Annotated in this window: 110 protein-coding genes, 1 tRNA gene and 1 pseudogene (2 of these 112 only partly in view); 53 read left to right on the forward strand and 59 right to left on the reverse strand. The window is 71.0% G+C overall.

What is annotated here, in order from left to right; translation table 11 throughout:
• On the forward strand, positions 1–619 hold the 3' portion of the coding sequence (locus tag HHX35_RS06095; protein WP_182897920.1) for a TetR/AcrR family transcriptional regulator. 5 nt of this gene lie to the left of the window's left edge; the window shows 619 of its 624 coding nt (coding positions 6–624); its start codon lies beyond the left edge, outside the window; it ends in the stop codon at positions 617–619.
• 56 nt (positions 620–675) lie between these two features.
• Here HHX35_RS06095 and HHX35_RS06100 read toward each other — a convergent pair whose 3' ends face one another.
• Positions 676–1,209, reverse strand: a complete 534-nt coding sequence (locus HHX35_RS06100) for a YbhB/YbcL family Raf kinase inhibitor-like protein (RefSeq protein ID WP_041952786.1) — start codon at positions 1,207–1,209, stop codon at positions 676–678.
• A gap of 150 nt (positions 1,210–1,359) precedes the next feature.
• Here HHX35_RS06100 and HHX35_RS06105 point away from each other — a divergent pair, with 150 nt between their 5' ends.
• Positions 1,360–2,061: a GntR family transcriptional regulator gene (locus tag HHX35_RS06105; protein WP_182897921.1), complete on the forward strand. Its 702-nt coding sequence runs from the start codon at positions 1,360–1,362 to the stop codon at positions 2,059–2,061.
• Between the two features lie 168 nt (positions 2,062–2,229).
• Positions 2,230–3,003 (forward strand): annotated as a pseudogene (locus tag HHX35_RS06110) (SDR family NAD(P)-dependent oxidoreductase).
• Between the two features lie 22 nt (positions 3,004–3,025).
• On the opposite strand, the gene HHX35_RS06115 reads toward HHX35_RS06110, so the two are convergent.
• Together HHX35_RS06115 and HHX35_RS44520 are read right to left on the reverse strand one after the other, a co-directional pair.
• A complete protein-coding gene (locus HHX35_RS06115; protein ID WP_182897922.1) occupies positions 3,026–3,682 on the reverse strand; it encodes a response regulator transcription factor in 657 nt (218 codons plus the stop codon).
• Positions 3,672–5,744, reverse strand: a complete 2,073-nt coding sequence (locus HHX35_RS44520; protein WP_182897923.1) for a sensor histidine kinase — start codon at positions 5,742–5,744, stop codon at positions 3,672–3,674. Before HHX35_RS44520 ends, HHX35_RS06115 begins: the two co-directional genes overlap by 11 nt.
• 233 nt (positions 5,745–5,977) lie before the next feature.
• Here HHX35_RS44520 and HHX35_RS06125 point away from each other — a divergent pair, with 233 nt between their 5' ends.
• A complete protein-coding gene (locus tag HHX35_RS06125) occupies positions 5,978–6,619 on the forward strand; it encodes a hypothetical protein (RefSeq protein ID WP_182897924.1) in 642 nt (213 codons plus the stop codon).
• A 12-nt stretch (positions 6,620–6,631) separates the two neighbouring features.
• Here HHX35_RS06125 and HHX35_RS06130 read toward each other — a convergent pair whose 3' ends face one another.
• Positions 6,632–7,492: a helix-turn-helix domain-containing protein gene (locus HHX35_RS06130; protein ID WP_182897925.1), complete on the reverse strand. Its 861-nt coding sequence runs from the start codon at positions 7,490–7,492 to the stop codon at positions 6,632–6,634.
• A 113-nt stretch (positions 7,493–7,605) separates the two neighbouring features.
• On the opposite strand from HHX35_RS06130, the gene HHX35_RS06135 reads away from it, so the two are divergent.
• Together HHX35_RS06135 and HHX35_RS06140 are read left to right on the forward strand one after the other, a co-directional pair.
• Positions 7,606–8,301, forward strand: coding sequence for an SDR family NAD(P)-dependent oxidoreductase (locus HHX35_RS06135; protein WP_041952782.1), 696 nt, complete (start codon positions 7,606–7,608; stop codon positions 8,299–8,301).
• Between the two features lie 124 nt (positions 8,302–8,425).
• Positions 8,426–9,055, forward strand: coding sequence for a GNAT family N-acetyltransferase (locus HHX35_RS06140; RefSeq protein ID WP_182897926.1), 630 nt, complete (start codon positions 8,426–8,428; stop codon positions 9,053–9,055).
• An 11-nt stretch (positions 9,056–9,066) separates the two neighbouring features.
• Here the strand turns inward: HHX35_RS06140 and HHX35_RS06145 are convergent, their stop codons facing one another.
• Genes HHX35_RS06145 through HHX35_RS06155 form a run of 3 tightly spaced genes read right to left on the reverse strand, consistent with a single transcriptional unit; the run spans position 9,067 to position 10,345 of the window.
• The gene (locus HHX35_RS06145; protein ID WP_182897927.1) at positions 9,067–9,507 is read right to left on the reverse strand and encodes a hypothetical protein; all 441 of its coding nucleotides are present in this window, start codon (positions 9,505–9,507) and stop codon (positions 9,067–9,069) included.
• 47 nt (positions 9,508–9,554) lie between these two features.
• Positions 9,555–9,923 carry a barstar family protein gene (locus tag HHX35_RS06150; protein WP_182897928.1) on the reverse strand — a complete coding sequence of 123 codons (369 nt, stop codon included), beginning with the start codon at positions 9,921–9,923 and terminating at the stop codon, positions 9,555–9,557.
• 8 nt (positions 9,924–9,931) lie between these two features.
• Positions 9,932–10,345 (reverse strand): ribonuclease domain-containing protein, encoded by a 414-nt coding sequence (locus HHX35_RS06155; RefSeq protein ID WP_041952780.1) that lies wholly within the window; start codon positions 10,343–10,345, stop codon positions 9,932–9,934.
• 153 nt (positions 10,346–10,498) lie between these two features.
• On the opposite strand from HHX35_RS06155, the gene HHX35_RS06160 reads away from it, so the two are divergent.
• Both HHX35_RS06160 and HHX35_RS06165 read left to right on the forward strand, forming a co-directional pair.
• Complete coding sequence (locus tag HHX35_RS06160) at positions 10,499–11,320, forward strand: glycoside hydrolase family 16 protein (RefSeq protein ID WP_182897929.1); 822 nt, start codon at positions 10,499–10,501, stop codon at positions 11,318–11,320.
• A 110-nt stretch (positions 11,321–11,430) separates the two neighbouring features.
• Entirely contained in the window at positions 11,431–11,946 is a 516-nt protein-coding gene (locus tag HHX35_RS06165; RefSeq protein ID WP_182897930.1) for a DUF4142 domain-containing protein, read from the forward strand.
• A gap of 53 nt (positions 11,947–11,999) precedes the next feature.
• On the opposite strand, the gene HHX35_RS43195 is transcribed toward HHX35_RS06165, so the two are convergent.
• Positions 12,000–12,122, reverse strand: coding sequence for a hypothetical protein (locus HHX35_RS43195; RefSeq protein ID WP_259404819.1), 123 nt, complete (start codon positions 12,120–12,122; stop codon positions 12,000–12,002).
• 209 nt (positions 12,123–12,331) lie between these two features.
• Between HHX35_RS43195 and HHX35_RS06170 the strand changes: the two genes are divergently transcribed.
• From HHX35_RS06170 to HHX35_RS06195, 6 genes are all read left to right on the forward strand, one after another.
• Positions 12,332–12,790, forward strand: a complete 459-nt coding sequence (locus HHX35_RS06170) for a MaoC family dehydratase (protein WP_041952779.1) — start codon at positions 12,332–12,334, stop codon at positions 12,788–12,790.
• A gap of 153 nt (positions 12,791–12,943) precedes the next feature.
• Positions 12,944–13,016 (forward strand) — tRNA-Arg (locus tag HHX35_RS06175).
• 620 nt (positions 13,017–13,636) lie between these two features.
• The gene (locus HHX35_RS06180; protein ID WP_182897931.1) at positions 13,637–13,996 is read left to right on the forward strand and encodes a hypothetical protein; all 360 of its coding nucleotides are present in this window, start codon (positions 13,637–13,639) and stop codon (positions 13,994–13,996) included.
• A 478-nt stretch (positions 13,997–14,474) separates the two neighbouring features.
• Positions 14,475–15,320 carry a peptidoglycan-binding protein gene (locus HHX35_RS06185; protein ID WP_182897932.1) on the forward strand — a complete coding sequence of 282 codons (846 nt, stop codon included), beginning with the start codon at positions 14,475–14,477 and terminating at the stop codon, positions 15,318–15,320.
• A 41-nt stretch (positions 15,321–15,361) separates the two neighbouring features.
• Complete coding sequence (locus tag HHX35_RS06190; RefSeq protein WP_182897933.1) at positions 15,362–16,258, forward strand: peptidase inhibitor family I36 protein; 897 nt, start codon at positions 15,362–15,364, stop codon at positions 16,256–16,258.
• 34 nt (positions 16,259–16,292) lie between these two features.
• Positions 16,293–17,243, forward strand: coding sequence for a SpoIID/LytB domain-containing protein (locus HHX35_RS06195; protein ID WP_182897934.1), 951 nt, complete (start codon positions 16,293–16,295; stop codon positions 17,241–17,243).
• A 60-nt stretch (positions 17,244–17,303) separates the two neighbouring features.
• On the opposite strand, the gene HHX35_RS06200 is transcribed toward HHX35_RS06195, so the two are convergent.
• Positions 17,304–18,341, reverse strand: a complete 1,038-nt coding sequence (locus tag HHX35_RS06200) for an NBR1-Ig-like domain-containing protein (RefSeq protein ID WP_259404879.1) — start codon at positions 18,339–18,341, stop codon at positions 17,304–17,306.
• Between the two features lie 288 nt (positions 18,342–18,629).
• On the opposite strand from HHX35_RS06200, the gene HHX35_RS06205 reads away from it, so the two are divergent.
• The 4 genes from HHX35_RS06205 (at position 18,630) to cpt (ending at position 21,214) form a co-directional block, all read left to right on the forward strand.
• The gene (locus HHX35_RS06205; protein WP_310738914.1) at positions 18,630–19,178 is read left to right on the forward strand and encodes a sigma-70 family RNA polymerase sigma factor; all 549 of its coding nucleotides are present in this window, start codon (positions 18,630–18,632) and stop codon (positions 19,176–19,178) included.
• Entirely contained in the window at positions 19,175–19,822 is a 648-nt protein-coding gene (locus HHX35_RS06210) for a hypothetical protein (protein ID WP_182897937.1), read from the forward strand. Before HHX35_RS06205 ends, HHX35_RS06210 begins: the two co-directional genes overlap by 4 nt.
• Positions 19,823–20,116: 294 nt before the next feature.
• On the forward strand, positions 20,117–20,575 hold the full coding sequence (locus HHX35_RS06215) for a nuclear transport factor 2 family protein (protein ID WP_182897938.1): 459 nt from the start codon (positions 20,117–20,119) through the stop codon (positions 20,573–20,575).
• 102 nt (positions 20,576–20,677) lie between these two features.
• Positions 20,678–21,214, forward strand: coding sequence for a chloramphenicol phosphotransferase CPT (cpt, locus tag HHX35_RS06220; protein ID WP_182897939.1), 537 nt, complete (start codon positions 20,678–20,680; stop codon positions 21,212–21,214).
• 390 nt (positions 21,215–21,604) lie between these two features.
• Here the strand turns inward: cpt and trpD are convergent, their stop codons facing one another.
• Positions 21,605–22,720, reverse strand: coding sequence for an anthranilate phosphoribosyltransferase (gene trpD, locus HHX35_RS06225; RefSeq protein WP_310738915.1), 1,116 nt, complete (start codon positions 22,718–22,720; stop codon positions 21,605–21,607).
• A 120-nt stretch (positions 22,721–22,840) separates the two neighbouring features.
• Here trpD and HHX35_RS06230 point away from each other — a divergent pair, with 120 nt between their 5' ends.
• On the forward strand, positions 22,841–23,290 hold the full coding sequence (locus tag HHX35_RS06230; RefSeq protein ID WP_259404820.1) for an alcohol dehydrogenase catalytic domain-containing protein: 450 nt from the start codon (positions 22,841–22,843) through the stop codon (positions 23,288–23,290).
• Positions 23,291–23,437: 147 nt separating this feature from the next.
• Entirely contained in the window at positions 23,438–23,941 is a 504-nt protein-coding gene (locus HHX35_RS06235; RefSeq protein ID WP_220505090.1) for a nucleotidyltransferase domain-containing protein, read from the forward strand.
• 11 nt (positions 23,942–23,952) lie between these two features.
• On the opposite strand, the gene HHX35_RS06240 is transcribed toward HHX35_RS06235, so the two are convergent.
• On the reverse strand, positions 23,953–24,654 hold the full coding sequence (locus HHX35_RS06240; RefSeq protein ID WP_182897940.1) for a helix-turn-helix domain-containing protein: 702 nt from the start codon (positions 24,652–24,654) through the stop codon (positions 23,953–23,955).
• A 277-nt stretch (positions 24,655–24,931) separates the two neighbouring features.
• Positions 24,932–25,384, reverse strand: a complete 453-nt coding sequence (locus HHX35_RS06245) for an Lrp/AsnC family transcriptional regulator (RefSeq protein WP_139573774.1) — start codon at positions 25,382–25,384, stop codon at positions 24,932–24,934.
• Positions 25,385–25,494: 110 nt separating this feature from the next.
• Here HHX35_RS06245 and HHX35_RS06250 point away from each other — a divergent pair, with 110 nt between their 5' ends.
• Positions 25,495–25,980, forward strand: coding sequence for a DUF2000 domain-containing protein (locus HHX35_RS06250; RefSeq protein ID WP_259404821.1), 486 nt, complete (start codon positions 25,495–25,497; stop codon positions 25,978–25,980).
• A gap of 317 nt (positions 25,981–26,297) precedes the next feature.
• A complete protein-coding gene (locus HHX35_RS06255; RefSeq protein WP_220505091.1) occupies positions 26,298–27,734 on the forward strand; it encodes a pectinesterase family protein in 1,437 nt (478 codons plus the stop codon).
• A gap of 65 nt (positions 27,735–27,799) precedes the next feature.
• Here HHX35_RS06255 and HHX35_RS06260 read toward each other — a convergent pair whose 3' ends face one another.
• The 7 genes from HHX35_RS06260 to HHX35_RS06290 all read right to left on the reverse strand — a co-directional run bounded on the left by HHX35_RS06260 (position 27,800) and on the right by HHX35_RS06290 (position 34,421).
• Positions 27,800–28,195: an ACT domain-containing protein gene (locus HHX35_RS06260; RefSeq protein WP_182897941.1), complete on the reverse strand. Its 396-nt coding sequence runs from the start codon at positions 28,193–28,195 to the stop codon at positions 27,800–27,802.
• Between the two features lie 34 nt (positions 28,196–28,229).
• Positions 28,230–28,883 carry a DUF6461 domain-containing protein gene (locus HHX35_RS06265; RefSeq protein WP_182897942.1) on the reverse strand — a complete coding sequence of 218 codons (654 nt, stop codon included), beginning with the start codon at positions 28,881–28,883 and terminating at the stop codon, positions 28,230–28,232.
• A gap of 166 nt (positions 28,884–29,049) precedes the next feature.
• A complete protein-coding gene (locus tag HHX35_RS06270) occupies positions 29,050–30,639 on the reverse strand; it encodes a histidine kinase (RefSeq protein ID WP_220505092.1) in 1,590 nt (529 codons plus the stop codon).
• 4 nt (positions 30,640–30,643) lie between these two features.
• On the reverse strand, positions 30,644–31,318 hold the full coding sequence (locus HHX35_RS06275; RefSeq protein ID WP_182897944.1) for a response regulator transcription factor: 675 nt from the start codon (positions 31,316–31,318) through the stop codon (positions 30,644–30,646).
• Between the two features lie 29 nt (positions 31,319–31,347).
• Positions 31,348–32,832, reverse strand: coding sequence for a serine hydrolase (locus HHX35_RS06280; protein ID WP_259404882.1), 1,485 nt, complete (start codon positions 32,830–32,832; stop codon positions 31,348–31,350).
• Between the two features lie 129 nt (positions 32,833–32,961).
• Complete coding sequence (locus HHX35_RS06285) at positions 32,962–33,450, reverse strand: DUF1992 domain-containing protein (RefSeq protein WP_182897946.1); 489 nt, start codon at positions 33,448–33,450, stop codon at positions 32,962–32,964.
• A gap of 92 nt (positions 33,451–33,542) precedes the next feature.
• Positions 33,543–34,421 (reverse strand): NAD(P)-dependent oxidoreductase, encoded by an 879-nt coding sequence (locus HHX35_RS06290; RefSeq protein ID WP_182897947.1) that lies wholly within the window; start codon positions 34,419–34,421, stop codon positions 33,543–33,545.
• A 97-nt stretch (positions 34,422–34,518) separates the two neighbouring features.
• Here HHX35_RS06290 and HHX35_RS06295 point away from each other — a divergent pair, with 97 nt between their 5' ends.
• Positions 34,519–34,860, forward strand: coding sequence for a helix-turn-helix domain-containing protein (locus HHX35_RS06295; RefSeq protein ID WP_182897948.1), 342 nt, complete (start codon positions 34,519–34,521; stop codon positions 34,858–34,860).
• Between the two features lie 54 nt (positions 34,861–34,914).
• Here the strand turns inward: HHX35_RS06295 and HHX35_RS06300 are convergent, their stop codons facing one another.
• From HHX35_RS06300 to HHX35_RS06320, 6 genes are all read right to left on the reverse strand, one after another.
• Positions 34,915–35,361, reverse strand: a complete 447-nt coding sequence (locus HHX35_RS06300) for a hypothetical protein (protein ID WP_182897949.1) — start codon at positions 35,359–35,361, stop codon at positions 34,915–34,917.
• Between the two features lie 58 nt (positions 35,362–35,419).
• Positions 35,420–36,259, reverse strand: a complete 840-nt coding sequence (locus HHX35_RS06305; RefSeq protein WP_310738916.1) for a CDP-alcohol phosphatidyltransferase family protein — start codon at positions 36,257–36,259, stop codon at positions 35,420–35,422.
• Positions 36,260–36,372: 113 nt separating this feature from the next.
• Positions 36,373–36,498 carry a hypothetical protein gene (locus tag HHX35_RS43200; RefSeq protein WP_259404822.1) on the reverse strand — a complete coding sequence of 42 codons (126 nt, stop codon included), beginning with the start codon at positions 36,496–36,498 and terminating at the stop codon, positions 36,373–36,375.
• A 176-nt stretch (positions 36,499–36,674) separates the two neighbouring features.
• Positions 36,675–38,069, reverse strand: a complete 1,395-nt coding sequence (locus HHX35_RS06310; RefSeq protein ID WP_182897951.1) for a CU044_5270 family protein — start codon at positions 38,067–38,069, stop codon at positions 36,675–36,677.
• Entirely contained in the window at positions 38,062–38,685 is a 624-nt protein-coding gene (locus tag HHX35_RS06315; RefSeq protein WP_259404823.1) for an RNA polymerase sigma factor, read from the reverse strand. Before HHX35_RS06315 ends, HHX35_RS06310 begins: the two co-directional genes overlap by 8 nt.
• A 96-nt stretch (positions 38,686–38,781) precedes the next feature.
• The gene (locus HHX35_RS06320; protein ID WP_182897952.1) at positions 38,782–39,267 is read right to left on the reverse strand and encodes an SRPBCC domain-containing protein; all 486 of its coding nucleotides are present in this window, start codon (positions 39,265–39,267) and stop codon (positions 38,782–38,784) included.
• Positions 39,268–39,402: 135 nt separating this feature from the next.
• On the opposite strand from HHX35_RS06320, the gene HHX35_RS06325 reads away from it, so the two are divergent.
• Positions 39,403–39,891 (forward strand): DUF5946 family protein, encoded by a 489-nt coding sequence (locus tag HHX35_RS06325; protein WP_182897953.1) that lies wholly within the window; start codon positions 39,403–39,405, stop codon positions 39,889–39,891.
• 85 nt (positions 39,892–39,976) lie between these two features.
• Here HHX35_RS06325 and HHX35_RS06330 read toward each other — a convergent pair whose 3' ends face one another.
• Positions 39,977–41,065: a L,D-transpeptidase gene (locus HHX35_RS06330; protein ID WP_182897954.1), complete on the reverse strand. Its 1,089-nt coding sequence runs from the start codon at positions 41,063–41,065 to the stop codon at positions 39,977–39,979.
• Positions 41,066–41,238: 173 nt separating this feature from the next.
• Here HHX35_RS06330 and HHX35_RS06335 point away from each other — a divergent pair, with 173 nt between their 5' ends.
• The gene (locus HHX35_RS06335; RefSeq protein ID WP_182898407.1) at positions 41,239–41,847 is read left to right on the forward strand and encodes a cupin domain-containing protein; all 609 of its coding nucleotides are present in this window, start codon (positions 41,239–41,241) and stop codon (positions 41,845–41,847) included.
• A gap of 56 nt (positions 41,848–41,903) precedes the next feature.
• Here HHX35_RS06335 and HHX35_RS06340 read toward each other — a convergent pair whose 3' ends face one another.
• On the reverse strand, positions 41,904–42,446 hold the full coding sequence (locus HHX35_RS06340; protein ID WP_182897955.1) for a hypothetical protein: 543 nt from the start codon (positions 42,444–42,446) through the stop codon (positions 41,904–41,906).
• Positions 42,447–42,545: 99 nt separating this feature from the next.
• Between HHX35_RS06340 and HHX35_RS06345 the strand changes: the two genes are divergently transcribed.
• Together HHX35_RS06345 and HHX35_RS06350 are read left to right on the forward strand one after the other, a co-directional pair.
• Positions 42,546–43,976 carry an aldehyde dehydrogenase gene (locus HHX35_RS06345; RefSeq protein WP_220505093.1) on the forward strand — a complete coding sequence of 477 codons (1,431 nt, stop codon included), beginning with the start codon at positions 42,546–42,548 and terminating at the stop codon, positions 43,974–43,976.
• 128 nt (positions 43,977–44,104) lie between these two features.
• Positions 44,105–44,638: a hypothetical protein gene (locus HHX35_RS06350; protein WP_182897956.1), complete on the forward strand. Its 534-nt coding sequence runs from the start codon at positions 44,105–44,107 to the stop codon at positions 44,636–44,638.
• Positions 44,639–44,819: 181 nt separating this feature from the next.
• On the opposite strand, the gene HHX35_RS06355 is transcribed toward HHX35_RS06350, so the two are convergent.
• Positions 44,820–45,296 (reverse strand): MarR family winged helix-turn-helix transcriptional regulator, encoded by a 477-nt coding sequence (locus HHX35_RS06355; RefSeq protein ID WP_220505094.1) that lies wholly within the window; start codon positions 45,294–45,296, stop codon positions 44,820–44,822.
• 86 nt (positions 45,297–45,382) lie between these two features.
• Here HHX35_RS06355 and HHX35_RS06360 point away from each other — a divergent pair, with 86 nt between their 5' ends.
• Positions 45,383–47,482 carry an MMPL family transporter gene (locus HHX35_RS06360; RefSeq protein ID WP_182897957.1) on the forward strand — a complete coding sequence of 700 codons (2,100 nt, stop codon included), beginning with the start codon at positions 45,383–45,385 and terminating at the stop codon, positions 47,480–47,482.
• Positions 47,483–47,521: 39 nt separating this feature from the next.
• Here HHX35_RS06360 and HHX35_RS06365 read toward each other — a convergent pair whose 3' ends face one another.
• From HHX35_RS06365 to HHX35_RS06380, 4 genes are all read right to left on the reverse strand, one after another.
• The gene (locus HHX35_RS06365; protein WP_182897958.1) at positions 47,522–51,922 is read right to left on the reverse strand and encodes an HAD-IC family P-type ATPase; all 4,401 of its coding nucleotides are present in this window, start codon (positions 51,920–51,922) and stop codon (positions 47,522–47,524) included.
• Between the two features lie 437 nt (positions 51,923–52,359).
• On the reverse strand, positions 52,360–52,710 hold the full coding sequence (locus tag HHX35_RS06370; RefSeq protein ID WP_182897959.1) for an STAS domain-containing protein: 351 nt from the start codon (positions 52,708–52,710) through the stop codon (positions 52,360–52,362).
• 200 nt (positions 52,711–52,910) lie between these two features.
• Positions 52,911–53,768, reverse strand: coding sequence for an SAM-dependent methyltransferase (locus HHX35_RS06375; protein WP_182897960.1), 858 nt, complete (start codon positions 53,766–53,768; stop codon positions 52,911–52,913).
• Between the two features lie 169 nt (positions 53,769–53,937).
• Positions 53,938–54,441 (reverse strand): VOC family protein, encoded by a 504-nt coding sequence (locus HHX35_RS06380; protein ID WP_182897961.1) that lies wholly within the window; start codon positions 54,439–54,441, stop codon positions 53,938–53,940.
• A gap of 195 nt (positions 54,442–54,636) precedes the next feature.
• Between HHX35_RS06380 and HHX35_RS06385 the strand changes: the two genes are divergently transcribed.
• The gene (locus tag HHX35_RS06385) at positions 54,637–54,849 is read left to right on the forward strand and encodes a hypothetical protein (RefSeq protein WP_182897962.1); all 213 of its coding nucleotides are present in this window, start codon (positions 54,637–54,639) and stop codon (positions 54,847–54,849) included.
• Positions 54,850–54,945: 96 nt separating this feature from the next.
• Here the strand turns inward: HHX35_RS06385 and HHX35_RS06390 are convergent, their stop codons facing one another.
• Both HHX35_RS06390 and HHX35_RS43205 read right to left on the reverse strand, forming a co-directional pair.
• Positions 54,946–55,359 (reverse strand): hypothetical protein, encoded by a 414-nt coding sequence (locus HHX35_RS06390; RefSeq protein WP_182897963.1) that lies wholly within the window; start codon positions 55,357–55,359, stop codon positions 54,946–54,948.
• A gap of 166 nt (positions 55,360–55,525) precedes the next feature.
• Complete coding sequence (locus HHX35_RS43205) at positions 55,526–56,896, reverse strand: ROK family transcriptional regulator (RefSeq protein ID WP_259404824.1); 1,371 nt, start codon at positions 56,894–56,896, stop codon at positions 55,526–55,528.
• Positions 56,897–57,097: 201 nt separating this feature from the next.
• Here HHX35_RS43205 and xylA point away from each other — a divergent pair, with 201 nt between their 5' ends.
• The 3 genes from xylA to HHX35_RS06415 all read left to right on the forward strand — a co-directional run bounded on the left by xylA (position 57,098) and on the right by HHX35_RS06415 (position 60,445).
• The gene (gene xylA, locus HHX35_RS06405; RefSeq protein WP_182897964.1) at positions 57,098–58,243 is read left to right on the forward strand and encodes a xylose isomerase; all 1,146 of its coding nucleotides are present in this window, start codon (positions 57,098–57,100) and stop codon (positions 58,241–58,243) included.
• A 28-nt stretch (positions 58,244–58,271) separates the two neighbouring features.
• Positions 58,272–59,642, forward strand: coding sequence for a xylulokinase (gene xylB / locus HHX35_RS06410; protein WP_182897965.1), 1,371 nt, complete (start codon positions 58,272–58,274; stop codon positions 59,640–59,642).
• Positions 59,643–59,791: 149 nt separating this feature from the next.
• A complete protein-coding gene (locus HHX35_RS06415) occupies positions 59,792–60,445 on the forward strand; it encodes a DUF998 domain-containing protein (RefSeq protein WP_182897966.1) in 654 nt (217 codons plus the stop codon).
• A 134-nt stretch (positions 60,446–60,579) separates the two neighbouring features.
• Here HHX35_RS06415 and HHX35_RS06420 read toward each other — a convergent pair whose 3' ends face one another.
• Positions 60,580–61,605, reverse strand: coding sequence for a pyridoxal-phosphate dependent enzyme (locus HHX35_RS06420; RefSeq protein ID WP_182897967.1), 1,026 nt, complete (start codon positions 61,603–61,605; stop codon positions 60,580–60,582).
• A gap of 137 nt (positions 61,606–61,742) precedes the next feature.
• On the opposite strand from HHX35_RS06420, the gene HHX35_RS06425 reads away from it, so the two are divergent.
• Complete coding sequence (locus HHX35_RS06425; RefSeq protein ID WP_182897968.1) at positions 61,743–61,955, forward strand: DUF4287 domain-containing protein; 213 nt, start codon at positions 61,743–61,745, stop codon at positions 61,953–61,955.
• 82 nt (positions 61,956–62,037) lie between these two features.
• On the opposite strand, the gene HHX35_RS06430 is transcribed toward HHX35_RS06425, so the two are convergent.
• Genes HHX35_RS06430 through HHX35_RS06445 form a run of 4 tightly spaced genes read right to left on the reverse strand, consistent with a single transcriptional unit; the run spans position 62,038 to position 65,989 of the window.
• Entirely contained in the window at positions 62,038–62,613 is a 576-nt protein-coding gene (locus HHX35_RS06430; protein WP_182897969.1) for an ATP/GTP-binding protein, read from the reverse strand.
• On the reverse strand, positions 62,594–62,959 hold the full coding sequence (locus HHX35_RS06435; protein WP_182897970.1) for a DUF742 domain-containing protein: 366 nt from the start codon (positions 62,957–62,959) through the stop codon (positions 62,594–62,596). The genes HHX35_RS06430 and HHX35_RS06435 overlap by 20 nt, the downstream gene beginning before the upstream one ends.
• 13 nt (positions 62,960–62,972) lie before the next feature.
• Positions 62,973–63,380: a roadblock/LC7 domain-containing protein gene (locus tag HHX35_RS06440; RefSeq protein ID WP_030507694.1), complete on the reverse strand. Its 408-nt coding sequence runs from the start codon at positions 63,378–63,380 to the stop codon at positions 62,973–62,975.
• A complete protein-coding gene (locus HHX35_RS06445) occupies positions 63,377–65,989 on the reverse strand; it encodes a nitrate- and nitrite sensing domain-containing protein (protein ID WP_182897971.1) in 2,613 nt (870 codons plus the stop codon). Before HHX35_RS06445 ends, HHX35_RS06440 begins: the two co-directional genes overlap by 4 nt.
• 186 nt (positions 65,990–66,175) lie before the next feature.
• Between HHX35_RS06445 and HHX35_RS06450 the strand changes: the two genes are divergently transcribed.
• The 5 genes from HHX35_RS06450 (at position 66,176) to HHX35_RS06470 (ending at position 71,090) form a co-directional block, all read left to right on the forward strand.
• The gene (locus HHX35_RS06450; RefSeq protein WP_182897972.1) at positions 66,176–66,988 is read left to right on the forward strand and encodes an SDR family NAD(P)-dependent oxidoreductase; all 813 of its coding nucleotides are present in this window, start codon (positions 66,176–66,178) and stop codon (positions 66,986–66,988) included.
• Positions 66,989–67,148: 160 nt separating this feature from the next.
• Positions 67,149–67,928 (forward strand): SDR family oxidoreductase, encoded by a 780-nt coding sequence (locus tag HHX35_RS06455; RefSeq protein ID WP_182897973.1) that lies wholly within the window; start codon positions 67,149–67,151, stop codon positions 67,926–67,928.
• A gap of 194 nt (positions 67,929–68,122) precedes the next feature.
• The gene (locus HHX35_RS06460) at positions 68,123–69,166 is read left to right on the forward strand and encodes an acyltransferase family protein (protein WP_182897974.1); all 1,044 of its coding nucleotides are present in this window, start codon (positions 68,123–68,125) and stop codon (positions 69,164–69,166) included.
• A 173-nt stretch (positions 69,167–69,339) separates the two neighbouring features.
• Positions 69,340–69,540 (forward strand): hypothetical protein, encoded by a 201-nt coding sequence (locus HHX35_RS06465; RefSeq protein ID WP_030507699.1) that lies wholly within the window; start codon positions 69,340–69,342, stop codon positions 69,538–69,540.
• Between the two features lie 41 nt (positions 69,541–69,581).
• A complete protein-coding gene (locus HHX35_RS06470) occupies positions 69,582–71,090 on the forward strand; it encodes a flotillin family protein (RefSeq protein ID WP_139573811.1) in 1,509 nt (502 codons plus the stop codon).
• A 95-nt stretch (positions 71,091–71,185) separates the two neighbouring features.
• Here HHX35_RS06470 and HHX35_RS06475 read toward each other — a convergent pair whose 3' ends face one another.
• From HHX35_RS06475 to HHX35_RS06500, 6 genes are all read right to left on the reverse strand, one after another.
• Entirely contained in the window at positions 71,186–72,718 is a 1,533-nt protein-coding gene (locus tag HHX35_RS06475; protein ID WP_220505095.1) for an MDR family MFS transporter, read from the reverse strand.
• Positions 72,719–72,891: 173 nt separating this feature from the next.
• Positions 72,892–73,551: a response regulator transcription factor gene (locus HHX35_RS06480; RefSeq protein ID WP_139573813.1), complete on the reverse strand. Its 660-nt coding sequence runs from the start codon at positions 73,549–73,551 to the stop codon at positions 72,892–72,894.
• Positions 73,539–74,822, reverse strand: coding sequence for a sensor histidine kinase (locus HHX35_RS06485; protein WP_182897975.1), 1,284 nt, complete (start codon positions 74,820–74,822; stop codon positions 73,539–73,541). The genes HHX35_RS06480 and HHX35_RS06485 overlap by 13 nt, the downstream gene beginning before the upstream one ends.
• A 54-nt stretch (positions 74,823–74,876) precedes the next feature.
• Positions 74,877–75,806 carry a CPBP family intramembrane glutamic endopeptidase gene (locus HHX35_RS06490; protein WP_182897976.1) on the reverse strand — a complete coding sequence of 310 codons (930 nt, stop codon included), beginning with the start codon at positions 75,804–75,806 and terminating at the stop codon, positions 74,877–74,879.
• 210 nt (positions 75,807–76,016) lie between these two features.
• Positions 76,017–78,095 carry a glycosyltransferase gene (locus HHX35_RS06495; protein ID WP_182897977.1) on the reverse strand — a complete coding sequence of 693 codons (2,079 nt, stop codon included), beginning with the start codon at positions 78,093–78,095 and terminating at the stop codon, positions 76,017–76,019.
• 67 nt (positions 78,096–78,162) lie between these two features.
• Entirely contained in the window at positions 78,163–79,068 is a 906-nt protein-coding gene (locus HHX35_RS06500; protein ID WP_182897978.1) for a LysR family transcriptional regulator, read from the reverse strand.
• Between the two features lie 116 nt (positions 79,069–79,184).
• Between HHX35_RS06500 and HHX35_RS06505 the strand changes: the two genes are divergently transcribed.
• Positions 79,185–79,586: a carboxymuconolactone decarboxylase family protein gene (locus tag HHX35_RS06505; RefSeq protein WP_182897979.1), complete on the forward strand. Its 402-nt coding sequence runs from the start codon at positions 79,185–79,187 to the stop codon at positions 79,584–79,586.
• 7 nt (positions 79,587–79,593) lie between these two features.
• On the opposite strand, the gene wecB is transcribed toward HHX35_RS06505, so the two are convergent.
• Positions 79,594–80,721: a non-hydrolyzing UDP-N-acetylglucosamine 2-epimerase gene (wecB, locus tag HHX35_RS06510; RefSeq protein WP_182897980.1), complete on the reverse strand. Its 1,128-nt coding sequence runs from the start codon at positions 80,719–80,721 to the stop codon at positions 79,594–79,596.
• 62 nt (positions 80,722–80,783) lie between these two features.
• Here wecB and HHX35_RS06515 point away from each other — a divergent pair, with 62 nt between their 5' ends.
• The 8 genes from HHX35_RS06515 (at position 80,784) to HHX35_RS06550 (ending at position 91,006) form a co-directional block, all read left to right on the forward strand.
• Positions 80,784–82,451 (forward strand): glycosyltransferase family 4 protein, encoded by a 1,668-nt coding sequence (locus HHX35_RS06515; protein WP_182897981.1) that lies wholly within the window; start codon positions 80,784–80,786, stop codon positions 82,449–82,451.
• Positions 82,452–82,561: 110 nt separating this feature from the next.
• Positions 82,562–83,824, forward strand: coding sequence for a nucleotide sugar dehydrogenase (locus tag HHX35_RS06520; protein WP_139573820.1), 1,263 nt, complete (start codon positions 82,562–82,564; stop codon positions 83,822–83,824).
• 14 nt (positions 83,825–83,838) lie between these two features.
• A complete protein-coding gene (locus HHX35_RS06525) occupies positions 83,839–84,927 on the forward strand; it encodes a glycosyltransferase (RefSeq protein ID WP_182897982.1) in 1,089 nt (362 codons plus the stop codon).
• 113 nt (positions 84,928–85,040) lie between these two features.
• Positions 85,041–86,867: a DUF4434 domain-containing protein gene (locus HHX35_RS06530; RefSeq protein ID WP_182897983.1), complete on the forward strand. Its 1,827-nt coding sequence runs from the start codon at positions 85,041–85,043 to the stop codon at positions 86,865–86,867.
• A gap of 301 nt (positions 86,868–87,168) precedes the next feature.
• Positions 87,169–87,753 carry a hypothetical protein gene (locus HHX35_RS06535; RefSeq protein ID WP_182897984.1) on the forward strand — a complete coding sequence of 195 codons (585 nt, stop codon included), beginning with the start codon at positions 87,169–87,171 and terminating at the stop codon, positions 87,751–87,753.
• A 143-nt stretch (positions 87,754–87,896) separates the two neighbouring features.
• Positions 87,897–88,925, forward strand: a complete 1,029-nt coding sequence (locus HHX35_RS06540) for an RNA-guided endonuclease TnpB family protein (RefSeq protein WP_310738917.1) — start codon at positions 87,897–87,899, stop codon at positions 88,923–88,925.
• A 112-nt stretch (positions 88,926–89,037) separates the two neighbouring features.
• A complete protein-coding gene (locus tag HHX35_RS06545) occupies positions 89,038–89,694 on the forward strand; it encodes an NrtR DNA-binding winged helix domain-containing protein (protein ID WP_139573823.1) in 657 nt (218 codons plus the stop codon).
• 94 nt (positions 89,695–89,788) lie between these two features.
• A complete protein-coding gene (locus HHX35_RS06550; RefSeq protein WP_182897985.1) occupies positions 89,789–91,006 on the forward strand; it encodes an acyltransferase in 1,218 nt (405 codons plus the stop codon).
• On the opposite strand, the gene HHX35_RS06555 is transcribed toward HHX35_RS06550, so the two are convergent.
• Together HHX35_RS06555 and HHX35_RS06560 are read right to left on the reverse strand one after the other, a co-directional pair.
• Positions 90,985–91,791, reverse strand: coding sequence for a polysaccharide deacetylase family protein (locus tag HHX35_RS06555; protein WP_182897986.1), 807 nt, complete (start codon positions 91,789–91,791; stop codon positions 90,985–90,987). The two genes, HHX35_RS06550 and HHX35_RS06555, sit on opposite strands and share 22 nt — an antisense overlap.
• Before the next feature lie 119 nt (positions 91,792–91,910).
• Positions 91,911–93,986, reverse strand: a complete 2,076-nt coding sequence (locus HHX35_RS06560; RefSeq protein WP_182897987.1) for a glycoside hydrolase family 6 protein — start codon at positions 93,984–93,986, stop codon at positions 91,911–91,913.
• A gap of 137 nt (positions 93,987–94,123) precedes the next feature.
• Here HHX35_RS06560 and HHX35_RS06565 point away from each other — a divergent pair, with 137 nt between their 5' ends.
• Positions 94,124–94,603, forward strand: a complete 480-nt coding sequence (locus HHX35_RS06565; RefSeq protein WP_182897988.1) for a hypothetical protein — start codon at positions 94,124–94,126, stop codon at positions 94,601–94,603.
• A gap of 75 nt (positions 94,604–94,678) precedes the next feature.
• Positions 94,679–95,743: a histidinol-phosphate transaminase gene (gene hisC / locus HHX35_RS06570; protein ID WP_182897989.1), complete on the forward strand. Its 1,065-nt coding sequence runs from the start codon at positions 94,679–94,681 to the stop codon at positions 95,741–95,743.
• A 40-nt stretch (positions 95,744–95,783) separates the two neighbouring features.
• Here hisC and HHX35_RS45075 read toward each other — a convergent pair whose 3' ends face one another.
• The 6 genes from HHX35_RS45075 to purD form a co-directional block, all read right to left on the reverse strand.
• Positions 95,784–95,939: a Clp protease N-terminal domain-containing protein gene (locus tag HHX35_RS45075; RefSeq protein ID WP_182898412.1), complete on the reverse strand. Its 156-nt coding sequence runs from the start codon at positions 95,937–95,939 to the stop codon at positions 95,784–95,786.
• Between the two features lie 83 nt (positions 95,940–96,022).
• Positions 96,023–96,985, reverse strand: a complete 963-nt coding sequence (locus HHX35_RS06580) for an EamA family transporter (protein ID WP_182897990.1) — start codon at positions 96,983–96,985, stop codon at positions 96,023–96,025.
• 36 nt (positions 96,986–97,021) lie between these two features.
• Entirely contained in the window at positions 97,022–98,266 is a 1,245-nt protein-coding gene (locus HHX35_RS06585; protein ID WP_161627967.1) for a transcriptional regulator, read from the reverse strand.
• A gap of 262 nt (positions 98,267–98,528) precedes the next feature.
• Positions 98,529–99,806: a UDP-N-acetylglucosamine 1-carboxyvinyltransferase gene (gene murA, locus HHX35_RS06590; RefSeq protein ID WP_182897991.1), complete on the reverse strand. Its 1,278-nt coding sequence runs from the start codon at positions 99,804–99,806 to the stop codon at positions 98,529–98,531.
• A 173-nt stretch (positions 99,807–99,979) separates the two neighbouring features.
• Complete coding sequence (locus tag HHX35_RS06595; protein WP_182897992.1) at positions 99,980–100,828, reverse strand: phosphoribosylaminoimidazolesuccinocarboxamide synthase; 849 nt, start codon at positions 100,826–100,828, stop codon at positions 99,980–99,982.
• A gap of 74 nt (positions 100,829–100,902) precedes the next feature.
• On the reverse strand, positions 100,903–102,144 hold the full coding sequence (purD, locus tag HHX35_RS06600; protein ID WP_182897993.1) for a phosphoribosylamine--glycine ligase: 1,242 nt from the start codon (positions 102,142–102,144) through the stop codon (positions 100,903–100,905).
• Between the two features lie 455 nt (positions 102,145–102,599).
• Between purD and HHX35_RS06605 the strand changes: the two genes are divergently transcribed.
• Positions 102,600–103,718 (forward strand): magnesium and cobalt transport protein CorA, encoded by a 1,119-nt coding sequence (locus HHX35_RS06605; RefSeq protein ID WP_182897994.1) that lies wholly within the window; start codon positions 102,600–102,602, stop codon positions 103,716–103,718.
• A 72-nt stretch (positions 103,719–103,790) separates the two neighbouring features.
• Here HHX35_RS06605 and wrbA read toward each other — a convergent pair whose 3' ends face one another.
• Positions 103,791–104,408 carry an NAD(P)H:quinone oxidoreductase gene (gene wrbA / locus HHX35_RS06610; RefSeq protein ID WP_182897995.1) on the reverse strand — a complete coding sequence of 206 codons (618 nt, stop codon included), beginning with the start codon at positions 104,406–104,408 and terminating at the stop codon, positions 103,791–103,793.
• A 162-nt stretch (positions 104,409–104,570) separates the two neighbouring features.
• Here wrbA and sigJ point away from each other — a divergent pair, with 162 nt between their 5' ends.
• The 3 genes from sigJ (at position 104,571) to HHX35_RS06625 (ending at position 107,063) form a co-directional block, all read left to right on the forward strand.
• The gene (sigJ, locus tag HHX35_RS06615) at positions 104,571–105,506 is read left to right on the forward strand and encodes an RNA polymerase sigma factor SigJ (protein ID WP_182897996.1); all 936 of its coding nucleotides are present in this window, start codon (positions 104,571–104,573) and stop codon (positions 105,504–105,506) included.
• Positions 105,507–105,651: 145 nt separating this feature from the next.
• Positions 105,652–106,848 (forward strand): cytochrome P450, encoded by a 1,197-nt coding sequence (locus tag HHX35_RS06620; RefSeq protein WP_182897997.1) that lies wholly within the window; start codon positions 105,652–105,654, stop codon positions 106,846–106,848.
• 20 nt (positions 106,849–106,868) lie between these two features.
• Complete coding sequence (locus HHX35_RS06625; RefSeq protein WP_139573837.1) at positions 106,869–107,063, forward strand: ferredoxin; 195 nt, start codon at positions 106,869–106,871, stop codon at positions 107,061–107,063.
• A gap of 199 nt (positions 107,064–107,262) precedes the next feature.
• Here HHX35_RS06625 and HHX35_RS06630 read toward each other — a convergent pair whose 3' ends face one another.
• The 4 genes from HHX35_RS06630 to fbaA all read right to left on the reverse strand — a co-directional run.
• Positions 107,263–108,189 (reverse strand): glycerophosphodiester phosphodiesterase family protein, encoded by a 927-nt coding sequence (locus HHX35_RS06630; protein ID WP_182897998.1) that lies wholly within the window; start codon positions 108,187–108,189, stop codon positions 107,263–107,265.
• Between the two features lie 73 nt (positions 108,190–108,262).
• On the reverse strand, positions 108,263–109,546 hold the full coding sequence (locus tag HHX35_RS06635) for an adenylosuccinate synthase (protein WP_139573839.1): 1,284 nt from the start codon (positions 109,544–109,546) through the stop codon (positions 108,263–108,265).
• Positions 109,547–109,725: 179 nt separating this feature from the next.
• The gene (locus HHX35_RS06640; RefSeq protein ID WP_182897999.1) at positions 109,726–110,148 is read right to left on the reverse strand and encodes a DUF3151 domain-containing protein; all 423 of its coding nucleotides are present in this window, start codon (positions 110,146–110,148) and stop codon (positions 109,726–109,728) included.
• A gap of 232 nt (positions 110,149–110,380) precedes the next feature.
• A protein-coding gene (gene fbaA / locus HHX35_RS06645) for a class II fructose-bisphosphate aldolase (protein WP_182898000.1) crosses the window boundary here: on the reverse strand, positions 110,381–111,286 show its 3' portion. 117 nt of this gene lie beyond the right edge of the window; 906 of the gene's 1,023 nt are visible here — the last part of the coding sequence; its start codon lies off the right edge, out of view; the stop codon is at positions 110,381–110,383.

The raw sequence follows: 111,286 nt of genomic DNA on the forward strand, positions 1-111,286 counted from the left end.
CAGCCAGCCACCTCAACCAGCCCCGGCGAACCCGGCGGCAGCTCACGGGAGCGACCGGGAGCTACGGGCCGACGCGCGCCGCAATCGCGAGCGTGTCCTGCGAACCGCGCAGCAGTTGTTCGCGACGGAGGGTCTCGGTGTCTCGCTCGATGAGATCGCCCGCCGCGCGGGCGTCGGCCCCGGCACCGTGCACAGGCACTTCCCGACGAAGGAAGCGCTCTACCTCGCCGTCGCGACCGACCAGCTCAGGCGACTGGTGGCGGAAGCACAAGCACTTGCCGCCACCGGCGATCCCGCGGCCCTGTTCACGCTGCTGTCCGCGATGATGGCCAGCGGCGCCGAGAACGTAGCGGTGAAGAGCGCGCTGGTGGCGGCCGAGTTCGACCTGCGCACCGCCGCCCCGGACGTCGCGGCAGATCTCACGCGCCATGTCGCCAACCTGCTGGATCGCGCACACGCGGCCGGCGCCGTGCGTCCGGACCTCACCGTCGACGAGGTGATGGCACTGGTCGCCGGCGCCTTCGCCGCGATCCGCCACGCCGGCGCGGAAACGAGCCGCGAGCGCTCCGCGCACATCGCCCAGCTCATCCTCGACGGGCTACGGCCCCGGCCACGGTAAGCGGCACCGAAGGGAGTGGTTCTTCCATTCCGTGGTGTCGATGAGTCCGGACTTGCTCAGGCGGGGGTTTCGGCGGTCGCGGTCAGGACCGCGCGGCCGAGGGTGTGGCCGGCCATGGTGAAGCCGAGGAGGGCCGGGGTGGCGTCGGCCGGGACGCCGATGGACTCGACATCGAGGGCGTGCACCACGACGAAGTAGCGGTGCGGGCCGTGCCCCGCCGGCGGCGCGGCGCCGATGAAGCGGGCCGCGCGGACGTCGTTGGGCAGTTGGAAGGCGCCCTCGGGCAGGCCCGAGCCCGTGTCGTCGCCGGCGCCCTCGGGCAGCTCGGTGACGGCGGCGGGGATGTCGGCGACCGCCCAGTGCCAGAAGCCGGACCCGGTGGGGGCATCGGGGTCGTAGACGGTGACGGCGTAGCTCTTGGTGCCTTCGGGGGCGCCGCTCCAGGACAGCTGCGGGGAGATGTCCTTCCCGCCGGGGACGCCGGAGGAGAACTGCTCGGGCGGCCAGGCGGCGCCGTCGGTGACGGTGGTGCTGGTGACGGTGAAGGAAGCCGCCTCGGGGAGGCGGGCGAAGGGGTCGTTGGCGGTCATCGCGTCGTTCCTTTCCGGTCGTGCTGCGAGGTGACGGTGATGCGGCCGACGGAGAGCCCGCGGTCCGCGAAGAGGCATGTCGGCGTCTTCCGTCGCAATCGACCATAACACGGATAATCGATTATTTGTCGAATCGTCTATGCTGACCGCATGACTCGGACGGCCCACCCCCTGACCTCCCCGGGCAAGCAGATGCTCTCCGAACAGGTCTACGCACACCTGAGGGACGCGATCATGCGCGGGGACCACGCCCCTGGTGACGCTCTCAAACCGCAGGACATCGCCAAGGAGCAGGGCGTGAGTCTGGCCGTCGTGCGCGAGGCGCTCGTACGGCTCGTCGGCGAGGGCCTCGCCGACCGGCTGCCCAACCGCGGCTTCGCCGTCCCGGCCTTCTCCGACCGCCGCTGGCAGGAGATCGCGGAGGCCCGCCGGACCATCGAGCCGGTCGTGCTGCGCATGTCCATCGAGCGTGGTGACGTCGACTGGGAGGCCCGCGTACGAGCCGCCCACCACCGTCTGGCCCGCACCCCGCCGTTCGTGCCGGAGGATGGCGAGTACTACAGCAGCGCATGGTCCGAGGCCCACCGGGTCTTCCACCGCACCCTGCTGGAGGGCTGCGGCAACCCGGTCCTGCTGGAGACCTTCGACCGGATGTGGACCGCGAGCGAGTTGGCTCGCCGCTGGGCGGCGCAGCGCGATCCCGATCGGGACGCCGTCGGCGAGCACCGCCGGCTGGAGGAGGCGGCGCTGGCCCGCGACGCCGACACCGCGGCCGAGGTGCTGGCCCGGCACCTCACCCTGACCGCGGCCGCGCTGACCGGCTGTTCCCGGCAGGCGAAGGAAGTCTTGTAGGCCTCCCGGGCTGTCGCACACCGGTCGTCCGCACGAGCCACAGCGATTGGGCGGCCAGCGAGATCATTTTTCTCATCACGGCGCAAATAGTGATGATGATCTATATATGGGTCATCGGGGTATGTCGTTCGCCGGCCACGTAGATCTCGATCCACGAAAGGGGCGGATGTGGGCTCTTCGTACGTTGTCACCGGGGGTGGCCGCGGCGTCGGACGCGCGCTCGTCGAACGACTCCTTCAAGACACCGACAGCGTCGTCGTGATCGAATTCGACCCGTCGGCGCTCGAGTGGACCCGCACCCACCCGGCCGGTTCCCGGGTGATCGCGGTGGCCGGTGATGCCGCCGACGAGGCCGTCACGGAGCGAGCCGCCGACCTGGCGCAGGCGGCGGGCCCGCTCGCCGGCTGGGTCAACAACGCCGCCGTGTTCCGGGAGGCCTCACTGGACTCCCCGTCGGCGCGGGAGGTCCTGGATCTCATCGGGGCGAACTTCAACCCGGCGGTCGTCGGATGCATGACCGCGATCCGCCGCTTCCTGGGCGCCGGTGCGGGCGGGGCGATCGTCAACGTCTCCTCCCACCAGGCGCAGCGCCCGGTGCGCGGCTCCCTGCCGTACGCGACGGCCAAGGCCGCCGTCGAAGGACTCACCCGTGCGCTCGCCGTCGACTACGGACCGCGCGGCGTGCGGGTCAACGCCGTCGCCCTCGGCTCGATCAGCACCGAACGCTAGGAGGCGTTCCTCCGCGGCCAGGAGCCCATGGCGGCCGCACGCGTCGAGAACGAGATGAGCCTGCTGCACCCGGTCGGCAGGGTGGGACGCCCGGAGGAAGTGGCCGCCACCGTCGCCTACCTGCTGTCCGATGAGGCGAGCTTCATCAACGGCGCGACCGTTCCGGTCGACGGAGGCCGGTCGATACTCGGACGCGACCCCGAAGAAGCCTGAAAACCCGGCTCATCCGCCGCGATCAGCGGCCGAGGCCGGCGTCGCGGGCGCGAATGATCGCCTCCGCCCGGTCGGCGGCCTGGAGCTTGGTGAGCACCGCGTGCACGTGGTTGCGTACGGTCTTCTGGGACAGGAACAGCCGCGCGGCGATCTGGCTGTTCGACAGGCCGGCGGCCACCAGGTCGAGCACCTCGTGTTCCCGGGCGGTCAGGGTCGGGAACGGTGAGACGCTGCCGGCCTGCGGTCTCGGGGCCAGGAAGTCGGCGATGCGCGAGGCCAGGACCGCACCGAACACGACGCCGCCGCCGGCCACCGTGGTGATCGCGCGGACGACCTCGTCCGGCTCGGCGCCTTTGAGCAGATAGCCGCGGGCACCGGCGCGGAGCGCGTCGAAGATGGTGCCGTCCTCCTCGGACATCGTGAGCACCACGACGCCGATCTCCGGGTGCTTCTCGAGGATGCGACGGGTGGCCTCGATGCCGTCCATGTCGGGCATCTGCACGTCCATGACCACCACGTCGGGCTCTCGCTCGGCGGCCTGCCGCATGGCCTCGACGCCGGTCGAGGCCGTCCCGGCGACCTCGACCTCGTCGATGCTGCTCAGCAGTGCCGCGAAGCCTTCACGGAACACCGGATGGTCGTCCACCACGAGGACCGTCACCGGCCGCTTACCGGTCATCTCCCACCTTTCCTGTAGCTGTGAGCACGGGCGTCTGCCCGGACGGCGTGACGGGCAGCCGCGCCCACACCCGCGTACCGGCCGGCTCCGCGGAGGTCACGGTGCACGACCCGCCGAGTTCGGCGGCCCGTTCGCGCAACGACACCAGTCCCACGCCGGCCACCGCCTCGGCGGCGAGGCCGACCCCGTCGTCGACGATCTCCACGTCGAGGTGCCCGCCTTCGACGTCGCGGGTGAGCGACACCACGCACTCGCCGGCCCGCGCGTGCCGGACCACGTTGGTGATCGCCTCCGACGCGATCCGGTATGCGGCGACCTCCACGGCGGCCGGCAGGCCGGTGAGGTCACCCCGCTCCTCGACCCGGACGGTCAGCCCGGGGGCGCGCAGCCGCTCCGCCTGCTGGCGGATCGCCCCGACCAGGCCGACGTCGTCGAGCGCGGGCGGGCGCAGGCCGTGCACCAGCCGCCTCACCTCGGCGAGCATCCCGGTGAGCTCCTGACGAGCCAGGCCGAGGATGCGGTCGGCGTCCTCGTTCGACCTGCGGGCGGTGATCCGGGCGGTGTCGATCCGGGACGCGACCGCCGCGAGGGCCGGTCCCAGACCGTCGTGGAGCTCGCGACGCAGGCGGCGGCGCTCGTCCTCCACGGCCGACACGATGCCCTCACGACTGCGCTGCAGTTCCTCCGCGAGCCGTACGGCACGGGACGCCGCGGCGGCCTGGCGGATCAGGTCGGCCAGCAGCCGTTCGTCATTGGACGTGAGCCGGCGGCGGGCGGCCCGGCGCGGCAGCAACAGCCGCCCGATTATCTCGCCCCGATAGGTGATGGGAAGCGCCTGCGTCTCGGCGGGGCGCTCGCCGTCCTCGACGAGTAGCACCTCGCCGCTGACCTGGGTGATCTCCACGCCCACGTAGGGCGTGCGGAAGGCCCGGGCCACCGTTTTGGCCAGCGTGACGAGTTGCGCCTCCGAATCGTCGGTCCGCTCCAGCCGCTCGGCGAGCCCCGACATCACGTGATAGGGATCGTCCCGATCGCCGACGATCCAGCGTCGCACCAGACGCCACAGCCGGTGCCGGAGTTGCGCGTACAGGATGGCGACCGCGAAAACGGCGATGACCAGCCGTTCCCCCTCGTTCAGGCGTGGCCCGAGCAGCCGACCGGCGCTGCCCAGGACCAGCAGGTCGAGGACGAACGTCAGGGCGAGCAGGAGGCCGTACACCAGCGTCCCGCCGAGCAGCCGGTCGACGTCGACGAGGTCAGGCCGCACGATTCCGATCGCGACCGATGCGGCGGTGAGCACCACGGCGACGGTCAGGCCGACGGCGCCGAACCAGCCGGGCAGCAGCCGGAACGTCAGCATGACCAGGAGGTCGACCACGGCCGCCCACAGCAGCCAGCGCATCCGGGCGCGGTCGACGCCGGTGACCGTGCGGTAGCGCCGCACCACCACGACGAACGGAGCGACCAGGCTCAGCGGGAGGCACAGCTGTGCCACCAGCAGCAGACCGGTCCAGACGGCGTCCGGCAGCGGGAGATAGAGGGCCTCGAGGTTCAGCCTGCGCAGTGGCGCGGGCAGCGGGGTGGATGCCGCGGTCGCCTGGGCGATGCGGGACGGCGCCGCGAGCAGGGCCAGCGGGAGCAGGCTCGTCAGTCCGAGGCTGAGCAGCGAGGCGACCCGCCACCACCCGGAGGGCAGCTTCCCGTCCGGGAACAGCAGCAGCACCAGGGGGAGCAGCAGCACCAGGCCGGCGCCGAGCCGCTCGTAGACGATGAAGGCCGCGGACGCGCCGGGGAGAGCGGGATCGTGCGTGGTGGCGTAGGCGAGCCACGACGACGTCACGCCGTCCAGCGCCCACCAGGCGCCGAAGGCCGACATCAGGCGGCCGAGGGGATGACGCGGATAACGGCGGAGCACCACCATGCCGGCCGCGGCCAGTGCGACACCCGCTATCGCGTCGAACCCGCCCGGCTGTAGTTCGAGCACGGCACGGTGGGCCTGCGGCACCCGCAGATCGATCAGTGCTGCCACCGGTGTGGCGGTCACGGCGATCGCGAAGAGCACAGGCCCGAGGCTCAGGCGCGAAGGCCGACGAACCGTCACAATCTGCACCAGGAAAGTGTGCCCCAGCAGGTGGCCGATGTCCCTAGGACGCGGGTCCCACCTGCTCTGGGACACGAGAGATGCCCGGAATCGGGACACGATGCCCTGACCGTCTGGGTCGGTCATTCATGAGGATCGTCCTCGTTGCCGCGGCGACCGCCGCCGCCTCCGAGCCTCTCAGCCAAGGAACAACGATGACCGAGACCTCGTCCGTTCACGCCCAGCGCAGTGCCGGCACCGCCGGTGCGTCCCCGTCCGCGCCGCTCACCGAGACGACCGTACGCCGGCTGGCCCTGGGCCTTTCCACCGGGGCGCTGGCCTGGTCGGCCGTCAGCTTCGTCTACGGCTTCAACCCGGCGACCGAAATCGGAACCAAGATCACGGACCTGGGCGGTCTGGCGTTCCAGTTCGGCGCCTTGTCCCTCCTTGCGATCATGGGTCAAACCCGTGCGACCGGCGTGAGCCGCGTGGCGCGCGCCATGCTGCAGGTCGAGCGGGTGCTGCTGGCCCTGGCCATGGCGTGGAGCGTCTCCCACGCCTTCCTGCCCGCCGCGCGTGACAGCGTCTGGATGGGGATCCTCGACGCGTTCTGGCCGCTGTCGATGCTGGGCATGTTCGTGATCGGCGTCAAGGTCGCCATCAGCGGACGGTGGCGCGGAGCGGCCCGCTTCTGGCCGCTCGTCGCCGAAAGCTGGGCGGTCGTGACCCTCCCGACCATGGCGATCCTCGGCACCTCCGTGTCGGACGTCGTCGGTGCGGCCCACCTGCTCGTGGGCTACACGACGCTCGGCCTCATCATCGCGTTCCGTCCCGAGCTCGTACGCCGCGAGGACTGAACGACGGAGCCGTCAAAATCGCGGGGCCGTGACACCGGCGACGCGGGTGAGGTCGAGCTTGGTCTCGTCTTCGCTGCCGGGGACGGCCGTGTAGACGACGATCTTCAGGTCGGTGTCCGAGTCGGAGAGCACATCGCAGTCGACGGTGATCTCCCCGACCGCCGGATGCCGGATCGTCTTGCGTTCCTCGGCGTGCCTGCCGACCGCGCCGGAGTGCCACAACCGGGCGAACCGCGGGTTGCCGTCCAGCCTCCGGCGGATCAGCCCGCTGAGGCGCGCGTCCTGTGGGTAACGGCCGGAGGCGCGGCGCAGGTCGGCGACGATGGCCCGGTCGGTCGCCTCCGCGTTCTCCGAGACGATGGGCCATGCCGCGAGGTGCCCCCGATCGGACGGAACGGGAAAACGCGAGCGCACCAGATTCCGCTCCTGCGGCGCGAGCACGGAGGGGTCGCCGAGGAGCGCCGCCCAGCTGCGGTTCCACCACAGCAGCCGCCAGTCCGCGGCGAACACGGCGACCGGCGCGTCGCCCAGCCGGGTGAGCACACGCTGCATCCCGGGCGGGATGTGATCACTGATCACGCCGTCCGGGGGCGGCTGCAGCCCGGCGAGCCGGTAGAGATGATCGCGCTCGGCGCGGTCGAGCTGCAGCGCCCGCGCCAGCGCGGCGGCGACCTGCGCCGACGGTGTGGTCGCCCGGCCCTGCTCCAGCCGTACGACGTAGTCCACCGAGACGCCCGCGAGGTCGGCCAGTTCCTCGCGGCGCAGCCCGGCGGCACGGCGTACGCGGCCGGCGGGCAGGCCGACAGCCGCGGGGGAGAGCCGGTCGCGCCAGGCGCGGATCGTCGCGCCGAGGCTCGTCTCGTCTGTCGTCATGCGCTCATTCTGCGTCGGCGCTGAGACCGGCGGTGAGACGCCAGGGTGGTACTGCCTTTCCTACCGGCGAGCTCTCCCTGGTTGCCCGCGCCCCGAGGGCCGACGCTCGACACATGACCATCACCTTCATCACCGGGGCCAACAAGGGCCTCGGGTTCGAGACCGCCCGCCGCCTCGTCGACCTCGGCCACACCGTCGTCCTCGGCGCCCGGGACACCGAACGCGGCCAGGCGGCGGCCGACAAGCTCGGCGTACGCTTCGTGCGGATCGACGTCGGCGACGACGCGTCCGTCGCCGCCGCGGCGGCCGACGTCGCCGCGCACGAAGGCCGCGTCGACATCCTGATCAACAATGCCGGGATCCTCGGCCCGCACGTGCCCGCCGACGAGCTGACCGCGGACCACGCCCTCGAGGTCTTCCAGACGAACGTCGTGGGCATCGTCCGCGTGACGAGTGCCTTCCTGCCTCTGCTCCGTGAGTCGGAGCACCCGGCGATCGTCAACGTGAGCAGCGGCACGGGGTCGTTCGCGCTGACCCACGACCCGCAGCGGGTGGAATCGACGGTCGTGGGGCCGCTGTACACGTCGTCGAAGGCCGCGGTGACGATGCTCACGACGCAGTACGCGAAGGCGCTGCCCGGCATCCGGGTCAACGCCGCCGACCCCGGCTACACCGCGACCGACCTCAACGGGCACAGCGGCCCCCAGACCGTGACCGAGGGGACCGACGCGATCGTGACGCTCGCGACCGAGGGAGCCGACGGCGGGACGGGCCGGTTCATCGACCGCTTCGGGCCCGTGCCCTGGTGACGGCAGGGCCGGAGCCGGCTGAGCGGTCGAGCGGTTTCCGGTGGCGGCACCGGCCGAATCGGCGTGCCACCGGCTGGACGAGATCGTCTTGAGCGGCGTTGCGGGTGATGACTACCGTGTCCCGATGATCACCTTGGCTGACGTCCTCGCTCGCGCGGCCGGCGGGCACCTGCCCGAGCCGGGTGCCGGGCCGACCATCGTTCCGCAGCCGTCCGCACGTCATGCGGGAGTCATCGCCTTCACCGCGCACAACGTGATCTTCGCCGATGTCGGCGAGGACTGGATCAGGTCCCGGCTGCCCGACGACGATCTGTCGGCGCCGCTCAACCCGCCATTCCTCGGAGACTTGGAAGAACGCACGGGACGCCGGGTCAACAACATCGACATGCTCACCCTGGCCGCCCCCGCCGAAGGTCCCCCGCCCATCGAGTTGGTCGAGGTCACGGACGCGGCCCATCCACGCGTCGAGCGCGCCCGTCGCTACCGCGACGACGTACGCGTCTGGACCCGCCCGGGAGGGCTCGTGCTCATCGGACGGGGAGTGGGCGGGCGATGGGAGGTCGCGCTCGAGGTCGAGCCGGAAGGCCGCGGGCGTGGCCTGGGCCGCACCCTCGCCCGTGCGGCCCGGCATCTCACCCCGCACCCGCTCTGGGCGCAGATCGCTCCGGGCAACGCCGCGAGCGTACGGGCGTTCCTCGCCGCGGGCTACGTTCCCATCGGCGCCGAGGCACTCCTCGTCCCGCCTTCCGCCTGACGATCCACGGATCAGAGGTGGAGGGATCTGTCGGATATATGAGTGTTGTCCAGTGGTCCGTCCGCCCAGAAGGACATCAGGACTCCTGACGCGGGGACTCGCCACCAGAACTCGCCCGGTGCGTACGGCGCGCACTCCTCAGCGGCTTCGCCTCGCGACGCCAGATCGCGGAGCAGGGCGTCCTTCGCGGGGGCCTCGATCGGTCCGGGACCCATCGGCGCAGGCAGCGTGATGCGGGAGCCGGATGGTTCGATCGCGATGTACCACACCATGTGGTGCCCCGAGAGCCCGATCTGCAGGTCGTCATAGCACCACATGACCGGCTCCCCCTCCGGCTGTCCCGTGGTGCCCTGGGGCGGACCGAGTGCGGCGAGGAGTTCCGATCGATGCATGCCCAGCCTCAGGGGGCCGAGGGCTCCCCTCACGGCGAAGTTGATGATCGGATCGGGCATGGCCCCGTTCTCCCTGTGTCCCAACGGCCGGGGAATCGTACGGGCGATCAGGGCAGGGCGTCGATCAGCCGGTGGCGGAGCCGGGGTGCGTGGGCGGGGTCTGTGTGGAGGGTCAGGGTCAGCCCGGCCTCGGCGGCGCCGGCGAGGACGGTCAGCAGGGTGGCGAACTGCCCGGGAGGTTCGGCGTCGAGCAGTTTCTCGGCGTGCTCCACGGCCAGGTGGACCGGCCCGATGTCACGCAGGGAGTCGGTGAGGGCGTCCCAGTTGCGGCCGAAGTACGCCGGGAGGCGCAGGGCCCGTGCCACCTCGTCGAAGAAGGCGGCACGGGTCCGGCAGGCCCGCCCGTCGACGACCGCCGGGGCCGGATCGGTGGTCACCGTGAGCCACGGAGGCAGCGGACGCGCGGCGGAGGCCATGACAGGTCCTAGAGCCTGTAGAAGTCGGTGTAGTGGTTGGGCGAGAACCAGGTCACGCCGGTGCTGCGGTTGACGACGATCCGGTACGCGTCACGCGAGGCGCCGAGCGCACGCGAGTAGACGTCGTACTCGTAGTAGGTGGCGCCGCTGGGAAGCTGGCCCTCCCGGTTGTAGAAGCGCCCGCCGGTGTAGTTGTACTTGCCGTCCGGCCAGGAGTACCAGCCGCTGCTGGTGGGATAGCCCTTCCCGGCCCAGATCGCGTTCGCCGAGCGGGCGTCGGCACAGCGGGAGATTGTGCAGGAGCTGTAGACCGACGCGTGGGCGGGGACGGTGCCGGTCACTCCGGTGAGGGACACGATGGCGGCGATCACGACGGTGAGCCGTCCCGGCCAGGACGGCCGGGAGCGTCGCGGAGTCTGCACGAGACCTCCTTGTGGGGGCGAGGGGACAGACATTCGCCAGCATCACCTCGAAACCGGTACGAACCAAGGTAGAGATTGATGAACTCCCGTCGTCTTTTTCCGTATGCCCCGGGGTGTGCTTCGTTCCTCTAAAGATCGATCCAGGATTGACGCATGAGCGAAGCCACAAACGGTACGTACGCGCCGGACTCGACGACGAAGGCCGGCTACGTGCTGGAGTTCGAGGACACCTTTGACGGGGACGGGCTCGACGAGAGTCGCTGGATCCCGCGCTATCTGCCCCAATGGACCACACGCGCCGCCTCGGCGGCCCGATATCGCGTAGGTGACGGTCGCCTGCGCCTGCTGATCGAGGAGGATCAGCCGCCGTGGTCGCCGGAGACGGAGGGCCGGATGCGCGTGTCCTCACTGCAGACAGGCGTGTTCTCCGGGCCGGTGGGCAGCGTCGTCGGCCAGCACGGGCGGGGCGGCCGGGCCGTCGTCCGCGAGGCGCAGGACGAGGCGCGGCTCTACACCCCGCACTTCGGCCTGATCGAGATGCGTGCCCGGGCCACCGACGATCCGCGCGCCATGGTCGCGCTGTGGATGATCGGCTTCGAGGACGCGCCCGAGCGGTCCGCGGAGATCTGTGTCTGCGAGATCTTCGGGCGTGACGTGCGGCCGGACGCGGCGGCGGTCGGCATGGGGGTCCACCCGTTCGGCGATCCCACGATCACCGACGAGTTCGACGCCGAGGTCCTCCCCATCGACGCGCGCGAGTTCCACGTGTACGCGGTCGAGTGGACCCCGGATCGGGTGACGTTCTTCGTGGACGGCCGGCACGTCAAGACCATCCGGCAGTCGCCGGACTATCCGATGCAGCTCATGCTCGGGATCTACGAGTTTCCGGACGCGGAGGGGCTCGAGCGGGTGGGGCCTTACCCCAAGGAGTTCGTGGTCGACTACGTGAGGGGCTATCGGCCCGTGACGGATTGAGCAGTACGAGAGGCGCGGCTGATGGGTATGAGGCATTTGAAGCGTCATGCCCGGATGGTCGAGGCCGATCAGCCGGTGCTCGGCCGTCCGGTGAAGGATCGGGGGATCTGATGCTGAGATGGCTCATCGTCCTGGTGGCGGCCGTGGTCGCGGCGCTGTCAGGGGTCACCGCAGGGTACGCGGCACCGCCGGATGTCAGCGACAAGGACAAGGCATTCCTGGTCGGTGCGCACCAGGACAACCTCGCGGAGATCCAGGGCGGGCAGCTCGCCGAGCGGCAGGCCGGCAAGCAGTCGGTCAGGGACGCCGGCAGGAAGTTCGTGGAGGACCACACCTCTCTCGACGACCAGCTCAAGCGGGTGGCCGAGCAGTTGGGCGTGGACCTGCCGAGCCGGCCGAGCGAGGAGCAGCAGGCCGAACTGCGGCGGTTCGCCGCCAAGAGCGGCACCGCGTTCGACCGTGCGTGGATCGACGCGCAGGTCAAGGACCACCGCAAGACCCTGGACTTCCTGGACAAGGAGATCTCGACCGGTTCTTCCCAGGACGTGAAGAACCTGGCCCGGGACGCCAAGCCGGTGGTCCAGGAGCATCTCAACCTGGTCGAGAGCATTCAGAGCGGTGAGTGACGACCGGTGCCGGCCGGGGCTGGTCTTCGGCCGGCACGTCCCCTCCCGCAGGCTCACCCGAACAGCTTGACCAGCAGCAGGATGATGAGCGCCCAGCAGACGAGACCCGCGACCACGACCGCGATGAGTCCGCGGAGCCGATACCGCTTGCCGGGTGAGCCGGGTTGCTCGTCCACGTCTCCTCCACGTCGGGGTGTGTTCCGGCGTGCACCCCGCCTTGTGCTGATACCCCGCAGGTCAGGACCCGTTCGTCACTGACAGTTATGTGTATGTTGCCTTGAGTGGCGACCCTTGCTCGCTCCCCGATGGAACCAGTGTGGACGGCAACGCGCTCCGAGTCCCCCGATTCCTGCCGGTCCCGGGTTCGCGTGAATAGGGTGCGGTCATGCGGATCTTCACGAACCTCGCCGAACTCAAGGCGGCCAAGGGCGAGCATCTCGGGTACAGCGACTGGCGAGAGATCGGTCAGGAGAGAGTGAACGCCTTCGCCGACGCGACGGACGACCACCAGTGGATCCACGTGGACCCCGACCGGGCGAAGGACAGCCCGTTCGGCGGCACCATCGCCCACGGATACCTCACGCTCTCGCTGCTGCCGTCGTTGCTCGGGGAGCTGTACCGCGTGGACGGTCTGCGCATGGCCATCAACTACGGGCTGAACAAGGTGCGCTTCCCTCGGCCGGTTCCCGTCGGGTCCCGCGTGCGGGCGGGGGCGGAGGTCACCGACGTCAAGGGCACCCCCTCGGGTACCCTCGCGAACCTCCGCGTCACGATCGAGGTCGAGGGAGTCGACAGGCCCGCGTGCATCGCCGACACGCTCACGCTCTTCGTTCCGCAGGAGTGACTCCGCCGCGCCCTCGGTCCGTCCGCTCGCCGCGCTCCGATGCGTACGGAGTCGGCCTGACCGGGGGCGGAGCGACTTATTGGCGCAAGCAGGGGTGACGGGTCTGGTAGAGTTACACCCGTTGCAGGGCACCGCAGGTGAACAGGCAGCAAAGCGGCCGTAGCTCAATGGATAGAGCATCTGACTACGGATCAGAAGGTTAGGGGTTCGAGTCCTCTCGGCCGCGCACATCCTAGAAGGCCCGTGACCAGGGAAAACCTGGTGACGGGCCTTAGTGTTTTCGGGCTTCACGCGGCCTCTTCCGCGTCTGTGGGAGCCATTTTTGGGGCCACCCGTTTCGGCCGGCCCAGTAAAGCGCTCGAAACGGCCTCCGTCGCCGACCAACGTGAGAGTACGCCGCCCAGCACGCCGTCAGCGATGTTCAACGCGGTCATCGAGCCCACGTCGAACCGCAGGCCCGGATATGCCTGTCGAGCCAACTTGATCATCGCGGGAGAGACATCACCCCAAAAGTCGCCAGCCCCAGCTCGTCTAGATAAGCGGTGACATGGCCAGGCCCACACCCCAGGCCCGCGACCTGACCGTCCCCACTCGCACGTACGACCTCGGCGAAGAGACCCAACATCGCGCGGTCCAGGGGACTGTCACAGCGAAGTCGCGGAACAGCTGAGCGTAGGTGGAGGCGGCAGCGTCGTAAGCCTCGCGGGCCACTGACGGCATCGTTTTCGATCATGCCCGCGACAATAGTTCCCGGCACCGGAGGTCAGAGGTCGGAGGGTCGCGTACCGAGATCTTCCGAACTGGTGGACCGACGACCGCGCGACGGCCGCCTTCTAGACTGCGGAAGTGATCGAGTTGGGTTCGCGAGAGCGCACGCAGCCGCCGCCGCCCCACATCGTGTGGGAGAGCCTGACCGAGCCTCGGCGACCTGGCGGGAGGCAATGGCTGGACCTGCACCCCGATGAAGTCGAGCCGCGCATTCTCCGGGCGGTGGAGCCGGAACTCGTGGTCTGGTCGTCGTTGTGGCCGGAAAGGCCCGATGACGAGATCCGGTTCGACATCCGGCCGACCGAGGATGGCGGGTGCTCACTGCGCTGGACGCTGCTGACACCTACAGAAGCTCCGGAACGGTCTGTCGTCGGCCGTCTGCGTCACCGGCTCAACTTCCTGATCAATGCCCAGCTCAGGTTCTCTTTCGGGCAATGAGGGCTCTGGGCGGACACGTACTGCGACAGGGTCTGAACGATCCTGGACGTCATTCGGGGACCTACGGATCAGAGGGTCAGGGGTTCGAGTCCTCCCGGCCGTGGACCTCCTAGAAAGCCCGTGACCAGGGAAAAACTGGTGACGGGCCTTTAGTGTTTCCAGGGAATCATCCGGTCTCTTCCGTGTTTGCCGGAAGCCATCTCGGGGCCACCCGTTTCGGCCAGCCCAGGAAAGCGCTCGAAACGGCCTCCGTCGCCGCTCGCTTTTGGCCCTCCAACAGATGCCGTAGACGTCCATCGTGATCGTCAGGCTGTGCGTCTCGCTCGCCATGGGATTGCCTGTCAGGCGGCGCGTACGCCTGTACGGGAAGCCCGCCGGACAGGCTGACAACACGATCTCGTTGTGGACAGCGCGAGCGATCCGAAAGCGTGGATCCGCCGCAGGAATCACCTGCCGGCGTTCGACACCAGGAGAAACGATGAAGCTGCCGCCATGCGCCGCCGCCCTCGGGGCGGCCGCCCTGCTCGCTTGCTTGACCGGAGCGTCCGGGATGTCGGCGGCACAGGCAGCCGACGCCGGCGCCCTTCCGAGCGTGAACATGGAAGCCACTGTCAAGGCGGCCCAGATCGACCCGCGGCGGTCTGACGACACGCTGACCCCGGGCGCCAAGGCCGGTGTGCTCCTCGTCGAGCAGGCGCTGCGCGACCGGCACCTGCTCGACGCGAAGTGGGTGGACGGCTATTTCGGCACCACAACCGTCGTCGCCTTCTCGAAGTTCCAGAGGTCGCTCGGCCTCACCGGCCTCGCCGCCAACGGCCTTCCGGGCAAGGCGTCGCTCACCAGGCTCGGAGCCGGCCGTTTCACGGTGACCCACATCATCGGGCCGGGTGCTCGCGTGTCCGCTGACGGCGCCGTCATCGACACCCGCACGCGGAGCATGCTGGCCGAGGCGAAGCGGCTGCTCGGCCGCGACCTCGTGCTGTTGCAGGGGTCGTACAACCGCGGCGGCGACCCCACGTCCGCGGGCACCCACGATGGCGGCGGCGTCGTCGACATCTCGGTCAAGGGGATGAATTCCGCCACCCGCGTCGCCGCCGTCCGTGCGTTGCGACGTGTCGGCTTCGCGGCATGGGTGCGTAGCCCCGATCAAGCCGACTGGCCGTGGCACATCCACGCCGCCGCCATCAACGACACCGACCTCTCCAGCCAGGCCCAGCATCAGATCGGTGACTACTACCTCGGCCTGAACGGGCTCGCCGGCCGTGGCCCGGACGACGGCCCGAAGGTGACCATCCGCACCTGGGAGGAGTACCAGCGCCGCTGACCATCCGAAACCCAGGCTGCACAGACACGAAGGAGAACACCATGGGAACGCTCAACAAGATCCTCACCACTGCCGCCGCCGCGATGGTGGTCAGCGGGGCGGTGCTCGCCACCGCTTCGCCCGCCTCGGCGGCCACCCGCAACGGCGTGTGCGAGGCCGGCGAGTTCTGTTACTACTTCAACAGCAACAACCAGGGATCGGTCTCCGACTTCACCGGGTCCGTCGGCGACTACGGCACCCGGCAGCCCTCCTGCTTCGACTTCAAGGGACCCGGCGCCGGCAAGGGCAAGTGCGTCAAGAACGCCGCCGCCTCGGTCTGGAACCGCAGTGGCAAGACCGTCCGGGTCTACTTCAACAGCAACTTCGGCGGCAGCGTCTACCAGGACTTCGCGCCCGGCGCCAGGGGCAACCTCAAGCCCGGCCTCAAGAACCAGAACGCCTCCCACCAGTTCGGCCCGTCGTCATCGGCGCGTGCCAACATGTCGTACGCGCTGTACCAGACCGGCGGCGGCTACATCAGCTGCGGTTTCGACGGTTACGTCCACACCTCCGGCCGGCATGAGGGCATCGACATCAAGCGCAGCGTGGGTTCGACTGTCCACGCCCTGGTGAGCGGTCAGATCATCAACGTCGTGTACGGGCGCAACGGCGGCTCCGGGCTCTCCACGATCGCCGTCTACAACGCCTCGCTGAACAAGACGATCATCTACCTGCACTCCGCTCCGCTGTCCTCGCTGCGTGTGGGCCAGCAGATCTCGCGCGGCCAGATCATCGCGAACGAGGCGTGGCACGGGGTGTCGTCCAAGAAGGCCGCGCACACCCACGTCGAGATGCGCCCCGGACGGCAGACGCTCGCCGCCAAGAGCGTCGGCGACCCGCATCTGAGCAACCCGAACCCGAACTCGTTCTGGAACTCCCAGGGCTACAACGTCCGCTAGCGCGGCGCGGCCCCTGACGAAGAGGAAGGCAACTGTGTCTCCACGAACTGCACGGCTGATCTCGCGGCTCGCCGCGGCGGCCGCCGCGATGGTGGTCGGCGGGGCGGTGCTCGCCACCGCTTCGCCCGCCTCGGCGGCCACCCGCAACGGCGTGTGCGAGGCCGGCGAGTTCTGTTACTACTTCAACAGCAACAACCAGGGATCGGTCTCCGACTTCACCGGTTCCGTCGGCGACTACGGCACCCGGCAGCCCTCCTGCTTCGACTTCAAGGGACCCGGCGCCGGCAAGGGCAAGTGCGTCAAGAACGCCGCCGCCTCGGTCTGGAACCGCAGTGGCAAGACCGTCCGGGTCTACTTCAACAGCAACTTCGGCGGCAGCGTCTACCAGGACTTCGCGCCCGGCGCCAGGGGCAACCTCAAGCCCGGCCTCAAGAACCAGAACGCCTCCCACCGGTTCCTGAGCTCCGCACCGCCGACCGGGTGCAAGACCGACGGCACGGACAGCAGACTGCCCACGACGATCCTCGTCTACCGGGAATCCCTCAATCGCGTGGACCGGGTGGAGTTCAAGACCTACATCAAGAACGTCCTGCCCAACGAGTGGCGGTCGCACTGGCCGAGGGAGTCCCTCAGGGCCGGGGCGATCGCGGTCAAGAACTTCGGCTGGTACTGGGCGCTGAGGTCGGCGAGCAAGACGCCGAGCGGCCAGTGCTACGACGTCACCGACCACACGTCCAGCCAGATGTACAAGCCGGGCTCCGCGACGGCGGCGACGAACGCCGCGGTGGACGCGACGTGGGGCATCCGGATGACGCGCAACGGAAAGATCTTCAAGGCGCAGTACTGCTCCACGACGACGGCCTGCCGCCATTGGGTCACCGGTGACTGGATGTCGCAGAACGGCTCTCGCGACAAGGCCGAGGCGGGCTGGAGCTACTCCAGGATCCTCAAGTACTACTACAAGGGGATCGTTCTCACGTCCTGAGCAGCGGGAGGTGGTCCGCTCCTGGTTCCCCGCCGTGTGACACACGGCGGGGAATCGCTGTCAGCCGACGATGACCTGGAAGTTGAGCGGCCGGCCGCCGGGAAAGGCGACCCGTCCCGAACCGTCCATCATTTTGAACCGCACGTAGCACAAGCCGGGGTTCCTCGGCGTGGTGATGTCGGTCCGGATGTCGACGATCTCTCCGGGAGGCGTGTCCCTGATCGGCACGTCGGAAATGGTCTGGCATTGATCAGGTCGCTGCGGGAGGTCGAGGCGATGCAGCGAGTATCCCTTCCACGGCACGGTTCCGGCGTTCTTGAGCCGCCATACCTTGGTCTTGGTCTGGCCTGGGCCGACGCGAGTGCAGTCGGGCAGCGTGATGTCCCCGATGAACTTGGCAGAATCACCTTCGTGCGCGGGCGGGCTCCACGGCGGGTTGGTGGCGCGCACCGGGCAGTCGGCTGCCGACAGCCCGGTCTTCGACGGGCTCTCAGACGGGTTCAAGCCGTGCCCGTCGCTCCCGGAGCCACGATTGACGGCGACCGCGATGAGGACTGTCGCCACACCGACGGTCGTCACTGCGAGCGCGGCCGCAGCCGCGCGGGTCGGCCGTAATCGCCCCCGGCCCCCTGGCGCGGAGGGGCCCGGCCGGACGTCGCCCGCGTACTCGCCGGGCGGTGGCGTGGGCAGAGACGCCGGGGTCTCACCAGCCCACCGTGGGGCTTGCGACCCAGTGGCGCTGTTCACGGTGCGACCTTCCGCGACGTCCGTGGCGGAGGCTTCGAATCCATCGGGCGGACGGGCCCCCAAGGTGCCCGCGCGGCTCGAAGGATCTCCGGCGCTCGCCGATCTGACCGCTAAGTTCGCCTTCTCCCAGCGTTCGCGGTACGCGGCCGGGTCTGCGCCGCACGCCTTGACGAACTCGACGGTGGTCTCCCAACTCGGGAGCCGGTTGCCCTTCGTGGCTTCGTGCAACGTCGTGTGTGAAATCGCCCCCGACCGGCCAGACATTTCTCGGAAAGGTGGGTTGCCGACCGATTTGCGAAGTTCTCGCAGTGCCGCCGCGAAGTCCTCGATCGCCTCCGCCCGTGCAGGCATGTCGTCCACCGGGTGAAGCTAACAGTGCCCACGGTAACCACTCAACCTTATGGAGCATCTCGCATACGTCCTCACGCGCCTCGCTCGCCGCGGCAATCAGGGGTTCGAGTCCTCTCGGCCGCTCGAAGAGGAGCTCGCGCGCCTCATCGACCGAGAAGAGAGCGGCCGGCGTACCAGGCTTCGGCAATGGCCCCATGTAACGCTTCGTCCCGCTTCTTTCAAGTAGGGGTGTAACGCGGGAGGACCACGAAGGGGAGCTGGCCGGTGCGCCTCAAACGAAGGGGATCAGTGGAGATCTCCACCGATCCCGTGGCTTTCGAAGCGTTCTACAGAAGGCACGTCGAAGCCGTCACGCGGTTCATGGCCCGGCGGGTCGATGATCCTCACACAGTCGCCGATCTGGTCGCAGAGGTCTTCATGGCAGTGCTCGACTCGGCGCACACCTACCGTCCCAGTTTGGGCAGTGAGGTCGGTTGGCTGTACGGCATCGCACGCAACATGCTCTCCGCCGAACGGCAGCGCTCTGCGCGTGAGTTCCGGCTGACTGAGCGGATCAGTGGCCGCAGGCTGCTCGACGCCGACGATCTGTCGCGTCTTGAAGAGCGCCTGGACGCGGAGAGTCCTGCGCGACGGGCGCTCGCCGCCATGGCTGTGCTGCCCGAGAGCGAGCGGGCCGTCCTGGAGTTGGTGGCCATCGACCAGCTCACCGTAGGAGAGGCGGCAGCGGCTCTCGGGATCGGACAGGGGGCCGCCAGGGTCCGCTTACACCGTGCCCGTCGATCATTACGCCAGGCTCCCGGCGTGATGCCTCCCGCCGTCTTGGAAGGACTCCGATGAACTTCGAGGAGAGGCTGCTCATGGAGCTCAAGGCCGAGATGGCTACGCGAGCGACGCAGGAACCTGTCCGTAGGTCGCGAGGGATCATGACCCGCGCACGCATCCTCGCGGTGGCGGGGATAACGGCGGCCGCTGTCGCGATTCCCCTGACACTGGGGGGAGGAACGGCCGCCTACGCGGTGGTGAAGAACCCTGACGGCACACTCATCGTGACGGTCAAGGAGCTGCAGGACCCCGAAGGTCTCCAGGCTGAGCTGAACGCCCAGGGCATCAGGGCCGATGTCACCTACACCCCGCGGGATAAGAAGTGCGCGCCCGGACGATTCATCGGTGCGGACTACGGCTACGTCTCGCCCAATCCCAAGAACATGACCGCAGAGCAGCTTGAGGAGTTCAACCGGCCGGAGCACTGGCGTTCCAGGGATGTCACCCGTCCCATCACCAGGGACAAGTTCATGATCTCACCGAAGTTCATGCAGCCTGGAGAGACCTTGGTCTTGGAGTTCAGGCTTGGCAACGCCCCGGGAGTGGGCTGGAGCCTGGGAACCTATCTGGCGAAGCCCGGCAGCCCTGTGCGGCCTTGCACGCTCGTCGATGAGGGAGGGACCGACGCGGAGCAGGCGAGAGAGATGGCGGGAAGTTAAGAAAAGGAGCTTCTCGTAGCGAGCCGGCCTCTGGCGAACTCACCTGCCCCGGTTCCCGGGAGCCACCTGGAAGAAGGCCCGTGACCAGGGATCACCTGGGAACGGGCCTTTGTGGTTTCGAATCGCTGAGGCTCGCGCCCCGACACCTCTGCCGACAGCAGCGGTGGCCGATGAAAGCCTGAGGACCCACGGCTTGTGAATTCCTCGGCCATGCCCTCGCTCTACGCTCGTTGACCGTGGTTGTCCTTCGGTCTACGTTTGTTGAGCCAGAACTGCGCCGATGAAGGGGGCGGGATGCCCGCGACTCCACGTGACCTGCTCGACCGCTTCCAGCAGGCGATGCTGGACTTCTCGCCTGACGCGCTGGCCGATCTGTTCGCCGATGAGGCGATATATGAGTTCGTATTCTGGGCGCCGCACCGCGGCCCGTCGCAGCGGTACGACGGGCGCGAGGAGATCCGCGCCGGCTTCAGGGCGGCATGGGGATCGGTCTCCGATCCACCGCTGACCGGAGTCCGCGAGGTGTGCGTTCACGAGACGGCCGACGCCGAAGTGGTCATCTCTGAGGGTGAGATGGACGCTGTCAACCATGCGACCGGGCGGCCTTTCACCTCTCGATTCGTGCTCGTCCTGCGCGCCCGTGACGGCCGTATCGTCCACCTGCGCGACTACTCGGACGTGCTGCGGACCGCGGCGGGGCTCGGGCGTCTGACCCAGCTCTTCGACCAGGTGCACGCCGAGTCCGCGCCCTGAGAAGCCGCTCTGCCGGTCCGGCCTGGTGCGGCCGGTGGGCGGCACGGATGTGCCACGCGAAAACCGTTTGAGAGGTGCAGGGCCGCCCTCTAGGGTGGCGCGGTGGCGACACAGGTGATTGTCCTCAACGGCGGCTCCAGTTCGGGCAAGTCGGGGATCTCCCGGTGCCTGCAGGCGGTCCTGCCGGATCCGTGGCTTGCCCTCTCGGTCGACACCATGGTCGATGCGATGCCTGCCTCCATGCGGGCATCGGATGCGGGGATCACTTTCGCATCGGACGGGCGGGTCGATGTCGGGCCGGCGTTCATGGCGCTGGATGCGGCGTGGACGACGGGGATCGCCGCGATGGCCATCGCGGGCGCCCGGGTCATCGTGGACGACGTGTTCCTCGGCGGAGCGGCGTCCCAGCAACGCTGGCAGAAAGTCCTTGCCGGGCTTGAGGTGCTCTGGGTCGGTGTGAGGTGCGACAGCGCGGTCGCCGCAGGGCGAGAGATCGCGCGGGGCGACCGTGTCAGGGGGATGGCGGCGTTGCAGGCGGAGGTGGTTCACGAGGGCGTGGTCTACGACCTCGTGGTGGACACCACGCACACGGAGTCCCTGGCGTGCGCGCAGACCATCGCCGCCCGGGTGCGCTGCTGACGCCGGCCTGGACGCCGTCGCCGCCAACACGAACCGATTCCACCTGCGCGCATGGATGATCGATAACCTGGACCCCACGGGCTCACCCCTCGTGAACCCCGATGCCCTCGCCGCGGACATCCTTGCGGCCCTTCCTCTTCGATGTGAAGACGCCGCAGAATGGGCCCCCCGCTGGCGACAGCGGTCCCACGCGGAGATTCTGGCCCTCCGTCAGTGCAAGAACCTGTTGGCGCCGGCCCAGGCCATTCGTCATCGTCTGTCGGTGAGGCCGGCAATGAGAGTGCTTGACCAGTGGCTGGCTCTTCGCGAGCGACTTCCCTAGCCGATTCCGCGGGTCGGCGTGGGCAGTGCCCGCGGCCTGGCCCGGCTGTACGCCGCCGTCATCGTGCGCTACCGGCCGGCCAGGGACGACGCGAGCTTCAGCCAGCTCTCGAGGGTGGTGGCGGCGGCACCGCTGTCGACGGCGCGGCGCGCGTCCTCCAGGCAGGTCGCGAAGGCGTCACGCAGGCCCCCGCCGAAGCCGCGATGAGCGGCGAGGGCACCGGCCGCGTTGGCGAGGACGGCGTCACGCGCGGCGCCCGCTTCACCGGCCAGGACCCGGTGGACGACCGAGGCGTTGTAGGTCGCGTCACCGCCCCGGAGCGCGTCCTGCGCGCTGCGGGCCAGTCCGAAGCCGGCGGCGTCCAGTATCTCCTGCCGGACGCCGCCGCTCTCGGCGATCCAGACGCTCGTGGGCGCGGCGGTGGTGATCTCGTCGAGGCCGTCCTGCCCGCACACGACCAGGGCGCTCGCGCCCCGTTCCGCGAGGACGTTCGCCAGGACCGGGGCGAGGGCGGCATTGGAGCAGCCGACCAGGGCGGCACGGGGACTGGCGGGGTTGGTCAGCGGCGCCAGATAGTTGACGGCGGTGGGGACGCCGAGCGCCTTGCGCACCGGACCGGCGTAACGCAGCCCCTGGTGGAAGCGCGGGGCGAAGGTGAAGCCGATGCCGACGTCGCGCACGCACCGGGCGATGTCGTCGGGCGTGAGATCGAGCGGCAGGCCCAGGGCTTCCAGGACGTCGGCGGCACCGGCCTTGCTGGATGCAGAGCGGCCGCCGTGCTTGACGACCGGGGTGCCGGCGGCGGCCACGACGATCGCCGCCATGGTGCTCACGTTCACGGTGTGGGCGCCGTCGCCGCCGGTGCCGACGATGTCGACGACCTCCGCGCCGTCGACGGGCAGGGGTACGACCCGTTCCATGAGGGCGTCGAGCATGCCCCGGAGTTCCGCGGTGCTCTCACCCTTGGCCCGCAGGGCGACCAGGAACCCGGCGAGTTGGGCGGGATCGGCCGCGTCGTCCATGACCTGCCGCATGGCCCATCGGGTGTCGTCCGCGTCGAGATCGTGCCCCCGCAGGAGCGTCGCGAGCAGGCGGGGCCAGGATCGGGACGGCTCGGTCATCAAGGTCCTCTCGACATGGGCACGGCGGTCGGGCGTGCTCGCTCCCAGCGTAGTGACCGGCATCGTGAGTCCTTGGCACAAACCTGTGACCTGGCCGAACTTGATGGATCTGGGCGAGCGCCGGCCGTTTCCGGGTAGCGGTGACACGAACGCGAGAGACGGAAGGCTGCCCTGCGAGCGACCTTGATTGACGGCGCCGGCGACGTGCGGGTGGAGAACGTGCCCGACCCGGTGATCGAGCAGCCCACGGACGCCGTGGTGCGGGTGCTGCGCGCCTGCATCTGCGGCAGCGACCTGTGGCCCTACCGGTCGCGGGCCGCCACAGAGCACGGCGACCGCATCGGCCACGAGTTCCTCGGCGTGGTCGAGGAGACCGGCTCCGAGGTGCGCGGGCTGAACCGGGGCGACGTGGTGGTCGCGCCGTTCGTCTGGTCCGACAACACCTGCGACTTCTGCTCGGAGGGCCTGCAGACGTCGTGCCGGCATGGCGGGATGTGGGCCAGGAACGGCGGCCAGGGCGAGGCCGTGCGCGTGCCGCAGGCGCAGGGCACGCCGGTGAGGCTGCCGGTGAGCGAGGACTCGGCGTGCTCGACGGCACGATCGAGCCGGGTCGCGTGTTCGACCGCACCGTGAACCTGGAGGAGGTGCCCGACGGCTACCGTGCCATGGCGGGCCGTCAGGCGCTGAAGGTGCTCATCACGCCCTGACCCGTCCCCTGTGCTGTCCCGGCTCCGCGGGGGGTAGCGTGGCTCGAAGATCGAGTTGAGGGGAGCGGGACCGGTGCTGCCGATCGGCGAGATGCTGCGGGTGCTGAACGCGCTGGAGGCCGCCGGATGCGAGGTCTGGGTCGCCGGCGGCTGGGGGATCGACGTCCTGGTCGGACGCGTCACCCGGGACCATCATGACCTCGACCTGCTCCACCGGGCAGAACAGGAGCGGCTGGTGATCGGCGAGCTGGAGTCGTCCGGGTACGTCGAGCGGCCCGGCGCGGTGCCCGGGCGGCCGGCCAGGTTCGTCATGACCGACGGCCACGGGCACGAGCTCGATCTCCATCCGCTGCACGTCGCCGAGGACGGCTCGGCCGTGCAGCACCTGGACGACCGCGGCGCGGCGCTCCACTACCCGGCCGCGGCCTTCGTCACGGGAACTATCGAGGGCGTGCGGGTGCGCTGCCTGTCCGTCGGTCAGCAGGTCGCCTTCCACCAGGGCTACGATCCCCGCGACCGTGACCTGCACGACATGGCGAGCCTGCGCGCGGTGTTCGGCGTCACCACGCACTTCTGAAAGGCGGGCGGTCAGGTCGCGTACAGGAGTGACAGCGGTTGCGTCGGCTTCCGATCGCCCAGCTGCGTGGCGGTCCGCCCGATGTAACGGCTCAAGGACCGAGCCAGGTGCGGTTGGTCGAAGTATCCGAGCCGGTGGATCACGTCGTGGACCGGCACGCCCTCCTGGATGAGGACCGCCGCCCGCCTGGCGCGGTCGATCTGCCGGACCGCGCCGCGGGTGAGCCCGGTCGCCGCCTGGAAGCGCCGCTGCACGGTGCGTTCGGACACGTCCGGCGGCGCGCCGCGGAGCACCGCGGCGACGAGCGGGTCGCGCTCCACGACACCCTCGCGCACCAGCCGCTGCACGAACGCCTCGGCGTTGTCCCAGTCGGGCAGGTGCCAGGTGGAGCCCTTCAGCCAGAAGGACCTGTGCGTCGTGTCGGGAATCTCCGCGGACCCGTCCACGAGCCGGCCGAGGGGAAGATGGGGCATCGCGGTGCCGAGGGAGAAGCTGATCCCGAAGAACGTGGCCTCCTCGGGAACGGGGGCCTGGCTCGCCCTCGTCTCCGGCCCCTGGACGGAGGCGCTGACCTGGCTGCGGTGCTCCCAGAAGACCAGGTCCCAATGGGCCGTCGCGACCGCCGTCATCTGTTCCACGTCACGGCTGCTGCTACGCCACACCCGCTCGATGTAGGGCGAGTCGGACGATCTACTCTCGATGTGCAGGCCCATCCGGTGGCTCCCCCCTGACTCGCGGAACATGGTCATGCGGGCCCTGCCCAGGCCGTTTACCCGATCATGGTACGTCCCCTGGACGACAGAGCGACGAGCAGGCGGCACCCGCCGAACGCGTGCCGCCGGTCATCCGTGCGGGCCCGGGTCGGAACGCTCCCGCCCGGCCGAACAGGACGATCTCGAAGAAGCCCCGCGCCCCGGTAGGCGCCGAGGCCGGGGAGCGCCTGCGGCACGTGCGCCGGCGAGGTGTCCGAAGGGTGGGCCGATGCCGCTCTCACACGGGGCTGATCCGGGTGTTGCGGATGTGCTCGTAGACGATCGACGTGCGGACGTCGGCGACTTCGGGCCGTTCGGTGAGCTTGTCGATCACGAACGCGTACAGGCTGGCGTTGTCCGGCACCGCCACGTGCACGATGAAGTCCTCTGTGCCGGTCGTCACATAGACGCCCAGGGTGTCGGGGAGCGCGCTGACCCAGTTGCGGAAGCCCTCGATGTTGCGCCGTGAGGGGGGACGCACGCGGATGGCGATGAGGGCCTGCACCGGGCGCCCGATCTCCGCCAGGTCGACGTCGAGGATCGCTCCCCGGATGACGCCGCGCTGACGGAGCGCCCGCGTGCGGTCGAGTGCCGTGGTCGGCGAGACCCCGACCGAGGCGGCGACGTCACGGTTGGTCTTCCGTGCATCCGACTGCAGTTCCGCCAGGATCGCCTTATCAAGTTCGTCCATGCCCGCCCGCACGCCCTTACTTCCGATATAAATACGGACTCCTTGCAGCTCGATCGTACGGGTGCCTAGCATCAAGCGCGTACGCCCGAACGCATGCACAGGAGGACCGAATGATGGCCGACGAACAGACGACCTCGGGTGTCGGGTTCGCCCCCGAGGAGATCGACCCGGCCCTCCCGACCCGGGCGGCCCGCCTGAAGTGGGTGATCGTGGTCGACCGCGACCTTCCCGCGGGCCGTGCCGTGAACGCCGCCGTCTGCGTGGCCGCGGCGACCTCGGCGACGGTGACCGGGCTCCTCGGCGACGACGCGGTGGACGCCGACGGCGGCGCCCACCCCGGCCTGCCGTGGGCGGGCTGCTCGGTGCTGGCCGCGGACGCCGCCACGCTGCGCGTCATCCGTGCCAAGGCCGCGTCGTCCGCCGGGTGCTTCGTGGCGGACATGCCCGCTGCGGCCCAGCGGACGCGGGTCTACGCCGACTACCTCGCCACGATGAAGGAGACCACGGCCGACGACGTCGAGTACTACGCGGTCGGCGTGGTCGGGCCGCGCAACCGAGTCGACAAGATCGTGGGAAAGCTGCCCCTGATGCCGTGACCCGGCATGCCGGGACGGTGGCGGCTCGAGGCGAAAGCCGTCAGCGGACGGCGGGGTGCGTCCTAACTTTTCAATATCCTCCCTGAAAGTTTCAGCCGGTACTGGATCCCGTCCGTCGTCTTCTGTGGTCCCTGTGCAAGTGAGAGCCGTCGTACGCGGAAAGCCGTCGTGGCGTGTCGTTGACCGGTGATCGATGGGCTCGTAACTTGATGCGCGATGTTCCTGTAGATGAACGTTGTTCAGGTGCATGAAACCCTTGTGGGGCCAGGAATCAATCCTCGGTCAGGGGCCCTGCACGACCTGCAAGGAGCTCGGGTTTGAAAAGCAGAACCAGAACAGGCGCCGGACTGATCGGCGTCCTTGCCGCAGCCGCCGCCCTGGCCGGCGTGACCACCACCGGAACGGCGCAGGCCGCGACCGGATGCGCCGTGACCTACACCACCAACGACTGGCCGGGTGGCTTCACCGCCGCCATCACGATCCAGAACCTGGGCAGCGCGATCAACGGCTGGACCCTCGGGTTCACCTTCCCTGACAGCGGCCAGAAGGTGGACACCGGATGGTCGGCCACCTTCAGCCAGAGCGGGCAGAACGTCACGGCCACGAACGTGGACTACAACGCCGCCATCCCCACCGGCGGATCGGTGTCCATCGGCTTCAACGGCACCTGGTCGGGGTCCAACCCCACACCGGCCTCCTTCACCCTGAACGGCGTCACCTGCACCGGCTCCACCACCACCTCCTCACCCACACCGTCACCCACCCCCACACTCTCGCCCTCGGCCTCGCCCACACGCTCACCCTCCCCCTCACCCTCACCCACGCGCTCCCCCTCACCCTCACCCTCGCCGTCGCCCACCAGCGGGAAGCCCACGGTGGCCGCCGACGGGACCGGCACGTACCGGAGCGTGCAGGCGGCGATCGACGCGGTGGCCTCGGGCAACTCCAGCCGGAAGGTGATCACGATCAAGCCGGGCACGTACCGGGAGATCGTCACGATCCCGACGAACAAGCCGTACATCACACTGCAGGGCCTGGGCTCGTCGCCCGGGGACGTCGTGATCGTCGACAACCACTACGCCGGGGGGAACGGCGGCACCTTCAACAGCGCCACCGCGTTCGTGAACGGCCACGACTCCGCCCTCACGAACCTGACGATCTCCAACGACTACGTGGAGGACGGCACCACCGTCAACCAGCAGGCCGTCGCGCTGAACCTCAACGCCGACCGGGCGGTCCTGTCGAACGTCCGCCTGCTCGGCGATCAGGACACCTTCCTGATCAACGACTCCGCCCGCACCTACGTCAAGAGCTCCTACATCGAGGGCACCGTCGACTTCATCTTCGGCGGCGGCACCGCGGTTCTGAACGACTGCGACATCTACGAAAAGCGCAGCAGCGGCGCCCCCATCACCGCCGCCAGGACCGACGCCGCCAAGACCTACGGCTTCCTCGTCTACCGGTCCCGCATCACCGGCGCGGCCGGAAACACCACCCAGTTGGGGAGGCCCTGGGGCCCCAACGCCCAGGTGCTCTATCGGGAGTCGTCGCTCAGCTCGACCATCAAGATCTCCCAGCCCTGGACCGACATGTCCGGCAACTCCTGGAAGAACGCCCGCTTCTTCGAGTACAAGAACACCGGCGCGGGCGCCACGGTGAATTCCAACCGTCCGCAGATGAGCGACTCCCAGGCGTCCAACTACACGCCGCAGAAGTACCTGGCCGGATCCGACGGCTGGAACCCGATCGGGTGAGTCCCGGCTGAGACATACGGTTCGCATGCCGTCCGGGACACCCGGATGACCGACGACGTCGAGCGCTACGAGTCGGGTGTGCGGAGGTGGCGGGTGTCCACCCGGTGTCCCGCCTCCTCCAGGACCGTGATCGCCTGCTTGATCCTCGGCTCGGGCACGAGGACCAGGTCGGCGTGGAACGTCGAGGCGACGAACACCGGGACGGCCGCCTCGGCCAAGGGGTTCAGGATCGCCGCCAGCATGCCCGGGACGTCGAGTTCGTGCCCCGTGCCCCCGCCGTACAGGCCGATCCACCGGTCGCCGGACCCCGTCGGCCAGGCCTCGCGGATCACGGTGAGGCCCTCCGGGGCGCGGACGAGCGCGATCCAGTCGTCGTCCTCGGGGAACGTGGCCTGCGGCAGGTGCTGGACGGCGTACACGGACGGCACGATGCCGAGTTGCTGGGCGGCGGGTGAGGTCATGACCCGTGTGTAGCAGAGCCCTCCGACAAGACGCCTAGACCTGGGACCACTCGGTGATGGAGGTGACCAGCAGCGGCCCGTCGAAGGAGTCCGGGGCGAGGGTCACCCCGGTGATCCTGGCGGCGAGCGCGAACGCCTTGGGGAGCGCGTCGTCCCACCGGGTGTCCCAGGCCGCCTTGCCGGTCGTGGCGGTCAACGGCAGCCCGACCCTGCGCATCGGCTCCTTCAGCCGATCCGGGTCGCTGCCCCAGCGGTTGACCGACGCGTGCGGGGTGAAGGCGGTGAGGATCTCGCCGTCCGCGGCGTACAGGAAGCTGTGCTCGGCGTAGTCGTGGCGTCCGACGGCCACCGCCTCGCATCCCTGCGCGAGGCGCGCCAGGTTCTCGCCCAGCGCGGTGTGCCAGCCACACGGTTCGATCGCCATGCTCCACTCGCCGATCCGGGTGATGCCGACGTATCCGCCGCCGTCGCCGCCGTCGGTCTCCTCGATGAACTCCGCGACCTCGTCGTCGAGTTCGCCGAAGCTCATCGAGCGGACCGCCGCTCCGGCGGGCTCGAAACGGGCCGCGACATCGGCGGGCTCCACCCCGTGGAAGAACGACACGGTGAAGATGTCGCCCAGCGGGTTGCGCACGTTGTCCGTCGCCGGGGCCGTCAGCCACCGGAAGGGGGCGAGACGATCGGGCACCTGGGCTCCCTTGGTCGTTTCGCGACATCGTGGCAGCCGCCGCCGACAAAACCGGGGCCATGGCCGTTCGCCGCGTTCCTGTCCTCCGGCAGCGGGACGCCGCCGATGTCAAGAGGATCGCGGCGCGCTCCTGGAACCGGCTTGGATCTTGCTGAAACCCGCGTCGTCACGGGGTGGGCACGACGGCCTTCGAGACGAGCCGGTCGCGGGCGAAGCACAGGCGGTAGGCGCGGTCGGGATCGGTCTTCATGGTGTAGTAGACGCAGTCCTGGCCGCGTGGTGGAGCCGGAGTGCCGTCCGGCGGGCCGTCCCTGGTGAACGCGGGCAGCCGGGACCGCGCGTCGTCGCGTGGTTCGCCCACCTTCAGCCCCTCGTACGTCGCCGGGTCGAGGACGGAGAACGACGAGCTGACGAAGTGCAAGGGGACCAGGAGCGTGAAGATCGCGGCTAGCACGGCCGCGGGAATCCCGACCGCCTGCGCCAGACGCCGCCGCACCCGCCGCCGGGCGAGGTGCAGCTCCCGGGTCGCCGTGGTCTCGGGCGTGCCGGGGCCGGCCGCTGTCCGCACCTGCTCGTGAGCCGCCCGGACGCCGGTGACGGGCAGTTCGGCGGCGACCTCGAAACCCCCGCCGGGAGCCGGGCCGGCCCGCAGGACGCCGCCCGCCAGGCGCACCCGTTCCGCCAGCCCGACGAGCCCGGAACCGCCCGAGGCCACGCCCGGTGGGGCCGCCGCCGGGGCGGGGTCGTTGACCACGCGGAGCGTGACGACGCCGTCGTCGGACGCGAGCCGGACGCGTACGGTCGCGCCGGGAGCGTGTTTGGCGGCGTTCGTCAGGGCCTCCTGAAGCACGCGGCGCACGGCGAGCGCGGTCATCGGGGGCAGTCCCTCGATGTCGCCCGGGTGGTCGTCGGGGTGCTCGCCCGGGTGGTCGTCCGGGTGCTCGACGACGATCGGCACACCGGAGTCGCGGGCGCGCTCGACGAGCGTCTCGACGCTCTCCTCACGTGGCGGCGCGGCGACGTCCTCGTCGTCGTCCGCACGCAGCACGCCAATGATCTCGCGCAGCCGCTCGGTCGCGGCCGCGGCGGCCTCACGCAGCTCGCGTACGGCCGTCTGCTGCCGCGAGTCCAGGCCCGGATCGAGCTCCAGGGCGCCGGCGCGCACCGCGAGGAGCGTCAGGTCGTGGCCGAGCGAGTCGTGCATGTCGCCCGCGATGCGCGCCCTCTCCCGCAGGCGGGCACGGTCGGCGACGGCCCGCTGCTCGCGCTCCAGCCGGTCGGCGAGCAGCCAGCCCGTGCGGACCAGTTCGGCGTGCTGGCGGCGCCAGCGGCCGACCAGCCAGGGCACCACCACCGCGAGCAGCAGCGTGATGAGCTGCGTGGGCCAGCCCCACAGGTCGCGCAGGACGAACGCGGACAGCGGCAGCCCGGCGAAGGCGACGGCCGCGAAGAACCACAGCGCCGGCCGGGCGGTCGCCATCCGGTGCCCGGCCAGGTAGCCGAAGACCACCAGCGCCGCCCACGTCCAGGACAGGGGGCCGAACATCTGCACGTCCAGGGCCAGGCTCACCGCCACCGGTACGGCGAGCGCCGCCAGCGGCCACCTCCGGCTCATTGCCGTGGCGGCCCCGAACAGCGGCACGGCCACGGCCGCCGCCGCCACCTGCCGGGCGTCGCCGTCATCGACGGCCAGCGCGACGGGCGGCGCGCACACCGCCAGCCACAGCCCGAGGTCGAGCAGACGGGACGGCCGCACCGCCTCACGCCTTCCGGCCGAGCGGAGCATCGGCCACGAGACCCGCCTCGTACGCGAGGATCGCGGCCTGGACGCGGTTGCGGAGGCCGAGACGGGTGAGGATCTGGCTGACGTACCCCTTGACCGTGCCCTCGACGAGATGCAGGCGCCGGGCGATCTCGGCGTTGGACATGGCGGCTCCGACCAGTGCGAGCACCTCGCGCTCGCGGTCGCCGAGCTCGTCCACGAGGGCGCGGGCGGCGGCCTCCGTGCCGAGCGGGCGTGCCCGGAGGCGGGTGATGACCCGCCGCGTGACGGCGGGGGACAGATAGGCGCCACCCGCGGCGACGGCGCGGACCCCCGCGATCAGTTCCCGTGGGTCGCCCGACTTGAGGAGGAAACCCGACGCGCCGGAACCGAGCGCGCTCGTCACGTAGTCGTCCTCGTTGAACGTTGTGAGCATCACGACGGCGACCTCGGGGAGGACCCGGCGCAGTTCGGCGGCGGCCTTGAGCCCGTCGAGCCGCGGCATCCGGATGTCGAGCAGGCAGATGGCGGGACGGTGCCGCAGGGCGAGGTCGACGGCCTCGTGCCCGTCGGCCGCCTCGGCGACGACCTCGATGTCGCCGGCCGTGGCCAGGATGCTCGCGATGCCGGCGCGGATCAGCGCCTCGTCGTCCGCCAGCAGGACGCGGATCATCGCATTCTGCCCAAAATCCGCCCTACCCCTCATGTGTGGACGTTATCAACGGCCCGTCGCCGGAGGCGTACGGCGTGGACGAGGCGGGCGGCCACGACGGCGACGGCGGCCAGCGCTCCGGTGGCGGCCCAGACGTACAGCGCGAGCCAGACGTAGGTGAGCTGGTCCAGCGTGCCGACCCGGTTCAGCAGCACCCCGGCCAGCTCCGCCAGCCCCAGGTAGAACGCGACCGGAAGCGCGTAGGGGACCAGCCGCGCGATCACCCGCCAGACGCGCCGGTGTGCGCGGCGGCCGGCCCAGCGGCGGGAGCGCAGCACTCCGGCCACGCCGAGGGCCAGGTTGAGCAGCGAAAGGCCACCCAGCCAGGGGTCCGCCTCCGTGGTGAAGGGCACCGCGCCCGCGTCGGGCCGTCCTTCGATCAGGTCCACCAGGCCGTCGCTGATGATCAGCGCGTCGTCGCCGGAGATCATCCCGGTGTTGGTGACGACCGCGATGCCCCACTCGTCCCCGGGCAGGAGGGTCTGCGCGGAGTTGTGGGTGAGCAGCCAGCCGGTGTGCCGCAGCATCGGCGCCCCTCCGGCCGTCCGCTCGGCCGACCACCCCATGCCGTACGTGCTGCCGCCCACGCCGGACGGCGTCTGGGTGGTTTCGACGAGGTCCCGGGAGAGGGCGTCGCCGTGGCCGTTCTGTGTGATCAGCCATTTGGCCAGGTCGTCGGCGGTGCTGACGACCCCGTAGGAGCCGTTGACGAACCACTTCGGGTGCGCGCGCTCGATCACTTGGCCGTACGCGCGGACGTATCCGGCGCCCGCGCCGGGCAGCTCCTCCGTGGTGTCCACCGTCCGGGTGGACGTCATGCCGAGCGGCGTGAACAGCGTGGCGGCCATGAAGTCGGCGAACGGCGTCCCCGACACCACCTCGGCCAGCCGCGCCGCGACCGCGTAGTTGAGGTTGTGATAGATCATCCTGGTGCCCGGCGCCGCGGCGAGCGGCGCGGTCCTGAGCATCGCGACGGCGCTTTTGAGGTCGTCCGGCGCGGGGAGCGTCAGCTCGGGGAAGGTCCGGTCGCTCATGCCCGAGGTCTGCTGGAGAAGCTGCCGTACGGTGATCTTCTCAGCCCGGGCGTCGGCCATGGTGAACTCGGGCAGATATCGCCGAACCGGCGCGTCGAGGTCGATCCTGCCCTCGTCGGCGAGGCGCAGCACCGCCAGGGCCGTGAACGACTTCGACAGCGAGGCGAGCGGCATGGGGGTGTCCGCGGTGATCGCCTCGCCGCCGGCCGTGTCACCGTGCCCGGCGGCGTACACGACCCGGTCGCCCTTGACGACCGTCACGACGGCACCGGGCAGGTCCGTGCGCCGGATGTAGTCGCGTACGTAGCGGTCGACGGACTCCGCGGTCAGGCCGGGCCGTCCGTCCGGGGGTGCCGCCCGCGCTGCGGCGTCCACCGCCGTCGCTCCCGTCGTGAGCAGCAGCACACCGGCCAGACCGGCGGTCGCGGCGATTTCGCGCATGCGCACCGTGTTTCCCCTCCGAGCTCTTTCCGTTCGCAGGTCACGTACGGTACGAGCGGCCGGAGGGGCGGCACAGCGGGCGATCGGGAGGTCCTCACCTGACTTTCGTCAGGTCGCGGACCGGGCGGGTCAGCGGCGGCCGAACCACCGGAGGAAGGAGCGCTTCGGGCGCTTCGAGTCTTTCGGGTCTTTCGGCGGAGCGGGCTTCTTCTCGGCGACCGGATGAAGGGCCCGCCACTCGGCGGCGACCTCGTCCACGTCGATGAGCGGCTGCACGACCGGCGGCCCGGACAGGGGCTTGCGGTAGCTGTCGCGGATCTTGGCGTTCATCTCCTCGATGATCCTGCGCGCCTCGGCCTCGGTGCGCGCGCCCAGCGCCTCCGCCCTCGCCTCCTCGGCCTCCTTGCGCAGCGCCAGCGTCCCCGGCAGCGGGAACGACAGGTTCTCCGCGCGCATCTTCTGCTTGATCCACCACATCTCGTCGTGCGGCTTGCCCTGGCCGGGGATGGGCTTGCCGGCGCCCGGCAGGTCGTCGAACTCACCACGCTCGGTGGCCTCGCGGATCTGCCGGTCGATCCACGACTCGAAACTCACTCCGAGGGGCTTGCGTTCGGTCACGGCCTCACCTCGCTCGACGCGGTCGGCATCCTCCTGTGAGGATAACTTTCCCGCGTGGGCGGCCAGGGCCAGGGGATGGGCCAGGAGACGGATCAGGGCACCCGCAGCAGGTCGATCACCCCCGTGGTGCCCTCGCCGGCGTGGCCGTCCGCGAGCCGCCGCTCCATGAGGGTCGTGAAGGGCGTGAGCAGTTCGGGGCTGACCTTCTGCTCCTCGGCCGTACGCAGCAGGGTCGCGTTGCCCCGCACCATCATCGCGAGGTTGGACGTGACGTTCTTCGTGTAGTCGCCGCTGTCCAGATGCTCGGCCATCCCGTACGCGTACGGGGTCATCGCCCTCAGCCAGCCCACGACGAGATCGGCGAAGCCCTTGGGGGGGATCTCCTCCCGGACGAGCGCGAAGGCGTGCGCCACCCCCGCGAACATGCCCGTCATCGCGCTGAGCAGTGCCACGTCGTGGAGGGCGGCGAGCCCGGGGTCCTCGCCGGTGTAGACGGTGGCGGCGGGTACGGCCAGCGTGCCCGCGTGGGCCTCGAACACCGCCGGGGAGCCGCTGTAGAAGACGTACGCCCCGGAGCCGGGCACCCCGATCATGGGCGGGACCGCCATGACGCCGCCGTCGAGGAACCGGGCGCCGCGCTCCTCGGCCCACCGGGCGCGGGCGCGGGCCTCCTCCGGAGTGCCGGTGGTGAGGTCGACCAGGTCCTTGCCGGACAGGTCGGCGACGGCGAGGGCGTCGTCCACAGAGGCGTGGTCCAGCAGGCAGACGACCACCAGGTCGCTCGCGGCCACGGCCTCGGCGGCGGTCGCGGCGACGCGCGCCCCCTCGCGGGCGAGGGCCTCGGCCCGGCCGGCGGTGCGGTTCCAGACGGTCAGCGGATGCCCGGCGGCGAGCCAGGCGCGGGCGAGCGCGCCGCCCATCGCGCCCAGCCCGAGCAGGGACAGCGGAGACTTCTCAGTGTTGTGGGTCATGCCGATTAGGCTGGTCACGAGCCCAGAGACGATCAAGTACGCACTTCGAAGTGGGTGCTTACCGCGGGGTGAGCGAGCAGCGAGGAGGGGATGGACCATGCGGACCGCGCGGCGTCCGGGAGCGGCCGAATGCGGGATCGACGCGGCGACGGAGGTGATCGGCGGCAAGTGGAAGAGCTCGATCCTCTGGGCACTGAACGAACGCCCATGCCGTTTCGGGGAGCTGCGCAGGATGCTCCCGGGCGTGACCGAGAAGGTGCTCGCCTCGCACCTGCGCGAGATGGAGGCCGACGGCATCGTGCACCGCGAGGTGTACGACGAGGTGCCGCCGCACGTCGAATACTCGCTGACCCCGCTCGGCGTCACGCTGAACGAGGCGCTGGCGCCGCTCGGCGTGTGGGGACGGGTGCACCTCCTCGGCGGACGCGACGATCACTGACCAGTGGGGTGTCCACGGTGACCGTTCGTGGACTACCGGACCGGAATCCGGGTCTCAGGGTGTGGGCTCGTGGCCGGGCTGCCCGGGTGTGCGCCGCTGCTGCTTCAGCTCGGCCTCGTAGAGGTGGCGGCGCCCTCCGGCCAGTTCGTTGCGGGCCTGGCGTTCCAGCTCTTGGAAGGTCGCGTAGTAGCCGTCGTCGTACTCCTCGACGATCTGGAAGGTCCAGCGGCCCTGGATGACGTTGCGGCCGATCAGCTCGCGTTCGATCCGGTCGGCCCACTTGTCGTGCCCGGCCTGCCGCAGCAGCCGTACGGCGTTGTCCAGCTCGAAGTCCGCCGTCCCCGTGAGCTGGTGGAAGGAGTACAGGTGGCCTCTGACCCGGTGGATCGTCTCCAGCGCCTTGCTGAGCCTGCCCAGCGCGTCGACGGTGACGTCGTCCAGCCCCTCGGGGCGGCGGTGGCTGGGATCGGGCAGGCCGGCGGGCTCCTCGCGTTCGGTCATGTCCCACCGCTACCCCTCGCGGCGGCACCTCTATCCGTGCGGTCAGCGGTGAGGACGCTCAACCGGCGGGCGTCCCGGAGGCGGACGTTTCGGCGGACGTGCGGATCGCGGCCAGCGCGCGGTTCAGATCACGCGACGACAGCAGGAGCTTGTACATGATGAGGGCCTCGAAGAGGAGCAGCAGGGCGGCCGCGCCGATCGTGACCGGGATGACCGCGCCGAGCAGCGGGCCGACGATGAACACCGCCATCTGGAACTCGATGCCGCTGACCAGGTGTGTGCGGATCCGGTGCTCGCGCAGCCACTCGCGCATGCCGGGGTACCAGGAGAAGCGGCTGCGGAACTCCTGTTGCAGGTCCACGGCCTGCGTCAGGCGGACCCTGATCTCGTCGGGGTCGGTGTCAAGGTCCTCGTGTAACAGGGACGCCGGCAGCGCGGCCGGATCACCGGACACCGACTGTTCGTAGGTGTGCCGTAGTGTGCGGCGCATCTGGCGCCGGACCTTCGCGATCTGCAGGGCGTCGACGTAGCGCAGCATGTCGAGGAACACCACTGCGATGCCGAGAAGCAGGTAGACCTCCTGCCCCGTCGCGCGGTACTGCCCCCACATGAGCGCGGCGGTGCAGGCCAGCACCCGGATCCGGTCGAACACGTAGTCGAGCCAGCCGCCGAGGACCGTCCCCGTTCCCTTGAGGCGCGCGATCTTCCCGTCCATGCAGTCGAGAACGAAGCTCACGTGGTAGACGGCGGCCCCGGCGGCCAGCCACGGCCACTCGGCCTGAAGGAAGCACCAGGCCGAGCCGAGGCCGAGCACGAAAGCGCCCCAGGTGATCTGGTTGGGGGTGATGGACGTGCGGTTGGCGGTCGTCACCACCAGCCGGCCCGCCAGGGGATCCACCAGGAAAACGGTCCACCAGGCGTCGCGCGCCTTATATGTCCGAGAGCGTACGTCATGAAGCGTGAACGTCATTTGGGGGCTTTCTAGATTGTGGGGGGATTTCAGGGGAAACGTCAGAAGTCGTCGTCCAGATCTTCCGTTTCGTCCGCGTCGTCATTCTGGTCGAGGGCGTGTGCGTCGTCGCCCAGGTGCAGGTCGTCGTCGGCGTCGAGCAGTGCCGCCATTTGCTGGAGAAGCATCTTAAGCATGTTTTTGCCCTTTGACCGGCGTTTGTTTCGCTACTGCTCATCAAAGCATCGCCCGGCATCGCCCGTCGACTTTTTCCACAGCCCCTCTGGGCATGTGAAATTATCCGAAGAACCGAATTTCGGCTTTTTCGGTATATCTACGTTTCGTCTGCGGGCCGGGGCGCGGGTCAGTCGTGCCGCGCCGGCAGGTCGGGCTCCTCGTCGCTCCAGCTGCTGTCGTCGTACGCGACGAAGGTGCCGACGGTCACCGTCCGGCCACCGGCGTCCACGCCCGCGCTGCGGGTCTCCCTCGACAGGAACAGCCCGCTGCCGGGGTCGACCACCATCGTGACGTCGGTGCCCTCCTCGCCCGCCCGGTAGGTGAGGCCCTGGCCGGTACGGCCCAGCGCGTCGGTGACCTCTCCCACGGCGGTGATGCCGGGCAGCTCGGCCAGAATCCGGTACGCCGACGCCCGCACCTCGGGAGAGACGGGCAGCCCACTGAGGATCTCCGTGCAGGCTCCCTGCAGCCGGCTGTCCATCTCCCGCCGCGGGTCGAGCGCGTGGTACTTCTTCGTCTGCCGGCTGATCCGTGCCTTCAGGTAGTCCCTGAGCTTCTGCGTGCCGCTGGGAACGCGGTCCAGCTCGGCCCAGGTGAGCCGCTGCTTGGCCAGGAGACCGGGTGAACCGATCCACCCACCGGCAAGCCGTGACCCAATGGGCTCCTCCGGCGCGGCACGGACCTCGTCCCCCGGGCCGACGTCGCCGAGGCCCTCGACGTCGTGCGGATAGCGCCATTCGCGGGGCGAACCCGCGTCGCGCCACGCCGCCTCGTCCTCGGGGGTCGCCGGCTTCACACCGAGAGGCCGCGTGATCCTCCAGCTCGGCCGGGCGGGGTCGCGGGCCAGCCACATCTCCTCGGACAGCCCCCGCTGGAGCAGGTAGCGACGATCGGGCGAGAGGAACCGCTGTATGTAGGTCGTCTTCATGCGCCAGTAGGCGCCGGGCTCGTCGGATGTCCTGGCCGTGGCGGAGGCGGCGGCGAGCAGGATCTGGCGGGCGTTCGCCGCACCGCCCATGGTTTCGGCGACCGGCGTTCCCGCCGATGCTTCAGGGGCGGGAGTGAGCACCACCCGGCCTTCAGGTGCGACGGCCGTGGTGACGATCAGGGCGGCCGCAGCGGCCGCCCCCGCCAGCAGTGCTCCCACGGTGACCCGCCGCCCGGTGAAGCGGTGCCCGGGGAAGCGGGTCTCGGGGGAGCGGGTCTCGGGGGAGCGGCGCACGCCCCTCGCCCGGGACTGTCGCAGGCCCCTCCCGAAGCGCGCCGGCTCCTGCTCCGACGGGCCGTGATCCGGCCCGGGACCCGCTCCGTCCCCGCGCGGGTCGCCGTCCAGCGCGTACGGATCGTCCAGCGCGTACGGACCGTCCTGGGCGGCGAGGGCCAGCGCGGCCATCAGCCGGGCGCGGCCCGCGTCGAAGGCCGCGGCGGTGGGTGCGGGCTCGACGAGGAGGTCGCGGACGGCGGCCAGTTCGTCGGGTTCGGAGGTCCGGGGGGAGCCCGTCCGGCGGGTCAGGTCATCCATCGGTGCCTCCGATCAGGGGGTTGACGCCTCCCAGAGCCCCGCGAAGCTTCCGGCGCACCCGGCTGAGCCGCGAACCGACGGTGCCCGCGGGGATGCCGAGGGTCTGGGAGATCTCCTCATGGCTCAGTCCGGCGATCGCCACCAGGAGAAGGACGTCCCGATCGCCGTCGGACAGCCCGGCGATCCCCGCTGCCAGCGGCCCCTGTGCGCTCGCGGCGGTGACCCGCGCCGCCACCCGGTCCTCGTGGCCGGACACCGCTCCGCGGTCCACCGGCGCCCGCTGGAACGCCTCCAGCCTCCGGCTCTCGCTCCTGCGGTGCTGGGCGACGAGATTTGTGGCGATGCCGTACAACCAGGGCCGTACGGAGCCGCGGGCGGGGTCGAAGCCGTCGCGCTTGCGGAACGCGACGAGGAAGGTCTCGGCGGCGAGGTCGTCGGCGACCTGCGTGCCGAGCCGCGCCGCCGCATAACGGTGGATCTCGCCGAAATAGCGCTCGTAAAGCGCAGCGAACAGCTCCGGCCGATGCCACGACCGCTCGATGAGCACGGCGTCGTCGAGATCCGCCGGAGCTTCCGGGGGAGCGGGCATTCGCGAGGCGTCCCTTCTGTGGGTCATCACCTCTACTCCGCCGCAGGGCCCGATCGCTTTCACGCCGGTCTTTCCGGGAGGCTCACTCCCCCGCTCCCCGGACCGGCGGCGAGGCGGGACGGCTCAGGCGGCGGCGCGGGCGAGATTCTCGAGCCACCGCTCGTGGTTGGCCCGGAGCATGGACTCCCGGTAGAAGAGCGGCAGCAGCGGACCGGCGAGCGACTCTTCCACGGTGATCCTCGTGCGCCCGCCCTCCAGCGGCTCCAGGACGTGCCGGTCCACCGCCCGGTAGCGGCCGAGGAAGGTGCCCGTCCAGGTGAGTTCCCGCTGAGGGTCGACCACCGCGAACCGCGACCGCAGGGGCACGCCGTTCAGGCGCCACCGGAAGGACGCGCCGGGGCGTACGTCGCCGAGTTCGAGGATCCGGATGCCGGAGGCCCACGACGGCCACGTCCGCAGGTCGGCCATGACCGCCCAGACCCGGTCCACGGGCACGTCCACGACCAGCCGGGACGAGGAGGTCAGCTGGGCGTCGGGGTCGACGCGTCCCCGCGCGGCGTACTCGTCGTGCAGGACGGCCAGGGACGGACCGGAATAGAGCAGCGACATGACATCTCCAAGAGAGTAGTGCTCTGCAACGAGAGCAATGCTCTCTCTTTGCCGCGGGGCATGTCAAGAGCAGTGCTCTCTGAGTTGCGCGAAATGCCGTCGACACGGCTGTCGCCGGCTGCCTAGGGTGCGGGCATGACGGACAGCTCCGGTACGGGTCGGTGCGAGTGCGGCGCGCCCGCCGGTCCGCTGGGCGAGTGCGTGGACTACTACCACGCGATCCTGGCCGAAGAGCAGGCCGATCCTGAGATGTACAGGTGGCACACACCCGTGGTCTGCGCGTATCTCCTGCAGCACCCCGCCAGGGCCCACGACAAGTACCTCGACGGTCAGTTCCGCATGCTGCAGCTCTATCTGGACAAGGGCCTCGACGCGCTGCTCCGCGTGGCGGCGCATCAGGTGGCGCGCAACAGGCACGGGGCGCGGTCGGGCTACGACATGGCCCCGCTCGCGGAGTATGCGCCGCTGCCGCGGGGCGGATCCCCCGAGCCCTTCCGCGCCGGCTTCTGCGGGTTGCCGTTCAAGGACGGCAGCCTCGTTTCGGACGGATATCCGGCGTACGGCCGCCGTGTAGAGAGCATCGCGGAGGCGACCGTGGAGTCCTGGAGAACCCTCACGACCTGAGGCTCGAAAGGCGCCGGAAAGCAGGCGGCGCTCCCACCCTGGGCCGTACGGACCGGGGGCGGGAGCGCCGTGGGAAACGGAGGGCCTATCCCTGCAGGGCGTCCTGGTCGGCGGACGGAGAGGCCGAGGGCGACGCTGAGGCCGACGCCGAGCCGGCGGGCAGCGCGCTGCCGCGCTTCCACTGGTTCCAGTTCAGCTGCCAGTAGCTCCAGCCGTTGCGCCAGTCGAGCTTGCGCTTGGTGCCGGCGACCTCGATGACGTCGCCGCGCTGGCTGATGCCGTAGAACCACTTGGCGCCCGCGGGTGTGGCGCGCACGCAGCCGTGGCTCTGGTTCGACTTGCCCAGGAACTGGTAGTCGCCCGCGCTCTGGTGGACGTACTCGCCGCTGTCGGAGATCCGGACCGCCCAGGGGATCTCCAGCTTGTAGTAGAGCGGGTCCTTGGGGTCGGTGACGCCGAGCCAGGACGAGGTCATCGTCTCGACCCGCTTCTTGCCCATCGCGAGGTGCACGCCGGTGGTCGTGAGGTAGACGTCGACGCCGCCCCGCGGCAGGCCGCCGCGGCCCGCGCTGATCGGGATGGTCTTGGCCAGCTTCCCGTCGCGGCGCACCTTCATCACGTGCTTCCTGGTGTCGACCACCGAGATGTTGGCGGTGCCGACGGCGAAGCGGCGCGAGACGTCCTTGGCGGCCTCGTTGCCGGGGATCTGGCTCAGCCCGGCGGTGAACAGGACCTTCTGGTGCGGCTTCCAGTAGGTCTTGGTGCGGTAGACGACCTTGCGGTCGGAGACCCAGCGCCAGGCGCCCTCGGCGGGCTTCTCCGCCTGGACCTGCAGCACCGCTTCCGCGGCCGCCCTGTCGCGCACCGCGCGGTCGAAGGTGACGATGATCGGGAAACCGACGCCGACCCGCTCGACCTTCTCGCCCATGGGCGTGATGTCGGCGATGCCGAGCTTCGGCTTTCCCGCCTTGCGTGCCGTCTGGGACGCCGCGCGCGGGGCGAGTGCCGCCGCCTTGGCGTCCGGGGCCTGAGTGGCCGGAGCCTGAGTGGCCGTACCGGCCGCACCAGTGACTGATGCGGCGGGAGTGGTTGTGCCTCCCGCCGAGCAGGCCGTAGCGACGGCGATGGCGGCGACGGTCAGTGTGACGTGGGCCGCCCGCCGGAGGGTATTCACGGTCTACTCCTCATTGGGGGTGTTTCACAGGGAATTGCACTGACTTGGAACGTGCGAAACCGCTGTTTTGTGCGGCCGATTCCGTAACGATCAAGTAACGCCGGTTTAGACGGCCCCGCCAGGCCCGCGGACCCGCCGCGCCGCCCTGCCGTACGATCGGCCGCGTGCTGCTGATGACGCTGGACGCCTATCCCGGCGGTCCCGGGCTGTCCGCCCGCGACGACGAGGAGGCGCTGCGGATCGCCGCCGCGGCCTTCCCCGGCACGGATCCCGTCGTGGCGGTGGACGAGGACGACCCGGGCGCATCCCTCCGCTTCCTGCGCCGGGACGTCTCCGGGGCGTTCGTGGCGATCCAGGCGCGTCCCCCGGCCGCCGAGGCTCTCGGCCTGCTGCCCCACCCCGAGGGCGGGTGGTATCGCGAGACGTGGCGGGCGGCGGCTTCCGTCGAGCCTCCCGGGTACGGCGGCGCGCGGGCGACGGCGACGGGCATCTACTTCCTGCTCGAGCCGGGCGAGGAGTCGGTCTGGCACGCCGTGCGGTCCGACGAGGTGTGGCTGTGGCATCGGGGCGGGCCGCTGACGCTCGTGCTCGGCGGCGCGGGCGAGCGGCCCGGCCGGGAGGACGTCGTCGTCCTGGGCCCGGATGTGGAGAACGGACAGGTCCCGCAGGCGGTGGTGCCGGCGGGCACCTGGCAGGCGGCCCGTCCGGCGGGGGCCGAGGGCGTGCTGGTGAGCTGCGTCGTGTCACCCGGCTTCGACTTCGCCGACTTCACAGCCCTCTGAGCGACCGGCCCGGCGACCGGCCCGGCGATCGGCCCGGCGCGCCCCCGGGCCGCCGGTCAGGCGGTGGCGCCGGGGAGGCCGACCCGGTCGGGCACCTGGCGGGGCAGGCCGCGCAGCCACCCCTCCACGTCGGCGGGCCACCAGCGGCCCGCGGACAGCCCGCGCAGCGTCTCCTTGACGGCGCCGGCCGAGGCGGGGCTCGGCACCACCCGGGTCGGCGCGGCCCCGGCGAGCACGCCGAGCCACCAGTGGCGCCGGGTGGGCGTCAGGCCGTCGGGGTCGAGGACGATGTAGTAGTCGGGCAGCACCAGCCGCTCGGCGCGCAGCGCGCCGACCGCCGCCTCGACGGCGACCTCCAGGCCGCCCATCGGCGTCGTCCCGTCGAAGAAGCCGGTCCACGCCTCGCCGACCTCGGCCAGGGGATCGGCGTCGTGCAGCACGTACGTCGCGCTCGCCCGCGTGACCACGTCGGTCATCTCGGCGGGGGTCCGCTCTCCCCGGGTGATCGCCCGCACGTTGTGCAGACCCTCGAGCCCGGAGATCACCTCGGCGGCCCGCTCCCCGGCCACCACGACCACTGTGCTGCTCAGCCGTCGCATACGGGAAGTGTAGGAAGCCGGGTGATAACCGTACGTGCCGGGGGGTAGCGAGCACGGGGAGAGCGACCACGGCTGTGTGAGTAACGGGAGGAGAACCGGGTGCGGGACAGGGATCGCTGGGTGCTGACCGACGGCGCGTGGACGGCGAGCGCGAGCGAGCGGGACCGTACGGTCGCCGACCCGGCGACCGGGGAGCCGGTGGGCGACTTCCCCGCCGGGTGCGCCGAGGACGTGGAGCGGGCGGTCGACTCGGCCCGCCGCGCCCAGCCCGGCTGGGCCCGTACGGCTCCCGCCGAGCGGGCCGCGTGCCTGCACCGGATGGCCGACCGGATCGAGGCCCGCGGGGACGAGCTGGCCGAGCTGGTGACCAGGGAGATGGGCAAGCCGATCGGCGACAGCCGCGGCGGCGTGGCGGCGGGGATCGGCACGCTCCGGCAGTACGCCGAGCTGGGGCCGCTGCACCGGGGACGGAGCCTGCAGGGCGGCTGGGACGCCACCGACCTGATGGTCCACGAGCCGCGCGGCGTGGTCGCGGTGATCACGCCGTGGAACGACCCGGTGGCCATCGCCTGCGGGCTCGTCGGCGCGGCCGTGGTGACCGGCAACACGGTCGTGCACAAGCCGTCGGAGCGCACGCCGCACACCGGGGCGCTGCTCGCCGAGCTGATGGCGGCGGAGCTGCCGCCGGGGGTGCTGACCATGGTGCCGGGCGACCGCCACCCGGGCGAGGCCCTGGCCGCGCACCCGGGCGTCGACCTCGTCGCGCACGTCGGCTCGACCGCCGCGGGCCGGGCCATCGCCGCCGTGGCCGCGCGTACCGGCGCCAAGACCCTGCTGGAGAACGGCGGCAAGGACCCGCTGATCGTGGACGCGGGCGTGGACGTGAAGTGGGCCGCGGGACAGGCGGCGACCGGCTGCTTCGCCAACGCCGGGCAGATCTGCACTTCCGCCGAGCGCGTCTACGTCCACCGCGACGTCGCCGAGGAGTTCCTCGCCGCGCTCGCGCAGCGGGCCGAGGAACTGCGCATGGGGCCCGGCATGGACGAGGAGACGGCGCTCGGGCCGCTCGTCGACCGGGCCCAGCGCGACATCGTGGACCGGCACGTACGCGGCGCGATCGAGGCGGGGGCACGACTGCTTACCGGCGGATACGTGCCCGAGGGGCCGGGGGCCTTCTACCCGCCGACCGTCCTGGCCGACTGCACGGAGAACATGGACGTCATGCGCGAGGAGACGTTCGGGCCGGTCGCGGCGGTGCGGGTGGTCGAGTCGTTCGACGAGGCGCTTGAGCTGGCCCGCGAGTCGAGGTACGGCCTGGCGGCCACCGTCCTCACCCCGTCGATGGCCAACGCCCAGCGGGCCTGGCGCGAGCTGCCGGTGGGCACGGTGAAGATCAACGCGATCTTCGGCGGAGCGCCCGGCGGCGCGGCCCAGCCGCTCCGGGCCAGCGGGCACGGTTTCGGGTACGGCCCGGAGCTGCTCGACGAGATGACCCACACCAAGGTCGTCCACCTGAGCCCGCTCCCCTGAGCCGATCGTCGGGGCCCGCTGCCAAGAGATTCTGAGCTTTGACCCGACACTGAGCACGGGGCGCGCGATCGGCGGCGGCGTGCTGCCTACCGTCTTCCTCGTACGATCCGTGACCTCGGGGGAGACTCATGATCATCTGCTCGGCCGCCGCCGCCCTCGCCGCGACCCTGATCGCCGGACCGGTCGCGTCCGCGGACCCCGCGCCGCCCGCGGGCCCTTCCACGGGCGGCACGGCGCCGATCGCGGCGCCGCCCGACACGGCGGTCTACAACCCCTACTACGGGCCTTCCGGCCCTGACAACGGCCCGGGGTACGCGCCCGCGGCCATGCCCGTCGCCATGCCCGTCGCCGCAGGCCCCGCTCCCCTCATGGGGCAGGCCGCCGAGCCGAAGCAGGCCGTCTATCACACGAAGAGCAAGGACGGCGTGCGGAAAGACGTGTTCATCGTCCCGATCTCGGACGACCCCTCCAAGCCGATCACGCTGCCCGACTTCGGCTTCCAGAAGTTCCAGGTGACGGACAAGCCGCGCGCCCACACTCCGCACGCCCACACCCCGCGCACGCACAAGTCCCACGACCACACGGCGCGGCAGCACCGCGCAGTCCGAGGAGGGGGGAAGAAGCACCGCCACGGCGGCAAGGGCCTGCGCCGCCACCGCTGACCGACCGCCGGCCGCCACGATGTGGCCGGACTCCTCGGTGCTCGACTCCGGTGCTCGACTCGGTGCTCGAACTCTCGTGGTGATGTCCCAGGAGGCGCCTGTGGGCCAGGTAGGACGGAACCCTGTCCCGTGGTGCGCGCGGTCTCCCGGTCGGCCGTGATCCACTGAGGCCGCTCCGCCGTCACGCGTCGTCGTCGGCCGTCTCCTGCCTGGCCGCGACGACGGCCTCGATGCCCCGTCCGAGGAAGCGTCCGATGACCCGGCGCTCCTCTGGGGTGAAATCTTCGAGCGCCGCCGACATCCGCCGCCCGAGCGGCGCGAAGAACCGGCTCGCGAGGGCCGCCGCCTGCTCGTGCATGGCGAGCTCCACCTTGCGCCGGTCGCCGGTGCTCCGGTGCCGCGTGAGATGGCCGGCCTGCTCGAGCCGGTTGATCAACGCGCTGGTGGCGGGCGCGCTCAGATTGAGCGCCGCGCCCAGAGCCCCGGGGGTGAGCGGTCGCCCCTCGCGCGAGGCGTCCATGATCACGGTGAGCGCGTCGAGGTCCGTGCGGTGCAGTCCGTGGCCGACCGCGAACTGCTCGGCGAACCGGTCGACCTCGACGTTGAGGCGCCGCATCAGGTTCATCAGCTCGAAGGGATCCACGGTCTCCTCGGCCACACGCACCACCTCCCGCGTTGCGAACCATCCCCGGCCCACCTAGTCTTTCCACGGTAGAAATATTCCACCATGGAAAGAGATGGCGGATGAGGCGAGCAGAGCTTAGTGGATCGGCGGCGCTTTCGGGCCCCCGCGGCAAGTGGCTCGCGGTCGTCCTGGCGATCGTCGTCTCCGGCCTGGCCCTGGCGTTCGGGGGCGCGTCGAAGGTGAACAGCGACCCCGCCGCCGCGCTGCCCAAGGGCGCGGAGTCGGCCACGGTGGCCCGGTTGCAACAGCGGCTGCCGAGCGGCCAGCTCGCGCCGGCCCTGGTCGTCTACAGCCGTGACGGCGGGCTGTCGTCGCAGGACCGGGCGTCGATCGACGCGGACGCGCGGCGGCTGACCGTCCTTGCGGCGGGCGGGAGGGTGCCGCCGCCCGTCTACGCGGAAAAAGGCGACGTGGCGCTGCTGAGCGTGCCGCTGCCCGGCTCGCTGCCGCTCGCGGATCTCACGGACGACGTACGGAAGATCCGTGCGGAGGCCGCGGCCGGTCTGCCCGCGGGGGCGCGGGCGCAGGTCACCGGCCCGGCCGGGTTCAAGGTCGACCTTGCCGGGGTGTTCGACGGCGCGAACTTCACCCTGCTGGCGGTCACCGCGTCGGTCGTCGCGCTCCTGCTTCTGGTCACCTACCGCAGCCCGTGGCTGTGGCTGGTTCCCCTCAGCGTCATCGGTGTCGCCGACCAGGTCGCGGCGAAGATCGTCGCCATACTCACCCGCACGGTCGGGCTGACCGTGGACGACTCGACCCTCGGCATCACCTCCGTGCTGGTGTTCGGCGCGGGGACCAACTACGCGTTGCTGCTCATCGCCCGCTATCGGGAGCAGCTTCGCCTCCAAGACGACCGGCACCGGGCCATGGCGCGGGCCGTCCGCTCAGCGGCCCCCGCGGTCCTGGCCAGTTCGGCGACGGTCACGCTCGCCCTCGTGACGCTGGCCCTCGCGGACTCGCCGACGGTGCGCGGCATCGGCATGGCCGGGGCGATCGGCATCGTGACCGCCGTCTGCTACGCCCTGCTTGTCCTTCCCGCCGCGCTCGTGCTGTTCGGCCGGGGGCTGTTCTGGCCGTTCGCTCCGCAGAAGGGGCAACCGGATCCGGCTCGCGGCGGCGTGTGGGCGCGCGTGGGCGGCGCGGTGTCGCGGCGGCCCGCGCTGATGACCGTGGTGAGCGTGGCGGTGCTCGCCGTGCTGGCCCTGGGTGCCGCCGGGTTGCGGGTCGGTCTGTCGCAGACGGAGCAGTTCCGGGAGAGGGTGGAGGCCATCGCGGGGCAGGAGACGCTCAGCCGCGCCTTCCCGGCCGGAAGCGCGCAGCCGCTCGTCCTGATCTCCCGTGCCTCCGCGGCCGGACAGGTCGAGGCCGCCGCCTCGGGCGTGCCCGGGGTTGTGCGGGTCACGCCCGGCGACCGCACCGCCGAGTTGGCCCGGGCCGACGTGGTGCTGCGGGCGGAGCCGGGCACAGAGGCCGCGTTCTCGGCGGTCCGTGCGCTGCGCGCGGCGGTGCACGCGGTGCCCGGAGCGCAGGCCGTCGTCGGCGGGCAGGCGGCCGCCGACCTGGACGAACGCGACGCCGCCACACACGACCAGAGACTGATCATGCCGCTCGTGCTGGGAGTGGTGCTCCTCGTCCTCCTTGTCCTGCTCCGCTCGGTGGTCGCGGCGGTGACGCTGGTGCTGACCGTGATCGCCAGCTTCGGGGCGAGCTTCGGCGCGGGCTGGTTCGCCTTCCGGCACCTGTTCGGCTTCCCCGCGCTCGACCTCGACGTCCCGCTGCTGAGTTTCCTGTTCCTCGTGGCGCTCGGGATCGACTACAACATCTTCCTCGCCACCCGGGCCAGGGAGGAGGCGGCGGAACAGGGCACCCGCGAGGGGGTGGTCACCGCCCTCGCGGTGACGGGCGGAGTCATCACGAGCGCCGGGGTCCTGCTCGCCGCCGTGTTCTCCGTGCTCGGCGTGCTGCCGCTGATCACGCTCACCCAGATCGGGGTGATCGTCGGGTTCGGCGTGCTGCTCGACACGGTCCTCGTGCGCAGCGTGCTCGTCCCCGCGCTGGTCACGTCGCTGGGCGACCGCTTCTGGTGGCCCGGCCACCCCGCCGCCGGGGCACGGCCCACGCGCACGTCCACACGGCCGGCGGAGGCGGCCCGCCCCTGACCGCCGTACGAACCCACCGGCGGGCGGCGGTCGGCGCGGTCAGGCAGGGACGGGCAGGTGGGCCGTGGTCCTGCGGCGTTCGGCCTCGGCGCGGGTCGTCGCCTCCCTGACCGGGCGCTGCACGAGCATCCCCACCAGCGTGGCGGCGGCCGCGCTGCCCAGCCCGATGACCCAGCCCGCCGGGCCGAGGGGCCGGCATCCGAAGACGGCGCTGACTCCCGGCACCGTGACGATGAGCCACAGGACGGCCAGCGACGACAGCGCCGCGAGCACGACGATCCTGTCCCGGCCGCCGCCCGCGAGCGTCTGCAGGAGCTGCGCGGACACGAGCGCCACCAGACCGACGGTGTTCGCGCGCACGCGGGTGCCGGTCATGCGGCCCAGGATCCACGCGGCCGTCGCCGCCGCCGTCGTGACCGCCGCGCGCAGATAGATGTCGCGGGTCAGCGACGCGCCCAGCGACGCCTCCGGGCCCTCGGCCAGGAGCTTGTCCGGATCGGTCGAGGCGGGCGGCCGTACGGCGACCGCCATGGCCGGCACCATGTCGGTGAGCAGGTTGACCAGCAGGAGCTGCCGGGCGTTGAGCGCGCTCCCGCCGGCCAGCAGATTGGTCCCCACGGTGAACGCGATCTCGCCGATGTTGCCGCCGAGAAGGATGCTCAGCGAGTCGCGCACCGAGGTCCACATCGCCCTGCCCTCGACGATGGCGTCCACGATCGTCTCGATGCGGTCGTCGGTGACGACGAGGTCGGCGGCGGCCCGCGCGGCGGGCGTCGCGCGGGACCCCAGGGCGATCCCGACGTCGGCGGTGCGGATGGCGGGCGCGTCGTTGGCGCCGTCGCCGGTGACGGCGACGACCTCACCCGCGCGGCGCAGGCACGTGACGATCCTGGCCTTGTGCGCGGGCGTGGTGCGGGCGAAGACCGCCACGTCGGGCAGCACCTTGGTCAGCGTCTCGTCGTCGAGCTCGTCCAGCTCGGGGCCGGTCATGACGCGCTGGCCGTTCAGCGCGTCGAGTTCGACCGCGATCGCCTCGGCGGTGCTGGGATGGTCGCCGGTGACCATGACGATCCGCACCCCGGCCCGCACGAGGCGCCTGACGCTCTCCGCGGCCGTCGGCCTGACCGGGTCGGCCAGGCCGAGGAAGCCGAGGAAGCACAGCTCCTCGATGCGCGACTCGTCGAGGTCGCGCCGGTCGGAGGCGGGCCGCTGCGCGACGGCGAGCACGCGGTAGCCCTGCCGGGCCAGCCGCTCCACCTCGCGCTCCAGCTCCATGCGCACGGTCTCGTCGCAGGCGACCGGGCCGGTGTCGCGGTGCACGGTGGTGCAGTGGGTGAGCACGATCTCGGGGGCGCCCTTCACGCTGAGCAGGTGCCCGTGCTCGGTGCGGCCGAGCACGGCGTGGTAGCCCCGGCCCGGCTCGAACGGCATCTCGTCCACGCGCTCCCAGCTCTCGAACCCTTCCTGGGGCGTGACGTCGAGCCGGTGCGCGCCGTCCAGCACGGCGCGGTCGGTCGGATGGGCGATCACCCGTCCCCCGCCGGACTTGGGGCTGGCCCGTACGGCCGCGGCGAGGACGCGCCGCAGCCCGGTGTCCGCCTCCTCGACCGGACGGCCCGCCCGCCCGTCCGACAGGTGCCGCAGGCTGATGCGGCCCTCGGTCAGCGTGCCCGTCTTGTCGAAGCACAGCACGTTGACCCGGCCCAGCGCCTCGATGGTGGACGGGTTGCGCACCAGGGCGGCGCGCCTGGACAGCCGCCGCGCGGCGGCCAGCTCCGCCACGGTGGCGACGAACGGGAGCCCCTCGGGCACGGCGGCGACCGTCAGGCTGACGGCGGGCGTGAGCGCCGCGGCCAGCGGCCGTCCGCGCAGGAGGTCGGTGACGAGCAGCACGACACCCGAGGCGATCGACAGCGGCAGGATGCGGCTGCTCAGCTCCCGCAGGCGCAGCTCGACGCCGGTCGGTGGGCTCGGCTCGCCCGCGAGCCTCGCGCTGCGCCCCGACTCGGTCATGTCGCCCGTCGCGACGACCACCGCCCGGCCGCTGCCCGCCGCGATCGAGGTGCCCTGGTAGACCATCGAGCTGCGGTCGGCGATGGCCGCCGCCACGGTCGGCGCGGCCGTCTTGGCGACGAGCTGGGACTCGCCGGTGAGCGTGGACTCGTCCACCTCCAGCCCCACGGCCTTGATGACGCGGGCGTCCGCGGGCACGGCGTCCCCGGCGCGCAGCTCGATGACGTCGCCGGGCGCGAGCTCGTCCTTCGTCGTCTCGACGACGCCCTCGGGGCGGCGCAGCCGTACGAGGACCTCGGTGGACTCGGTCAGGCGGTGCAGCGCCCTGTCGGCCTTGAACCGCTGCACGCCGCCGAGGAAGGCGTTGATGACCATGACGCCACTGATCAGCACGGCGTCGAGGGCCGAGCCGACGAGGGCCGAGATGCCCGCGCCGGTCGCGAGGGCGGGCGTGAGCGGGTTGGCCAGCTCCTCCAGCGTGGCCCGGGCCAGCGAGTGCGGCCCCTCCGCCTCCTCGGGCGCGGCCTCCGCGCGGCGCCTGCCCGCCTCCAGCTCGGCGATGCCCTCCGAGGAGGAACGGAGCCGGGAGAGCACCTCACGCGCGGACATGGCGTGCCACGGGGTGGTGTCGGCGCGGGCCGGGGTGGGGATGCGGCCGGCGTTCTGCCCGTCCCACTCGCCCAGCACGATGGCGGCCAGCGACACGGCGGCGCTGGCGAGCTGCGCCCGGCGCAGGGCGGTGCCGGCCGGGCCCGCGACGGCCAGCAGGGTGCCGACGCACGCGCCCGCCGCGCCGAGCTTCACGCCGTTCCCGCTGTTGCTTCGCGCCCGGGGCAGGCAGCGCAGGAACAGGTGGACGCCGTGCAGCTCGCCGGCGATGTCGGCGTCCCACGGCACCACGCGTCCGGGCTCGGCGGCCGCGGGATCGACCATCCCGAGGCCGATGTCGGCCTGGGTGAGCGCGTGACAGGCACCCCTGGACACGACGACCACGCAGTGGCCCGCCGCCTGCAGGTCGTGCACGTGCTCGGCGAGCTCGGGGCCTCCGGGCAGCGTCCGGCCGATCGCGAGGCGCTGCGCCAGGCCCTCGTCGTCGCCCGCGAGCAGGACCGTACCGGCCGCCTTGGCCGCGCCGACGACGGGTACGGCCAGGGCGTCGATCTCCGGGGCGAGACCGGCGACGGCGACCCGGGCGCCGTCCCTGGACACCTCCACCGCACGCAGCCCGCGTGAGCGCCAGAGGCCGGCGTCCGAGAGCAGGGGTTCGGGGTCCGGCAGCGGGCGGACCGACCAGCCCTCCACGGTCCTGGTGTGGCCGGGGTCGGAGAAGTCGATGAGGGAGTAGAGCCGGGAGTACAGCTCGTCGGTGTCCTCCCCCTCACGCAGCGGCTCGACCCGGTCGATCGTCCACGAGCCGGTCGTCAGCGCGTCGGCGTGCAGGACGACGGTGTCGACACGGTCCATCTTGCGCAGGCAGCCGGCGTCGAAGACGACCGTGTCGTGCCTGCCGAGCGCGCGGCTGATCGCGCCCGCGAACGCCTCCCGGCTGAGGTCGGCGACCCGGGGGGTGGCGGAGATGAGGACGGACGCGGCCCGTTCGCCCCGCGTGAGCACCCGGGTCACGGCGTACGCGGCGGCGCTGATCGGGGCGACCACGTCGGCGTAGCGCTCGATCGGCCCGTGCGGCAGGTGGGTCGGGCGCCGCCGGGCCTCGGCCCTGATGTGGTGGTAGGCCCCCGGACGCGTGGCCAGCCGCTCCTCCAGTCCCTCCCAGGCGTACCTGCTGGCCCTGGTCTCGATGTAGCGGCCCACGTTCGCGGCGGCCTGCACGAACAGCGCGGTGGGGCGGAGCGTGAGGGTCTGCGTGACGAGGTTGGCGGTGGTGAACAGGGCGTCGGTGGGACGGCGTCCCAGCCGGTGGTCGAGCTGCTCGCGGATCGCGGGCGTGGCGTTGGCCAGTTGCAGCAACGCGGGCACGACCGCCGGGAGCCGAGGGGCCCGGATCGCCTTGCCCAGGAAGATCAGCCCGATTCCGGTGACGCCGGCCGTCAGTCGCACGGTCGCCCGAAGGTGCTCCTCCACGAGGCGGACGGGGCTCTCGTGGGCGTGCTCCTCCTGCTCGTCGAGCTCCGTGGCGACGGCCAGCAGCTTGTCCTGGTCGACCAGGTCCGGGTCGCAGGCGACGAAGACGGCGGCGATGCGGCCGTTGACCTCGGCGCGCTCGACGCCGGGGACGGTCTCCAGCCGCTCCTCCAACTGGTCGGCCGCCGCTTCGGAGCCGGGCCGGCCGATCCCGTGCAGGTTGATGCGCAGCCCGCCGGGGCAGACGTGCACCTCGTGAGGGCATGGAATCAGTTCGCGGAACGGCTCGGGCAGCACGCCGCGCAGCAGGGCCGCGGACGTCGTGAGCACCTGATTCAGGAACATTCGGCTCTCCAGCAGACGGGAGCCCGGACGCCGGGTCCGGGGCGGAGCGGGCGGCCGCACCGGCGGATCAGCCGGTCGGGCCAGGTCGCCTCGTCACCGCGGCGCGAACGCGCGGCGGTGGCTGCGCCACGTCGGCGGATGGCCGCCTTCGGCGGCGGGCTGCCGGAGTGCCCGGAAACAACTCATCACCCCTCCTCGCGAGAGTCGGGGGGAACTCACGGATGGATTTCGCCTGAACCCGTACGAAGGCTCAGGCGCTGGTCATAACGGTCGTACGACCGTCCTCGGATACCTTTCCTCCATCCGGAGCACGAGAAACGCGGGAATGCGAGAAACGCCGGAGTGCGAGAGACGCAGAGGGGTGCGAGAGACGCGGGGGTGCGAGAAAGGCGCCGCCCGCGATCGGCGCGGTGGGGGGTCCGCGCCGGGCCGCGAGGTCACCCGATGGTGAAGGCGGGCCAGTCGAGCAGGGTGAGCAGCTTGTGCAGGCCGGGCTTGACGTTGTGCAGCCGGATCGGCCGGCCCAGGGGGATGTCGGACAGCAGGGCCAGGGCGCGCAGGCCGTAGAGGTCGATGAACTGGAGCTCGGCGACGTCCACGGATCCTGTCCCCGGCCTCGTCCACTCCCTGTGCAGGGTGTCGGCGATGGCGTCGCCGTTGGTGAGGTCGATCTGCCCGATCAGTCGTACGGAGCCGTTCTCCGAGGCGCGTACGACCAGTTGCTTGTCGAGGTAGAGCAAGGTCTTTTTGTTCAGAGCCGATTCGAACGACCCATTGACGGTCATCATGTCGGTGCCGCCTTCCTGTAGAGGGGCAGCCACCTCCGAGCATCACCGTCGCTGCTCACCGATGTCAACCGAACGGCCGTCCGGGTGGCCGTACGGCCGATCGCCGCTCCGTCGTCGCATGACCCGCTGCCTGCGACGACGCGCTCCCGGCCGTACGGTTGCGCAGTGACGCAACTCACGTTTATCGCAAGAAGAGCGTTTCAGGGTTTGCGCGCCACGCCGCCGACGAAGGTGTGGTAGGTGATGCCGCGCTCGACGAACGCGTCGGGCTCCGGCCGCCATTCGGCGAGCGGCACCAGGCCGGGTTCGAGGAGCTGCATGTCGCCGAAGAAGGTCAGGATCTCGTCGCGGGAGCGCCACCGGCCCGTGCCGAGGTTCTCGTTGAACAGCTTCTCGGCCGAGGTCGCCTGCGCCGACACCTCGGGCATGCCCGGCCCGGGGTTGTGGAAGTGGGACAGCGCCAGATAGCTGCCGGAGGGCAGGGCGTCGCGGAAGCGTGCGGCGATCCCCTGGGGGTCCTCGTGGTCGTTGACGTGATGCAGGATCGCGAACAGCAGCAGGGCCACCGGCTGGTCGAAGTCGATGAGCGCGCGGATCCCGGGGTGCGTCAGGATCGACTCCGGGTCGCGGATGTCGGCCTCGACGACCGTGGTGCTCCCGTTGGTGGCGAGCAGCGCCCGGCCGTGCACGAGCACGATGGGGTCGTTGTCGACGTAGACGACGCGAGCCCCCGGGGTGACCTCCTGGGCCACCTCGTGCACGTTGCCCTGCGTGGGCAGGCCCGAGCCGATGTCGAGGAACTGCCGGATGCCCGCCTCGGCCGCCAGGTGGCGGACGACGCGCCGGAGGAAGGCGCGGTTCGCCCGGCCCGCCGCGGGGGCGTCCGGCGCGATCCGCAGCGTCGCCTCGCCCACCTGCCGGTCGATGGCGAAGTTGTCCTTGCCGCCGAGGAAGAAGTCGTAGACACGGGCGATGCTCGGCTTGCTCGTGTCGATCCTGGTGTTCTCCCGGTCGTGCTCGGCCGGGGCGTCGCCCGCGTGCTGGTCGTTGTCGGCCATGGCCCGTCCTGTCCCTCGCTGCACCGGTTCAGATCATGATCATGATCATGGTAAGGCCGCCGGGCGTCGTATGAAGGATGTTTGCGATAAGTGGCACGAACAGGTTGGTCAACGGATAAGACCGGCCGCGTTGGGCGGCCGCAGGAAGAGGCCGCCCACGAGCGCCGGATCAGACGCTGACGCCGACCCCGCCGCGCGTCTGCGCGCCGTACCGCTCCAGTTCCTTGGCGAGGTCGAGCGGCTTGATCTGGGCGCGCCCGTCGAGGATCTCGTCGGTGAGCAGGTCGGCGGGCACCAGCCAGGAGACCTCGAACTCAAGCCCGTCAGGATCCTTCGCGTAGAGGGCCTTGGTGGTGGAGTGGTCGGACGCGCCGATCAGTGCGTTCATCTCCGTCAGCCTGGTCGCGATCCGGTGCAGCTCGGCAAGCGTGTCGACCTCCCAGGCGAGGTGGTAGAGGCCGACCGTCGCGCGCCCGGCGGACGACGGCCCCGCCTGCGCCCCGATCTGGAACAGCCCGAGGTCGTGGTCGTTCGAGGAGCCCTCGGCCTGCAGGAACGCCGCCCCGGGGAACGCCTGCACGACGCGGAACCCGAGGGCCTCCTGGTAGAAGGCCACACTGCGGGAGACGTCCCGCACGTACAGCACGGCGTGGTTGAGTCGCTGGACCGGCATGGCGCCCTCCTGAAAACTTGAACTCTCAAGTAATCGTACCTCGGTGGTTTCCCGGAAACTGTCGGTGGCAGGTCGTACCGTGGCCACCGGGCAGCCGCCAGGGGTGGCGCAGCCGCCCACCGGCGCATCGCACGGCGCCGGAAGTGGGCGGTCCGGCGAGGGGCGCCGGCGACGAGGCCGGCATAGGGGGACGTCATGATCGTGGACAGGGCGACGCGAGAGCACGAGGACAATCTGGTCCTGTTCCGGGCGGTGCACGAGGTCGCGGTCCGTCATGGCGGCGCGCCCTACCACCAGGTGATCTCGGCGCTGACCGCCGGTCTGCCCGGCACGCCCCGGCTGGCCGCCGACGAACTGCGGCGCATCGCCGAGGAGATCAGCCTCGGCCGCGACCCCTCCGGCCTGTGAGCCGCTGAGCGCCTGAGCGTCCCAGCTTCCCGGGACGCACGCGGTGGAACCGGAGCGGGTCCCCGGCGAAACGGTGGGGCGCGGACGGCGGAAGTGTCAGTTCCTCCAGTGGATAGGCATGTTCTGTCCCATGGCGCAGGTGATGGGCTGTGATCCGCAGAAGGCGGCCTGCAGGTCGAGCGAGCGGGTCTTGGTGATCGGTTGCTGCGACTGTCCCATGACGAAGGTGGGGGAGACGGCCCCGTTGAGGCTCTGGTTGAACCTGCCCGCGCCGGACCTGCTCTGGCTGCCGCTCGCTCGCCCTCCTTTGATCACCTGACCTCCGCTTCCGCCGTGCCCGTGGACACGGAAGGCCGCGAGCCCCTCTCGCACGGGCGGCGGGGTGACACGCGCCGTCGCCGGCTGTGCGGCGCAGATCCCCGTCGCCGGGATCACGAGCGCGGCCAGGGCCAGCCGCCGGGCCGCGAGGACTACGGTGTCGATGGGGGGCCGCGTCCAGTAGCGGGACATATCGGTGTGCGCCTTCCTGCTGGACGACCGACGGTGAGCGTCGCCCGCCCGGTTCTGTGGAACGGCGGCCTCATACCCCGCCGGAGCAGGGCCGTGACCTGAGCTGGACAAGATCGGCGCAGGTCCTTACAAGTTCTTGGCGCCCGGCCGGGGCGCTCGCGTCGCGTCAGGTGTTCAGGAGGGCGGCGGGGTCGGCCATGACCTGCTCGATCACCTGGCCGGCCGCGCCCAGGGCGGCCGCCTCGGCGCCGAGCCGTGACACGACCACGGGCGGCACGGCGCCGCGCATCTGACCGAGGCGGGCCTTCAGAGTGTCGGCGACCATGTGGCCGATCCAGGGGAAGAGCGGTGCGTAGATCCCGCCGAGGACGATCGCGTCGGGATCGACGAGGTTGACCGCCGACGACAGGGCCACGCCGAGCGCCCAGGCCGCCCGCTCACAGGCGGCGCGCGCGTTCTCGTCGCCCTCCCGGAGCCGGGACAGCACCCACGACACGCCCTGCTGCGCGGGCAGGAGCATCTCGGGCGGGGGCGTTTCGCGCGCGGCTCCGGCCGCTTCGGCCGGCCTCTCGTGTGCCGCTCCGGCCGATTCGGCCGCGCCCTCGTGCGGAATCCCGGCTGGCACGTTCCTGGACGCTCCGGCCGAGGGCGTATCGGCGGCGGGGCGGACCGAGGTGGCGGCCCTGACCGAGGTGGCGGCGCGGACCGAGGTGGCGGCGCGGGCGGCGGTCAGGAGGGCCTCCTGACCGGCGTACTGTTCGAGGCAGCCCCGCCCGCCGCAGCGGCACGGCGGTCCTGCGGGGGAGACGACGACGTGCCCGAGCTCCCCGGCGAAGCCGCGCGCGCCCCGGAAGAGCCGGCCGCGGACCACGAGGCCCGCACCGATGCCGATCTCTCCCGACACGTGCAGGAAGTCGGGCAGCCCCGACCCGAACCACAGCTCGCCGAGCGCGGCCAGGTTGGCCTCGTTCTCCACGCGTACGGGGAAGGGGAACCGCAGAAGCGACGCCAGTGGCACGTCGCGCCAGCCGAGGTTCGGCGCGTTGTGGACGACCCCGCTGGTCATGTCCACAGGGCCGGGCACGGCCAGCACGCCGCCGACCACCCGCAAGCCCTTCTCCACAGCTTCGTCCACAACCGTGGAGGCCAAATCCCCAATTCGCGCGATCACATCCACAGGAGGCGCGGCCCGATTGTCCACAGCCTGTGTACGGCGCAGCCGCACCGTCCGGGCGAGGTCGACCACGCACACCGCGAGGTAGTCGACGTTGATCTCCAGCCCGAGGGCGGCGACGCGCTGCCCGCTGATCCGGATCTCGACCCCCGGCCTGCCGCGCTCGCCGTCCCGGACCGCGCCGGTCTCCACCACGAGCCCGCCCTCGATGAGGTCGCCGACGAGCTTGGACACGGTCGTCTTGGTCAGGCCGGTCATCTCGGCGAGGGCGGCCCGGGTCACCGATCCCCGGGCGCCGACCGCGCCGAGGACGAGCGCCAGGTTCCGCGCGCGCATCGCGTCATGCCGCAGGGCCTGCGTCATCGCACCCTCCACGCGAGTCCCGCCTCACGCCGAACGGCCCGCGTCATCCGCACCTCCACGCGCCAGCCGCGTCACGCCGTACGGGCTGCGTCATCACATCCTCCACTGCCGGGCGTTGAGAATACGGACACGCCCTCTTGACCCTGCGCCTCATCACGTCGGATATTTAGTCCACAACGTAGACTAATTCGGAGGCGATTCATGTACACCCCCACTCCCGAGGACCGCTTCACGTTCGGGCTGTGGACCGTCGGCTGGCAGGCGCGCGACCCGTTCGGCGACGCCACCCGGGCCCCGCTGGACCCGGTCGAGAGCGTTCACCGCCTGGCTGAGCTCGGCGCGTACGGTGTGACCTTCCACGACGACGACCTCCTCGCGGTGGAGCAGGACCGCACCAAGGCCATCGAGAGCTTCAAGAAGGCGCTCAGCGAGACCGGCATGAAGGTGCCGATGGCCACGACCAACCTGTTCACCCACCCGATCTTCAAGGACGGCGGTTTCACCAGCAACGACCGCGACGTCCGGCGGTACGCCCTGCGCAAGGTCATCCGCAACATCGACCTCGCCGCCGAGCTCGGGGCCACGACGTACGTGTGCTGGGGCGGCCGTGAGGGCGCCGAGTCCGACGCCGCCAAGGACGTGCGGGTCGCGCTCGACCGCTACAAGGAGGGCTTCGACCTCCTGTGCCAGTACGTGATCGACAAGGGCTACGACATCCGCTTCGCCGTCGAGCCCAAGCCGAACGAGCCGCGCGGCGACATCCTGCTGCCGACGATCGGCCACGCTCTGGCCTTCATCAACTCGCTGGAGCACCCGGAGATGGTGGGCCTCAACCCCGAGGTCGGCCACGAGCAGATGGCCGGGATGAACTTCGTCCACGGCATCGCCCAGGCGCTGTGGCACGGCAAGCTGTTCCACCTCGACCTCAACGGCCAGCACGGGCCGAAGTACGACCAGGACCTCGTCTTCGGCCACGGCGACGTGAAGAGCGCGTTCTTCCTCGTCGACCTGCTGGAGAACGGCGGCTACGACGGCCCGCGCCACTTCGACTACAAGCCGCTGCGCACCGAGGACAAGGACGACGTCTGGGAGTCGGCGGCCGCCAACATGCGGACGTACCTCATCTTCAAGGAGAAGTCGAAGGCCTTCCGCGCCGACCCCGAGGTGCAGGAGGCGCTGGCCGCCAGCAAGCTCACCGAGCTGGCCCAGCCGACCCTGGCCGAGGGCGAGACCTACGACGACGTCCTGGCCGAGTCGATCGACGTGGACGAGGTGGCCGCCCGCGGCTTCCACTTCACCCGGCTCAACCAGCTCGCGCTGGAGCACCTCCTCGGCGTGCGCGGCTGACCGGTACGACGAGAGCGAAGGGACGACTGTGACGCTGGTCGCGGGGGTCGACTCGTCGACCCAGAGCTGCAAGGTCGTCATCCGGGAGGCGGAGAGCGGGGCCCTCGTGCGTGAGGGCCGCGCCTCCCACCCCGACGGCACCGAAGTCCATCCCGAGCACTGGTGGACCGCGCTGCAGAGCGCGATCGAGCAGGCCGGAGGGCTGGCGGACGTCGCGGCGGTGAGCGTGGGGGCCCAGCAGCACGGCATGGTCTGCCTCGACGAGGACGGCGAGGTGGTCCGGCCCGCCCTGCTGTGGAACGACACCCGCTCGGCCGGGGCGGCGGCCGACCTGGTCGCCGAGCTGGGCGGCCCGAAGGCGTGGGCCGAGGCCGTCGGCAGCGTCCCGGTGGCCTCCTTCACGGTGACCAAGCTCCGCTGGCTCGCCCGCAACGAGCCGGACAACGCCCGCCGTACGCGCTCGGTGTGCCTGCCGCACGACTGGCTCACCTGGCGGCTCGCCGGCCGGCCCGACGTGATCACGACCGACCGGGGCGACGCCTCCGGCACCGGTTACTGGTCGCCCGCCACCGGTGACTACCGGACGGACCTGCTCGAACTGGCCATGGGCCGGGTGCCGGACCTGCCCCGCGTCCTCGGCCCGGCCGAGCAGGCGGGGACGGCCGAGCAGGGCGGTGCGCTGCTCGCCCCCGGCACCGGCGACAACATGGCGGCGTCGCTCGGCGTCGGCATGCGGCCCGGTGACGTGGTGGTGTCCATCGGCACCTCGGGTACGGCGTTCGCCGTCTCCGACGCGCCGTCCGCCGACCCGTCCGGAGGGGTCGCCGGGTTCGCCGACGCCACCGGCCGCTACCTGCCGCTGGTCGCCACGCTCAACGCGGCACGGGTGCTGGACGCCGCCGCCCGGATGCTCGGGGTGAGCCCCCAGGGGCTGAGCGACCTCGCCCTGCGGGCGCCCGCGGGTGCGGACGGGCTGGTGCTCGTGCCCTACCTGGAGGGGGAGCGCACCCCGAACCGTCCCGACGCCACGGGGTCGCTGCACGGCCTCAGGCTGGCCACGTCCACGCCCGAGCACCTGGCCAGGGCCGCGGTCGAGGGCATGCTCTGCGGCCTCGCCGACGCGCTGGACGCCCTCGGGGTGGAGCCGCAGCGGGTGCTGCTCATCGGCGGCGGCGCGCGCTCGGAGGCGGTGCGCCGCATCGCGCCGACCGTCTTCGGGCGCCCGGTGCTCGTGCCCACCCCCGGGGAGTACGTCGCGGACGGCGCGGCCAAGCAGGCCGCCTGGCTGCTGTCGGGGGAGCCGGAACCGCCGCTGTGGGACACGGGCGCCGCCGAGCGCTACGAGGCCGATCCCACCCCCGGCCTGCGCGAGCGCTACCACGAGGCCGCGCAGGAGTGACGTCCCGGGTGGGGCCCGCGGGCCGCGTCCCCGAAGGACCGCGCCCGGAAAGTCTGGGCCCCACCCTGAGACGACCCTGACCCCTTCTCGGGGGGATCTACGCGTTGTCCCGGATGTTAGGAACGGGCTGTACGCGGGATCCTCACCATATGGTCAAGAGGTTCTATCCCCTGCTCGCCGGTGGCGGCATCCTGCTCGCGGTCGTCACCGTGGTGGCGGCGCAGGTGAGCGGGGATTCCTCCCTGGACCCCGTCTCCATGACGATCAGCCAGTACGCCGCCCGCGACGGGGGCGGCGCCATCGAGACGGCCATGGCCGTCCTCGGCCTGGCCTCGCTCGCGCTGCTGGCCGGGATGCGCGCGCTCGACGCGCCGGTGCACGGCTGGCCCGCCCGCCTGATCGGCCTCTGGAGCGTCTCGCTCATCGGCGCGGCCGTGGTCCCGTCGGGCACGGTGTGGCAGGGGGAGCTGCACGGTGTCCTGTCGGCGGCGGCCTTCGTGAGCGTGCCCGCCGCCGCCATCCAGTTGGTGGGCCGCCTGGGACAGGACGAGCGGTGGAAGGCCACCGCCCGGCCGCTGGAGTGGCTGACGCTCGCCTCCGGTCTCGGCCTGGCGGCCATCACGTACGTCGCGCTGCCCGGCCACGGCGTCATGATCGGCCTGGTGGAACGGCTGCTGCTGACCGCGGAGGTGGCCGTTCTCGGAGTGCTCGCCGTGAGGCTCGCGCAGCTCACGTGGGGGCCGCCGCTCAGGGAGCGGATCGGCGGCCGGCGCGCCGCGCGCGACTTCCTGGTCCACCGCTGAGCCATGTTCACCGCCGGCCGGACGGGGCGGCACTCAGGATCGTGCGGGCGCGGGGGCGCCGCACGGTCCGGTGCGGCGTCATCGGCCGCCGGGCCGCCCGAGTTCGAGTGGGCGGGCGAGTGCGGAACGCGGCGTCAGGGCTCGCCGAGCAGGTCGCGCAGGCGCTCGGCGTACGGCCGCCAGTCGAGGCCCCTGGCCGCCGCCCAGGCGTCGTCGTGGCAGGTCGCGAGATGGCGCTCGCCGGCGTCGCCGATCACGCCGACCACCTCGCCGCGCTCGCCCCGGTCGCGCATCCGGGTGATCAGTTCGAGGGCGGCCCACAGGTTCGTCCCCGTGGCGGCGCCGACCGCGAGCCCGGTCACCTGCCGTACGCGCCGGGCGGCGGCCACGCTCGCGGCGTCGGGCACGGGGACGACCAGGTCGACGACCGCCGAGTCGAAGGCGGGCTCCATCCGCGGCCGGCCGACGCCCTCGATGCGGCTCGGCATGCCCGTGGCGTAGTCGGGGGCGCCGGTGGCCCAGCCGGGGAAGTAGGCGGAGTTCTCCGGATCGGCCACGGCCAGCCTTCCCCGCAGGCCGTGGGCCCGCAGGAGCCGGCCGATCGCGGCGGACGTCGCTCCGGTGCCCGCCCCGACCACGATCCATCGGGGACAGTCGCCGACCTGCCCGAACAGCTCGTCGGCGAGGCTCGCGCCACGCCAGTCGACCTGGGCCGCGGAGCGGTAGTGGTCGAGGTGGTGACCGCCGATCTCTTCGGACAGGCGGGCGGCCTGCTCGTAAACGGCGAGCGGGGGATCGACGTACCGGCACGTCCCGCCGAGCCGCTCGACACCGGCCCCGGAGGACTTCTTCGGCATCACCGCGATGTACGGCAGGCCGAGCAGCCGGGCGAAATAGGCCTCGGCGACGGCCATGGGACCGCCGGTGGCGTCGACCACGGTCGTCCCCTCGGTGATCCGCCCGGAGGTGATGGCCTGGGCGAACAGGGCGCGTGCGAGCCTGTGCTTGAGACCGCCAGTGGGCTGCGCCGACTCGTCCTTCAGCCGCAGCCGCACGCCCCACGCCTCGGGCAGCGGAAACTCGCGAAGCGGCGTGGTGCCCGCGTCTTCGCGCTCGCGGTCCAGGCGCGCGACGGCCTCGGCCGCCCACCCGTTGATCATGTTTCGTCCCTGAGATCGGTTTCTCCGGCCATCGCCGTACCGCGGCTGATCTCCACCGGCGCATGCCTTGCGTGCTCCTGTGAGGCACACTGTCGCATGCGGCAATTGACCACGAACGAGGATGAACGGGACACCATATGACCGAAGCCGTGAAGGGCCCCGCCAGCTACTTCCCCTCCATCGAGAAGAAGTACGGCCGGCCGATCGCCGAGTGGAAGGAGCTCATCCGCCGCTCGCCGCTGACCAAGCACATGGAACTCGTCTCCTGGCTCAAGGCGGAGTACGGGCTGGGACACGGTCACGCGAACGCCCTCGTCGCGCACACCCTGGCCGAGGACGGCGTCAAGTAGCGGACACGTCCGTGTGGCCGGGGCCGAGCCGGGCCCCGGCCACATCGGACGACCAGAACCGGGCCGGTCAGCGCTGGGCCGATCAGCGCTGGGCGGCCGTCAGCATCTTGAGCGCGTGCTCCACGAGCGTGACGAGCACGACCTTGGCCGAGGCGCGGCGCCGTACGTCGCAGAGCAGGACGGGGACCTCCGGGTCGAGGTCGAGGGCGATCCGCACGTCGTCGGGCTCGTGCCGGTCGGCGCCGTCGAAGCAGTTGACCGCGACGATGAACGGCGTGCCGCGCTGCTCGAAGTAGTCGATCGACGGAAAGCAGTCGGTCAGCCTGCGGGTGTCGGCCAGCACGACGGCCCCGAGCGCGCCGTAGGACAGCTCGTCCCACATGAACCAGAAGCGCTCCTGTCCGGGGGTGCCGAACAGGTAGACCACGAGCCCTTCCCTGATGGTGATGCGGCCGAAGTCCATGGCCACCGTCGTGGTCGTCTTGGCTTCCACTCCGTCGGTGTCATCGACGCCGACGCCGCGATCGGACAGCACCTCCTCGGTGCGCAGGGGGCGAATCTCGCTGATCGCGCCGACCAGCGTGGTCTTGCCGACGCCGAAGCCGCCGGCCACCAATATCTTGAGGGCGACCGGCTCCTCAGAGGGCGCGAAGGCCATTGATCACTTCCTTGAGAATGCGCTCGCTTGGCAGCGGCGCCACCTTGCCCGGAGCCCGTACGTCGACGAGCCCGAGGTCGTGCAGATCCCCGATCAGGACGCGGACCACGCCCAGCGGCAGGTCGATGTCGGACGCGATGTCCGCCACCGACGCGCCGCGGCGCGCCATATCGAGGATCCGCCGCTGCTCGGGGCCAACGCCGGGGACGTCCCTCGGTGAGCCCGTGGTCGTCACCATGGTGATCAGGTCGAGCTTGGCCCCGGAGTGCCGCGCCCGGCCCCCCGTCAGCGCGTAGGGCCGGACCAACGGCCCGGCCTCCTCGTCCATCCACTGGGGTCCCGTCATGTGGCCGCCCATCTCATGGGGAGATCCGCCGCGGGTTGGTGGAGATGTGCTGGCCCACCCGCTTGACCAGCATCGCCATCTCGTACGCGATGTGCCCGACATCGGCGTCGGAGGCGGCCAGGACCGCGAGGCAGGTGCCCTGGCCGGCGGCCGTGACGAACAGGAACGCGGCCTCCATCTCCACGATGGTCTGCCTGACCTCGCCCCCGCCGAAGTGCCGCCCCGCGCCCCGCGCCAGGCTCTGGAACCCGGCCGCGACCGCGGACAGGTGCTCCGCGTCCTCTCGGCTCAGCCCCTGGGAGGCCCCAACGACGAGGCCGTCGGTGGAGAGGATCACCGCCTGGCGGACGGCGGCGACCCTGCTGATGAGATCGTCGAGCAGCCAGTTCAGTTCGCCGGTCGACGTCGCTTTGCCGGTCATTCGTCACCCTTCTCGCCGTGCGTGTTGTGTACGTGGTCGCCGGGTGCGGCCCCACCCGGCTGATCGGAGTCCTCCCGGCCCCGCAGCGCGCCGCGCTGGAAGGCGCTGAACATCGCCCTGGCCTCCTCCGGCGACCGCTCCTCCACGGTCGGGGCGGACAGCGGCGGCGTCTGCGGCGCCGTCTCCTGGGACTGGGTGCGAAGCTGCGGGGCGATGTTGGCCTGGCGAACCCTGCGCGGCAGGCCGGCGTGGGTTCCGTTCGCGACGGGGCCCCTGGCCCGCTGTTTGCTCGTCCGCTGCGCCAGGCCGTTCGCCGCCACCCCCGCGGCGGCGGTCGCCGGCTCGGCGGACGGCGAAGCGGAGGGTGCGGCGGAGGGCGGAGCGGAGGGTGCGGCGGCCGGGCGCGGGTTCTCGAAGCCGGAGCCGAGGGACCGCGAGGAGAGGTCGTCGCGCGCGGCGGAGGGCACGGCCTCGGTCCGCTGGGCGGCCGGCGTGAAGAACGGGGACGGCTCTGACGCGCCCGTACGCTCCTCCCGGTCCTCCGTCTCCCAGGGGAACTCCACGGGAACGCCCTCCGGGACGCCGCCCGGAACGTCGCCGGGCACGTCCCTCGCGAGCTCCCCGGCGAGCGTGCGGACCTCCCGGAGCTCACCGGCGGGGGCGGGGCCGCCCAATCCGAGATCGGCCTGGAGCGTGTCGCTGAGCGAGATGTCGGTGTCGTTGCCGCCGGCGGCCAGCGCGGGCTTCGCGTGGGCGCCGCGGGGAGGCGGGCCCGCGAGCGCCGCGGGCGAGCCTTCCTCCATCATCAGGGTCCGGGGGATGAGCACGATCGCGGTCGTTCCGCCGTACGGCGAGCCCCGCAGGACAACCCCGATCTCGTGCCGGGCGGCGAGCTGGCCGACGACGAAGAGCCCGAGCCGGTCGCTGTCCGCCAGGTCGAACTCCGGCGGGTCGGCCAGCCGCGCGTTGATCTCGTCGTACTCCTCGGGCGTCAGGCCGAGACCGCGGTCCTCGATCTCCACCGCGAGCCCGTTGGCGACGACCTCCCCGCGCACCGCCACCTTCGTCTGCGGAGGCGAGAAGACCGTGGCGTTCTCCAGCAGCTCGGCGATCAGGTGCACCACGTCGGCCACGGTCGCGCCGACGATGGCGGCGTTAGGCATCGGGGCCATCGAGACGCGGGTGTAGTCCTCGACCTCGGAGATCGCCGCGCGGACCACGTCGATGAGCGGCACCGGCTTGCGCCACGAGCGTCCGGGCGCGGAGCCGGACAGGATGATCAGGCTCTCCGCGTGGCGGCGCATGCGGGTGGTCAGGTGGTCGAGCCGGAAGAGGTCCTCCAGACCCTCCGGGTCCTCGGCGCGGCGCTGCATCGTGTCGAGCAGCGTGAGCTGGCGGTGCAGCAGGGTCTGCTTGCGGCGGGCCAGGTTGAGGAAGACCTGGCTGACGCCGCGGCGGAGGGCGGCCTGGCCGACGGCGGCCTCCACGGCCGTGCGCTGGACGGAGCTGAACGCGTGCGCGACGTCCTCGACCTCGTTGGAGCCCGTCGCCTTGATCGGGGGCGCCTCGGCCTCGACGTCCACGTCCTCGCCCCGCCGCAGCTTCTCGACCACCTGCGGCAGCCGTACGTCGGCGAGTTCGAGCGCGGCGTCGCGCAGGCCGGCGAGGTCGCGGGCGAGACGGCGGCCGAACCGGACGGAGAAGACGATCGTGGCGATGATCACCACGAGGCCAAGCCCGCCGGCGACCAGGATGCGGAGCATGATCCCGGTGGCGACCGTTGTGGCGGAGCCGCTCAGCGCGTCCGAGGCCTTCACCCGGGCCGAGTCGAGCCGGAGGATCAGCTGGTCGATGGTCGGCGACCACTTCTCGGCGTCCGCCGGGAGCGGGCCGCCGGAGCGCACCTGGTTGACGATCTGGTTCTCCAGGGCGGTGAACCGATCGAACAGCGGCGAGGTGAGCACCTGCTCGTACGGCGCCCGCATCTCACCGCTGAGGACGGGCCGGTTCTTGCCGTACAGGAACCGCCGGGTGGCGACCCACTCGCTGAAGGCGTTCTGCTCGTCGGCCGTCATCGTGCCGCTGGCCAGCGCCCCGCGCACGAGGGCGTCCTCACGGGTGATCATCTCGTGCGCGTTGCCCATCCCCTGCATGGCGCTGGCCTGCTGGAAGGTGACCAGGTCGGGCACCGAGACGAGCCGCTCGTAGAGCGCGAAGAGGTCGTCCATGATCGCGTTGTACGCGGTGATCGCGGTCAGCCTGTCGGACCTGCCGAGCGAGACGCCCTCCCGGATCGTGGGCAGGCGTTCGAGGGAGGACAGCAGGGACTCCAGGGGCGCCACGAGTTCGTCGCTCATGGCGTCGCGGGCCGCCTCGTCCTCGGCGGACTTCTTGAACTTGTCCGCGGCGGCGGTGGTCTTGGCCTGCTGGGCGGTGAGCCCGGCGGACGTCGTCTGCCCGCTGCTGAGGACGCCGGCGGTCAGCGCGCGTTCGACCTGGATCTGGGTGCCCAGGTCGGTGGAGGCCACTCCGATGGTGTCGTACAGCGTCTTGGAACGCAGGAGGACGAGACCGTCTCCGACCGTGAGTTTTAGGGCAAACCCCCACATAGCGCTCAACATGAGCAGTGGTAGGAGCAGCAACAAGAAGATCTTGAACCGAATCGACCGGTTTCTTGAACCCATAGCCACTCCTGCATTGCTGGAGGCTCGCGACGCATTTATGGGGAAATGCACCTCCGGAAGATCGCACAGAAGGCTAGCACCGATACAGTTCTGGCGCAGTGGGAGGAACTGATGATTACAGTGATCACTGGGGCTGGTGCCGGAATCGGTGCAGCTTCTGCCCTTGATCTCGCCCGGCGAGGTCACCAAATCGTGCTCGTCGGACGTACCCCGGAGAAGCTCCGCGCGGTCGCGGACCGCGCGGAGCAGGCCGGTGGCAGCCGTCCGGACACGCTCCTCGCCGACTTCTCCTCCCTCGATCAGGTGCGCCGGCTGGCGGCGGAGTTGCTGGCGCGGTACGAGCGCATCGACGTGCTCATCAACAACGCCGGCGTGATGACGCCCGACCGCCGGACCACCGTGGACGGCAACGAGTCGATGATGCAGGTCAACCACCTGGCGCCGTTCCTGCTGACGAACCTGCTCCTCGACCGGCTCACGACGTCGTCCGCCCGGGTCGTCACCACGTCGTCCCGCGCCGCGAAGACCGGCCGCCTCGACCCCGCCGACCTGTCCAGGGAGCGGCGGCGCTGGAACGGCTGGCTGCAGTACGGCGACTCCAAGCAGGCCAACGCGCTGTTCACCGTGTCGCTCGCCGAGCGCGGCCTGGCCGCCACGTGCCTCCATCCCGGGGTGCTCAAGACCTCGTTCGCCGAGGGCACGTTCTTCATGAAGCTGGTGTGGCTCCTCCCCGGCATGGGCGAGCCGCCGGAGGCCGGGGCCGAGCGCATCGTCCACCTCGCCACCCACCCGGACGGCGTCGATCACCCGGGCCGGTATTTCGTCAAGAACGCTCCCGTACAGGTGCCGGACAGGATGTCGGACCCCGCCCTCGCCGCCGCCCTGTGGGACGCGAGCCTCGCCGCCACCGGCCTGTCCGCCTGAAGGAGCGCCGGCCTGGTATCGCCAGTCCCAGGAAGACGGGTCATCTGGCTGCTCACCCGGTCGCTTCCGCACCCTGGAGTCACGGATGCGGAACACGACCCGGCTCGATGAGAGCCGCGCTCCGGCCGCCGAGGCCGGGCAAGGAAAGGGAACAGCAGCCATGAGCACGCTCGCACTCGTCACCGGCGCCACCTCGGGAATCGGCAGGGCCTTCGCCGAGCGCCTGGCCGCCGGCGGTCACGACCTGGTGATCGTGGGCCGGCGGAAGGAGCGCCTGGAGGAGTTCGCCGCCTCGCACCCCGAGGTCGGGGTGCGGACCGTGGCCGCCGACCTGTCGACCGACGAGGGCATCGACACGGTCGCCGAGATCTGCGCGGCCGAGCCGCTGACCATGCTCGTGAACAACGCCGGTGTGTCCCACTACATGCCGCTCGCCGAGCTCCCCGCCGGCAAGGCCCGGGAACTCGTGCACGTGAAGGTCGTCGCCCCGACGATGCTCACTCGGGCCGCCGTCGCGGGCATGCGGGAGCGAGGCGAGGGCACGATCGTCAACGTGGCCGGGATGATCGCCTTCAGCGGCCCCGCGCCGCACTCCCAGATGCCCCGCAGGGCCGTCTACGCCGGAACCCTGGCCCACCTCGTCGCGATGTCCCAGACCCTGAGCGCGGAGCTCGAAGGCACCGGAGTCACCGTGCAGGTGCTGTGCCCCGGCGTGGTGGCCACCGAGTTCCACGAGCGCCAGGGCCTCGACCTGAGCGCCGTGCCCCGCATGAGCGCCGACGACGTCGTCACGGCGAGCCTGCGCGGCCTGGAGCTGGGCGAGACCGTCTGCGCCCCGGGCGTCGAGGACGCCGGACTCCTGGACGCGGTCTTCCGGGCCGAACTCGCCGCCTTCGGAGGCCAGAGCCCCGAGCTCGCCACGCGCTACCGGACCGTCTGATCCGCCCGGCCTCCACGGCCGGAAAGGCGTGGCCGGCCGAGGCCGGCGGACGGGGCGCGGGGTCATCGGCGGCCGCCCGGGTACGCCGCGGCACGACGGGGACGACAGGGCCGGGGCCGGGGCGGGAAGAGTTCGGGCACTGTTCGCCCGCGGTTGCGCCGGTGCTCACGGACGGGTGACTAGGGTCCGGCCGCATGACCGTGACCGCTCCCGCCCGCCCGTCCGGCAGGGCCGCCGCCCGCGACCCGCTGCTGGACAACGCCAAGTTCCTGGCCATCGTGCTCGTCGTTTCCGGGCATCTCGTCGAGGACCTGCGGGACGTCCCCGCGGCACATGCGCTCTACTTCTTCGTCTACCTCTTCCACATGCCGCTCTTCATCGTCGTCAGCGGCTATTTGTCCCGTAATTTCACGTTTTCTCCGGGTAAGGCGCGCAAGCTCATCAGTGGCCTCGCGGTGCCGTACGTCATCTTCGAGCTGGCCTATTCGCTGCCCCGCTTCTTCCTGTACGGCAAGCTCGAAATCAGCCTGCTCGACCCGTACTACCTGACCTGGTTCCTCATGTCGCTGTTCCTGTGGCGGCTGTCCACGCCGGTCTGGCAGCAGTTGCGCCATCCCCTGGTGATCGCGGTCGGGCTGTGCCTGCTGTCGGGCACCAGCGCCCTGCCGGACGAGTTGTCGATGAACCGCACGTTCGGCCTGCTGCCGTTCTACGTGCTCGGCCTCATGCTCACGCCCGAGCACCTCGACCGCCTGCGCGGGCGCCGGGCGAGGATCGCGGGCGGGGCCGTCCTGGCGGCGGCGCTCGCCGCGGCGTTCGCCGTGCACACGCTCGTGCCGACGGAGTGGATCCGCTGGCGCCACTCCAACCACCAGATCGGCGTGGACGACCTGACCGGCACGCTGATCCGGCTCGCCATGCTGGCGGCCGGCGCCCTGCTGGTGGCGGCGTTCCTCGCGATCACTCCGAGTCGCCGCACCTGGTTCACCGGGCTGGGCGCCGCCACGATGTACGCCTACCTGCTGCACGGGTTCGCCGTGAAGGTCGCCGAGCGCTTCCACGACGTCCTCGTCAACCCACTCGGCGTGACCGCCATGGTGGTCCTCGGAGCCGTCCTCGCGGCCCTGCTCTGCACGTCCCCGGTGCGCAGGGCGTTCCGGTGGGCGGTGGAGCCCGACGTCTCCTGGGCCTTCACCAGACTCCGCCGGCCCGCGAAGAAGGAGTCCGCCGCGACGTGACCGGAACTTCGCGCGTGATCCCACCGTTCTGAACAGTGATGGTGCAGAGTAGGGCGAATCGCGCGGTCGACGGGGCTGGGTACGCAAGACGGCTCTGTCACGGCAGGGTTATACGGGGTAACCTGCGCATTCGCGGTGCAGCCAGGAGCGGTGAAAACGACGGGGTGACGCGGGTGGTCGGCAGACAGGGCAGGGTCACGGGCAGGATCGGCCCCGGCCTTGTCGGCGAGGTGATGGTGCCCATCCGCGGGGGTGTCGAGGCGTTCTACGCCTATCCGAGCATTCCGGACGAGGAGATCCCGGTGGGGTCCATCGTCGTCGTCGTTGAGTATTCGCCCCCGCGCACCGTCTACGTCGCTCGCGCGGTCGTCTGACTCGCTCCCTCCTCCCTTCCCCCCACTACGCGGAGGCTCCCATGTCACCGGAGATCCTGGTCGTGGTCGGTGTGGCCGTCGTCGCCGTCATCGTCCTCATCCTCCTGTTCAAGGCCATCTGGCGGGTGGCCGAGCCCAACGAGGCGCTGATCATCTCGGGTCTCGGCGCCCACACGAAGAACGAGCTGGCCGACAGCCTCGGCTTCAAGATCGTGACCGGCAAGGGCACCGCCGTGCTGCCCGGCTTCCAGACCGCCCGGCGGCTGCGGCTCGACAGCCGGGCCACGAACCTGCAGGTCAACTGTGTGACCCAGCAGGGCATCCCGGTCCAGGTGCGCGGCGTGATCATCTACAAGGTGGGCGACGACTTCACCAGCATCGCGAACGCCGCCCGGCGCTTCCTCGACCAGCAGGACTCGATGAACGGCGCCATCCACGAGCTGTTCACCGGCCACCTGCGCTCGATCATCGGCAACCTGACCGTCGAGGACCTCATCCTCAACCGCGAGCGGCTCACCAGTGAGACCCGCAGCTCCGCGGCCGACGAGATGAGCAAGCTCGGCCTGGTGGTCGACTCGCTGCAGATCCAGGAGATCGAGGACGAGACCGGCTACATCACGAACCTGGGCAAGCCGCACGCCGCGAAGATCGCCGCGGCGGCCCGCATCGCCGAGGCGCAGCGCGACCAGGAGGCCACCGAGGCCGAGCAGGTCGCGGCCGCCAAGAAGGCCTCCGCCATCCGCGAGTCGCAGATCCAGCAGGCCGGCTACCAGGCGGAGGTGGACCAGGCGGCGGCCAAGGCCCGGCAGGCCGGCCCGCTGTCGGAGGCCACCGCGCGCCAGGAGGTCGTCGTCCAGGAGACCAGGGCCGCGGAGCTGGAGGCCCAGCTCGCCGAGCAGCGGCTGCAGTCGCAGGTTCGCAAGCCCGCCGACGCCAAGGCGTACGAGACCGTCACGCTGTCCCAGGCCGAGCGTGACGCACGCATCGCCCAGGCCGAGGCGGAGGCCAGGGAGACCGAGCTGCGCGCCACCGCTCAGGCGTCCCAGGTCAAGCAGGCGGCCGCGGCCGACGCCGAGTCGGTGCGGGTGCGCGGCGAGGCCGCCGCGGCGGCGACCAAGGCGACCGGTCTGGGCGAGGCGGAGGCCGCCAAGGCGCGGGGTCTCGCGGAGGCCGAGGCGGCCAAGGCCAAGGGTCTGGCCGAGGCTGAGGCGGCCAAGGCCAAGGGCCTGGCCGAGGCCGAGGCGATCAGGGCCCGTTCCGAGGCGCTGCGGGAGAACCAGGAGGCCGTCATCGCCCAGCAGCTCGCCGAGAACTGGCCGCAGATCGTGGAGGCCGGCTCCAAGGCGTTCGGCAACGTCGACCACATGGTGGTGCTCAACGGCGCCCAGGGCATCGAGGAGATGCTGGCGAAGGCGCTCACGCTGGGCGGCACCGGCCTCGGCCTGGCCCGCTCCCTGCTGGCCGGCGGCACCCCCGCGGCGGCCAAGGACGGCGCGAGCGTCAACGGCGCCGAGCCCCCCACGAAGAACGCCATCGACGCCGCCTCCTGACGGCCCGCGCGTTCGTCCCCGTCATCCCGACGGGGACGAACGTCTGTGCGGAAGTGTCCGTCAACGACCCCTCCGGCGACGGGGGAGGTGGGCGGTCAGTCGAAGGTCAGCTCGGTCGTACGGCGGGGCATGAGCAGCAGTGCGGCGACGCTGAGCACGGCCACGACGACGAGCGCGATGAAGATGTGGTGGACCGCGTCGTACAGCGCGCCCCGGACGAAGGACGCGGTGGCCGACTGGGCCGCCGCGCCCTGGGCCTTCAGCACCAGGCTGGTGGCGTCGAGGCTGTTCGGCAGCCGTCCCGCGACGTCGGCGGGCGGGTGGGCGAACCGGTCCGACAGCGTCGCGTTGGAGATGGCGCCGAGCACCGCGGCACCGACGGTGCTGCCGATCGAGCGGCAGAACATGTTGGTCGCGGTGACCACGCCGCGGCGTTCCCAGCCGACGACCGACTGCACGGCGACCATCGTGGGGCTGGCCGACAGCCCGAGGCCGACGCCGACGACGAAACAGGCGGCCGCGACCTGCCAGATCATCGCGTTCTGCCCGAGCAGCGCGGACAGCACGGTGCCGGCCACCACCACGACGATGCCGATCAGCGCGGTGTCGCGGAATCCGATGCGCATGTAGAAACGGCCGGAGAACGTCGCGGCGAGGGGCCAGCCGACGGTGAGCGCGGCCAGGGCGAAGCCCGCCACCAGCGCGCCGGTGCCCAGCACGCCCTGCGCGTACGTCGGGACGTACGAGGTGAGCCCGATGGTGAGGGCGCCGATGCCGAGGGAGGTCAGGTTGCCGCCGGTCAGCGTGCGGCGGCGGAACACCCACAGAGGCAGCACCGGCTCGGCCGCGCGGCGCTCCACGAGCACGAAGGCGGCGATCAGCAGGAGGCCCGCCGCGAAGATCAGCAGGCTGGGCGCCGAGTTCCAGTCCCAGGCGACGCCGCCCTCCAGCAGGCCGAGGATGAGCAGCGAGGAGCCGCCGGTGAGCAGCACGGCGCCCGTGTAGTCGATCCGGTGGGAGCCCCGCTGCACCTGCTCCTTGAAGCGCCGGGCCAGCATCCAGGCGGCCACCGCGCCGAGCGGCAGGTTGATGAAGAAGATCCAGCGCCAGGAGACGTACTCGGAGAACACGCCGCCGAGCGTCGGGCCGACCACCGCGGAGATGCCCCACACGCTGGCGAGGTAGCCCTGGACGCGGGCCCGCTCCTCGACCGTGTACAGGTCGCCGGCCATCGTCATGCTGATCGGCTGCACCGCCCCGGCGCCGATGCCCTGGATCGCGCGGAAGGCGATCAGCGCGGGCATGCTCCAGGCCACCCCGCACAGCACCGACCCGAGCAGGAACGCCCCGATGCCGAAGAACATCACCGGCTTGCGCCCGAACACGTCGGCGAGCTTGCCGTAGATGGGCACGGTCACGGCCTGCGTGAGCAGGTAGATCGAGAACAGCCAGGGAAACTGGGAGAACCCGCCGAGGTCGGTGACGACGGACGGCACCGCGGTGGCGATGATCGTGCTGTCCAGCGCCACCAGAGCGGTGCAGAGCATGATGGCGGCGAGTACCGGACCGCGCTCCGACCGTAGCCCGATGCCTTTCGATGCCGTCGTCGTGGTCGACTTCGTGGTCACGTGAGAGGCTCCCCTGTCCGGCGTGCACGTACACGGGACCCGCCCGCCCGAAGGCTGGAGGGTCCCGGAACAGGGCAACTATCGCAAACCGCCCGGCATTCCTTTCCTGCCGTGGCGAGGCAGGATCACGGACCGGTGGGCGAGCTCCGCGCGACCGCCCGTCTTCCACGGCGTCAGCCGCGGCGCTGGGTCTCTTCCAGGTAGCGCAGGACGGCCGTGACCCTCCGGTCCGCCCGGTCGGTGGGCGCCAGGTCGAGTTTGGCGAAGATGCTGCGGATGTGCTTGTGCACGGCGCCTTCGCTGATGAACAGCCGTTCGGAGACGGCGGTGTTGCCCAGCCCCTCGGCCATCAGGGCGAGCACGTCGCGTTCCCGGGCCGTCAGCCGCTCCAGCCCGCTGTCGGAGCGGGTGCGGGTGAGCAACTGTGCGACGACCTCGGGGTCGATGGCCGTGCCTCCGGCGGCCACCCGGTGCAGGGCGTCGAGGAACTCGCCGACGCGGCCGACTCTCTCCTTGAGCAGATATCCGAGCCGATCGGTTCCGGCGGCGAGCAGTTCGGTGGCGAACGCCTGCTCGACGTAGGCGGACAGCACGAGCACCGCCAGGCCGGGCTGACGGCGCCTGGCCTCCACGGCCGCGGCGATGCCCTCGGTGGTGTGGGTCGGAGGCATCCGGACGTCGACGATGGCCACGTCGGGCCGATGGGCGTCGACGGCCGTCAGGAAGGTGTCCGGGGAGTCGGTCGTGGCCACCACGTCCAGGGACTCCGCGCGCAGCAGCAGCGCGACCCCTTCACGCAGCAGCGGGTCGTCCTCGGCTATCACGATCCGCACGGCAACTCCACGTCGAGGGTGGTCGGCCCACCAGGTGGGCTGGTCAGGGTGAGACGCCCGTCGTGCGCCTCGATCCGGCTACGCATGCCGGTGAGCCCGGAGCCGTGCCGTTCGTCCGCGCCGCCGACGCCGTCATCCTCGATCCGCAGGGACAACAGGCCGCCCTCACGCCGTACGGTCACCGTGGCGTTCCTGGCCCGGCTGTGCCTGGAGATGTTGGTGAGCGCCTCGGCGCTCACGAAGTAGGCGGTGGCCTCGATGGAGGCGGCGCACCTGCCGAGCGCGTCGACGTCGACCCGGCAGGGCACCCCGCAGTTCGCCGCTAGCCCGGCGAGCGCGTCGGCGAGCCCCCGGTCGGCCAGCACGGGCGGCAGGATGCTGCGGACGACCGTCCGGAGCTCGGCCAGTGCCTGCTCGGCGGTCTCCTGGGCGCGTTCGAGCATGTCCTCCGCGCCCGGCCGGTTCTGGGCCAGCGCGCGGCGGGCCGCGCCGAGCAGCACGGTGACGGCGACCAGCCGGTTCTGCGCCCCGTCGTGCAGTGAGCGTTCGATCCGCCGCAACTCCGCGGCGTGGGCGTCCAGCGCCGCCGCGCGGGTGGCCGACAACTGTGCGACGCGCAGGGACAGGTCCATGTCCGCGGTGGGCGCCAGGAGCCGGCGTCCCGGCCACGCCTGCAACCGGGCCATTCCCGTCCCGAGGACCAGGAAGCAGACGGCCAGTCCCACGCCGAGGAGCGCGACCGCCCAGGCGTCGGCGTCGTCGTGCACGTCCCAGAACACCAGGGTCGGGGCGGGGTCCTCCACGGGCAGCGCCCGCCACCACAGCGGGTACGTGATGTCCTGCACGGCGTCCACCACCAGGGTCACCGCCGCCAGGCCGAGGAACAGGCCCAGCGTGCCGTGCACGAGGAACCAGTACAGCTCCCGCCGGACGGCCGGATCGGCGAGAGCGGCGCGTACGCCGGCCGGCGCGGGCCCCAGGCCGACGATCTCCGGCCCCCAGCGGGACAACCGGCCGCGCTCCCGCTCGGCGACGGACCGTACGACACGCGGCACGGTGGGTGCCAGGAGCAGGCCCAGGCCGATGACACTGGTGAGCCCGACCAGGACGAGCCACAACAGACCGGCGAACGCCAGCAGCGCGGTGCCGAGACCGCCGACGAGGTGTTCGAGGGCGTCGAAGACGCCACGGGCGCGCGCGGCGACACCCCTCCGGCCGCCTCGCCGGCTGTCCGGCCGGTCATCGGCCGGCTTCCGCTGGCGCGCCGCCATGATGCACACCCCCTCGGGCCCACGAGCTTAGATCATCGTTTTCGTAGCGGTCGTTCAGCGCTGCGAGGCGAGCTTCGGCGCGGGTTCCTCGACCGGACGGTAGCCGAGGCGGCCGCGGGTCGCGGCGAGCACCAGGACCGCCGCCGTGGTGGCCGCGAGCAGGGTGACGTGGCTCGCCTGCTCGGGGGAGGCGATCGACGGGAACATCTCCCCGTACGGGAGCGACATGAAGTTGTTGACGCTCACGTGCAGCAGCATGACCAGCGGAAGGCTCTGACCGGTCCGGTTGAACATCCAGGTGACGACCACGCTGAAGGCGCAGCAGAAGGCGACGAACTCGCCGACTCTCATCATCGTGACGTCCGGCCACCCACCCCACTCGCTCAGGAACAGCGGCAGATGCCAGACACCCCACAGCAGGCCGAGGACGGCGGTGGCGCCCAGCGGGCCGAACCTGCGCTGCATGCGGGGCAGGGCGAAGTCACGCCAGCCGGGTTCCTCGGCGAGACCGGTGGTGACCATCTGGATCAGCAGGCTGGGCACGTAGGCGACCAGCACCGCGACGGGCGGCATGTGGATGTCTTCGCCGGAGAGCGCGAAACCGGTGACGATGATGGCGGCGGGGACGCCGAGGACGGCCACGAGATACCAGACCCAGCCGACCCGCCACTTGGTCATCCTCCGCAGCCACCGGCGGACGCCTTCCTTGCCGTCCGCGACCCTGGTCACGATGTACGCGGCGAAGATGGGGCCGAGATAGGCGCCGGGCAGCACCCCGGCGATCTGCGTGCTGCCGAGGAACCGGGGGAAGGTGAAATCCCAGACCGCCAGGCCGGTCGCCGAGAGGATGTAGGGCACCCAGGCGACCCAGCTCATCAGGTTGGCCAGGACGAAGAAGCTGATCAGTGGATGGTTGCGGATGAAGCCCCGGATTCCGGTCTCGCTCGTGTGGTGCCCGGCCTCCGGCCGGCTGTCGACTGCCATTTCACTCTCTCCTGTGGGAGCGCTCGACTGACAGTGATCAGCACACCAGCCGCGGGCCCTCCCGGTCGCTCCCGCGTGCTGCCCAATGGAGGTACAGCCAGGGGTACCGAGCGGAGAACGAGCAGGTCGAAGTGGGGCCCAGAGCAAGCCGGAGGAGGCCGCCCATGGTCGTGACGAGCCCTGGACGGCCTCCTCCCACAGGAGCACGGGTCAGATGAGCACGTGCGGCTCGGGGTTGCCGGCGAAGCAGAACTGGGCATTGCGGGTCAGCTTGTAGTCCGCCGCCTGCCAGGTGTGGGCGGTGGCGTCCGAGCCGCGCATGTAGATGAAGTTGTACCGGTCGGCCGAGTAGATCCGGACGCCCTCCTCCTTGCAGCGCCGCACGAGCCGGGTGTCCTCGCCCGCGTTGACCGCCTCGAACGGGAACGCCCGCAGCAGGTCGGTCCTGGCCAGGATCGTCGCCCCCTGGATGAGGTGGGCGTAGCGGTGCTCCAGCCCGGGCAGGCGGAAGATCGTGACGTCCTGGTCGGGGAAGTACGTGTAGTGGGCGCCCTTGCCGACCATCTCGGCGTCGGCGTAGTCGAAGGCGCGGACCAGGTCCGACAGGTAGTGCTCGCCGTAGATGTTGTCGTCGTCCATCTTGGAGATCAGCTCGCCCTCGGCATGGGCGATGCCGTGGTTGAGCACCTCGCCGAGGGTCCAGGACGGGTCGGCGGTCAGCACCTTGACGGCCGGGATGCCCGCCGCGAGGGCCTTGTCGCGCACGACCGCCGGGTCCTCCGACAGACCGTGCATGACCAGCACGAGCTCCAGGTTGCGGTGCCGCTGCCGCGCCACCTGGCTGATCGCGTGTTCGAGCTGGCCGGCCCGGTTGGTCGGCAGCACCACGGAGATCGACCGCGACCGCGGGACGACCGGCAGGCCGAGGTCGGTGAGGATCTGGTCGACCCGGTGGGAGAACAGGTGCTTGTCGAACACCTCGCGCATCGCCAGGTGGCCCTGGCGCGCCCGCAGCTCGGGGCTGTTGATCAGGTAGATCGCCCGGTTGTACGCCTCCTCCTGCGAGTGCGCGACCGGGATGAGCGGGCCGAACGTCTCCTCGATGGCCCGCGACCACCCCGACAGCACCGTGGTCGAGCAGGCCGACAGCTCGAAGACCCGGCGCGCGCACATCGTCGGCGAGTCGATCACCGAGTTCACGTTCAGGAAGACCTTGTACATCTTGTACGCGGCCAGCATCTGCTCGTACGGCAGCTCGCCGACGATGTGGGGGCGGTACTCCTCCGGCCAGGCGTACTTGTCGGCCACCGAGGCGTTCCTGGCGTAGATGTGCAGGCCGAGCGGGCGCACGGGCGCGAGGATCGTCTCCATCTGCTCGCGCCGCTCGGGGTGCTTGTCGCGGAAGTACATCCCCGCGAAGACCACGTCGTACGGCCGGCCCTGCTTGGTCTGGATCGGGTTGTGGATCCGGGGCTGGGCGGCGAACTGCAGCACGCCGACACGGTCATGACCCAGCATCTCGCGATATTTCGGGATCATGTCGCCGTCGCACGTGTACACGTAGTCGAACAGCTTGGCCGTGTCGATGAAGAAGTCGAAGTTGGGCGGGTCCTCCTTGTTCCAGAAGACCGTGGGGATGCCCTCCTCGCGGCACCAGGCGATCAGGTCGCGCAGCTCCTGCTTCGGCGCGTTGGTCCCGGTCATCTGGTAGCGCCAGCGGCCCTGGTTGCCGTGCCAGGCCGACTCGCAGAACAGCATCTCGGGGCGCTTCTCGGCGAAGACCTCGCGCCAGTCCTGCAGCCCGAACTCGATCTGGTCCCACTCGTACTTGAACGCCATGCGGGAGAAGTCGTCGAGGATCACCGCGACCCGCAGGTCCGGCCGTACGATCGGGCCGTCCGGCCACTTGAGGCCCGGGATCTTGACCTCGGGGCCCCGCGCCTCGGCGGCGGCGGCGACCTCGATGGCGGAGGGCGGCGCCTTCGGCGCCTTCTTGCCGTCCTTCATCGCCTTGCTGAGGTCGCGGGGCAGCCGGACGATCTTCTTGGGCTTCGACGCGTTCGTCAGCACCTGCGCGACCCGGTAGGGCTTCTGGGTCTGGGTGGCCTGGAGCCTCCAGAGGGCGTAGTCCGCACGGGCCTCCTGGTAGGCGAGCCGGTTCTCCAGGTCGCGGATCCGCTGCTCGTACTGCTCGACGTGCTTGCGCTCCTCGGGCAGCCAGTTCACCGGCCCCAGCCGCTGGAAACGCGGGCCTTCCGAGGCCTCAGGAGTCTCGTCGGTCTCAGCCATGCCTCTCCCCCTTACGGACAAGCCATCGTAAAGGGGCTGCAGAGACCTTTGTGCCGATATAGGGGATTCAATCGACCGAGCCGGCGGGATCGCTCGTGGCGAGGGTGGTCAGCACCGAGCGGAAGCGTTCGACGAGGGGATTCCTGTCGTTCGCCCGCCAGACCATGTGGAGGGTCGTGGAGGTGCCCTCCAGAGGGCGGGCGCGGACACCGACGCGACGGAGCGCGCGGTGGGAGTCCGACATCACGGCCGCGCCGAAACCGGCGGCGACCAGGGCCAGCACCGTCTGCACGCTCCGGCCCTCCGCGCCGATACGGGGTGTCACGCCGGCGTGATCGCACAATGCGATGATCTCGTCGTAGGAGTGCGGGGAGACCTCTCGCGGCCACACGACGAGCGGCACCTGGCCGAGCGCGGTCAGGGGCGCGGCGCCGGCCCCGTACGCCAGCGGATGCGCCGCGGGCAGGAACAGGCTGAGCGGCTCGCGCCACCAGGAGCGCGCCACCAGACGCGGGTCACGAGTGGGCAGGCGCTGGACGGCGATGTCGAAGCGGCCGTCCAGGACGCCGCCGGACATCTCGGCGTCGTTGAAGCTCTCCACCAGGCTCAGCTCGACGCGGGGCATCTCCCGGCGCAACCGGCCGAGCGCGCCGCCCAGCGGGCCGTTGATCCCGGAGCCGGCGAACGTCACCGTCAGCCGTCCGGCCAGCCCCTCGGCCGCCAGCCGGACGTCGTCCAGCGCGGCCCGCGCCTCGGCCAGGACCGTGGTGGCCCGGGCGACCAGCGCACGGCCCGCCGACGTCGGGACCATCCCCCTGCCCTCGCGTTCGAACAGCGGCGTCCCGAGCCGCCGTTCCAGCTCGTGCACCTGACGGCTGAGCGTCGGCTGCGTCAGGTGCAGGCGCCGCGCCGCCGCGCTGATGCTTCCCTCCTCGCAGATCGCCACCACGTACTCGAGCAGTCTCAGGTTCATCCATACCTCCGGGGCATAGGAGATGCAGATTCCCACGCCTGCCGGGCGGGAGAGAAGGCGGGAGGGGCGAGGCTGGTCGCAGCCGGAGAGGCTTCCGTCAAGCAGAAGGAGAACCCATGGACCGCGAAGAGCGCTACGCGTACGGCCTCAAGGTGCTGAACGAGGTCGACGGCGAGGCCGGGCAGCGCGTCGTGGCGTCCCTCGCCGACGTCTCGCCCGAGCTCGGTCACCAGGTGGTGGCGTGGGCGTTCGGCGACATGTACGCCCGCCCCGAGCTGTCACCGCGGGACCGGCAGCTCGTCACCCTCGGCGTCCTGACGGCCCTCGGGGGCTGCGAGATCGAGCTCGACGTGCACCTCAACGCCGCGCTGAACGTGGGCCTCACCGCCACCGAGATCGCCGAGGCACTCCTGCACTCGGCGGTCTACGCGGGAATGCCGAGGGCGGTCAACGCCACGCTGGTGGCGAAGAAGGTCTTCGCCGAGCGCGGCCTTCCCCCCGTCCAGAACCTGTCGTGAGAACTGGCTAGCGCAGGGCGCCCTTGGCGGCGGGGGAGAGGCTGTCGCCGCGGAGCCAGGCTTCGATGACGCGGGCGATCCGCGGCCCGGCCGCGCCGTCCCACAGCGGCGGCAGCTCGCCGCTCGGTGTGGCCGCGCCGTCCGCGAGCGCCTTGGACGCCGCGGCGGGGAGCGAGGCGGGGGTGACGAGCCGGTTGGTGCCGTGGGTCACGGTGATCGGCCGCTCGGTGTTGGGCCGGACGGTCAGGCAGGGGACGCCCAGCATGGTCGTCTCCTCCTGGACGCCGCCGGAGTCGGTCACCACCAGGGCGGCACCCCTGACCAGGGACAGGAAGTCCACGTAACCGAGCGGGTCCACGATCTTCAGATGGGGCCGGTCCACGAGGCCGGCGTCCGCCAGCCGCTGCCGGCCGCGGGGGTGCAGGGGGACGACGACCGGCACCTGCTCGGCCACCCCGAGCACGGCGTCGACCAGCTCGCGGGCCGCCTCCGGGTCGTCCACGTTCGCCGGGCGGTGCAGCGTGGCCACCGCGTACCTGCCGTCGATGCCCAGGCGCTCCTGGACGGGCGCCGGGTCGAGCTTCGGCAGCGCGGCGAACAGGCTGTCGATCATCGGGTTGCCGACGAGGTGCACCTTCGCCGGGTCCACGCCCTCGTTGGACAGGTGCGACAGCGCCTCGGGCGAGGTGGCGAACAGCAGGTCCGACAGCGCGTCGGTGACGACCCGGTTGACCTCCTCAGGCATCTGCCGGTCGAAGGAACGCAGGCCCGCCTCGACGTGCGCGGTCGGCACGTGCAGCTTGGCGCAGACGAGGATCGCCGCGAGCGTCGAGTTCACGTCGCCGTACACCACCACGAGCGCCGGGCGGTGTTCGAGCACGACGTCCTCCAGCCCCGTGAGCAGGGCGGCCGTCTGCCGGGCGTGGGTCCCGCTGCCGACGCCGAGGTTCGCGATCGGCTCGGGCAGCCCCAGATCGGCGAAGAACACGTCCGACATCAGCGCGTCGTAGTGCTGACCGGTGTGGATGATGCCCTGCCGGATTCCGAGTTCGGCCAACCCCCCGACGACCGGGGCCGCCTTGACGAAGTTGGGCCGGGCGCCCAGTACGTGCAGGACGAGGGGGTTGTCTCTCATCTACCTCGCCTTTCGTCTTCTCTCCGAGCTGGGACAAACGTTGCCTATGGTACGGTCGCGCCGTGGAAACCGAGGCCAACAAGCCCGCAAAGGCCGTGTCCGCCGCGTCCGCGAAGGCCGGCCTCGGCGGCTTCCTCCGGGGGTTCGCGAGGAACCCGGTCCTCGTCTCCCGGATCTTCGTGAGCAAGGTCAAGTCCGACCCGATGCGGGTCGCCCAGGCCGCCGCCGACGCGATACCCCCCGGGATGCGCCCGGTCGTCGGCCGCGTCGCCTGGCCCGCGGCCCGGTTCGTCAAGGTCAGGACCCGCAAGATCCTGCAGCGCGCGGCCAAGGGCCCGCTGCGGGACGCCAAGGCCAACTTCGACGCCGGCCGGATGTCCGACGCGGTCGGGGTGCTCCAGCCGCACGCCCGATGGCCGTTCGTCCGCCGGAGGATGGCCTACTACGAGGGCGAGAAGGCCGCGCTCGGACCGAACCCGATCCCGCCCAAGCCGAAGATCATCATGGGTGAGCGGGTGCCCGGCCGGGTGCTGCACATGGTCACCAACGCCCTGCCGTACACGCAGGCGGGTTACACCGTCCGCACCCACCGCATCGTGACCGCCCAGAAGGCGGCCGGGCTCGACCCCCACGTGGTGACGAGCTGGGGCTGGCCCATGCTCCAGGGGCACACCGACGCCGAGCCGTACGAGGAGATCGACGGCATTCCCTATTACCGGCTGCTGCCCAAGGACGAGGTGCCGTTCGAGAGCCAGGGGCGGATGATCCGCGGTGCCGCGGACGTCTCCGAGCTGGTCAGGACCCTCCGCCCGCAGGTCCTGCACGCGGCGACCGACCACCGCAACGGCTCGGTCGCGCTCGCCGTGCGCGAGCGGACGAACACCCCCTTCGTGTACGAGGTGCGCGGCTTCCTGGAGGAGACCTGGGTCTCCCGCGACCCCGCCAGGATCGGCAGCGAGCGGCACAGACTGCAGCGTGAGCGCGAGGCGCAGATCATGCGCGAGGCCGACGCGGTCGTGACGCTCGCCGAGACGATGGCCGCCGAGATCGTGGAGCGCGGCGTGCCCAGGGAGCGCATCTTCCTCGCGCCCAACGCCGTGGACGACTCGCTGCTGACGGCCGACTACGACGGCGAGGCGTTCCGCGACCGGTTCGGGATCGGCCGGGACGAGATCGTCGTGGGCTCGGTGTCGAGCATCGTCGCCTACGAGGGCTTCGCCACGCTGTTGAACGCCGCCGCGCTGCTGCGCGACGCCGGAACGCCGGTGAAGGTCCTGCTGGTCGGAGACGGGGCCGAGCGGCCCGCGCTGCTCGAACAGGTCGAACGGCTCGGCCTGAAGGAGGCGATCCTGCCCGGCCGGGTGGGCCCGGACGAGGCGTTGCAGGCACAGGCGGCCATCGACATCTTCGTCTGCCCGCGTGAGGACCTGCGGGTGTGCCGCCTCGTCACCCCGCTGAAGCCCGTCGAGGCGATGGCGCTCGGCAAGCCGGTCGTGCTGAGCGACCTGCCCGCGCTCTCGGAACTCGTCGGCGGCGAGGGCGCAGGTCTGCTGGTGCCGCCCGGCGATCCGGCCGCGCTGGCCAAGGCGCTCGCCGCGCTGCGCGAGGATCCCGAGCGCCGCCGGGTCATGGGCGAGGCCGGTAAGGCCGAGGTCGCCGCCCACCGGACCTGGAGCAGCCTGGCCCGCACGTACCAAGGGATCTACCAGTCCTTGACCGAAAGCCGATAAACAGCAGAAAGTCGGATGTGTTGCATCAGGCATGCTTGGTTCCGAGTTGAGATAACCTTTGCCACCATGAAGTGTTGTTTCCGCCCCCAGGTTCCCCCCAAGGCCTCGTCGTGACAGCCTTCGATCTCACGATCATCGGGCTGGGATACGTGGGCATGCCGCTGGCCAAGGAGGCCACGGCGGCGGGCCTGCGGGTGGCTGGTCTGGACGTCGACCCCCGCAAGGTCGACGCCCTGAACGCCGGCCGCTCCTACATCGACGACCTGACCGACGCCGACCTCGACGCGATGCTCACCGGCGGCTTCACGGCCACGCTGGACGCGTCCGTGCTGTCGAGGTCGCGCACGATCGTCATCTGCGTCCCGACGCCGCTGGACGAGGACCACCGTCCGGACCTGTCGGCCGTCGAAGGCGCCACCCGGACCGTCGCAGAGCACCTCCAGGCGGGCACTCTCGTCGTGCTGGAGTCCACCACGTGGCCCGGCACCACGGACGAGCTGGCGCGGCCGATCCTGGAGCAGTCCGGCCTGGTGGCCGGCGAGGACTTCCACCTGGCGTTCTCGCCGGAGCGGATCGACCCGGGCAACCCCAAGTTCGGCCTGCGCAACACCCCCAAGGTCGTCGGCGGCTTCACCCCCGCCTGCAAGGAGCGGGCCGCGGCCTTCTACGCGCAGTTCGTCGAGCGGGTCGTGCCGGTCAGCGGCACCCGCGAGGCGGAGATGGCCAAGCTGCTGGAGAACACCTACCGGCACGTCAACATCGCCCTCGTCAACGAGATGGCGATCTTCTGCGACGAGCTCGGCGTGAACCTCTGGGAGGCCATCGAGGCGGCCTCCACCAAGCCCTTCGGCTTCCAGAAGTTCCTGCCGGGCCCCGGCGTCGGCGGGCACTGCATCCCCGTCGACCCGTCGTACCTGTCGTACACGGTGCGCAAGCTCGGCTATCCCTTCCGGTTCGTGGAACTGGCCCAGGAGATCAACGAGCGGATGCCGTCGTACGTGGTGGCCCGCGTGCAGCGGCTGCTCAACCGGGCCCGCAAGGCCGTGAACGGCTCGCGCGTGCTGCTCCTCGGCGTGACGTACAAGCCGGACATCGCCGACGAGCGGGAGACACCGGCCATCCCCGTGGCCGAGGCACTCCTGGAACTGGGCGCCGAGCTGTCCTTCTGCGACCCATACGTGAAGGAGTGGGCGGTCGAGGGCAGGCAGATCCCCCGCGAGGAGGACCTGGCCGAGGCCGTGGCCGCCGCCGACGTGGTGGTCCTGCTCCAGCAGCATTCGGCCTTCGACCTCGGCGTCGTGGAGGAGCGAGCCCCTCTCGTCCTGGACACTCGCGGCGTGCTGGCCACGAGCGAACGCGTCGAGCGGTTGTAGGAAGGGTTTCGCGCGTGCACGTGCTCGTCATGACGGTGGTGCATCACCCCGAGGACGCCCGGATCCTGCACCGGCAGATTCGGGCGCTCGTCGACGCCGGTCATGAGGTCACGTACGCCGCGCCGTACACCGCGCGGGGAGTCGTGCCGCGTTCGTGGGTGACGGGCGTGGACCTCCCCAGGGCCGCCGAGCGGCGTCGCCTCGCGGCGGTGCGGGCGGCCCGCAAGCTCTTCAAGAGCATGCGCGGCAAGGTCGACCTGGCCCTCATCCACGACCCCGAGCTGCTGTTCGCGGTCGCCGGGGTGCGCCGTCGCCCGCCAGTCGTCTGGGACGTCCACGAGGACACCCCCGCGACGCTGTCGCTCAAGCCGTGGCTGCCGGCGTTCCTGCGCCCGCCGATGCGCTTCCTCGCCCGGCTCCTCGAAACCACCGCCGAGCGCCGGCTGCACCTGCTGCTGGCCGAGGCGGCGTACGCGGGCCGGTTCAAGCAGCAGCACCTCGTGGTGCCGAACGAGACATGGGTGCCCGACCGGGTCAGCCAGCCCGGCGACGACCGCGTCGTCTACCTCGGCTGGCTGTCGGAGGCCCGGGGCGTCCAGGAGGCCGTCGAGGTGGCCCGCCTGCTCCAGCCGCACCGGGTGGCCGTGGAGCTCATCGGCTACGCCGACCCGCAGAGCCGCCCCCTGCTGAACGAGGCCGTCGCCGAGGGCGTCCTGGAGTGGCGCGACTTCATGCCGAACGACGAGGCGCTCAAGCGGCTCGACGGGGCGCTCGCCGGGCTCTCGCTGCTGCACGACGAGCCGAACTACCGCCACTCGATGCCCACGAAGATCGTGGAGTACATGGCGCACGGCATCCCGGTCATCACCACCCCCTCGCCGCGGGCCGTGGAACTGGTGGAGCGCTACCAGTGCGGCCTGGTCGTCCCCTGGCAGAACCCCCAGGCGGTGGCGCGGGCGGTGCTCCAGCTCAGGGACAACCCCTTCGAGCGGATCGGCACCGGCGGGCGCGGCTACGCCGCCGCGCGGGCGAACCACCACTGGCCCAACTCCGCACGCCGGTTCGTCACCCAGTTGGAGGCGTGGGCGGGCGTCAAGAGCTGAACACGCGATGAACACCGTTCCGGGCGGCTCGTGACGCCGGCCGGACAGTGCGAACATCCGGGTAGGCTGGGCGCGGCAAGATCATTTGAACGACGGGCGGTAGTGTCCTGAAAGTGCGCTGGCTCACTCTGGTCCTGGGCGTGGCGATTCTCGCCGGCGTCGCATCAGTGGTGATCGTTTTTCGCGACGGGAGCACCGGCTCCGGCACCGCCAGCGCCGGGCAGACCGCCCCCTCGACCCCCATGATCGGGTCGCCGACGCACAGCGAGTTCACCGACCCCTGCGGGACGTTCGAGACCGCGGCGACCACGCCGTACGCCGTGAGCGGCTACTGGCTGATCCCGACCTCCGATCCCTGCACCTGGCGGCGCCAGCTGGAGGCCATCCACCGCCTCGGCGGGGACACGGTCGTGCGTCTCGGCTTCGGCCTGTCGCCGCGCGAGACCGACGACGAGGGCCAGGTCCTGGAGGCGTCGACTCCCGAGGGCAAGGACCCCAAGCCCGACGCCAGGTACGCCCGCTGCGTCGAGAACGGGCTGTCCTGCATGAAGGCGGCGGAGAAGGAGCTCCAGGCGGCCAACGCGGGCAACAGCATCACGGGGACGTACGTCTACCGAACCGACGAGCGGTTCGGCCCCGGCATCCTCCGCTGCCCGCAGATGGAGCACGAGGTCGTCGTGGGGGACGCCGTCTTCTTCCGGCTCCTCGCGCCCGAGGACGGCTCGGACGACCCCACGTGCGACTTCACCCGCGAGGGGCGCGGCTACCACCTGATCCTCGTGTCGGCGGGCACCAAGGACAGCCTCAGCGAACTGCTCGACCTCGGCGACCGGTTCGGCATCAAGGTCTTCCCGGCCCTGCCGCTCGCGCCGCGCGACCCCGAGGAGTCCACCCGGGCCGACCCCCGCCACATCGGCACGCTCACCACGCTGACCCGGCGGATCCTGCAGGACTACGGCGACCGCTTCAAGGGCCGTGAGTCGCTGGGCGGCGTCTACCAGCCGTTCGAGCTGCAGCTGCGGGACTGGCCCGACCCGAGCAAGGTCCAGACGCTCCAGGTGTACGCCGAGCAGCACTCGATCGTCGAACAGGAACTGCCGGACAAGCCGATCCTGGTGAGCCCGTACATCGACAGCCGCAGGCGGGTGAAGTACACCTCCACGCCCACCCAGGTGGCCCAGGGCTTCAAGGCCCTCGCACGCACCGGGGTGGAGATCATCGCGCCGCAGGACGGCCGGGGCACGGGCAAGGTGGGCCTGTTCTGGCCCAACTGGAAGAACCAGCCGGTGGACGACAGCCTCAAGCCGGTCGTCGGGGAGAGCACGTACGCCACGGCCTACTACGGCAGCACCCGCGACTACTACCGCGCGATGTCGCTGGCCCGCCAGGAGCTGGTCCAGGAGGGCGTCCAGGTGGAGCTGTGGGCCAACGTCGAGGCGTTCGAGCCGTCCACCTCGACGGAGACCTGCGGCCGTCAGGGCACCCGCGGGCGCACCGACAAGCCCAGGCTGGACAGACAGGTGACGCTCGCCGCGCCGTACGTGTCGAAGATCATCTCTTACATGTGGAGCGACTTCTTCACCTGCGGCTCGCCGTCGCTGTCGGAGGAGATCGCGGCGGACTGGGACCGCCCGATCCCGATCGAGGTGCAGCGGCACGCGCGGCAGATCCAGGACGGCCTGGAGATCCGCGGCTACCACCTCGGCTCGGCCAAGGTCACGCTGAGCTGGCCGGGCCTGGACACGCCGCGGGTCGTCGACGCGGCCACGGTGGGCTGGTATGACGCCACGCCGATCCAGGGGCTGCCGGCGGGCACGGAGAAGATCTGGATCCCGGTGGACTGGGCCACGGTCCCCGACGACGTCTGGATACGGGTGGAGGTCACCTCCGCCGACGGCAGGAAGTCCGCCGAGCCGGTCTTCTATCACCACACCGGCTGACCGCCCCCTGATCGAGCCGCTCCGTTCCCCGGTCCGTCCCCCATGTCGTGCCGGAGGCGCGCGATGAGTACGTGCCGGAGGCGCGTGGTGAATACGTGCCGGAGGCGCGCGATGAGCATGGCCAGGCAATGTGCGTGCAAGGAACGGACAATGCCGCGGCGGGGCGCCCGTGTGGGCGGCGCGGCCCGCTGATCTCCTTTGCCTGCGCCGCCGCCGAAGGCGGAGCGACGGTTGACCCCGTCCACGCCGGCATCGAATGCCCGCCGCACAGGGCATTCGACGATCGACAAGGAGACCGCCCATGAACCGACTCCGTCACCTGCCCGCCGGTCTCGCGGCGGGCGCGCTGGTGGCCGCGATGGCCCTGGCCGTCCCCGCGGCCACCGCCGCCCAGGCCGCGAGCGGGCGTGCGAACGTCGTCACCGCGCTCGACTACAACAGCACGGGCTGGACCTACCGCCAGGTGCCCGCCACGATCCAGGTGCCGGGCTTCGCCCAGCCGGGATTCGACGACAGCGCCTGGCCGAGGGGACAGGCGGGCTTCGGCACCACCAACGGGACCTGCTCGTGGAACAACCAGGCCAACGTCAAGACCCCGTGGGCGGTCGACACCGACATCCTGGTGCGCCACTGGCTGCACCTGCCGCGTGACGCGCAGGCGGTGCGCATCCAGGGCACGGTGGACAACGACGCGCAGGTCTACTTCAACGGCCAACTCGTGCAGAGCGTCAAGAGCGGCAAGTGCGCCGCCGGGGCGATCGACGTCGTGGTGCCCGCGACCTACCTCGACTGCTGCAACCTGCTCGCTGTACGCGGCCACGACGCCGGCGTGGCGGCCTATCTGAACCTCCGGGTGACCTACGTCAAGCCCACGCAGGCGCTCTGACGTTCCCGGCGATGCGTCGCCCGGCATCGGCCGCGCTGTGCAGGTCGCGCCGTGCCGGGCGACGCCCGGGGACACGAATCCCGGTTACCGGATCCTCCGGAGGAAGCCCGGTCCTTCGCTTCAGGGCAGGGAGGAATCCTGGCGTGGCCCGGCGAAGCCGGGGCCACGACTTCCTGTACGAGGTGTCCTCGGTGCCGTTGCAGCAAGCGCTGCGACACCAGCACACGGCGTTCGTGAACTTCTTCGCCGGACGCGCCCGCTACCCGCGGTTCAAGTCCCGCCACGGCCGCCAGTGCGCGACCTACACCCGCTCGGCGTTCCGCTGGCGCGACGGCCGACTGTTCCTCGCGAAGATGGACGACCCGATCGCGTTCGTATGGTCCTGGCCCGAAATCGACCCTGCCGTGATCAACCCGACCACGGTGGCCGTCTCCCGCGACCCTGATGGCCGCTGGTACGCCTCCATCGCGATAGATACCGGGACCGAGCCTGAGCCGCTGCCCGTCACCGGTGTTGACGTAGGGGTCGACCTCGGCGTGAGCGACTTCGCCGTCCTGTCCACCGGCGAGAAGATCCCCAACCCGCGCCACCTGGAACGCAAGGCCCGCAACCTGGCCCGCTACCAGCGGCGCATGGCCCGCAAACAGCGCGGCAGCAACAACCGGGCCAGGGCCAGGGCGAAGCTCGCCCGCGCCCACACCAAAGTGCGGGACGCCCGCGCCGACTTCCTGCACCGCACCTCCACCCGCCTGGTCCGCGACCACGACCTGATCGTGATCGAAGACCTCAACGTCAAAGGCATGATCCGCAACCGCTGCCTGGCGCGGGCGATCTCTGATGCCGGGTGGGGCGAGTTCCGCCGCCAACTGGAGTACAAGACCGCGCGTGCCGGGCGGCGCCTGGTCGTGATCGATCGCTGGTATCCCTCGTCCAAGACGTGCTCGGCGTGCGGGCACCTGCTCGCCACCCTCAGCCTGTCCACCCGGCACTGGACGTGCCCGGGCTGCGGCACCCGGCACGACCGGGACGTCAACGCCGCCAAGAACATCCTGGCCGCTGGTCGAGCGGTGTCCGCCTGTGGAGCTGACGTGAGTCCGCAAGGGTCCTCCCTTCGGCGGTCGGCGGTGAAACAGGAAGCCCAGCCCGCGAGGGCGGGAATCCCAGTCCCTTAGGGCCGGGAGGAAGTCAAGGGGATGTGGAGCGGTGAAGCAGCTCCCGCGAGGGGCCGGGCCGGCTGACTCCGGACGGCCCGAGCCGCGGCCCGCGTCCTGTAGCGTGCTGGACATGATCCCGCGTATCCCGGTCAGCGTGGATCTTGTCGTGCTCACCGTCAGGTCCCAGCAGCTCAGCGCCCTCGTCTGGCGGCGCGACCGGCCGCCGTACGAGGGCCGGTGGGCGCTTTCCGGCGGTTTCATCAAGCTGGAGGAGGACCTTCCCGCCGCGGCGGCCCGCGTGCTTGCCGAACGGGCCGGCCTTCCCGGGGCGCCGGTCCACCTGGAGCAACTCCAGACCTACGGCTATCCGGACCGCGATCCGCGCCAGCGGGTCGTCAGCGTGGCCTACCTGGGCCTCGCTCCCGACCTGCCCGCGTCCACCGAGGCCCACATGAGCTGGCAGCCGGTGGCCGAGCTGACGCAGATGGCCTTCGACCACCGCAGGATCATGCTCGACGGCGTGGAGCGGGCCAGGGGCAAGCTCGAATACACCTCGCTCGGCGCCGCCTTCTGCCCGCCCGAGTTCACCGTCGCCGAGCTGCGCCGCGTCTACGAGATCGTCTGGGGACGTCCGCTCGACCCGCGCAACTTCCACAGGAAGGTCACCAAGACGGAGGGCTTCCTCGTGTCCACCGGGCGCACCACGACCCGGGACGGCGGGCGTCCCGCCATGCTCTACCGCCGGGGCCCCGCCGTGCTGCTGCACCCGCCCATGCTGCGCACCTGACCGGCCGCGCCCGGCGGGGGCCGGGCCGCACGCTACACCACCAACGCCGGATTAATCCCGACTCACAGGGATCTTTCAGGATATATTCCGGCCTATGCTGGCTGCGGCCCCCCGCATCACCGATGCGCCGGCCATTCCCCCTGGACCGTCCCGGCTGCGCGTGCTCGACCTTCTGCGGTTCTGCGCGGCACTCGGCGTCGTCCTTTTCCATTTCGGCGAGACGCGCGCCTGGGGCACGCCCAACGCCTTCCCCGCGCTGAGCATGGCGACCATGTTCGGCGTGTACGGCGTGCGCCTGTTCTTCCTGATCAGCGGATTCGTGATCCTGATGAGCGCCTGGGGCCGCACGCCGGGCCACTTCGCGGCGTCGCGGATCGCGCGGCTGTTCCCGGCGTACTGGGCGAGCGTGCTCGTCCTGGGCGGCCTGGCCGTCGGCGGCCTGATCACCGACCACCGGCCGAGCCTCACCGAACTGCTGGCCAACATGACGATGCTCCAGCACGGCTTCGCCGTACGCGACCTGGAGATCGTCTACTGGACGCTGTGGCAGGAACTGGTCTTCTACGCCCTCATCGCCTGCCTCGCGGCCGTGGGGATCACCTACCGCCGGTGCCTGGCGTTCATGGGGGCGTGGGTGCTGCTGCTGGCGATCGCCGACCGGGTGAACGCCGACCTGCTGCAGGCGGTGCTCGTCCCGTTCAGCGCGCCGTACTTCATCGCGGGGATGGCCCTCTTTCTCGTCCACCGCTTCGGCGGGTCGCTGTTCCCCTGGCTGTTCGTGGGCGTGGGCTGGATCCTCGCGCTCTACACGGCGCTGAGCGAGGGACCACCGGCGATCCGGAGATACGGGCAGGCGCTGGGCTCGGCGCTCGTGGTGGGCGTGATCTCGCTGATCTTCCTGGTGATGATCCTCGTAGCGGTCGGCGCGTTCGACCGGATCGACTGGCGGTGGCTCACCTTCCTCGGCGCGCTGACCTATCCGCTCTACCTCTTCCACCACCACGTCGGGTTCCTGCTGATCCAGTGGCTCCACCCGGTGCTGGGCAACCGCCTCACGCTCCCGCTGGCCGTGGCCGCCGCGCTCGTGGTCGCGTACGGCGTGCACCGGCTGGTCGAGCGGCCCCTGCAGCCCCGGATGCGAGCGGCCCTGGACCGCTCGCTCACGGCCGACGCCGGTCTCGTCCCCCTGGCGGAGACGGCGGTCGCCTCTCCCATGCCTCCGGGGCCTCCGCCGGTGTCACTGCCGCCGGGGGCGCCGGCGCCGTACGCGGAGACGACGCCCGGGGCCGGTTACTTGCCGCGGGGCGGGTAGACCTCGCCGGGGCGCAGTTTGCGGCCCTGCAGCAGGGTCGTCAGCGTGACGAACTTGTAGTGCTGCTTCTCCAGCGCGGTGAGCACGCCGGGCATGGCCTTGACCGTCTCGGGGACGATGTCGTGCAGCAGGATCACGCCGTTGCGCTTGGCGAGCTTCAGCGTGCGCTGGGCGATCACCTTGGTGTCGCGGGCCTGCCAGTCGAGCGTGGACCCCGTCCACAGGATCTGCGGCAGCCCCAGATCGGCCATGAGACTCGCGATCCTGGAGTCGGTCGCGCCGTTCGGCGGGCGCATGTAGTCCGGCATCTTGCCGATCGTCTGATTGATGATGTTCGAGGTGCTCGAGACCTCTTCGAACACCTCACCGTCGGACAGATCGGTGAGCGAGGGGTGGGTCCAGGTGTGGTTGCCGATGTCGTGCCCCTCCTCGTAGATCCGCCGGGTGAGCTCGGGACGGTAGGCCACCTTCCTGCCGAGCAGGAAGAAGGTGGCCTTCGCCTTGTGCTTCTTCAGCGTGTCGAGCAGCGCCGGGGTGTAGGGCCAGGGGCCGTCGTCGAAGGTGAGGGCGATGCACTTGTACCGGGCGCAGTAGGGCTCGTCCTTCTTCTTCACCCCGGCCGGGGTCGCGGCCTTCGCGCTCACGGCCGCCGCCTCGGCGGTCGCGGCCTTCGCGCTCACGGCCGCCTCGGCGGTCGCGGCGGTCGCGGGTCCGGCCGCGGTGGGGACGACGCACACGCCGGCGGCGCAGGCACCGGCCATCACGATTCTTGCTTTCCGCCACATGTCGCTGGATCTTAGTGCTTGCCTCCGAAACCGGGCGGTTCCCACGAAGTTGATCGGGCTCTGCGCCGGATTCCCGACGAACGGCCCGAACTGCTCGCACGCCGGGGCCGAACCGCTCATCAGAGCGGCGGAACGGCGTCCTTGGCCCGCTGGAGGGCGAGCTCGGGCCACCACGTGCCGCCGTAGGGCGGGACGACGCCGTACACCGGGTCAGTGGAGCCGCCCTCGCCGCGGTCGCACCGGTCGTCGGACATGCCGGCCGGCCGGACCCACAGGTACGCGTCCACGAGCGCGCTGCCGGTGCGGGTGGTCGGCCGTACGCCGGCGCCGCGTCCCGGCGGGTTGCACCAGTCCTGGGGGTCCTTGTACCTGCCCTCGGGCGGGGTCCACTCGCCCTTGCCGTTCCTGCTCGTGTCGATCACGAAGTGGGGGAGCCCGGCCGTCCCCGCGTCCGTGCCGGCGTCGGCGCAGGCGCGGTCGCGGCCCTGCGACTTGGTCTTCACGCAGGCGGCGAGGCGGGTGCCGTACGCGACGAGCTGACCGGTCTTCTGGAATCCGGAGACGTTGAGGTAGAAGCCGTCCGCGTCGGCGATCCCGGCGTCGACCAGCCGGGTCGCGGCGACCTCCGGCGTCGGCCAGCCGTCGAGGCTGCCGTCGAGGTAGACGGCGGTGTTCGGCAGTGCGCCGAGCCGCTTGGCCGCCGCGGCGAGCATGCGCAGCCTGGCACGCTGGTCGGCGGCGTCGCCCAGCGAGCAGTCCGGCGAGCCCGGCAACTCCGCGAGGCTGTTCGGCTCCAGCACGAACACCGCCCTGCGGTCGCCCACCGCCGACGCGAGCGCGTCGATCCAGGCGAGGTAGTCGGCCGAGTCCGCCGCGCCGCCGTCCTCGTTGCACGCGCGCAGCGGGATGTGGTCGGTGACGAAGACCGCGACCGCGTCCTGCCGCGCCGCGGCCTCCAGCGCGGCGCTCGCCGCACGGGCGGCCTCGGCCGCGCTCGTCTGGCCGAGCCACACGGCCCTGGGCACCGCGGCCAGCTTCCGCATCACCGCGGCGTCGCCTGCCCGTCCCGCCGCCTGCCAGACGTCCGCCTGGTGGGCCTCGTCGCCGGTCGGGCTCGCGTAGAACCGTACGGCCCGCCCTCGCAGCGGGTTGCCGCCGGGGGCGCTCGCGGTGGTGCGCGCCGGCGGTTTCCGGGACGGCTCGGGGTCGCCGGACGATGCCGCCTGGACGGCGACGACCACGCCCGCCGTGACCGCGATGGCGGTGGCAGCGGCGGCGATCCCCACGCCCAGGCGCGACCGGCGGCCCGTCCCGCCCGCCACGGCCGTGGGCGCTCCTCGCACGCTCGGTGGCGCGGGCTCGGGCGCGGGCTCGATGGGCTCGTGGCCGGTCAGCATCTCGACCAGTCGCCGCGCGGTGGGACGCCGGGCCGGGTCCTTCGCCAGCGCCAGGTCGACGATCGACCGCAGCCGGGGGTCGAGACCCGAGATGTGCGGGGGCTCGTGCAGCACCCGATAGAGGATGCTCGGGATCGACCCGCCGCTGAACGGCGCCTGGCCCGAGGCGGTGTACGCCACCAGCGCGCCCCAGGCGAAGATGTCGGACGCCGGGGTCAGCCGGTCGCCCTTCGCCTGCTCGGGCGACATGAAGGACGGCGTTCCCGCGACGATGCCGCTGATGTCCGCGGTGGTGTCGGCGACCTGGGCGATGCCGAAGTCGATGACCTTGGGACCGACCGGCGACAGCAGCACGTTCGACGGCTTGAGGTCGCGGTGGATCACCCCCGCGCTGTGGATCGCCTGCAGGGCCACGGCCACGTTGACCGCCACCGCCTCCAGGCTCGACCCCGACAGCGGCCCGCGCTCCCGCACGACCTCCTGCAGGGTGGGCCCCGGGACGTACTCGGTGGCGAGGTAGGCGACGTCGCCGTCCAGCCCCGCGCCGAGGACGGCGGCGGTGCAGAAGCGGGCGACCCGCTGCGCGGCGGCGACCTCGCGCTGGAACCTGCGCCGGAAGTCGGGGTCGGCCGCCCACTGCGGGTGGATCACCTTGACCGCCGCGTCGCGGTCGTCGGCGTCCCGGCCGAGGTAGACCGTGCCCATGCCGCCCTGGCCGAGCCTGCCGAGGATGCGGAACGGTCCGATCCGCCGGGGATCGCCGTCCCGCGGTCCGTCGCCCTCCGCACCGCTCGTCATGCTCTCCCCGCTCGCCGGTTACCGCGCGATCCTAACCACGCGATCCCCGGCCCACCAGGGAGGTACAGCGGACGTCAAGGGCCTTGAAAGCGCCCCGGGACAAACTGCCCGCAACGACAGAGGAAAGGACCCCAGCCATGGCCCTCACCCGCTCCCTGGCAGGCATCACGCTCGCGGCCGGCATCCTGGCCCTCGCCCCGCTCGCCACCGCGACGGCCGCCCAGGCCGCCGCCGCTCCGAAGCCCTGGGGTCCCTACTACGCCACCGGATCGAAGGCCAAGGTGAGCGGCTCACTGACCGCCGCGGCCAAGGACGACCCGAGCCTGCCCGCGCCGTACGTCAAGGTCGCCGGCAGCGTCACCAGCCTGACCCACAAGGCGTCCACCTGCGGCTGGGCCCTGTTCCGCGTCAGCTACTTCGACGCCGCCAACAAGCCGCACCTGGCCTACCGCAACTACCGCACCTGCTCGTACGGCGCGAAGAAGGCGTTCGCCTTCACCGTCAAGAACGTCGGCGAGGTCGAGCTCAAGACCTGCTCGGAGGCCAAGGCCGCCAAGCCGTCCCTCAACTGCCAGTACGCCGGCACCTGGAAGACGCTCTACGCCTACTACAAGTAGGGCCGGGGCCGGCGGGTCGTCCGCAGGGGGTGTGCGGGGTGCCGCCCGACCAGGCGGATCTCCTATCGTTAGGACATGTCTCGATTCCGCTCGATCCTCGACACCATGCCGGCCTACAAGCCGGGCAAGGCCGTGGTCTCCCCGGACGGCCGGTCCTACAAGCTGTCCTCCAACGAGAGCCCCTTCGGACCCCTGCCGTCGGTGGTGGAGGCGATCGCGCGGGCGGCCACGGAGGTCCACCGCTATCCCGATCCCGGCGCGGTCCGGCTCACCGAGACGCTCGCGGAGCGGTTCGGCGTGCCGTACGACCACGTCGCGCTGGGCGCCGGCTCGGTGGCGGTCGCCCAGCAGATCCTGGAGGCGGTCGGCGAGCCCGGCGCCGACGTGGTGTACGCCTGGCGCTCGTTCGAGGCATACCCGCTGCTGGTCGGCCTCTCGGGCGCCAACGCGGTCGAGGTGCCGCTGCGCGACGAGACGCACGACCTCGACGCCATGGCCGACGCCATCACGCCGGAGACGCGCCTGGTCTTCGTGTGCAATCCCAACAACCCGACCGGCACGGTGAACCGGGCCGACGAGCTCACGCGGTTCCTCGACCGCGTGCCCGAGAACGTCACCGTCGTCCTCGACGAGGCCTACCGGGAGTACGTCAGGGACGCGGACGTGCCGGACGGCCTCACGCTCTACCGCGAGCGCCCCAACGTCGCCGTCCTGCGCACGTTCTCCAAGGCGTACGGCCTGGCGGGGCTGCGGGTCGGCTACCTGATCGGGCACGAGCCGGTGGCCGCCGCGGTCCGCAAGACGCTGCTGCCCTTCGCGGTCAACCACCTCGCCCAGGCCGCCGCGATCGCGTCCCTGCAGGCCGAGGACGAGTTGCAGGAGCGGGTCGAGACCGTGATCAAGGAGCGCAGCCGCGTCAGGGAGGCGCTGCTGTCGCAGGGCTGGACGGTCCCGCCCACCGAGGCCAACTTCGTCTGGCTGCGCCTCGGCGAGCGCACGATGGAGTTCGCGGGGACGTGCGCGGCCGCGGGCGTCGCCGTGCGCCCGTTCGACGGGGAGGGGGCCCGGATCTCCATCGGCGACCGCGAGGCCAACGACGTCTTCCTCGCCGCCGCCGAGGCGTTCCGGCGGGCTTCCTAGCGCGCCGGATACCGCTGGACGAACTCGTCCGCGATCCGCCCTATGTGGTCGAGGCCGGCTCCATTCGTGACCGGGACCTGGGCCCCACACTTTCGCGATCGCGGACGAGCCCGAGCAGGATGTGCTCGGTGCCGATGTAATCAAGGCCGCGCCGCTCCTCGCATTTCCCCTGCGAATATCGCGGGATAATCGGCAGTTCGCAGCGAAATCAAGTGCCTGATTCGATCGCGGCCTCGAATTACCGGTTTCGCTCGCGCGCTTCATCGAACCGGCTCGATTTCACGGTTCGGAGGTCGGCTGCGACGCGGTGACGCGCCCTGGGACCGCGGAGGTCTCCTCTGCCGGCGGTGTCGCGGTCCGGCCACGGCGTTCGGTGGAGACCACCAGCGCGACCCCCACCACGATCAGGGCTCCCGCCACGAGCATGGCCGCGGTGACCGGTTCCGACAGGACCGCCATCCCGAGGATCACCGCCACCACCGGGTTCACGTACGCGTAGGTGGACACGAGCGAGATCGGGGCATGGCCGAGCAGCCAGATGTACGAGGTGAAGCCCACCAGGGAGCCCACCAGCACCAGGTAGGCCAGGGCCGCCCACGACTGCCAGCTCACCGCGCCGAGGTGCAGCCGCTCGCCCTGCACGAGGCCCATGACCAGCAGCGCGCTGCCGCCCACCGCCATCTCGACCGTGCTGGCCACGAAGGGGTTGGCCGGCATGGGGATCCGCGGGGAGATGAACGATCCCGCCGACCACGACAGCGAGCCCAGCAGCACCACGGTGATGCCTGCCCCGCTGCCGGACGCGCCGCCGCCCCGGAGCGAGAGGAAGGCGACTCCGGCGAAGCCCACCAGCACGCCGGCCAGCGTCAGCACGTGCGGCCGGTCCCTGAAGACCGTCCTGAGCACGATCAGCCACAGTGGGGTGGAGGCGACGAGCAGCGCGGCCAGCCCACTGGAGATGTGCTGCTCGGCCACGGAGACCATGCCGTTGCCCCCGGCGAGGAGCAGGAGCCCGACCAGCGCGGCGCCCCCGAACTCCCTCCACCGCATGCGGAACGGCACGGCCCTGACGAGCAGGACCGTGCCGAGAACCAGCGCCGCCGCGACGAAACGGAGCCCACCACTCGTCATCGGCGGGAGGGTCTGGATGGCGATCGCGATGCCGAGGTACGTCGAGCCCCACACCACGTACACGGCCGCCAGCGCCAGCCACACCCGTGCGTCATGACCGTTTCGTTCCATGAGTCATGACGATAGACCGTCGCTTCTGAACGGTGATTACCGGTTCAGCTTCTCCACGATCAGCCGGTAGAGCTGTCGCGGCCGGCCCGGCTGGGGGGTGCGGTTGGGCGGAAGCGGCCACGCGAGTCCCTCGTCAACCAGCGTGCGCAGCAACCGCCTGGCCGTGCGCGGGGTCACCCCGAGCATGCGCCCGGCGCCCTCCGCGTCCACGACCGTGTCCCCGCCCTCCAGCTTGGCGGCCAGGCGCGCCAGCACCTCGACCCCCTTGGGCTTGACCGGTCCGCCCGGCTGGGGCGGCATCCGGGGCGGCGGCACCAGTGCGCGGCCCTCCCGGTCCACCGCGAAGCCCTGCGGCTGCTTGCCGCCCTGGGTGCGGGCGAGCGCGCCCCTCGCGTGCGTCTCGGCCTCGTGCGTGGTGCGGCCCATCCCCACACCCACCTCGACGGCCAGGCCCAGTTCCTCGCGGATCCGCGCGGCGAACGGCAGCACCCGGAACCCGTCCGTGGCCGTCGCGATCGAGCCCTTCGTCGCCACCACGAGGTAGCTGTGGTCGTCGATCGGCCACACGCTCGCGTTGATCCGGTTGGCCTCCTGCACCAGCAGGCGGTGCAGCGACAGCCGAAGCTCGTCGCGCCAGTAGCGCGGCGCGGCCCGCCTCACCGGCTCGCGCAGCGTCGGCACCTCGACCAGCACGACCGTGAGCTGCGACTCCTCCAGCCGGTGGCGGGCGCCGAGCAGCGACGCCGTGTGCAGTGCCGTACGGACGGCCGCTGAGGTCGGCCGGATCGGCACCACCGGCACCCCGGCGGCGGTCAGCCGGTCGGCCACGCCCTGGACGCATGTGAGCGCGCCCGTCGTGGCCCCTTGGCGGAACAGCCGTTCGTGAAAGGCCGTGATCGTGCCGACCGGGCCCGGCTCGTCACGGCTGTGCACCTCGCCCGAGGAGAGGTTGAGGTCCATGTACGCCTCGTCGATGTCCGGCCGGCCGAGCACATCGAGGCTCACCCGGCGGGGATCGACCCGCTCATCCAGCGCGGCCCGCGCGATCGCCGCCACGAGTGCGGCCCCGCCGAGCTGCACGTGCGTGGCGGGCATCGTCAGCACGCCGGCCCGGCGGGCGAGCTCGAAAGGCACCGGACTCGCGAACAGGCACGCGTCCACACCCGGACCGAGCCGGGTCACCTTGTCCGCCGCCTCCTGTTCGTCCCGGTACGCGGCGGCGACCAGCCGGCAGGGCACCGGGGCAGCCGAGTGCCCCATGAGCATCACCCGCTCGACCAGATCGTGCGACCCCACCACACCGATGGTGAGGTCGGGTGTCACCGTGCCCAGACGTGACCCGCGCGGAGTGTCTTCCGTGCGCTCGACCAATGTTCGTCCCATCCCACGTCGCCCTCGTTGTTGTGGCTTCTCTTTGGAACGATCGCTGGTTAAGGCCGTAATGTCACGCCCAGATTTGCCGGAATACCATTCTGGGTGGTCTCGGCTGTTCCGTAAATCGGAAGGTCCCCGCTGGTCAGGGCATTAGTAAAGGTTTCCGGACTCAGCCCTCGTCCGAAGTGGAAATTTCACGCACCACATCTGCGCCGAGTGCCTGCATACGCTGCGCGAGCGCGGCGTGACCGCGGTCGATGAGATATCCGGACCCGATCGTGGTCTCGCCTTCCGCCGCGAGACCGGCGAGCACGAGCGCGATTCCCGACCGCAGATCGTGCGCCGTCACCTCGGTGCCGTGCAGCGGCGTCGGACCGTGCACGACCGCCCGGCTGCCCTCGACCTCGACGTTCGCCCCCATCTTGTTCAGCTCGCCCGCGAGCGCGAAGCGACCGTCGAAGATGCGCTCGTGGATGTAGCTGGAGCCCTCCGCGAGGCAGGCCACGGTCATCAGCGGCGACTGCAGGTCGGTCGCGAAGCCGGGGTAGGTGTCGGTGATCACGTTGATCGGGCGCAGCGGGCGGTTGCGGCGGACCTGGAGCACCGCGCCGTGGTTCTCGAACTCGACGCCCATCTGCTCCAGCTTCCACCGGACCACGCCGAGGTGCTCGAGGGAGGCGCCGACCAGGCTGACCTCGCCTCCGGTGATCGCCGCGGCCATCGCGAAAACGCCCGCGTCGAGCCGGTCGGGCATGACCGTGTGCTCCACCGCGGTCAGCTCGTCCACGCCCTCGACCGTGATGAAGCCCGTGCCGCCGCCGCGGATGCGCGCGCCCATCCGGGTCAGCATCGTGATGACGTCGAGCACCTCGGGTTCGAGGGCCGCGTTCTCGATGACGGTGGTGCCCCGCGCCAGCGAGGCGGCCATGATCAGGTTCTCGGTGCCGGTGTGCGACGGGGTGTCGAGGTACAGCGGGGCGCCGATCAGGCCGCCGGCCTTGATGTGGATGACGGCCTCGCCCTCGTCCACCATCGCGCCCAGGCGCTTGTAGCCCAGGTAGTGGAAGTCGAGGTTGCGGCTGCCGAGGTTGCACCCGCCGACGCCCTCGATGATCGCCTCGCCGAGGCGGTGGAGCAGCGCGGGGACGAACAGCACCGATCCCCGGAACCGGCGGGCGATCTCCGCGGGCAGGACCGGGCTGGTCAGGCGGGAGGCGTCGATGACGAGCGTCCGCTCGCTCTCGTGGAACTCCACCTTCGCGCCCACGGCCTGGGCGAGCTCGACCGCCCGGCGCACGTCCTCGATGACGGGCACGTTGCGGAGCACCGTGCGGCCCTCGGCCGCGAGCAGCGCCGCCCCGATCATGGGCAGTACGGCGTTCTTCGCGCCCTGGATGAAGGCGGTTCCACGCAGTACGTTGCCCCCGCGCACGCGGTAACTGACCATGAATTGCTCCTATTTCGGGGGAAGGGTGGGGGACTCCCGTCAGCCGGCAGCCGGGTCGTCGGCGAGGACGATCGGCCTAGAGTAGCCGCTGTTCCAGGAGTTTCGGGGAGGAACTACCCCCAGAACGCATGGGGGAACGGGTCACTTGAGACTACTTGTGTGACCTGTGTGATTCAGCCGCGGAAGCGCTCGCCGGTCAGCCGCTCGTACGCCTCGACGTAGCGGCTGCGGGTGCGCTCGACGATCTCGTCGGGGAGCGGCGGGGGCGCCTCGCCCGACGACCTGTCCCAGCCCGACTCGGGGGACAGCAGCCAGTCCCTGACGAACTGCTTGTCGAACGACGGCTGGGAGCGTCCCGGCTCCCACTGGTCCAGCGGCCAGAAGCGGGAGGAGTCGGGCGTCAGCACCTCGTCGCCCAGGGTAAGCACGCCGTCGGCGTCCCAGCCCAGCTCGATCTTCGTGTCGGCCAGGATGATGCCACGTTCCAAAGCGATCTCGGCCCCGCGGCTGTAGACGTCGAGGGTGATACGGCGCAGCCGCTCGGCCACGTCCTCGCCCACCTCCGCCACGACCTCCTCGTATGTCATGGGCTCGTCGTGCTCGCCCATGGGGGCCTTGGACGACGGCGTGAAGATCGGCTCGGGCAGCCGGGACCCGTCGGTGAGCCCTTCCGGGAGCCGAACGCCGGAGACGACGCCCTCCCTGCGGTAGTCCACCAGTCCGGAGCCGGTGAGGTAGCCGCGGGCCACGCACTCCACCGGCACCATCCGCAGCCTGCGGCACAGCACCCCGCGGCCGGCGAACTCCGCCGGGACGTCGGCCGAGACCACGTGGTTGGGAACCACGTCCTTGAGCTGCTCGAACCACCACAGCGACAGCCGGGTGAGGATCTCCCCCTTGTCAGGGATGCCGGGTTCGAGCACGTAGTCGAAGGCCGAGATGCGGTCGGACGCGACCATCAGCAGCAGCCCGTCGGGGGTCTCGTAGAGGTCGCGTACCTTGCCGGAGTGCAGGTGCTTCACCGTTCCATCTTCCCAGCTCTCCCGCGCGCCCGGAGCAAGGGGAGCGCAGAGGGAGAGCCGGGCGTCAGGAGGCGTCAGGAGGAGGCGGCGGCCAGGGCGATGTCGGATCGGTGGTGGGAGCCGCGCATCGTGATCTGCTCCAGCGCCTCGTAGGCCCGAGCCCTGGCCTGGGCGACGTCGGCGCCCGTGCCGACCACGTTGAGCACCCGCCCGCCGTTCGACACGAGCCTGTTGTTCCCGTCGAGGGCCGTGCCCGCGTGCAGCACGTACGCGCCCTCGACCGTCACCGGAAGCCCCGCGATCGGGTCGCCCTTCACCGGGTCGGCCGGGTAGTTCTCCGCGGCGAGCACCACGGTCACGGCGGCGCCGTCGAGCCACCGCAGCGGCGGGTGCCCGGCGAGCGCGCCGGTCGCGCACGCGAGCAGCAGTTCTCCCAGAGGGGTCTCCAGCCGGTCGAGCACGACCTGGGTCTCCGGGTCGCCGAACCGCGCGTTGAACTCGATCACCCGGGGGCCGTCCGCGGTCAGCGCCAGCCCGGCGTACAGCACTCCCGTGTACGGCGTGCCGCGCCGCGCCATCTCGGCCACGGTCGGGCGCACGATCTCGGCCATCACCTGCGCGGACAGGTCCTCCGGCGCCCACCGCAGCGGGGTGTACGCCCCCATGCCGCCGGTGTTGGGGCCCTTGTCGCCGTCGTAGGCCCGCTTGAAGTCCTGAGCAGGCTGCAGCGCCACGGCGCTCGTCCCGTCGCACAGCGCGAACAGCGACACCTCGGGGCCGTCGAGGTACTCCTCGATGACGACCCGCTCGCACGCCCTGGCGTGCTCCAGGGCCTCCTCGCGGCTGTCGGTCACGACCACGCCCTTGCCGGCGGCCAGACCGTCGTCCTTCACGACGTACGGCGCCCCGAACGCGTCGAGCGCCGCCGCGGCCTCCTCCTCGGTGGTGCAGGTGTACGCGCGCGCGGTCGGCACCCCGGCGGCGGTCATCACGTCCTTCGCGAACGCCTTGGACCCCTCGACCTGCGCCGCCTGCGCCGACGGGCCGAAGCAGGCGATCCCGGCGGCCCTGACGGCGTCGGCGACGCCGGCGACCAGCGGCGCCTCGGGGCCGATCACGACGAGGTCGGCGCCCAGCCGTTCGGCGAGCGCGGTCACGGCCGCCCCGTCGGTCGGCGTGACCTGGTGCAAGGTGGCCACTTCGGCGATGCCGGCGTTGCCGGGGGCGCAGTGGACCTCTACGACGGCGGGGTCGAGCCGCAGGGCGCGGCACAGAGCGTGCTCGCGACCCCCGGAACCGATGACAAGTACGCGCACCCGACCATTGTCGCAGCGGTCGGCCGCCTCCCGTTCTCAGGTGTGGGCGAGCGCCCGGGCGGAGGAGTCCCTATCCGTACGCCGGGGCGTCTTCCGCCGGCTGACGACGCGGAGCATGCCGATCTGCCCCGTTCGGGTGCGGATACACACCGATGGCTAGATTGTGCGGGCTGTTTTTGGCAAGAAGTGCATGATCGGTGGGACTTGACGCCGCTACCCTGGAACAGGTGTCCAACGGCCCTGTGGTAGGTTAGACAGGCTTCGCGCTGTCTCGTGGCGATTGGAGGTGGTCTGGGATGAATTCTGGTGATCCCGTCAGTACGTGCTCGCGCACGTACGTCGTGCGCATTCCCGACCACTCCGAAACTGAAGCCCGAGGGGCAGCTCACGCCTTTATGAAGGGGTGACATCACGTCGCGCGTAGAGCGTGCCGGCTCGGGCGGGAAGGGACCGCCATGCGCTCCTCTCTGCTCTTTCCCCGCATCAACAGGCACACCCGGGTCATGTCCACGCACCTCAGCGCCGCGTCGATGAACGCGGAGACGGTCGTCCGCTGCGTGCCGCCGAGCAACTCCCTCGTCGAGTTCGGTGCGTACGTCGGCGGCAAGAAGGTCGACGCGGCCGGCATTCCCGAGGCCGTGCGCCTGGTCCGCGAGCACAACGAGGCCAACGAGGTGCCCGACGCATACGTCTGGGTCGGTCTGCACGAGCCCGCCGCGCCCGAGGTCGAGTGGCTCGCCGACGTGTTCGGCCTGCACCCGCTCGCCGTCGAGGACGCCATCAAGGCCCACCAGCGGCCCAAGGTCGAGCGGTACGGCGACTCGCTGTTCGTGGTGCTCAAGACCGTCGCGTTCCTCGACCACGAGGTCTCGACGGCGAGCGGCGAGATCATCGGCACCGGCGAGATCATGGCGTTCGTCGGGCCCGACTTCGTCGTGACCGTACGGCACGGGCGGCACTGTCCGCTCGGCGACGTCCGCGAGAAGCTGGAGTCGAAGCCGAAGCTGATCGGCCGCGGCCCCACGGGCGTCCTGCACGCCATCGCCGACCATGTCGTGGACAAGTACCTGCAGGTCGCCGACCTCATGCAGGCCGAGCTAGAAGAGGTCGAGGCGGCCGTGTTCGCGGAGGTCAGCTCCCGCGACATCAACAGGATCTACCAGCTCAAGCGCGAGATGCTGGAGCTCAAGCGCGCCGTCGGACCGCTCCAGACCCCCTTCAACGCCCTTCCCCAGCGGCGCAGCATCCCCTCCGAGATGCGTGAGTACTTCCGCGACGTCGGCGACCACCTGTCCCGCGTGTGCGAGCAGGTCCAGGCGTCCAACGAGCTGTCCGACTCGATCCTCCAGGCCGCCCTGGCGCGTTCCAACGCCCTCGCCAACGAGGACATGCGCAAGATCTCCTCCTGGGTGGCGATCATCTCGGTCCCCACGATGATCGCCGGTATCTACGGCATGAACTTCGAGCACATGCCCGAGATCAAGTCCGTGTACGGCTACCCCATCGTGATCGGCGTGATGGTCGTCGCCTGCACGCTTCTGCACCGCGCCTTCCGCCGCAACGGCTGGCTCTGACCGCCCTCTCCGGGACGCCGCACGCGCGTCCCGGCGGGCGTCTCCCGCTCGCCGGGACGCGCGTACGCCGGATCAGGCGGCGCGGCCGGCGCGGCCGGCCTTCAGCAAGGCCGCGGTGTCGACGACGCGGCGGGCCTGGTGACGGGCCGCCTGCAAGGACACCTCGCCGGGTGAGCCGTCGCCGGCCACGTGCGAGGTGCCGTAGGGATTGCCTGACTGGAACTGGACGGGGTCGGTGTAGCCGGGGGGCACGATGATGCCGCCCCAGTGGTAGAAGGTGTTCCCAAGCGCCAGGAGGGTGGACTCCTGTCCGCCGTGGGCGGTGTTGGAGGCGGTGAAGGCCGAGTACACCTTGTCCGCGAGCTTGCCCTGGAACCAGAGGGGGCCGGTGGTGTCGATGAACGCCCTGAGCTGACCGGCCGGGTTGCCGAAGCGGGTGGGGGCGCCGAACAGCACGGCGTCGGCCCAGACCAGGTCGTCGTGGCCGGCCTCGGGGACGTCGGCGGTGTCCTGGAGGTGCGCGACCCACTCCGGCCTGGTGTTGACGACCTCCGGTGGGGCCGTTTCCGCGACCTTGCGCAGCCGCACGTGTGCGCCGGCCTTCTCCGCGCCCTCGGCGGCGGCTTGCGCCAAGGCGTGCACGGTGCCCGTGGCACTGTAGTAGACGATCGCGACGTTCACCGGTTCCATGATCGGCTTCCTTCCTCAGGGGTGGTCTCAGCGGTACGACGACCCACCCCCTTGGAATGTGAGGCCACACCGAGGCCTCCCGGGCACCGAGGCCTCACAGTTCGGTGGGGTGTCTCGTCGAACCGAGTGAGGACGGATGCGACCAAGGGGGCCGGCGACACCATGACCAACCCATCCGGGCCGGGAGGCGGCCGGCTCGACCCAAGCCTGAGCGTGATCATGAGCGAGCGGCGCCGGTTGATCAACCTCGCGTATCGGCTCCTCGGCTCCCTGGCCGACGCCGAGGACGTCGTGCAGGAGACCTACGCCCGCTGGTACGCCATGTCGCGGCAGCGGCAGGAGGCCGTCGAGTCCCCCGGCGGCTGGCTGACGACGGTCGCCAGCCGCATCTGCCTCGATTTGCTCGGTTCGGCGCGAGCCCGGCGGGAGCGCTACGTGGGCGAATGGATCCCGGAGCCGCTGCCCGAGCCCGCGGAGTGGATCGACGGGCGGCCGGGCGGCGTAACGGTCGATCCGGCAGACCGGGTCACCCTGGACGAGTCGGTCAGCATGGCCTTCCTCGTCGTGCTCGACTCGATGACCCCGGCCGAGCGCGTCGCGTTCGTCCTGCACGACGTCTTCCGCTATTCCTTCACCGAAGTGGCCGAGATCGTCGGCCGCACCCCGGCGGCGTGCCGCCAGCTGGCCTCCTCGGCCCGCCGCCGCATCCGCGACGCACAGGCTCCCGCGACCCCGGCGGCCCGGCGCGCCGGGATCGTGAGGGACTTCAAGCAGGCGTGGGAGGCCAAGGACATCGATGCCCTCATCGGCCTCCTGGCCCCGGACGCCACCGCGACCGGCGACGGTGGCGGGCTCGCCACCGCCGAGCCTCGTCCGGTCCAGGGCGCCGAGCGGATCGCACGCTTCTTCGTGGACCGGGCCAGTGCGGCACCCGGGGTGACGGTCCAGGAATGCACGGTGAACGGCCAGCCCGGTCTGGTGGCTCGGCAGGAGGGCGTGACCGTGTCGGTGATGGCGTTCGACGTCGCAGGCGACCGGATCACGCACATCTGGGCGATACTCAACCCCGACAAGCTCCGGCCTTGGACGGCGGGCTGACAAGCGCGGCATTCGCTTCGGACGCGTACGCTTCGTGACCGGAATCATGAGCAATCAGTCATTGCGATATGTCAGATGATGTTGTTAGGTGGGGGGAGCGGGCCGCTCGACACATCGACCGTTTCCACTCGCACAGGAGCGTGTCATGACAGAGGCGACACCCCGGCTGGCGACTTATCCCCTGACTCGGGAACGTGCCTTCGATCCACCGGACGAACTGGCACGCCGCCGCGCCGAGGCGCCGATCCAGCGGATGACGTACGCGGACGGGCACGAGGGCTGGCTGGTGACCGGCTACGCCGAGTCCCGCGCGATCCTGGCGGACAACCGCTTCAGCACCCGCCCCGAACTGCTGCACTCGCCGATCCCCCAGCGCGGGGAGTTCCGCGGCGAGCCCCTGACGCCGGGGTTCTTCCTCCGCATGGACGCCCCCGCGCACACCCGCTACCGCCGCCTGCTGACCGGGCAGTTCACCGTGAGGCGGATGAAGCAGCTCGAACCGAGGATCCAGGAGATCACCGAGAGCCGCCTCGACGCCATGGAACGCGAGGGCGCCCCCGCCGACCTCGTCGAGTCCTTCGCACTCCCCATCCCCTCACTGGTGATCTGCGAACTGCTCGGCGTGCCGTACGAGGACCGGGAGAAGTTCCAGCGTGACTCGGCGGTGCTGCTGGACCTGAGCTCCTCGATCGAGGACATCCGGGCCGCGGTGCAGGACCTGTACTCCTACCTGCACGGTCTCGTCACGATGAAGGCGAAGGAACCCGCCGACGACATACTGAGCGGCCTGGTCGCGGGCGGGGAGCTGACGACCGAGGAGATCGGCGGCGTAGCGCTGCTGCTGCTCATCGCGGGTCATGAGACGACCGCCAACATGCTCGGCCTCGGCACGTTCGCGCTGCTGACGAACCCGGACCAGCTCGCCGTCGTACGGGACGACCCGGCCGCCGTCGAGAACGCGGTGGAGGAACTGCTGCGCTACCTCAGCATCGTGCACATCGGGCCGACCCGTACGGCCCTGGAGGACGTGGAGGTCGGCGGCGCCCTGATCAGGGCCGGTGAGTCGGTGACGCTGTCCATCGGGGCGGCGAACCGGGATCCCGAGCGGTTCGAGGGCGGCGACGCCCTCGACGTGACCCGGCCGGCGCACGGGCACCTGAGCTTCGGGCACGGCATCCACCAGTGCCTGGGACAGCAGCTCGCCCGGATCGAGATGCGCATCGCCTATCCCGCCCTGCTGCGCCGCTTCCCCAACCTGCGCCTGGCCGTGCCGGCGCGGGAGGTTCCGCTGCGGTCCAATATGGCGATCTACGGTGTGCACCGCCTGCCGGTACTGTGGTGACAAAAGTCGCTGGGGGAACGATGAAGATCAAGGCGGACACCGGACGGTGTATCGGCGCGGGGATGTGCGTGCTCACGCTGCCCCAGGTGTTCGACCAGAGCGAGGACGACGGGACGGTCGTGGTGCTCGACGCCGAGCCTTCGGCCGACGTCGCGCCCGCCGTGAACAGGGCCGTACAGCTCTGCCCGTCCGGCGCGTTGTCCGTGGAGGAGTGAGCCGCACGGGCCGTGCGACGGCGACACGCTGGGCCGGGTGACGCTCAGCTACTTGACGGGCACGGTCTGATGGGCTTGGCTGGTAGTCGGCTGTGAAAGCCATTCTTGTGGGTGACCCTGGAGCCCCGCCCCTGGTCGTCGAGTCGGCACCTGTCGTCGAGTCGGCACCTCGGGCGGGGCTCTTCCCGTGTCCGAGTGCTCAGGCTCCCACAGGGCGGAGCGGCGTCACCGGGTCGGGCAGCGGCAGGCCGCGGGCCTTCCAGAGGCGGCGCATGCGGTCGGGATAGTCGGTGACGATCCCGGCCACCCCCATGTCGATCAGCCGGGCGGCCTCGTCGGGCTCGTTGACCGTCCACACCACGACCGGCAGGCCCCGCCGGGCCGCCCCGGTCATCAGCGCCTCGTCGACGAGCACGCGGTCGGGCGACAGCGTCGTCGCCCCCACCGCCAGGGCCGCCGCCGCGAGGTCGCCGCCGACCTCGCCGAGGCGGATGCCGTTCATCCAGGCGGGGGTCATCGTGTCGCGCTCGACCAGGGCGTACCGCCGCTCGACCAGCGGCCTGGCGATCTCCAGGATGCGCCAGTCGAAGCTGAGCAGGGCCGCCCTCGACAACCGGTCGTGCCGGTCGAGCTCGTGGACGACGTCCTCCACGAAGCGGCGCGGGTCGGCGCACAGGTCGGGACGGGTGGGATCGGACTTCAGCTCGACGTGGAGGCGCACGTGGTCGGCACCGAGAGCGCCGATCAGGCCGAGCACCGCCCCGAGCGTCGGCATCCGGGTGTCCGGCAGCGGCACCTGCGTGAGCGCGAAACGGTCGTCAGGCCGTTCGGGCAGCCGTACGCCGACGTCGAGGGTGCGCAGCTGCGGCAGCGTGAGCGCGATGATCGGCTTGCCGACGTAGGGGAACATCTCGTCCCCCGGAACGGCCATGCCCGTGTCGGCGCTGGTCACGGCGGACACGTGCAGGTCGTGGGTGAGCACGAGCTGCCCGTCCGCGGACATGGCGACGTCGAACTCGAGTGCGTCGACCCCCAGCTCCAGCGCGAAGGCCAGGCCGGGCAGGGTGTTCTCGGGCCTCAGGCCCCGCGCTCCACGGTGCCCGTGCAGCTCAACGTTTCCATGCACAGCGGCGTACCCTACCGCCTCGCCCGTCCGCGGCCCGGAACCCTCCGGTTCCGGGCGCGTACGCCACTAATCCTCAGATAAGGGAGCGGATCTGGATGGTCTGGGTGCGGCCCGGGCCGACGCCGATTGCCGAGATCGGGGCGCCGCTCATCTCCTCCAGCGCCCTGACGTACGCCTGCGCGTTCGGCGGCAGGTCCTCGAACGTCTTGGCGCTGGTGATGTCCTCCTGCCAGCCGGGCAGCTCCTCGTAGATCGGCGTGGCGTGGTGGAACTCGGTCTGCGTCATGGGGATCTCGTCGTGGCGGACGCCGTCGACGTCGTACGCCACGCAGACCGGGATCCGCTCCAGCCCGGACAGCACGTCGAGCTTGGTCAGGAAGAAGTCGGTCACGCCGTTGATCCGGGTGGCGTAGCGCGCGATGACCGCGTCGAACCAGCCGCAGCGGCGGTTGCGGCCGGTGGTCACGCCGTACTCGCCGCCGGTCTGGCGCAGCCAGTCGCCCTGCTCGTCCAGCAGCTCGGTCGGGAACGGCCCCGATCCCACGCGCGTGGTGTACGCCTTGAGGATGCCGATGATCCTGGTCAGGCGGGTCGGCGGGATGCCGGAACCGGCGCAGGCGCCGCCCGAGGTGGGGGAGCTGGAGGTCACGAAGGGGTAGGTGCCGTGGTCGATGTCGAGCAGCGTGCCCTGCCCGCCCTCCAGCAGCACGACCTTGTCCTGGTCGAGCGCCTGCGAGAGCACGAGCGAGGTGTCGGCGATGTGGGGGCGCAGCCGCTCGGCGTAGCCGAGGTACTCCTCCAGCACCTTCGCCGGGTCGAGCCCGCGGCGGTTGTAGATCTTGGTGAGGATCTGGTTCTTCTCGCCCACCGCGGCCTCGATCTTCTTGCCGAGGATGCCGGGGTCGAGCAGGTCCTGGACCCGGATGCCCATGCGGTAGATCTTGTCGCCGTACGCCGGGCCGATGCCGCGGCCGGTCGTGCCGATCTTGGCCTTGCCGAGGAAACGCTCGCTGACCTTGTCGATGGCCTTGTGCTGGGGCATGATCAGGTGCGCGCTGGCCGAGATCAGCAGCCGGTCGCAGGAGATGCCCCGCTCGGCCAGCCCGTCGATCTCGCTGAGCAGCACGCCCGGGTCGACGACCACGCCGTTGCCGATCACCGGCACCACGTCGGGCGACAGCACTCCCGTCGGCAGCAGGTGCAACGCGTACTTCTGGTCGCCGATGACGACGGTGTGGCCCGCGTTGTTGCCACCCTGGTAACGCACGACGTAGTCGACGTCGCCGCCCAGCAGGTCGGTGGCCTTCCCCTTGCCCTCATCGCCCCACTGGGCGCCAACGAGAACGACAGCCGGCATGGTTTAACTCCCGCACCAAGACGAAAGCCCCTGACGCAAGCGCGGCAGGGGCCTCTTGCACACAGAGACTACCTGAGGGGCATGCCGACGGTGAACGGAGTCTTAAGTCGCGAGACGGGCCCGTCGTCCCGCGTACGGCCCCGTTCTGGCAGTCGTCCGGGCGCTCGTTCAGACGTCGTTCAGGAGTTCGCGGTGAGCGCCTCCGCGGCGGCCTGGCTGCTGTCGCGCAGGAACTGGGCGCAGCGCTCGGCCTCGTCCTTCTCGCCGATCGCCTGGGCCGCCCGGGCGAGGGCGTTCAGGCAGCGCAGGAACCCCTGGTTCGGCTCGTGCTCCCACGGGATCGGCCCGTGCCCCTTCCAGCCCGCCCGGCGCAGCTGGTCGAGACCCCGGTGGTAACCGGTGCGCGCGAACGCGTACGAGGTGACGGCGTGACCCGCGGCGAAGTAGTCGTCGGCGAGAGCGGCCCAGGCCGCCGAGTAGGCGGGGAAGCGGGCCGCCACGTCTGCCGCCTTGGCGCCCGACTCGAGCATCTGCCGCGCCTCGAGGGTGTCCGGCAGCAAGGTGGGCGGCGGGCCGGCAAGGAGGTTCTCGTGCGATTCCATTTGATCAGAGTAATTTACCCGTCTGCGGACCGCTCCCTTGCTACCGTCCTTTTGTTTTGCACGGGCAGGGCTTGTCCGTCGCCGACCCGGTTGGGGAAGCGAGAAGCCGCTTCCCTACGGAAGCGGAGGAGTCACGGGGACAGTCTTACCTGCTGTCCGTTTGCGGGTTGCCCGGCGGGAACCGAAGATCGATACAAGAATGGATCTTCGGGTTTCCCGCCGGGCCGTTCCCTTACTTGATCTTGGTGCCCGCGGACTTGAGCTGCTGGCACGCCTCGGCGATGCGCGCGGCCATGCCGGCCTCGGCGGCCTTGCCGTACGCGCGCGGGTCGTAGGCCTTCTTGTTGCCGACCTCGCCGTCGACCTTCAGCACGCCGTCGTAGTTGCGGAACATGTGGTCCACGATCGGGCGGGTGAAGGCGTACTGCGTGTCGGTGTCGATGTTCATCTTCACCACGCCGTACGAGATCGACTCGCGGATCTCCTCCAGGGTGGAGCCGGAGCCGCCGTGGAAGACCAGCGAGAACGGCTTCTCCTTGCCGTACTTGGCGCCGACGGCGTCCTGGATCTCCTTGAGCACGCTCGGGCGCAGCTTGACGTGGCCCGGCTTGTACACGCCGTGGACGTTGCCGAAGGTGGCGGCCACGATGTAGCGGCCACGCTCGCCCAGCCCGAGGGACTCGGCGACGGCCAGCGCGTCCTCCGGCGTCGTGTAGAGCTTCTCGTTGATCTCGCCGACGATGCCGTCCTCCTCACCGCCGACCACGCCGATCTCGATCTCGAGGACGACCTTGGCGGCGGCGGTCTTGTCGAGCAGCTCGCTGGCGATCTGGAGGTTCTCGTCCAGCGGCACGGCGGAGCCGTCCCACATGTGCGACTGGAACAGCGGGTCCTGGCCGCGCGCGACGCGCTCGGCGGAGATCTCCAGCAGCGGGCGGACGAACGAGCCGAGCTTGTCCTTCGGGCAGTGGTCGGTGTGCAGCGCCACCGTCACCGGGTACTTCTCGGCGACCACACGGGCGAACTCGGCGAACGCCACCGACCCGGTGACCATGTCCTTCACGGTGGTGCCGGAGAGGAACTCCGCGCCACCGGTCGACACCTGGATGATCCCGTCACTTTCCGCCTCCGCGAAGCC

Origin of the sequence: Microbispora sp. H10830 (genome assembly GCF_014161375.1) — a bacterium.
GTDB lineage: Bacteria > Actinomycetota > Actinomycetes > Streptosporangiales > Streptosporangiaceae > Microbispora > Microbispora catharanthi.

What these genes read in the sequence shown, in the direction of transcription:
- HHX35_RS06100 (WP_041952786.1), bottom strand. Translation starts at nt 1,209, where the DNA reads ATGACCGCCAACGACCCCTTCGCCCGCCTCCCCGAGGCGGCTTCCTTC.
- HHX35_RS06105 (WP_182897921.1), top strand. Translation starts at nt 1,360, where the DNA reads ATGACTCGGACGGCCCACCCCCTGACCTCCCCGGGCAAGCAGATGCTC.
- HHX35_RS06115 (WP_182897922.1), bottom strand. Translation starts at nt 3,682, where the DNA reads ATGACCGGTAAGCGGCCGGTGACGGTCCTCGTGGTGGACGACCATCCG.
- HHX35_RS06125 (WP_182897924.1), top strand. Translation starts at nt 5,978, where the DNA reads ATGACCGAGACCTCGTCCGTTCACGCCCAGCGCAGTGCCGGCACCGCC.
- HHX35_RS06130 (WP_182897925.1), bottom strand. Translation starts at nt 7,492, where the DNA reads ATGACGACAGACGAGACGAGCCTCGGCGCGACGATCCGCGCCTGGCGC.
- HHX35_RS06135 (WP_041952782.1), top strand. Translation starts at nt 7,606, where the DNA reads ATGACCATCACCTTCATCACCGGGGCCAACAAGGGCCTCGGGTTCGAG.
- HHX35_RS06140 (WP_182897926.1), top strand. Translation starts at nt 8,426, where the DNA reads ATGATCACCTTGGCTGACGTCCTCGCTCGCGCGGCCGGCGGGCACCTG.
- HHX35_RS06145 (WP_182897927.1), bottom strand. Translation starts at nt 9,507, where the DNA reads ATGCCCGATCCGATCATCAACTTCGCCGTGAGGGGAGCCCTCGGCCCC.
- HHX35_RS06150 (WP_182897928.1), bottom strand. Translation starts at nt 9,923, where the DNA reads ATGGCCTCCGCCGCGCGTCCGCTGCCTCCGTGGCTCACGGTGACCACC.
- HHX35_RS06160 (WP_182897929.1), top strand. Translation starts at nt 10,499, where the DNA reads ATGAGCGAAGCCACAAACGGTACGTACGCGCCGGACTCGACGACGAAG.
- HHX35_RS06165 (WP_182897930.1), top strand. Translation starts at nt 11,431, where the DNA reads ATGCTGAGATGGCTCATCGTCCTGGTGGCGGCCGTGGTCGCGGCGCTG.
- HHX35_RS06170 (WP_041952779.1), top strand. Translation starts at nt 12,332, where the DNA reads ATGCGGATCTTCACGAACCTCGCCGAACTCAAGGCGGCCAAGGGCGAG.
- HHX35_RS06185 (WP_182897932.1), top strand. Translation starts at nt 14,475, where the DNA reads ATGAAGCTGCCGCCATGCGCCGCCGCCCTCGGGGCGGCCGCCCTGCTC.
- HHX35_RS06190 (WP_182897933.1), top strand. Translation starts at nt 15,362, where the DNA reads ATGGGAACGCTCAACAAGATCCTCACCACTGCCGCCGCCGCGATGGTG.
- HHX35_RS06200 (WP_259404879.1), bottom strand. Translation starts at nt 18,341, where the DNA reads ATGCCTGCACGGGCGGAGGCGATCGAGGACTTCGCGGCGGCACTGCGA.
- HHX35_RS06210 (WP_182897937.1), top strand. Translation starts at nt 19,175, where the DNA reads ATGAACTTCGAGGAGAGGCTGCTCATGGAGCTCAAGGCCGAGATGGCT.
- HHX35_RS06215 (WP_182897938.1), top strand. Translation starts at nt 20,117, where the DNA reads ATGCCCGCGACTCCACGTGACCTGCTCGACCGCTTCCAGCAGGCGATG.
- trpD (WP_310738915.1), bottom strand. Translation starts at nt 22,720, where the DNA reads ATGCCGGTCACTACGCTGGGAGCGAGCACGCCCGACCGCCGTGCCCAT.
- HHX35_RS06240 (WP_182897940.1), bottom strand. Translation starts at nt 24,654, where the DNA reads ATGGGCCTGCACATCGAGAGTAGATCGTCCGACTCGCCCTACATCGAG.
- HHX35_RS06245 (WP_139573774.1), bottom strand. Translation starts at nt 25,384, where the DNA reads ATGGACGAACTTGATAAGGCGATCCTGGCGGAACTGCAGTCGGATGCA.
- HHX35_RS06250 (WP_259404821.1), top strand. Translation starts at nt 25,495, where the DNA reads ATGATGGCCGACGAACAGACGACCTCGGGTGTCGGGTTCGCCCCCGAG.
- HHX35_RS06260 (WP_182897941.1), bottom strand. Translation starts at nt 28,195, where the DNA reads ATGACCTCACCCGCCGCCCAGCAACTCGGCATCGTGCCGTCCGTGTAC.
- HHX35_RS06275 (WP_182897944.1), bottom strand. Translation starts at nt 31,318, where the DNA reads ATGATCCGCGTCCTGCTGGCGGACGACGAGGCGCTGATCCGCGCCGGC.
- HHX35_RS06280 (WP_259404882.1), bottom strand. Translation starts at nt 32,832, where the DNA reads ATGCGCGAAATCGCCGCGACCGCCGGTCTGGCCGGTGTGCTGCTGCTC.
- HHX35_RS06290 (WP_182897947.1), bottom strand. Translation starts at nt 34,421, where the DNA reads ATGACCCACAACACTGAGAAGTCTCCGCTGTCCCTGCTCGGGCTGGGC.
- HHX35_RS06295 (WP_182897948.1), top strand. Translation starts at nt 34,519, where the DNA reads ATGCGGACCGCGCGGCGTCCGGGAGCGGCCGAATGCGGGATCGACGCG.
- HHX35_RS06300 (WP_182897949.1), bottom strand. Translation starts at nt 35,361, where the DNA reads ATGACCGAACGCGAGGAGCCCGCCGGCCTGCCCGATCCCAGCCACCGC.
- HHX35_RS43200 (WP_259404822.1), bottom strand. Translation starts at nt 36,498, where the DNA reads ATGCTTCTCCAGCAAATGGCGGCACTGCTCGACGCCGACGACGACCTG.
- HHX35_RS06310 (WP_182897951.1), bottom strand. Translation starts at nt 38,069, where the DNA reads ATGGATGACCTGACCCGCCGGACGGGCTCCCCCCGGACCTCCGAACCC.
- HHX35_RS06315 (WP_259404823.1), bottom strand. Translation starts at nt 38,685, where the DNA reads ATGACCCACAGAAGGGACGCCTCGCGAATGCCCGCTCCCCCGGAAGCT.
- HHX35_RS06320 (WP_182897952.1), bottom strand. Translation starts at nt 39,267, where the DNA reads ATGTCGCTGCTCTATTCCGGTCCGTCCCTGGCCGTCCTGCACGACGAG.
- HHX35_RS06325 (WP_182897953.1), top strand. Translation starts at nt 39,403, where the DNA reads ATGACGGACAGCTCCGGTACGGGTCGGTGCGAGTGCGGCGCGCCCGCC.
- HHX35_RS06335 (WP_182898407.1), top strand. Translation starts at nt 41,239, where the DNA reads ATGACGCTGGACGCCTATCCCGGCGGTCCCGGGCTGTCCGCCCGCGAC.
- HHX35_RS06340 (WP_182897955.1), bottom strand. Translation starts at nt 42,446, where the DNA reads ATGCGACGGCTGAGCAGCACAGTGGTCGTGGTGGCCGGGGAGCGGGCC.
- HHX35_RS06350 (WP_182897956.1), top strand. Translation starts at nt 44,105, where the DNA reads ATGATCATCTGCTCGGCCGCCGCCGCCCTCGCCGCGACCCTGATCGCC.
- HHX35_RS06360 (WP_182897957.1), top strand. Translation starts at nt 45,383, where the DNA reads ATGAGGCGAGCAGAGCTTAGTGGATCGGCGGCGCTTTCGGGCCCCCGC.
- HHX35_RS06365 (WP_182897958.1), bottom strand. Translation starts at nt 51,922, where the DNA reads ATGTTCCTGAATCAGGTGCTCACGACGTCCGCGGCCCTGCTGCGCGGC.
- HHX35_RS06370 (WP_182897959.1), bottom strand. Translation starts at nt 52,710, where the DNA reads ATGATGACCGTCAATGGGTCGTTCGAATCGGCTCTGAACAAAAAGACC.
- HHX35_RS06375 (WP_182897960.1), bottom strand. Translation starts at nt 53,768, where the DNA reads ATGGCCGACAACGACCAGCACGCGGGCGACGCCCCGGCCGAGCACGAC.
- HHX35_RS06380 (WP_182897961.1), bottom strand. Translation starts at nt 54,441, where the DNA reads ATGCCGGTCCAGCGACTCAACCACGCCGTGCTGTACGTGCGGGACGTC.
- HHX35_RS06385 (WP_182897962.1), top strand. Translation starts at nt 54,637, where the DNA reads ATGATCGTGGACAGGGCGACGCGAGAGCACGAGGACAATCTGGTCCTG.
- HHX35_RS06390 (WP_182897963.1), bottom strand. Translation starts at nt 55,359, where the DNA reads ATGTCCCGCTACTGGACGCGGCCCCCCATCGACACCGTAGTCCTCGCG.
- HHX35_RS43205 (WP_259404824.1), bottom strand. Translation starts at nt 56,896, where the DNA reads ATGACGCAGGCCCTGCGGCATGACGCGATGCGCGCGCGGAACCTGGCG.
- xylA (WP_182897964.1), top strand. Translation starts at nt 57,098, where the DNA reads ATGTACACCCCCACTCCCGAGGACCGCTTCACGTTCGGGCTGTGGACC.
- HHX35_RS06415 (WP_182897966.1), top strand. Translation starts at nt 59,792, where the DNA reads ATGGTCAAGAGGTTCTATCCCCTGCTCGCCGGTGGCGGCATCCTGCTC.
- HHX35_RS06420 (WP_182897967.1), bottom strand. Translation starts at nt 61,605, where the DNA reads ATGATCAACGGGTGGGCGGCCGAGGCCGTCGCGCGCCTGGACCGCGAG.
- HHX35_RS06425 (WP_182897968.1), top strand. Translation starts at nt 61,743, where the DNA reads ATGACCGAAGCCGTGAAGGGCCCCGCCAGCTACTTCCCCTCCATCGAG.
- HHX35_RS06430 (WP_182897969.1), bottom strand. Translation starts at nt 62,613, where the DNA reads ATGGCCTTCGCGCCCTCTGAGGAGCCGGTCGCCCTCAAGATATTGGTG.
- HHX35_RS06435 (WP_182897970.1), bottom strand. Translation starts at nt 62,959, where the DNA reads ATGACGGGACCCCAGTGGATGGACGAGGAGGCCGGGCCGTTGGTCCGG.
- HHX35_RS06440 (WP_030507694.1), bottom strand. Translation starts at nt 63,380, where the DNA reads ATGACCGGCAAAGCGACGTCGACCGGCGAACTGAACTGGCTGCTCGAC.
- HHX35_RS06445 (WP_182897971.1), bottom strand. Translation starts at nt 65,989, where the DNA reads ATGTGGGGGTTTGCCCTAAAACTCACGGTCGGAGACGGTCTCGTCCTC.
- HHX35_RS06450 (WP_182897972.1), top strand. Translation starts at nt 66,176, where the DNA reads ATGATTACAGTGATCACTGGGGCTGGTGCCGGAATCGGTGCAGCTTCT.
- HHX35_RS06455 (WP_182897973.1), top strand. Translation starts at nt 67,149, where the DNA reads ATGAGCACGCTCGCACTCGTCACCGGCGCCACCTCGGGAATCGGCAGG.
- HHX35_RS06460 (WP_182897974.1), top strand. Translation starts at nt 68,123, where the DNA reads ATGACCGTGACCGCTCCCGCCCGCCCGTCCGGCAGGGCCGCCGCCCGC.
- HHX35_RS06470 (WP_139573811.1), top strand. Translation starts at nt 69,582, where the DNA reads ATGTCACCGGAGATCCTGGTCGTGGTCGGTGTGGCCGTCGTCGCCGTC.
- HHX35_RS06485 (WP_182897975.1), bottom strand. Translation starts at nt 74,822, where the DNA reads ATGGCGGCGCGCCAGCGGAAGCCGGCCGATGACCGGCCGGACAGCCGG.
- HHX35_RS06490 (WP_182897976.1), bottom strand. Translation starts at nt 75,806, where the DNA reads ATGGCAGTCGACAGCCGGCCGGAGGCCGGGCACCACACGAGCGAGACC.
- HHX35_RS06495 (WP_182897977.1), bottom strand. Translation starts at nt 78,095, where the DNA reads ATGGCTGAGACCGACGAGACTCCTGAGGCCTCGGAAGGCCCGCGTTTC.
- HHX35_RS06500 (WP_182897978.1), bottom strand. Translation starts at nt 79,068, where the DNA reads ATGAACCTGAGACTGCTCGAGTACGTGGTGGCGATCTGCGAGGAGGGA.
- HHX35_RS06505 (WP_182897979.1), top strand. Translation starts at nt 79,185, where the DNA reads ATGGACCGCGAAGAGCGCTACGCGTACGGCCTCAAGGTGCTGAACGAG.
- wecB (WP_182897980.1), bottom strand. Translation starts at nt 80,721, where the DNA reads ATGAGAGACAACCCCCTCGTCCTGCACGTACTGGGCGCCCGGCCCAAC.
- HHX35_RS06535 (WP_182897984.1), top strand. Translation starts at nt 87,169, where the DNA reads ATGAACCGACTCCGTCACCTGCCCGCCGGTCTCGCGGCGGGCGCGCTG.
- HHX35_RS06545 (WP_139573823.1), top strand. Translation starts at nt 89,038, where the DNA reads ATGATCCCGCGTATCCCGGTCAGCGTGGATCTTGTCGTGCTCACCGTC.
- HHX35_RS06550 (WP_182897985.1), top strand. Translation starts at nt 89,789, where the DNA reads ATGCTGGCTGCGGCCCCCCGCATCACCGATGCGCCGGCCATTCCCCCT.
- HHX35_RS06555 (WP_182897986.1), bottom strand. Translation starts at nt 91,791, where the DNA reads ATGTGGCGGAAAGCAAGAATCGTGATGGCCGGTGCCTGCGCCGCCGGC.
- HHX35_RS06560 (WP_182897987.1), bottom strand. Translation starts at nt 93,986, where the DNA reads ATGACGAGCGGTGCGGAGGGCGACGGACCGCGGGACGGCGATCCCCGG.
- HHX35_RS06565 (WP_182897988.1), top strand. Translation starts at nt 94,124, where the DNA reads ATGGCCCTCACCCGCTCCCTGGCAGGCATCACGCTCGCGGCCGGCATC.
- hisC (WP_182897989.1), top strand. Translation starts at nt 94,679, where the DNA reads ATGTCTCGATTCCGCTCGATCCTCGACACCATGCCGGCCTACAAGCCG.
- HHX35_RS06580 (WP_182897990.1), bottom strand. Translation starts at nt 96,985, where the DNA reads ATGGAACGAAACGGTCATGACGCACGGGTGTGGCTGGCGCTGGCGGCC.
- murA (WP_182897991.1), bottom strand. Translation starts at nt 99,806, where the DNA reads ATGGTCAGTTACCGCGTGCGCGGGGGCAACGTACTGCGTGGAACCGCC.
- HHX35_RS06605 (WP_182897994.1), top strand. Translation starts at nt 102,600, where the DNA reads ATGCGCTCCTCTCTGCTCTTTCCCCGCATCAACAGGCACACCCGGGTC.
- wrbA (WP_182897995.1), bottom strand. Translation starts at nt 104,408, where the DNA reads ATGGAACCGGTGAACGTCGCGATCGTCTACTACAGTGCCACGGGCACC.
- sigJ (WP_182897996.1), top strand. Translation starts at nt 104,571, where the DNA reads ATGACCAACCCATCCGGGCCGGGAGGCGGCCGGCTCGACCCAAGCCTG.
- HHX35_RS06620 (WP_182897997.1), top strand. Translation starts at nt 105,652, where the DNA reads ATGACAGAGGCGACACCCCGGCTGGCGACTTATCCCCTGACTCGGGAA.
- HHX35_RS06625 (WP_139573837.1), top strand. Translation starts at nt 106,869, where the DNA reads ATGAAGATCAAGGCGGACACCGGACGGTGTATCGGCGCGGGGATGTGC.
- HHX35_RS06635 (WP_139573839.1), bottom strand. Translation starts at nt 109,546, where the DNA reads ATGCCGGCTGTCGTTCTCGTTGGCGCCCAGTGGGGCGATGAGGGCAAG.
- HHX35_RS06640 (WP_182897999.1), bottom strand. Translation starts at nt 110,148, where the DNA reads ATGGAATCGCACGAGAACCTCCTTGCCGGCCCGCCGCCCACCTTGCTG.